The 115,343-nt window shown below is 53.1% G+C and carries 109 protein-coding genes and 1 tRNA gene (1 of these 110 only partly in view); 66 read left to right on the forward strand and 44 right to left on the reverse strand.

Annotation, left to right across the window (positions count from 1 at the left end; all coding sequences use genetic code 11):
• Positions 1-32 precede the first annotated feature (32 nt).
• The 3 genes from gnd to BN54_RS06270 form a co-directional block, all read right to left on the reverse strand.
• Complete coding sequence (gene gnd, locus BN54_RS06260) at positions 33-1,472, reverse strand: NADP-dependent phosphogluconate dehydrogenase (RefSeq protein ID WP_019206318.1); 1,440 nt, start codon at positions 1,470-1,472, stop codon at positions 33-35.
• Between the two features lie 229 nt (positions 1,473-1,701).
• Entirely contained in the window at positions 1,702-3,183 is a 1,482-nt protein-coding gene (gene zwf / locus BN54_RS06265) for a glucose-6-phosphate dehydrogenase (protein WP_019206319.1), read from the reverse strand.
• Positions 3,184-3,365: 182 nt separating this feature from the next.
• The gene (locus BN54_RS06270) at positions 3,366-4,544 is read right to left on the reverse strand and encodes a CynX/NimT family MFS transporter (protein WP_019206320.1); all 1,179 of its coding nucleotides are present in this window, start codon (positions 4,542-4,544) and stop codon (positions 3,366-3,368) included.
• Positions 4,545-4,747: 203 nt separating this feature from the next.
• On the opposite strand from BN54_RS06270, the gene BN54_RS06275 reads away from it, so the two are divergent.
• Positions 4,748-5,167: a VOC family protein gene (locus tag BN54_RS06275; protein ID WP_019206321.1), complete on the forward strand. Its 420-nt coding sequence runs from the start codon at positions 4,748-4,750 to the stop codon at positions 5,165-5,167.
• Between the two features lie 66 nt (positions 5,168-5,233).
• On the opposite strand, the gene nrdI is transcribed toward BN54_RS06275, so the two are convergent.
• Positions 5,234-5,701 (reverse strand): class Ib ribonucleoside-diphosphate reductase assembly flavoprotein NrdI, encoded by a 468-nt coding sequence (gene nrdI / locus BN54_RS06280; RefSeq protein ID WP_019206322.1) that lies wholly within the window; start codon positions 5,699-5,701, stop codon positions 5,234-5,236.
• 101 nt (positions 5,702-5,802) lie between these two features.
• Between nrdI and BN54_RS06285 the strand changes: the two genes are divergently transcribed.
• A complete protein-coding gene (locus BN54_RS06285; RefSeq protein WP_019206323.1) occupies positions 5,803-6,318 on the forward strand; it encodes a hypothetical protein in 516 nt (171 codons plus the stop codon).
• 92 nt (positions 6,319-6,410) lie between these two features.
• Complete coding sequence (locus BN54_RS06290) at positions 6,411-6,932, forward strand: DUF1836 domain-containing protein (protein ID WP_019206324.1); 522 nt, start codon at positions 6,411-6,413, stop codon at positions 6,930-6,932.
• A 41-nt stretch (positions 6,933-6,973) separates the two neighbouring features.
• On the opposite strand, the gene BN54_RS09845 is transcribed toward BN54_RS06290, so the two are convergent.
• From BN54_RS09845 to BN54_RS10055, 10 genes are all read right to left on the reverse strand, one after another.
• Positions 6,974-7,642, reverse strand: a complete 669-nt coding sequence (locus BN54_RS09845; RefSeq protein ID WP_019206325.1) for a hypothetical protein — start codon at positions 7,640-7,642, stop codon at positions 6,974-6,976.
• A gap of 1 nt (position 7,643) precedes the next feature.
• Positions 7,644-8,087, reverse strand: coding sequence for a LytTR family DNA-binding domain-containing protein (locus BN54_RS06300; RefSeq protein ID WP_019206326.1), 444 nt, complete (start codon positions 8,085-8,087; stop codon positions 7,644-7,646).
• 144 nt (positions 8,088-8,231) lie between these two features.
• Positions 8,232-8,531, reverse strand: coding sequence for a uroporphyrinogen-III synthase (locus BN54_RS06305; protein WP_019206327.1), 300 nt, complete (start codon positions 8,529-8,531; stop codon positions 8,232-8,234).
• A gap of 52 nt (positions 8,532-8,583) precedes the next feature.
• The gene (codA, locus tag BN54_RS06310) at positions 8,584-9,822 is read right to left on the reverse strand and encodes a cytosine deaminase (RefSeq protein ID WP_019206328.1); all 1,239 of its coding nucleotides are present in this window, start codon (positions 9,820-9,822) and stop codon (positions 8,584-8,586) included.
• 2 nt (positions 9,823-9,824) lie between these two features.
• Positions 9,825-11,186, reverse strand: a complete 1,362-nt coding sequence (locus BN54_RS06315) for a cytosine permease (RefSeq protein WP_019206329.1) — start codon at positions 11,184-11,186, stop codon at positions 9,825-9,827.
• A gap of 253 nt (positions 11,187-11,439) precedes the next feature.
• Positions 11,440-11,628: a hypothetical protein gene (locus BN54_RS06320; RefSeq protein ID WP_019206330.1), complete on the reverse strand. Its 189-nt coding sequence runs from the start codon at positions 11,626-11,628 to the stop codon at positions 11,440-11,442.
• Positions 11,629-11,652: 24 nt separating this feature from the next.
• A complete protein-coding gene (locus BN54_RS06325; RefSeq protein ID WP_019206331.1) occupies positions 11,653-11,844 on the reverse strand; it encodes a hypothetical protein in 192 nt (63 codons plus the stop codon).
• Between the two features lie 16 nt (positions 11,845-11,860).
• Positions 11,861-14,008, reverse strand: coding sequence for a peptide cleavage/export ABC transporter (locus BN54_RS06330; RefSeq protein ID WP_019206332.1), 2,148 nt, complete (start codon positions 14,006-14,008; stop codon positions 11,861-11,863).
• Positions 13,995-14,783: a response regulator transcription factor gene (locus tag BN54_RS06335; protein ID WP_019206333.1), complete on the reverse strand. Its 789-nt coding sequence runs from the start codon at positions 14,781-14,783 to the stop codon at positions 13,995-13,997. Before BN54_RS06335 ends, BN54_RS06330 begins: the two co-directional genes overlap by 14 nt.
• A gap of 3 nt (positions 14,784-14,786) precedes the next feature.
• The gene (locus BN54_RS10055) at positions 14,787-16,109 is read right to left on the reverse strand and encodes a sensor histidine kinase (RefSeq protein ID WP_155818314.1); all 1,323 of its coding nucleotides are present in this window, start codon (positions 16,107-16,109) and stop codon (positions 14,787-14,789) included.
• Positions 16,110-16,483: 374 nt separating this feature from the next.
• Here BN54_RS10055 and BN54_RS10485 point away from each other — a divergent pair, with 374 nt between their 5' ends.
• Entirely contained in the window at positions 16,484-16,609 is a 126-nt protein-coding gene (locus BN54_RS10485; RefSeq protein WP_268869342.1) for a hypothetical protein, read from the forward strand.
• A gap of 256 nt (positions 16,610-16,865) precedes the next feature.
• Positions 16,866-17,045 (forward strand): hypothetical protein, encoded by a 180-nt coding sequence (locus tag BN54_RS06345; protein ID WP_019206335.1) that lies wholly within the window; start codon positions 16,866-16,868, stop codon positions 17,043-17,045.
• A gap of 274 nt (positions 17,046-17,319) precedes the next feature.
• On the opposite strand, the gene dltD is transcribed toward BN54_RS06345, so the two are convergent.
• Genes dltD through BN54_RS06370 form a run of 5 tightly spaced genes read right to left on the reverse strand, consistent with a single transcriptional unit; the run spans position 17,320 to position 21,800 of the window.
• Positions 17,320-18,609, reverse strand: coding sequence for a D-alanyl-lipoteichoic acid biosynthesis protein DltD (gene dltD / locus BN54_RS06350; protein WP_019206336.1), 1,290 nt, complete (start codon positions 18,607-18,609; stop codon positions 17,320-17,322).
• Positions 18,602-18,841 carry a D-alanine--poly(phosphoribitol) ligase subunit DltC gene (dltC, locus tag BN54_RS06355; protein WP_019206337.1) on the reverse strand — a complete coding sequence of 80 codons (240 nt, stop codon included), beginning with the start codon at positions 18,839-18,841 and terminating at the stop codon, positions 18,602-18,604. Before dltC ends, dltD begins: the two co-directional genes overlap by 8 nt.
• A 44-nt stretch (positions 18,842-18,885) precedes the next feature.
• Positions 18,886-20,115, reverse strand: a complete 1,230-nt coding sequence (gene dltB, locus BN54_RS06360; RefSeq protein WP_019206338.1) for a D-alanyl-lipoteichoic acid biosynthesis protein DltB — start codon at positions 20,113-20,115, stop codon at positions 18,886-18,888.
• Complete coding sequence (gene dltA, locus BN54_RS06365; RefSeq protein WP_019206339.1) at positions 20,115-21,647, reverse strand: D-alanine--poly(phosphoribitol) ligase subunit DltA; 1,533 nt, start codon at positions 21,645-21,647, stop codon at positions 20,115-20,117. Before dltA ends, dltB begins: the two co-directional genes overlap by 1 nt.
• Positions 21,648-21,662: 15 nt before the next feature.
• Entirely contained in the window at positions 21,663-21,800 is a 138-nt protein-coding gene (locus BN54_RS06370; protein ID WP_019206340.1) for a teichoic acid D-Ala incorporation-associated protein DltX, read from the reverse strand.
• A gap of 261 nt (positions 21,801-22,061) precedes the next feature.
• Here BN54_RS06370 and BN54_RS06375 point away from each other — a divergent pair, with 261 nt between their 5' ends.
• The 9 genes from BN54_RS06375 to BN54_RS06415 all read left to right on the forward strand — a co-directional run bounded on the left by BN54_RS06375 (position 22,062) and on the right by BN54_RS06415 (position 33,542).
• Positions 22,062-23,201, forward strand: coding sequence for an exonuclease SbcCD subunit D (locus tag BN54_RS06375; protein ID WP_019206341.1), 1,140 nt, complete (start codon positions 22,062-22,064; stop codon positions 23,199-23,201).
• Positions 23,182-26,280 (forward strand): AAA family ATPase, encoded by a 3,099-nt coding sequence (locus tag BN54_RS06380; protein ID WP_019206342.1) that lies wholly within the window; start codon positions 23,182-23,184, stop codon positions 26,278-26,280. The genes BN54_RS06375 and BN54_RS06380 overlap by 20 nt, the downstream gene beginning before the upstream one ends.
• A gap of 306 nt (positions 26,281-26,586) precedes the next feature.
• The gene (gene serS / locus BN54_RS06385) at positions 26,587-27,888 is read left to right on the forward strand and encodes a serine--tRNA ligase (RefSeq protein ID WP_019206343.1); all 1,302 of its coding nucleotides are present in this window, start codon (positions 26,587-26,589) and stop codon (positions 27,886-27,888) included.
• 232 nt (positions 27,889-28,120) lie between these two features.
• Complete coding sequence (locus BN54_RS06390; RefSeq protein WP_019206344.1) at positions 28,121-29,272, forward strand: MFS transporter; 1,152 nt, start codon at positions 28,121-28,123, stop codon at positions 29,270-29,272.
• Between the two features lie 51 nt (positions 29,273-29,323).
• Positions 29,324-29,396 (forward strand) — tRNA-Glu (locus BN54_RS06395).
• A gap of 122 nt (positions 29,397-29,518) precedes the next feature.
• Positions 29,519-30,160: an ABC transporter ATP-binding protein gene (locus BN54_RS06400; RefSeq protein ID WP_019206345.1), complete on the forward strand. Its 642-nt coding sequence runs from the start codon at positions 29,519-29,521 to the stop codon at positions 30,158-30,160.
• Positions 30,150-30,920: an ABC transporter permease gene (locus tag BN54_RS06405; RefSeq protein WP_019206346.1), complete on the forward strand. Its 771-nt coding sequence runs from the start codon at positions 30,150-30,152 to the stop codon at positions 30,918-30,920. The genes BN54_RS06400 and BN54_RS06405 overlap by 11 nt, the downstream gene beginning before the upstream one ends.
• Positions 30,921-31,053: 133 nt before the next feature.
• Positions 31,054-32,562: a glutamate--tRNA ligase gene (gene gltX, locus BN54_RS06410; protein ID WP_019206347.1), complete on the forward strand. Its 1,509-nt coding sequence runs from the start codon at positions 31,054-31,056 to the stop codon at positions 32,560-32,562.
• Positions 32,563-32,930: 368 nt separating this feature from the next.
• Positions 32,931-33,542 carry a hypothetical protein gene (locus BN54_RS06415; RefSeq protein ID WP_019206349.1) on the forward strand — a complete coding sequence of 204 codons (612 nt, stop codon included), beginning with the start codon at positions 32,931-32,933 and terminating at the stop codon, positions 33,540-33,542.
• Between the two features lie 74 nt (positions 33,543-33,616).
• Here the strand turns inward: BN54_RS06415 and BN54_RS06420 are convergent, their stop codons facing one another.
• The 3 genes from BN54_RS06420 to ybaK form a co-directional block, all read right to left on the reverse strand.
• Positions 33,617-35,053, reverse strand: a complete 1,437-nt coding sequence (locus BN54_RS06420; protein ID WP_019206350.1) for a C69 family dipeptidase — start codon at positions 35,051-35,053, stop codon at positions 33,617-33,619.
• 61 nt (positions 35,054-35,114) lie between these two features.
• Positions 35,115-35,843: a hypothetical protein gene (locus tag BN54_RS06425; RefSeq protein ID WP_019206351.1), complete on the reverse strand. Its 729-nt coding sequence runs from the start codon at positions 35,841-35,843 to the stop codon at positions 35,115-35,117.
• Positions 35,843-36,343, reverse strand: a complete 501-nt coding sequence (gene ybaK, locus BN54_RS06430; protein WP_019206352.1) for a Cys-tRNA(Pro) deacylase — start codon at positions 36,341-36,343, stop codon at positions 35,843-35,845. Before ybaK ends, BN54_RS06425 begins: the two co-directional genes overlap by 1 nt.
• A 158-nt stretch (positions 36,344-36,501) precedes the next feature.
• Between ybaK and BN54_RS06435 the strand changes: the two genes are divergently transcribed.
• From BN54_RS06435 to BN54_RS06460, 7 genes are all read left to right on the forward strand, one after another.
• A complete protein-coding gene (locus BN54_RS06435) occupies positions 36,502-37,230 on the forward strand; it encodes a GntR family transcriptional regulator (RefSeq protein WP_019206353.1) in 729 nt (242 codons plus the stop codon).
• A 2-nt stretch (positions 37,231-37,232) separates the two neighbouring features.
• Positions 37,233-38,030 (forward strand): Cof-type HAD-IIB family hydrolase, encoded by a 798-nt coding sequence (locus tag BN54_RS06440; protein WP_019206354.1) that lies wholly within the window; start codon positions 37,233-37,235, stop codon positions 38,028-38,030.
• 252 nt (positions 38,031-38,282) lie between these two features.
• Positions 38,283-39,956, forward strand: a complete 1,674-nt coding sequence (gene alsS, locus BN54_RS06445; RefSeq protein WP_019206355.1) for an acetolactate synthase AlsS — start codon at positions 38,283-38,285, stop codon at positions 39,954-39,956.
• A 27-nt stretch (positions 39,957-39,983) separates the two neighbouring features.
• Complete coding sequence (gene budA / locus BN54_RS06450) at positions 39,984-40,694, forward strand: acetolactate decarboxylase (RefSeq protein WP_019206356.1); 711 nt, start codon at positions 39,984-39,986, stop codon at positions 40,692-40,694.
• Positions 40,695-40,786: 92 nt separating this feature from the next.
• Positions 40,787-40,963 carry a hypothetical protein gene (locus BN54_RS10240; protein WP_155818317.1) on the forward strand — a complete coding sequence of 59 codons (177 nt, stop codon included), beginning with the start codon at positions 40,787-40,789 and terminating at the stop codon, positions 40,961-40,963.
• Between the two features lie 109 nt (positions 40,964-41,072).
• Complete coding sequence (locus BN54_RS06455; protein ID WP_019206358.1) at positions 41,073-41,996, forward strand: DMT family transporter; 924 nt, start codon at positions 41,073-41,075, stop codon at positions 41,994-41,996.
• A 135-nt stretch (positions 41,997-42,131) separates the two neighbouring features.
• Entirely contained in the window at positions 42,132-43,064 is a 933-nt protein-coding gene (locus tag BN54_RS06460; protein ID WP_019206359.1) for a DMT family transporter, read from the forward strand.
• 62 nt (positions 43,065-43,126) lie between these two features.
• On the opposite strand, the gene BN54_RS06465 is transcribed toward BN54_RS06460, so the two are convergent.
• Positions 43,127-44,482 carry an MFS transporter gene (locus BN54_RS06465; protein ID WP_019206360.1) on the reverse strand — a complete coding sequence of 452 codons (1,356 nt, stop codon included), beginning with the start codon at positions 44,480-44,482 and terminating at the stop codon, positions 43,127-43,129.
• 404 nt (positions 44,483-44,886) lie between these two features.
• Here BN54_RS06465 and ptsP point away from each other — a divergent pair, with 404 nt between their 5' ends.
• Positions 44,887-46,608 carry a phosphoenolpyruvate--protein phosphotransferase gene (ptsP, locus tag BN54_RS06470; protein ID WP_019206361.1) on the forward strand — a complete coding sequence of 574 codons (1,722 nt, stop codon included), beginning with the start codon at positions 44,887-44,889 and terminating at the stop codon, positions 46,606-46,608.
• Between the two features lie 118 nt (positions 46,609-46,726).
• Here ptsP and BN54_RS06475 read toward each other — a convergent pair whose 3' ends face one another.
• From BN54_RS06475 to BN54_RS06500, 6 genes are all read right to left on the reverse strand, one after another.
• Positions 46,727-47,542 (reverse strand): TIM barrel protein, encoded by an 816-nt coding sequence (locus BN54_RS06475; protein ID WP_019206362.1) that lies wholly within the window; start codon positions 47,540-47,542, stop codon positions 46,727-46,729.
• A gap of 67 nt (positions 47,543-47,609) precedes the next feature.
• Positions 47,610-48,371, reverse strand: coding sequence for an ABC transporter ATP-binding protein (locus BN54_RS06480; protein WP_019206363.1), 762 nt, complete (start codon positions 48,369-48,371; stop codon positions 47,610-47,612).
• Positions 48,364-49,290, reverse strand: coding sequence for a FecCD family ABC transporter permease (locus tag BN54_RS06485; protein ID WP_019206364.1), 927 nt, complete (start codon positions 49,288-49,290; stop codon positions 48,364-48,366). The genes BN54_RS06480 and BN54_RS06485 overlap by 8 nt, the downstream gene beginning before the upstream one ends.
• 9 nt (positions 49,291-49,299) lie before the next feature.
• Positions 49,300-50,181 (reverse strand): heme ABC transporter substrate-binding protein IsdE, encoded by an 882-nt coding sequence (gene isdE / locus BN54_RS06490; RefSeq protein WP_040470023.1) that lies wholly within the window; start codon positions 50,179-50,181, stop codon positions 49,300-49,302.
• A 65-nt stretch (positions 50,182-50,246) separates the two neighbouring features.
• Positions 50,247-51,023: an NEAT domain-containing protein gene (locus tag BN54_RS06495; RefSeq protein ID WP_019206366.1), complete on the reverse strand. Its 777-nt coding sequence runs from the start codon at positions 51,021-51,023 to the stop codon at positions 50,247-50,249.
• Positions 51,010-52,764, reverse strand: a complete 1,755-nt coding sequence (locus tag BN54_RS06500) for an NEAT domain-containing protein (RefSeq protein ID WP_019206367.1) — start codon at positions 52,762-52,764, stop codon at positions 51,010-51,012. The genes BN54_RS06495 and BN54_RS06500 overlap by 14 nt, the downstream gene beginning before the upstream one ends.
• Positions 52,765-52,982: 218 nt before the next feature.
• Between BN54_RS06500 and BN54_RS06505 the strand changes: the two genes are divergently transcribed.
• The 4 genes from BN54_RS06505 (at position 52,983) to BN54_RS06520 (ending at position 57,111) form a co-directional block, all read left to right on the forward strand.
• Positions 52,983-54,833, forward strand: a complete 1,851-nt coding sequence (locus tag BN54_RS06505; protein WP_019206368.1) for an LPXTG cell wall anchor domain-containing protein — start codon at positions 52,983-52,985, stop codon at positions 54,831-54,833.
• Between the two features lie 165 nt (positions 54,834-54,998).
• Positions 54,999-55,769: an NADPH-dependent oxidoreductase gene (locus BN54_RS06510; RefSeq protein ID WP_019206369.1), complete on the forward strand. Its 771-nt coding sequence runs from the start codon at positions 54,999-55,001 to the stop codon at positions 55,767-55,769.
• Between the two features lie 5 nt (positions 55,770-55,774).
• Positions 55,775-56,638, forward strand: coding sequence for an aldo/keto reductase (locus BN54_RS06515; RefSeq protein WP_019206370.1), 864 nt, complete (start codon positions 55,775-55,777; stop codon positions 56,636-56,638).
• 56 nt (positions 56,639-56,694) lie between these two features.
• The gene (locus tag BN54_RS06520) at positions 56,695-57,111 is read left to right on the forward strand and encodes an arsenate reductase ArsC (RefSeq protein ID WP_019206371.1); all 417 of its coding nucleotides are present in this window, start codon (positions 56,695-56,697) and stop codon (positions 57,109-57,111) included.
• A 48-nt stretch (positions 57,112-57,159) separates the two neighbouring features.
• Here BN54_RS06520 and brnQ (BN54_RS06525) read toward each other — a convergent pair whose 3' ends face one another.
• The gene (gene brnQ, locus BN54_RS06525) at positions 57,160-58,542 is read right to left on the reverse strand and encodes a branched-chain amino acid transport system II carrier protein (protein ID WP_019206372.1); all 1,383 of its coding nucleotides are present in this window, start codon (positions 58,540-58,542) and stop codon (positions 57,160-57,162) included.
• Between the two features lie 379 nt (positions 58,543-58,921).
• Positions 58,922-59,644, reverse strand: coding sequence for a CPBP family intramembrane glutamic endopeptidase (locus tag BN54_RS06530; protein WP_040470002.1), 723 nt, complete (start codon positions 59,642-59,644; stop codon positions 58,922-58,924).
• Positions 59,645-60,063: 419 nt separating this feature from the next.
• Between BN54_RS06530 and BN54_RS09850 the strand changes: the two genes are divergently transcribed.
• Positions 60,064-60,720 (forward strand): YdeJ family lipoprotein, encoded by a 657-nt coding sequence (locus BN54_RS09850; protein WP_019206373.1) that lies wholly within the window; start codon positions 60,064-60,066, stop codon positions 60,718-60,720.
• A gap of 70 nt (positions 60,721-60,790) precedes the next feature.
• Here BN54_RS09850 and trpS read toward each other — a convergent pair whose 3' ends face one another.
• Entirely contained in the window at positions 60,791-61,813 is a 1,023-nt protein-coding gene (gene trpS, locus BN54_RS06545; RefSeq protein WP_019206374.1) for a tryptophan--tRNA ligase, read from the reverse strand.
• A 254-nt stretch (positions 61,814-62,067) separates the two neighbouring features.
• Entirely contained in the window at positions 62,068-62,937 is an 870-nt protein-coding gene (locus BN54_RS09855; protein ID WP_019206375.1) for an NmrA family NAD(P)-binding protein, read from the reverse strand.
• A gap of 143 nt (positions 62,938-63,080) precedes the next feature.
• Between BN54_RS09855 and BN54_RS06555 the strand changes: the two genes are divergently transcribed.
• From BN54_RS06555 to BN54_RS06565, 3 genes are read left to right on the forward strand one after another with little or no spacing between them, the layout of a single operon-like run.
• On the forward strand, positions 63,081-63,524 hold the full coding sequence (locus BN54_RS06555) for an Rrf2 family transcriptional regulator (RefSeq protein WP_040470004.1): 444 nt from the start codon (positions 63,081-63,083) through the stop codon (positions 63,522-63,524).
• Positions 63,521-64,441 (forward strand): ATP-binding cassette domain-containing protein, encoded by a 921-nt coding sequence (locus BN54_RS06560; protein WP_019206377.1) that lies wholly within the window; start codon positions 63,521-63,523, stop codon positions 64,439-64,441. Before BN54_RS06555 ends, BN54_RS06560 begins: the two co-directional genes overlap by 4 nt.
• A gap of 1 nt (position 64,442) precedes the next feature.
• Positions 64,443-65,969, forward strand: coding sequence for an ABC transporter permease/substrate-binding protein (locus BN54_RS06565; RefSeq protein WP_019206378.1), 1,527 nt, complete (start codon positions 64,443-64,445; stop codon positions 65,967-65,969).
• Between the two features lie 797 nt (positions 65,970-66,766).
• On the opposite strand, the gene tyrS is transcribed toward BN54_RS06565, so the two are convergent.
• Positions 66,767-68,017: a tyrosine--tRNA ligase gene (gene tyrS / locus BN54_RS06570; protein ID WP_019206379.1), complete on the reverse strand. Its 1,251-nt coding sequence runs from the start codon at positions 68,015-68,017 to the stop codon at positions 66,767-66,769.
• 462 nt (positions 68,018-68,479) lie between these two features.
• Here tyrS and BN54_RS06575 point away from each other — a divergent pair, with 462 nt between their 5' ends.
• The 13 genes from BN54_RS06575 to wecB all read left to right on the forward strand — a co-directional run bounded on the left by BN54_RS06575 (position 68,480) and on the right by wecB (position 82,824).
• Positions 68,480-69,934: an ABC transporter substrate-binding protein/permease gene (locus BN54_RS06575; RefSeq protein WP_019206380.1), complete on the forward strand. Its 1,455-nt coding sequence runs from the start codon at positions 68,480-68,482 to the stop codon at positions 69,932-69,934.
• 3 nt (positions 69,935-69,937) lie between these two features.
• On the forward strand, positions 69,938-70,681 hold the full coding sequence (locus BN54_RS06580; RefSeq protein WP_019206381.1) for an amino acid ABC transporter ATP-binding protein: 744 nt from the start codon (positions 69,938-69,940) through the stop codon (positions 70,679-70,681).
• Between the two features lie 290 nt (positions 70,682-70,971).
• Positions 70,972-72,318: an amino acid permease gene (locus BN54_RS06585; RefSeq protein WP_019206382.1), complete on the forward strand. Its 1,347-nt coding sequence runs from the start codon at positions 70,972-70,974 to the stop codon at positions 72,316-72,318.
• 726 nt (positions 72,319-73,044) lie between these two features.
• A complete protein-coding gene (locus BN54_RS06590; RefSeq protein WP_019206383.1) occupies positions 73,045-74,262 on the forward strand; it encodes a NupC/NupG family nucleoside CNT transporter in 1,218 nt (405 codons plus the stop codon).
• 126 nt (positions 74,263-74,388) lie between these two features.
• Positions 74,389-75,303, forward strand: a complete 915-nt coding sequence (gene rihC / locus BN54_RS06595; RefSeq protein ID WP_019206384.1) for a ribonucleoside hydrolase RihC — start codon at positions 74,389-74,391, stop codon at positions 75,301-75,303.
• Positions 75,304-75,463: 160 nt separating this feature from the next.
• Complete coding sequence (rsmG, locus tag BN54_RS06600; RefSeq protein WP_019206385.1) at positions 75,464-76,195, forward strand: 16S rRNA (guanine(527)-N(7))-methyltransferase RsmG; 732 nt, start codon at positions 75,464-75,466, stop codon at positions 76,193-76,195.
• Positions 76,196-76,227: 32 nt separating this feature from the next.
• Positions 76,228-77,175, forward strand: a complete 948-nt coding sequence (locus BN54_RS06605) for a ParB/RepB/Spo0J family partition protein (RefSeq protein WP_019206386.1) — start codon at positions 76,228-76,230, stop codon at positions 77,173-77,175.
• Positions 77,175-78,053, forward strand: coding sequence for a ParB/RepB/Spo0J family partition protein (locus BN54_RS06610; protein WP_019206387.1), 879 nt, complete (start codon positions 77,175-77,177; stop codon positions 78,051-78,053). Before BN54_RS06605 ends, BN54_RS06610 begins: the two co-directional genes overlap by 1 nt.
• Before the next feature lie 30 nt (positions 78,054-78,083).
• Positions 78,084-78,284 carry a DUF951 domain-containing protein gene (locus BN54_RS06615; RefSeq protein ID WP_019206388.1) on the forward strand — a complete coding sequence of 67 codons (201 nt, stop codon included), beginning with the start codon at positions 78,084-78,086 and terminating at the stop codon, positions 78,282-78,284.
• Between the two features lie 23 nt (positions 78,285-78,307).
• On the forward strand, positions 78,308-79,405 hold the full coding sequence (gene ychF / locus BN54_RS06620; RefSeq protein ID WP_019206389.1) for a redox-regulated ATPase YchF: 1,098 nt from the start codon (positions 78,308-78,310) through the stop codon (positions 79,403-79,405).
• A 39-nt stretch (positions 79,406-79,444) separates the two neighbouring features.
• Positions 79,445-80,221, forward strand: a complete 777-nt coding sequence (locus BN54_RS06625; RefSeq protein WP_019206390.1) for a DUF1129 domain-containing protein — start codon at positions 79,445-79,447, stop codon at positions 80,219-80,221.
• Between the two features lie 252 nt (positions 80,222-80,473).
• Positions 80,474-81,622 (forward strand): IMP dehydrogenase, encoded by a 1,149-nt coding sequence (gene guaB / locus BN54_RS06630; protein ID WP_019206391.1) that lies wholly within the window; start codon positions 80,474-80,476, stop codon positions 81,620-81,622.
• 98 nt (positions 81,623-81,720) lie between these two features.
• The gene (gene wecB, locus BN54_RS06635) at positions 81,721-82,824 is read left to right on the forward strand and encodes a non-hydrolyzing UDP-N-acetylglucosamine 2-epimerase (RefSeq protein WP_019206392.1); all 1,104 of its coding nucleotides are present in this window, start codon (positions 81,721-81,723) and stop codon (positions 82,822-82,824) included.
• A 15-nt stretch (positions 82,825-82,839) separates the two neighbouring features.
• Here wecB and BN54_RS06640 read toward each other — a convergent pair whose 3' ends face one another.
• On the reverse strand, positions 82,840-83,493 hold the full coding sequence (locus BN54_RS06640) for a DNA-3-methyladenine glycosylase (protein WP_019206393.1): 654 nt from the start codon (positions 83,491-83,493) through the stop codon (positions 82,840-82,842).
• Between the two features lie 31 nt (positions 83,494-83,524).
• Between BN54_RS06640 and BN54_RS06645 the strand changes: the two genes are divergently transcribed.
• Positions 83,525-83,914 (forward strand): DUF488 domain-containing protein, encoded by a 390-nt coding sequence (locus BN54_RS06645; protein WP_019206394.1) that lies wholly within the window; start codon positions 83,525-83,527, stop codon positions 83,912-83,914.
• Here the strand turns inward: BN54_RS06645 and BN54_RS06650 are convergent.
• Entirely contained in the window at positions 83,892-84,812 is a 921-nt protein-coding gene (locus BN54_RS06650; RefSeq protein ID WP_019206395.1) for a magnesium transporter CorA family protein, read from the reverse strand. The genes BN54_RS06645 and BN54_RS06650 overlap by 23 nt on opposite strands.
• 119 nt (positions 84,813-84,931) lie before the next feature.
• Here BN54_RS06650 and BN54_RS06655 point away from each other — a divergent pair, with 119 nt between their 5' ends.
• From BN54_RS06655 to BN54_RS06705, 11 genes are all read left to right on the forward strand, one after another.
• Entirely contained in the window at positions 84,932-85,849 is a 918-nt protein-coding gene (locus tag BN54_RS06655; protein ID WP_019206396.1) for an RluA family pseudouridine synthase, read from the forward strand.
• 16 nt (positions 85,850-85,865) lie between these two features.
• Positions 85,866-86,627 carry a TerC family protein gene (locus BN54_RS06660; RefSeq protein ID WP_019206397.1) on the forward strand — a complete coding sequence of 254 codons (762 nt, stop codon included), beginning with the start codon at positions 85,866-85,868 and terminating at the stop codon, positions 86,625-86,627.
• Positions 86,628-86,945: a thioredoxin gene (trxA, locus tag BN54_RS06665; RefSeq protein WP_019206398.1), complete on the forward strand. Its 318-nt coding sequence runs from the start codon at positions 86,628-86,630 to the stop codon at positions 86,943-86,945.
• A 174-nt stretch (positions 86,946-87,119) separates the two neighbouring features.
• Positions 87,120-88,040, forward strand: coding sequence for a ribokinase (rbsK, locus tag BN54_RS06670; protein WP_019206399.1), 921 nt, complete (start codon positions 87,120-87,122; stop codon positions 88,038-88,040).
• 446 nt (positions 88,041-88,486) lie between these two features.
• Positions 88,487-89,629: a GGDEF domain-containing protein gene (locus tag BN54_RS06675; protein ID WP_019206400.1), complete on the forward strand. Its 1,143-nt coding sequence runs from the start codon at positions 88,487-88,489 to the stop codon at positions 89,627-89,629.
• Entirely contained in the window at positions 89,626-90,342 is a 717-nt protein-coding gene (locus tag BN54_RS06680) for a hypothetical protein (RefSeq protein ID WP_019206401.1), read from the forward strand. Before BN54_RS06675 ends, BN54_RS06680 begins: the two co-directional genes overlap by 4 nt.
• Positions 90,342-90,935: an exosortase family protein XrtG gene (gene xrtG / locus BN54_RS06685; protein ID WP_040470031.1), complete on the forward strand. Its 594-nt coding sequence runs from the start codon at positions 90,342-90,344 to the stop codon at positions 90,933-90,935. Before BN54_RS06680 ends, xrtG begins: the two co-directional genes overlap by 1 nt.
• Positions 90,936-92,213, forward strand: a complete 1,278-nt coding sequence (locus BN54_RS06690; protein WP_019206403.1) for a TIGR03111 family XrtG-associated glycosyltransferase — start codon at positions 90,936-90,938, stop codon at positions 92,211-92,213. It abuts the gene before it with no gap.
• A 42-nt stretch (positions 92,214-92,255) separates the two neighbouring features.
• Complete coding sequence (locus tag BN54_RS06695; RefSeq protein WP_019206404.1) at positions 92,256-92,624, forward strand: 6-carboxytetrahydropterin synthase; 369 nt, start codon at positions 92,256-92,258, stop codon at positions 92,622-92,624.
• Between the two features lie 7 nt (positions 92,625-92,631).
• The gene (locus tag BN54_RS06700; protein WP_019206405.1) at positions 92,632-93,357 is read left to right on the forward strand and encodes an EAL domain-containing protein; all 726 of its coding nucleotides are present in this window, start codon (positions 92,632-92,634) and stop codon (positions 93,355-93,357) included.
• 95 nt (positions 93,358-93,452) lie between these two features.
• Positions 93,453-95,045 (forward strand): APC family permease, encoded by a 1,593-nt coding sequence (locus tag BN54_RS06705; RefSeq protein WP_019206406.1) that lies wholly within the window; start codon positions 93,453-93,455, stop codon positions 95,043-95,045.
• A gap of 697 nt (positions 95,046-95,742) precedes the next feature.
• Here the strand turns inward: BN54_RS06705 and BN54_RS06710 are convergent.
• From BN54_RS06710 to BN54_RS06720, 3 genes are all read right to left on the reverse strand, one after another.
• The gene (locus BN54_RS06710; RefSeq protein ID WP_019206408.1) at positions 95,743-97,086 is read right to left on the reverse strand and encodes a PFL family protein; all 1,344 of its coding nucleotides are present in this window, start codon (positions 97,084-97,086) and stop codon (positions 95,743-95,745) included.
• A gap of 2 nt (positions 97,087-97,088) precedes the next feature.
• Positions 97,089-97,361 carry an ACT domain-containing protein gene (locus BN54_RS06715; RefSeq protein WP_019206409.1) on the reverse strand — a complete coding sequence of 91 codons (273 nt, stop codon included), beginning with the start codon at positions 97,359-97,361 and terminating at the stop codon, positions 97,089-97,091.
• A 191-nt stretch (positions 97,362-97,552) separates the two neighbouring features.
• Positions 97,553-98,068 (reverse strand): flavodoxin family protein, encoded by a 516-nt coding sequence (locus tag BN54_RS06720; RefSeq protein ID WP_019206410.1) that lies wholly within the window; start codon positions 98,066-98,068, stop codon positions 97,553-97,555.
• Positions 98,069-98,213: 145 nt separating this feature from the next.
• Here BN54_RS06720 and BN54_RS06725 point away from each other — a divergent pair, with 145 nt between their 5' ends.
• The 3 genes from BN54_RS06725 (at position 98,214) to BN54_RS06735 (ending at position 101,174) form a co-directional block, all read left to right on the forward strand.
• Entirely contained in the window at positions 98,214-99,764 is a 1,551-nt protein-coding gene (locus BN54_RS06725; protein WP_019206411.1) for an ABC-F family ATP-binding cassette domain-containing protein, read from the forward strand.
• A 62-nt stretch (positions 99,765-99,826) separates the two neighbouring features.
• Positions 99,827-100,909: a DHHA1 domain-containing protein gene (locus tag BN54_RS06730; RefSeq protein ID WP_019206412.1), complete on the forward strand. Its 1,083-nt coding sequence runs from the start codon at positions 99,827-99,829 to the stop codon at positions 100,907-100,909.
• A gap of 37 nt (positions 100,910-100,946) precedes the next feature.
• Positions 100,947-101,174, forward strand: a complete 228-nt coding sequence (locus tag BN54_RS06735; RefSeq protein ID WP_162258997.1) for a DeoR family transcriptional regulator — start codon at positions 100,947-100,949, stop codon at positions 101,172-101,174.
• Between the two features lie 247 nt (positions 101,175-101,421).
• Here the strand turns inward: BN54_RS06735 and brnQ (BN54_RS06740) are convergent, their stop codons facing one another.
• Together brnQ (BN54_RS06740) and nagA are read right to left on the reverse strand one after the other, a co-directional pair.
• Positions 101,422-102,798, reverse strand: coding sequence for a branched-chain amino acid transport system II carrier protein (gene brnQ, locus BN54_RS06740; RefSeq protein ID WP_019206414.1), 1,377 nt, complete (start codon positions 102,796-102,798; stop codon positions 101,422-101,424).
• Between the two features lie 454 nt (positions 102,799-103,252).
• Positions 103,253-104,398, reverse strand: a complete 1,146-nt coding sequence (gene nagA, locus BN54_RS06745) for an N-acetylglucosamine-6-phosphate deacetylase (protein WP_019206415.1) — start codon at positions 104,396-104,398, stop codon at positions 103,253-103,255.
• A 170-nt stretch (positions 104,399-104,568) separates the two neighbouring features.
• Between nagA and BN54_RS06750 the strand changes: the two genes are divergently transcribed.
• Both BN54_RS06750 and BN54_RS06755 read left to right on the forward strand, forming a co-directional pair.
• A complete protein-coding gene (locus BN54_RS06750) occupies positions 104,569-105,294 on the forward strand; it encodes a glucosamine-6-phosphate deaminase (protein ID WP_019206416.1) in 726 nt (241 codons plus the stop codon).
• An 83-nt stretch (positions 105,295-105,377) separates the two neighbouring features.
• Positions 105,378-106,034: a histidine phosphatase family protein gene (locus BN54_RS06755; protein ID WP_019206417.1), complete on the forward strand. Its 657-nt coding sequence runs from the start codon at positions 105,378-105,380 to the stop codon at positions 106,032-106,034.
• Positions 106,035-106,086: 52 nt separating this feature from the next.
• On the opposite strand, the gene BN54_RS06760 is transcribed toward BN54_RS06755, so the two are convergent.
• The gene (locus BN54_RS06760) at positions 106,087-106,548 is read right to left on the reverse strand and encodes an NUDIX hydrolase (protein WP_019206418.1); all 462 of its coding nucleotides are present in this window, start codon (positions 106,546-106,548) and stop codon (positions 106,087-106,089) included.
• Positions 106,549-106,699: 151 nt separating this feature from the next.
• On the opposite strand from BN54_RS06760, the gene BN54_RS06765 reads away from it, so the two are divergent.
• Both BN54_RS06765 and BN54_RS06770 read left to right on the forward strand, forming a co-directional pair.
• On the forward strand, positions 106,700-107,710 hold the full coding sequence (locus BN54_RS06765) for an AI-2E family transporter (protein ID WP_155818336.1): 1,011 nt from the start codon (positions 106,700-106,702) through the stop codon (positions 107,708-107,710).
• A gap of 89 nt (positions 107,711-107,799) precedes the next feature.
• Complete coding sequence (locus tag BN54_RS06770) at positions 107,800-109,461, forward strand: formate--tetrahydrofolate ligase (protein ID WP_019206420.1); 1,662 nt, start codon at positions 107,800-107,802, stop codon at positions 109,459-109,461.
• Between the two features lie 66 nt (positions 109,462-109,527).
• Here the strand turns inward: BN54_RS06770 and BN54_RS06775 are convergent, their stop codons facing one another.
• Complete coding sequence (locus tag BN54_RS06775) at positions 109,528-110,724, reverse strand: SAM-dependent methyltransferase (RefSeq protein WP_019206421.1); 1,197 nt, start codon at positions 110,722-110,724, stop codon at positions 109,528-109,530.
• Positions 110,725-110,995: 271 nt separating this feature from the next.
• Between BN54_RS06775 and purE the strand changes: the two genes are divergently transcribed.
• From purE to purB, 3 genes are read left to right on the forward strand one after another with little or no spacing between them, the layout of a single operon-like run.
• The gene (gene purE, locus BN54_RS06780; protein ID WP_019206422.1) at positions 110,996-111,481 is read left to right on the forward strand and encodes a 5-(carboxyamino)imidazole ribonucleotide mutase; all 486 of its coding nucleotides are present in this window, start codon (positions 110,996-110,998) and stop codon (positions 111,479-111,481) included.
• Positions 111,474-112,607 carry a 5-(carboxyamino)imidazole ribonucleotide synthase gene (gene purK / locus BN54_RS06785; RefSeq protein WP_019206423.1) on the forward strand — a complete coding sequence of 378 codons (1,134 nt, stop codon included), beginning with the start codon at positions 111,474-111,476 and terminating at the stop codon, positions 112,605-112,607. The genes purE and purK overlap by 8 nt, the downstream gene beginning before the upstream one ends.
• A 22-nt stretch (positions 112,608-112,629) precedes the next feature.
• Positions 112,630-113,925, forward strand: coding sequence for an adenylosuccinate lyase (gene purB / locus BN54_RS06790; protein WP_019206424.1), 1,296 nt, complete (start codon positions 112,630-112,632; stop codon positions 113,923-113,925).
• A gap of 51 nt (positions 113,926-113,976) precedes the next feature.
• Here purB and BN54_RS06795 read toward each other — a convergent pair whose 3' ends face one another.
• The gene (locus tag BN54_RS06795; RefSeq protein ID WP_019206425.1) at positions 113,977-115,017 is read right to left on the reverse strand and encodes an aldose epimerase family protein; all 1,041 of its coding nucleotides are present in this window, start codon (positions 115,015-115,017) and stop codon (positions 113,977-113,979) included.
• 215 nt (positions 115,018-115,232) lie between these two features.
• Here BN54_RS06795 and BN54_RS06800 point away from each other — a divergent pair, with 215 nt between their 5' ends.
• A protein-coding gene (locus BN54_RS06800; protein ID WP_019206426.1) for a TetR/AcrR family transcriptional regulator crosses the window boundary here: on the forward strand, positions 115,233-115,343 show its start. Its footprint extends 438 nt past the window's final position; the window shows 111 of its 549 coding nt (coding positions 1-111); its start codon is at positions 115,233-115,235; its stop codon lies off the right edge, out of view.

The following is a 115,343-nucleotide window of genomic DNA, read 5'->3' on the forward strand; positions in this document are numbered from 1 at the left end:
GGTGCTCGTCGCTTTTTGCGTGTGGCCAAAGCCTATTGTTCTTCGTACCAGCTGTAGTGGAAGTTCCCTTCGCGGTCCACCCGTTCGTAGGTGTGGGCACCGAAGTAGTCCCGTTGTGCTTGCAGCAGGTTAGCTGGCAGCACTTCAGCCCGGTAGGAGTCGTAGTAGCTGATGGCTGCGGCAAATGCCGGTACCGGAATCCCTGCCTTGATGGACAAGGCTACGACTTCCCGGATTGCCTTTTGGTACTTAGCTGCGATGTCCTTGAAGTAGTCATCTAACAGCAAGTTCTTCAATTCAGGGTTCTTTTCGTAGGCGTCCGTAATCTTTTGTAAGAATTGAGCCCGGATAATGCACCCTTCGCGCCAGATTTGGGCTAATTGACCGTATTGCAGGTTCCAGTCGTAGCGTTCGGAGTCGATCCGCATTTGATCGAACCCTTGGGCGTAAGACATCACCTTCCCGAAGTAGAGGGCTTGGCGAATCTTTTCGATGTATTCCTTCTTTTCAGCGTCCGTCAGGTTAACGGCTTCAACATCGGCTGGCAATTCCTTGCTTGCGGCAACCCGTTCTTGCTTCATCATGGAGATGTAACGAGCGTAAACGGCTTCCGTAATTACGGATTGTGGAGCACCACCGTCCAGGGCAGTTTCAGAAGACCACTTCCCAGTCCCCTTGTTTGCCCCCCGGTCGAGGATCATGTCCACGATCGGCTTGGACTTGTCAGCGCCCAAGTCGTCCTTGCGCGTCAGAATGTCAGCGGTGATTTCAACTAAGTAGGAGTCCAATTCACCCTTGTTCCATTCGGCGAAGATGTCAGCCATTTCGTCTACGGAGAGGCCTAAGACGTTGCGCATCACGTTGTAGCTTTCGTCGATTAATTCTTCGTCCCCGTATTCGATCCCGTTGTGGACCATCTTAACGTAGTGACCAGCCCCGTTTGGCCCAATGTAGGTCACACATGGCTTGCCATCTTCGGCCTTGGCGGCAATTTGGGTCAGGATTGGTTCAACCAGGTCGTAAGCTTCCTTTTGACCACCTGGCATCAGGGAAGGACCTTGCAAGGCACCCAGTTCCCCACCGGAAACCCCCATGCCGATGAAGTTGATCCCGGACTTGTCCAACTTAGCGTTGCGGGCCATCGTGTCGTGGAAGTTGGTGTTCCCACCGTCGATCAGCACGTCACCCTTGTCCAGCAGTGGCAGCAAGCCGTCAATCACAGCGTCAGTCCCCTTACCAGCTTGGACCATCATCAAGATCCGACGTGGCTTTTCCAGGGAGTTTACGAAGTCTTCCAGGCTGTAGCTAGGAACGAGCTTCTTTTCGCTGTGGTCGCGCATCATTTCGTCCGTCCGTTCGCGGTGGCGGTTGTAAACGCCGACCGTGAAGCCGCGGCTTTCGATGTTCAAGGCCAGGTTCTTACCCATGACGGCAAGACCGATCACACCAATTTGTGCCTTTTGATCTGACATTGTGTTGTCACACTCCTTAATCTAATAAAACATACTTACAGGCCCCATTATAACAGATCACTTCTGAAACGGAAACGTTTTTGCTAATCGTTGAGCAAGACCAATTTCGCCGGAAGCGCTGCCATCTGTAATGAAACGGGGATCAAGGCGCTTGCACCGGTGGTGAAAAATTTTAACGAGGCCTAACCACAAAAAAGCGCCCCGCAAGCGGGACGCTTTGAGTAATCATTTACTTGTTTAACTTGTAGATCCAAGCGCGACCATCGCGGGCCAACAATTCGTCGGATGCCGCTGGGCCCATTGAGCCAGGGGCGTAGTTCGGGAATTGTGGTTCTTCGATGTCCCACAGCTTGCGAACCACGTCAACGAACTTCCAGGAGTAGGCGATTTCAGCCCAAGAAGCAAAGTTGGTGTGGTTGCCTTCCAAGGCATCGTGGAAGAGCCGTTCGTATGGTTCAGGCGCTTCCTTCTTTTCCGCGGCGGATTGCAAGAACTTCAAGTCGACGGGTTCGGTCTTGAAGCCTTGGCCGGTACTCTTGGCGTTAACCCGCAAAGCAAAGCCGGATTCTGGTTCCACGTAAATCGTCAAAACATTGCTCTTCAAGGATTGATCAGACATCATCCGCGGGTTGGCAAAGATGTCGATCAACGGCTTCTTGAAGACCACGTCGATCCGGGTGAACTTGTCAGCCAGCTTCTTCCCGGTCCGGACGTAGAATGGCACCCCTGACCAGCGGTAGTTGTCAAACAACAGCTTGGCAGCGACGAAGGTTTCCGTAGCGGAGTCAGCTGGGACCCCGTCAGCATCCCGGTAAGCCGGCGTGTCAGCGCCAGCGTCATATTGGCCGCGAACGAAGTTGGAAGCAGCTTCAGATGGGGTGTACACCCGCAGGGACCGTAAAGCCTTGATCTTTTCCACCCGGACGTCACTATCGGTAAAGGAAACTGGTTGTTCCATGGCTAATTGGGCGACCACTTGCATAATGTGGTTTTGAACCATGTCCCGCAGTGCCCCGGAGTTGTCGTAGTAACCAGCCCGTTCTTCCACCCCTAACTTTTCGCTCAGGGTAACTTGAATGTTGTCGATGTAGCGGTTGTTCCACAGGGATTCAATGATCGTGTTCCCAAAGCGCAGGGCTTGGATGTTTTGTACCATTTCCTTTCCCAGGTAGTGGTCAATCCGGAAGATTTGGTTTTCTTCAAAGGTTTGGGACAATTCGTCGTTTAATTCCTTAGCGGAAGCGAAGTCGCGGCCGAATGGCTTTTCCATGATCAGCCGGTTGTAACCTTCGTCCGTCAATAAGCCTTGCTTCTTGATGTTCATGGCAATTACCCCAAAGAATTGCGGTGCCACGGACATGTAGAAGAGCCGGTTGCCCTTCGTCCCGAATTGTTGGTCCAATTCGGCCAGGCGGTCCTTTAAGACGTCGTAGTGTTCCGGCTTGGTAACGTCGTGGGCTTGGTAGAAGAAGTGCTTAGCAAAAGCAGCGGCTTCCCCAGCCTTGGTTTCCTTGATGTCCTTGATGGAATCAGCAACCAACGCTTGGAATTCTTCGTCACTCTTTTCCCGCCGGGAAGTCCCGAGCAAAGCAAAGTGGTCAGCGAGGTATCCCTTTTGGTATAACTTGAACAGGGATGGGTAGAGCTTACGGTGGGCAAGGTCACCGGCAGCCCCAAATAAGGTAATCAAAGCAATGTTTTCCGTAGCCAATATGTTCACTCCTCTAGAATCTACATAAAATTCGCTCTAACAGTAGCAATTATATACTTTCTTTGGCGGCTCTGCACGGAAAAAGCGGGTCCCAAGCCCGGTAGGAAGCGAATGGAATGGCTAAGACGACCGGATGGCACCGCAAATTGTTAAACGTCAAACAAAATTGGTCTAGGTCGAAATTATTTTTCAATGATTTGGTCGTGACGTTCGCTTAAGAGGCCAAAGCCAGTGAAAACAAGCGTGATGACAATGGTAACCAACAGGGCTAATTGCCAGTTGCCCGTCGCCGCTTTTAAGTTCCCCGTCAACCACGGCCCAATGGCGGCCAGCAAGTAACCCAAGGATTGGACCATCCCTGATAAGGCGCTGGTGTCAGCGGGATTGCTGGTCTTAAGGCCAAATAGGGTCATGATCAAACCAAACGTGGACGCGGTCCCTAACCCCAACAAGAGGGCCAAACCGGTGTAGTAGGCCAAATTACCAATTGGCAAGAGCAACCCCAAGTAGCCCAGCAGGGTCAAGCCCCCCGCAACGGCCACGATGGCGCCGCGCTTTTTGACTTTAGTGGCCAAGAGCGGGACCACAAAGGCGGTCGGCATCGAAAAGAGTTGGAAGAGCCCGGCCACCAGACTGGCTTGGTTGGTTGACAGGCCGTGGTCCATGGCAATGCTTGGCAGCCAGGCAACGGTTGTGTAAAAGACAAAGGACGAGAGACCAAAGTACAACAGCAAGTACCACGCCCGCCGGTTGCGGTACATGTTGTGACCTTGACTGGCGCCAGCTGCTTGGGTTGGCGTTGGTCGGTTCCCCTTTAAGGTTGGGATCCATAATAAGGCAGTTAAAATGACCAGCCCGGTCAAGACCTGCACCCCGGTTTGCCAACTGCTGTGTTGGGCAATCGGGGTGATTAAGTAAGCCCCTAAGGCCGAGAACATCGTTAAGGAGACGTTAAAGAGGCTGGTCATCAGCCCAATTTTAGCGGGGGTCTTTTCGGTAATGATGGCGGGCAGCAAGACGTTGATAAAAGTCGTGGCAACCCCAATCAAGACGGTCCCTAACATTAAGGTGGTTAAAGAAAGCACCCGGGCCGCGGACCCCAGGGCCAAGATGACCAAGGCGATGGCGATGGCGGCTTCGTTGCCGATGCGCCGGCTGACGGCCGGAACGATTGAGGACAACAGTCCAAAACACAGCAACGGAATCGTCGTTAAAATTCCGAGGCTAGTAGCTGGGACGTGGAAGCTGGCTGCGATCTCGTTGACCACGGACGGCAAGGAAGTAAATGGCGCCCGCATGCAGGCCCCGAGTAAAAAGAAGCCCAGCACGAGAAAGCCGGTTTGGCGATGTGTTTGCTGCAAGATATTCAATCCTTTCTGTTGGAAAATTTTTTCGCACGGTCAAACTCAATCCATTTTAGCACATATAACGTTTTACCTTGAAGGAATTTTCCGCGGAGGGAACGGCCGCAGGGACCCGCGCCAGCCTGGCAGGCTGACCGGGGCAAATTGACGAAGGCAGCGCAAAATAATACAATAGGTGGGATTGAGATCGGAGGAACAGCATGGCGGCAAAAATATATCCGTATTTAACATTTGAAAATGCCAAGGTGGCAATGGACTACTACGCCCAATACTTTGGGGCGGAAATTATCCGCAGGGTGCCGTTGACTGAGGAACAAGCAGTCAGTTTAGGGTTGCCAAGTGAAAACTTGGCGGCCACGACGGCCCAAGGCGAATTTTTGGTGGCGGGGCAAAAATTGCTTTGCGCCGATGCAACGATGATGACCCCGCAAGCGTCATCTTTAGTATCAATTTTTCTGACCTTTGCAGGGGATGCCGCGGCGGCGCGGGCCTTTTTCGAACAAATTACGGTTGCCCCGGACTTACGGGTGACCTTACCCTTTGGGCCCCACCAATTTAACGGCCAGCTGGGCCAGGTGGTGGACCGCTATGGGATTACCTGGTTTGTGGCAGCCGAATAAATTAAGAACGGGGGTGAGAGAAAACGGCCGTTTTCCCTCACCCCCTTCTTTGGTTGCTTGGCCTAATTAGGCGTTAAATTCCGCAGCGCGTTGCTTGAGGATCGCGTAGATGCGTTCAATGTCGCGGTCGGTCCCTCGCAATTCGTAGTCGGCCAAAAAGGGCACTTTGAATTCGTCGCTGTACTTGCGGGCGGTTAAACAGTATTGTTCGTTGAAGTTTTTGTTACCAGACCCCACGACCCCCATGCACTGGCTGGCGTTGTCGTTTTGTCCGATGTATTCGCCCAGGGCATTGGTCATCATTTCCGTAAAGCCGGAATCAAAGCCGTTGCCCCCGTCCAAGTAGGTGGGGACAAAGACGAAGAAGGGGGCACTTTCTTTGGTTGGGAGGGTTTGGTCGGTAATTTCTTTTAAGTGCACGGCCGGATTCTCTGCGTCAATGACGTGGTGTTGTTCGGCGTAGGAAGCCAGCCGGTTTAAAAAGGAACGTGTATTGCCTTCAATTGAGATATAAAGGATGTTAAGATCAGTCATAATTTACTTACCTCGGTCAGTTAGTTTCTGATAATCTATTGTACGCGGTTTCGAAGAAATTTGAAATAAGTTGACCCGGGATTTTTGGAAGGAAATGGACGATGAGAATCGAATTAGTTGATGAATTCACAGGTGACTTGGGCCGCCAAATTGTGGCCTTGACGGGGGCCATCCGCCACCCCAATTGGCAATTTGCGTTTCCGGCAAATCTGGTTCTGGGGTGGCTGCCCGACTTTTCGGCTCCGGATCTCGGGGTCAGAAATTTGGTCGCCGCCGTGGATGCCAATCCGGTCGCCCCACAAAAGATTGTGATGCTTTCGCCGGCCGGGACGGCGGATGATGCGGACCTTGATCAATTGATCAGCTGGTACGGAGCAAACGCGTCCACTTTACTGGGGGATGCCCTGTATGCGGTTAAAATGGTGGATGAATTAGAACTGCCGTATACGGTAATTCGGACCTTGCCGGTGGTGCGCCAAGGGGGCGGCCAAAAGCTGTCGCCAGAGGGGGAACCCATGCAAGGGCAGGCCACCAATCAAGCGGCGTTAGCGCACCTCTTTGGGACGGCGCTACAAACCGCGCAGTACCAAAACCAATCGATCGGCTTGGGGGAATAAGTGGTTTTTAAAACCAGGTGCTGGCAGATCCGAGCTAGCTTGGTTATAATAGAGCTAACAGCAAACGAAATAACCAGCAGAGGGGGATTAGCATGGACCTGAGTAAATACGAAGCGTGGCGCAAGCGCTTGGCGTCCAGTCAATTACGCCGGTGGGAAGAATTGCCCGAGCTCAACTTGTATATTGATCAATTGGTGGCAGTGATTAACGACCGGTGTGCCAGCTTAGGGGTCAGCCCGGTTACCAAATCAATGATCAATAACTACGTGAAAAAAGGGGTCATTATGGCCCCGGTCAAAAAGAAGTATTCCCGCTACCAAGTGGCCGCGGTAATGGTGATTGCCCTGCTAAAAAACATCTATCCTTTAGATGCAATCAAAGCCGCTTTAGATCAATTAACGATCAATGATTACCCCCAAGCGACCTATAATCGCTTTGTGGAACACTTTAACGCGCTACTATTAGAGCAAACGCCGCCCCAAGGTCAAGTGGCTCCTGCTAACGATGAATTGTTGCGGTTAGCGGCGCAAACGGCTTACCAACGGATGCTGGCGACGAAATTATTAGCAGAGATGCAACGCCAGCAAGCACCGGTCACGGTGAAAAAAGGCTAAAAAATTGCGGTCCAGCGGGATTAACTGCTGGACCGCAATTTTTAGTTGCGTTTGACCACAATCGAGCCCATGATGACGTCGCCCTTGATAATTAATTGGGGAGTTTGCCCAGCCGCAGGGCGGCCCGGCGCAATCGTAGTCGAACCCAGGATGTTGTCAGTATGGGCGACGACCGTCCAGTCGGCTGGGACGAAGATCCGGAGATTACCCATCACAACGTCAGAATTGATTTGGACCGGGGTCGTCACTTCCTGGTCAAAGTAGAGGGTGACGTTGCCCATGATCACATCACCGTTGACCAGGGCGGTATCACCGGTTAAATAGTGGGTGGCCGAACTCATGATGGTGTCAAAGCTCGTGCTGGTACCGGCATGTTGGTAGGCCGTCTCGCCTTGCCAATCCCGCACCGGCCGCTTGGTGATGATCAGGTGCAGGCCCAACCCGAAGAGCCCCCCAATTAAAGCCAAGCTCCAGGTATCCAGGCTGAGCCAGTGCAGCCAGTGGTCAGCTGCCCCAAGGGTCAACCCGACCCCGGCACAGCCGACCACCAGACTCTTGTTTGCAAAGCCGTAGACCGCAATTAAAAGGGCACAAAGCAGCCAGCTGGTGGCCCACCAGTCGATGTTTTGGGGTAGGTAGTTTTGCAAGGCGAGGCCGAGGGCGATCAGGATTAAGAAAATCCCGGCCACCACACGTTTGGTAGTTTGCATATCAGTTCATCCTTTCAGCAAGGGCGTCGCGTAACGCCTGGTAGTAGTGACGGGAAACGAAGACCCGTTTATCGGTGTGCGCAAAGTGAATCTCACAGCCGGTTAAATTGCGGGTTAAAGAATAGATTTGGTGCAAGTTGAGAATGACGCTTTTGGCGCAACGCAAGAAGTGGTGCGGTAAGCGTGCTTCCAGGTCCTTTAAGCGCCACTTGACTTGGTAGAGCCCGGTGGCAGTGTGGGCCCAGGTCCGTCGGTTGCTGACCTCAAAGAAGAGGATTTCATTGAGGTCTAAATAATATTCAGTGTCGCCTTGAAAGAAGGTTAGCGTGGGCGTTTGACTTTGCAACTGGGTGACCAATTGATTGAGGGCCGGCGTTAAGGTGGCGGTTCGGATCGTGACCACCGGGTCGGTCGCCGCCGGATCAATTTCGATTTTAACTTGCATGCGCATCCCTCCTTTCATCCTTATTATCGAGGGCCCAAGGACAGAAAACAAGGCAATTGGGCTAAGTGGTCGGGTTTGGTGCGCAAGTGGCAATTTGTGGGCGCCCAAAGTAAAACCCGCGCCAAAAGTTGACGCGGGCTAAGTTTAAAATTGACTTTTATGCGGATCAGGCACCGGGTAGAGCAAGCCCCGTCGCCAGTGGCTGGCTTGGGTCTGGACCAAGGTAAAGAGGGCGTCGAAGTCGGGATCATCCGCCAAGTGTGCTTTTTCGCGCAAGAGGGAAGGGAATAAGTCCGCCGCTAACGCACTGATCTTTCCACCGTTGGCTAATTGCTGCGCGGTCGCCGCCAGTTTTTCCCTGACCAGTGGGCTAAGGACTAGTGTTGGCTTATTATAGACTTTTTGAATATCGGCTTGAAAAATTTTTCGTTTTTTGTTGAACATGGTAGGCTTCCTTAACCGCATGGCTGATTAGCCTTGTAATTTTTTGTGCCAACTACTTCACGTACACTTCCGTCTTAGCCGGGGCGGTCTTGGCGATTACCTTCCCGTGGCGGATGTTGTAGAGGACTTCGACGTGTTCGTTTAAGGCGTTGTAGAAGTCGCTTTGGTTTAGCAGAATGCAGTTGCCGGGCTTGCCGACTTCAATTCCGTAGTGATCTTGGATGTGCAGGGTTCGGGCAGCGTTGGTGGTAACGAATTGGTAAGAGTCTTGGATTTGACCGTACCCCATTAGGTGGGCAATGTAGACCCCCATCGTCACCGCGTCGAGCATGTTGCCGTTGCCCAGTGGGTTCCATGGATCCTTAACGTCGTCTTCCCCAAAGGAGACGTTGATGCCGGCGGCGTTGAGTTCCTTGACCCGGGTTACGCCACGGCGCTTCGGGTAGGTGTCAAAGCGCCCGCCGAGGTGCACGTTGACCAGCGGGTTGGCGACAAAGTTGATCCCGCTCATCTTCAAGAGGCGGAAGAGCTTGTAGGTGTAAGCATCGTTGTACGAGCCCATTGCCGTGGTGTGGCTGGCCGTCACCCGGGCCCCCATTTGGCGTTCCAGGGCTTCGGTGGCCAGGATTTCCAAGTTGCGCGAGGCCGGGTCGTCAATTTCGTCACAGTGGACGTCGACCAGCTTGTCATATTTGTCGGCCAGGGCCATCAGGAAGTGGACGGATTCCCACCCGTATTCGGTGTTGAATTCAAAGTGGGGGATCCCGCCAACCACGTCGACCCCTTCCTTTACGGCTTGTTCCATCAGTTCCTTCCCGTGGGGGAAGCTTAAGATCCCCTCTTGCGGGAAGGCCACCAGTTGGAGTTCTAAGTCGTCTTTCATTTCTTCGCGTAATTCCAAGAGGGCCTGGGTGGCGATCAGGTGGGGATCGGTCACGTCAACGTGGCTGCGGACGTGTTGGATCCCATGGCCGATCATGTTCAAAAGGGTCGCCTTGGCACGGCGCTTGACGTCGGCCTTGGTCAGGTCCTTTTTGCGTTCGCTCCAGATCCGGATCCCGTCAAAGAGGGTCCCGGTTTCATTCCATTCCGGTTCGCCGGCCGTCAAAGTCGAATCGAGGTGGACGTGGGAATCGACGAAGGGTGGCAAGAGTAGTTTGCCCTGCCCATCGATCACTTCTTCGCCGCCGCGGGCGCTTAAGTTGGGCGCGATTTGGGTAAAGCGGCCGTTTTCGATTAAAACGTCGGTTAATTGGTGGTGGTTGTTGACGTGGACATTTTTGATTAACATGGTTACTTCCTTTCCAGCAGGCGGGTCAAGCCAGCGTACAGGCCGGCTGAGACCACCATATCTACAAACGTCATCCCGATCGTATTCACAAAGAGCGGGAGCTGGTGGGCGGCCAAGAAGAGGATTACGCTGACGACAAAGGTGATCAGCGCGCTCGGGTTGAAGCCGTTTACATACCAGTAGGCACCGTTTATTTTACCAAATTCTGCGACCTGGTAGCGACCATGCCGGACAAAATAAAAGTCAGTGCAAATAATCGCAATTGTCGGGCCCAAGACCATTGAGACGTAGTCCAGGAAGCTTTCAAAAGTATCCAAGAAGCTGCCGACAAACATTGGGATGAAGGTGACTAAGGTGGCCAAGAGCACGACCACCCACAGGGAGTACTTTAATTTCAGCTTGGGGAAGATATTGGACAGCGCCGAGCCGGCCCCCAACAAGTTGACGGCGTTGGCGGTCATGGAGGTCAAGATAATGACCAGCAGGGCGATCACGCCGAGGCCAAGCTTGCTGGCAATTGTGGAGGGATCAGAGTTGTTCGGGTTGTAAACGCCGGAGGTAATCGCAATCCCGATCGTGGAGATCAACCCGATGAAGGCAAACCAGATCACGCCGACCATGGCGCCCAGCCACGGGGCCAGCGTGGCGTTATCCTTGCGGGCGGTAAAGCGGGTGAAATCAGCCCCTGCCGTGACCCAGGCCAGGTTAAAAGCAGCGACGTAGTCAATCGCCGCCCCGGTGGCCATCTTTTGCTTGACCGGGACCGACCAGTGGGCAATTTGGGTTAATGAAACGGTCTTAAAGACGGCAATTGATTCCCAGATGACAAAGATCAAGACGATGATAATCCCGATCCGTTCAATTAATTGGATTGACCGGGAGCCGCTGGCGACACTGATGATGTGCAAAATGCTCATCACCAAGATCCCGACGATCAGCCCCCATTGGCCGCCCGGTTGGCCCCAAACGGGGCAGCCCAGCAGATCGTGGAAAAGCAAGGAGACCGACTGAGCCGCGATAAAGGTGTTGACGGCCGTCCAGCCGATAAACTGGGTGATGTTGACCAGGGAAGGCAAGTAGCTGCCGCGTTCGCCAAACGACGCGCGGGCCAAGGTCATCGTGGAGACCCCGGTGTGGTAGCCAATGTAGCCGACCAGGCTTAAAAAGACGTAGGACAGGGCCGAGGAAAGGACCAAGACCTTCATCGCAACGGCAAAGCCGCAGGCCGCTAACACCCCACCGACAAACCAGGTCCCATTGTTGGCGTTGGCGCCGACCCAGGTCGCAAACATGTCCCAGCGGGTGGTGTGACGCGCCGCCATCGGGATCGGGGTGATTTCACTGGAAGTTTGTTGTTCTGCCATGGCAAAAACTCCTTTGTAATTAGCTTAATTCTGCCTGGCATTTGGACGGCCAAAAGAAAAAGTCCGTACCACACTGGGCACGGACTAGGGCAAAGCTCCCACGTTAAGGGGGTGATTTTGCTGGTCATTTGCGCCTCACGGGACTGCATTAAATGCCAAACGATGAATTTTGGAAAATTATAGGCAATTCCAGCGCGAAAGTCAAGGCGGATTTAGGGCCTTGCGGACTTCGGCTGGTTCGCCGACAAAAATTTTAGTGGTTGGTGGATTTTACGGCCAAGACTTCCCAGAGCCCTGCTAAACTCAAGAGCCAGATTATTAGGTTCATAATGCCTGAAAGCGACCAGAGACGGGTGGTGAAGAATTCTCCGCTACACCAGAGCACGATGATTAAATCAATGTAGAACGCGGGGTGACGGTAAAAGTTACGATTGAACTGCATTGAAAATCCTCCTCTGCTGATCGGTTAGTTCTTTTTAGCAGCTGGCGTCAACAGGATTTGAGCCAAACTAACAATGCACAGTAGCCAAACTGCGCCATTAACAATTCCCCAAAAGGACAGCAACGCGACCTTAAAAAAGGACCAGGTACATACTAATAGCAGGACTAAGTAGGACCAGAAATTAAATTGGCGATAAAAATGATGATTAAGCCGCATGTGAAACCCTCTTTCTTTAAGCAGTAACGAGGTCGCGATAGAGCGATTTTTGCGCCATTAAGGTGGTATGAGAACCCTGCTCGACAATTGTGCCATTAGCAAAGACCAAGATTCGCTCGGCCTTTTTGGCAACCGCGAGACGATGGGCAATGAAAATGATGGTACGGTCGGGGAGAGCGATTAGGTTATTAGTGATTTTTGCTTCTGTAAGCGGGTCAAGGTTACTGGTTGATTCATCCAAAATCAGCACTGGTGCTGGCGAAAGCAAACTCCGGGCAATGGCAAGCCGTTGTTTTTGTCCACCAGAGAGGATGGTTGCTTGCTCATCTAAGATGGTTTCATAGCCAGCTGGCAGGGCCATGATCTCATCGTGAATCGCCGCCATTTGACAAGCCCAAATGATCTGGTCGGTACTAGGTTTGGTAGCGTAAGGCATCGTTAGATTTTCTAAGATCGTCCCGGCAAAGAGGGCAGGGGTTTGAGGGAGATAGTGGATCAGCTGCCGGAGCGCTTGGTTATCAATGTTGACGGTATTTTGTTGGTTAAGCAGGATTTGGCCCTCAGTTGGTTGGTAAAAGTTGGTTAAAAGCTTGGCAAAGGTTGATTTACCAGCCCCACTTGGCCCGACTAAAGCGATTTTTTCGCCATGAGTAATGGTCAAATTTAATGACTTTAACAAGGCATCTTGGTGGGGATAGCTAAAGCCAACGTTTTGCAACTGGAGTTGTTGGAATGGAGTAGCCAAGTCTGTAATCTTTGCTGTTGGCTCAGGCTTAACTAATAAGACCTCATTGAGCCGATTATTAGCGACTTGTGCATTTTGCAGTTTTGGTTGCAGACCAACCAAGTTCTGCAAGGTTGTCATAAAGTAGGTTAAAAGAGTACTGCACGCCATTAACTCGCCGACGGACAATTGGTGCTTCATCACCAGGGTGGCACCATAGATTAAGGCAAAGGTACTTAAAAGATTTTGAAAAAGGGTTTTGAGGGATTGCTGCCAAAGCTCGAGGCGCGCAAATTTGAGTCCCGCCGTGAGGACCGCTTGATATTTAGTATCAATTTGCTGGTAGGTATTGTTTTCTAAGGTGAGGGCTTTGATCGTTTCAATGCCCCGTAAGGAATCAATCAAATTCGCAGTTAGTTTTGCGTCAGCTTCAAGTTCTTGATGTAGTAAACGATTGTAGCGTTTAGCAAAGCCGAGGATGATTCCGGCTAAAAGGGGAACGATTAAGCAAGCGATGAGCAAAATCCCGCTGCTTTTGGTAAAAAGAACCATTCCGAAGGCCAAAGCAGTAATCAGATCTAAGAAGATCGAGATACTGGTTCCCGCTAAGGCGTCTACGATCTTACCGGTATCATCAAAACGAGAAAAGATTTCCCCGGTTTTACGAGTTTGAAAGAAATTTAAGGGTAACGATAGGACGTGTTTAATGTAATCGAGATTGATTTTTTTGGCGAGCTGTTGATTCAGCTTAACGACGACTAATTCCCGGCCAAAGCTAAGCAGGGCGTTAGCAAGCTGGGTGATAATCATGGCGCCCGCAATCAGCATTAAGAAATTATAATTCGTGAGGTGGACAGCTTGATCAATGATGGCCTGCGTTAATTCAGCCGTACCAATGCCCAGTAGAGTGACGAAAGCCGAATAAAAAGTCGCAGTGAAGATTTGATGGCGCTGATCCTTTAGCAAGCCAAATAACTTCAGCAAACTACGCTTGGTTTCAATCACTGGAGCGTAATTCTGATTGGGGGCCATTAATAGGCAAACCCCCGTCCATTCGGTAAGGAAACGTTCCCGTGCCATGGCGATTGACTTAACCCCGGGATCAGGGTCGGCAATCAAAATTTGGTCTGCCTGGCACCCAGTAACCACGTAGTAATGGGGTAATTCCCCATTTTTAATTACGTGCACAATGAAGGGGAAGGTCAGCTCGTCAAGTTCAAACAGTGATTCATCTGCTTGAATGGCTTGGACGGTAAAATTAAATTGTTTAGCAGTTTCCACGAGCCCGAAGGCAGTCGTTCCTTGAATGGAGGTGCCCGCTAGTTGGCGTAAGCGTTCAAGTGGAATGGTACTGCCATAGGCTTTTAGAATCATTGCTAAAGCGGCCACCCCGCAATCGGTTTCGTCAACTTGGGGGACATAGTATTTACATTGTGTCATCTTCCTTTCCTCGACTTTGCAGAGATTTTTTAAGGGCGGCGACCCGGCGGGCGCTGCACTGGCAAGTGATGAGATTGTTGTCATCAAAGCTGATTAAACGTTTCGAGCTATCAAAGGAGTTAATGCGGTCTAGGTTGATAAAGAGACTTCGGCTGGCCCGGAAAAAAGCATTGCTATCAATTTGACTTAGCTCACCGTGAAAAGACACTCGGGTGCCTTCACCAACGATTTCCAAGAGTCGCTTGTGATTAGGGACAGCTTGAATATAGTAAATCTGGTGAAAGGGGATCTGACGATGAATGCCTTTGGCGGGCGAATAGTGGAACAGGCGGACCGCTTTGGCCATGGTTCGTTTAAGATAGCGCTGATAAGCAATGTCGAGCGACTGGCGAATCCGTTCCGCCAAATTGTCCTGGTCAAAATGCTTATCAATGTAGTCTAGGGGTTCAATGCGTCGGGTGATCGTTAAGGGGAGGTACGATGGGTAAGAAGAGATAAAGATGATTAAAGAAAAATCACTGATTGAGCGAACTTGTTCAGCTACGTCGACGCCATTTAGTGGCTGCTGGTCTAATTCAACGTCGGCCAGGAGGAGTAGGGGATCGTTGGAGTGTTGTTTAACGTAATCGATCACTGCTTGGGCTTCACTGGTCACTAACACGAGCTTCATATCATACGCTGCTGGCGTCGGATTAATCATAATTCGATTGGTGACTAGCTCTTGGAAATACGCCCGTTGATACTGGTCATCTTCCAGGATGATTACTTGCAGCACGATTTATTCACTCCCCCTGATAAATAGTGACATTTGGACTTGATGGTCAGTCGTGCTCATCTCAAAGCCCAATGAATCATTTTTGGCAACTAACTCTTGCACGTTTGCTAAGCCCAGTCCAGCGTGATTAGGCTTGGTTGAATAGCCAGCCGCAAAAATCTTTTGTACCGTAATTGGATTAGTAATGGAATTGGTGACGGTAAACTCATAGGCTTGGCCATGTTTGAGCAGGGCGATTTGGATTTTGGGATGAGGCTGATTTTTAATTGCCTCAACTACATTGTCCATCAAGATCCCGATAATTCGTACCAAGTCCATTTCAGCGCCGGGTAATGTTGTGATTTGATCATTAACTTCGATTGAAAGCAGGGCTTGCGAGTTTTGCCTGATTATTTGGTAGGCTTTGTTCTGTAAAACGTTTTGTAGGCCAGGCAAACCGATTTTGTTCACTTCACGATCAATTTCAATGGAGTGAGTAATCTGATCACTTTGTTGGTGTGTGATTTCGTCAATAAGGTGGCTGGCCTGCGATAATTGTTGTGCCTTAAGGTAGCCTTGGACACTCAAGAGCATATTTTTAAGATCATGCCGTTCTTTCCGTAATTGTAGGTAGTAGGCTTGCGTTTCTTTAGCAGCTTGGACATCTTTTTGATAAACGGAGTTTTGCACTTGAAGGCGCAGTTCACGTTGGTAACTTTGGATGAGTAAAATTGTAGCCAACATTAACAGTAAATCAAACCAAGCGAAGATCATGAGTAATGAAAGCTGATAGGTTGCTTCAACCTGTAAATACTCGGCAATTCCGTCAATTAGTAATTGTCCAAAGAGCGCAAGAAGCGATAGCTTAAAAACCGCATGTTCAACAAGTGGTGAATTGCTCAAAGTAACCAAAAAATCCAAAATTTTATTTTTTGTTTTAACAACAAGACATAGTGTAATCACAATAACGATCAAAATCACTATTATTGCGAAGTAACCACCATAGTTTGGGTATGAATTAAAAATTCCCAAAGAGTTTAACGAAAAAACTGCGAGACTAAATACTAAAAGCTGAAAAGCAAGAATGATAGAAGCGGCAATTAGATGAATACGAATGCTTCCATTATTAGCGATTCGGTCTTCTAAGGCAATATAGATAAGAAAAGTGGCATAGCCGAGAACAATAGAGTACCAGTTGGTTACGTAAAAAATAAAACAAAGCGAGAGTATATCAAAGATGAAGCTCACTCGATTAGAGTAGAAGAACAGGCAACGATAGATTAAATATGGAAATAACCAGATCACGGTGTCGAGGATTATGATCTGATGAATAGCAAGATCAATCATAGTGTTAACTACCAAACCGTGACCGTTTTTTTAGCATCTTCTTTAACATCGTAATACCACCGTGACCATTTTTGTTTCCACCGATAACAAGGAGTAACGTTTTAGAACTGATTTGTTGAAAGGTGGAGATTGTTTTTTTCTGTGTCATAAGTAACATCTCTTTCTTTTTTGTGTGGTAGGAGGTTAATTTATTTCCAAATATAATTATGCGTAAGTTCTTCTTGCGGTGGGAAATTTATGGCTGAACGTATGTAAATTTGGGTTAAGCGTAAAAAGACGACGGAAGGACAATTCGAAACTTTTTAAGAATTATGTGGGTATCATTATGAGTGTAGGAAGCTACTAGCATTTTGAAGAAAGGGGGATAGATCACTATGTTTACCAAGATTAATTTAAATTATCTTTATTTAGCAATCTTAGTAATTGTAATGATTGTAATTTTAGGTGGCTATGCTAGTGGAGGTAGCGCATATGTTGAAGGATGGAACTCTTTACCATAGTAGCTATACCTAATTTTATCACTTATCGCAAGAGAAGATGGTTTTTAAATTACGGTATTGTTTTCGAGAAATGGAGGTAAAGTATGACAGTAAAATTTAAGACGCTTGACAGTTCGACCTTAAGTCAAACGATTGGTGGTAGTAATTGGGATTATCAGTTGGGAGAAAGAGTTGGCCGGGTAGTAACAACGTTATTTGGCGGTCGAGTATTACGAGGACTTCGAGGAAAACACTAATTGTGAGGAGGAGATTATCAATGGAGAAATACGAATCTTTATCATTGAAAGAAATGCAACAGGTTGTTGGTGGAACCCAGGAGATGAAGTGCTATTCGACGAGTTGTATTCGGCGGCGAGCGCAAGGTGCCCAGAATGCCTATGATTTTGCACGTGGTTTTGCTCATGGAGTATGTCAGGGAGTGGGTTGGTGTAATTAATGATGAAGCATAAGGTAATCAAATATGCTCTCTTTTCATTACCTTTCCTTTTTCTATTGATCAGTATTTTTCGTCAACATTATGAAACGGCATTGGTATGGTTTACGGTAAGTGCTTATTATGTTTACGATTGGTACGTAGGTGATAAAAGATAATAATTACTATTGTTTGATGTATTGATGATCTGGGTTAACCTAGATTTGATCAAGAAAATATAGTTAAAGAAAAAAGCAAAGCGGCTGATGAGCGTTAAAAAGCTCATCAGCCGCTTTGTTTACTTCAAATGTTGGGCCTTAAACTGGTGCAAGTTCGTGGTCGTAGGCGTTAAGTTTTGCCATTCCGTCGAGAGGAAGGCTTCGTTCATCTGGTAATGGGGTGCGGGTTGGGGATTGTCTAAGAAGGGGGCAATCCGGTGGTCGAAGTCGACCCACCCGGCCCAACCAATATGAATCGTATCGTTCATAAAGCCCGGCTTGCTGCCGGCGTGGGAGTAATCAATGATGTGATTAAACCCTTGGGCTTGCAATTGGAACTTGATCTTCTTGGCCGTTTGGTAGTACATCTGCATGTTCAGGCCGGTCTTTTGTTCCCACTTGGCGTTGACCGGGGTAATCATGAAGACGACGTTGGTGTTGGTCTTTTTCAGTTGGTTTAAGACCACTTGCAAGTCGGCATACTCCGGACTCTTCAGGTAGGAGAAGTGCTTTTGTGAACCTTCAATATGCTTGGCGTGCTTGATCCGCTGGTCGTAAAAGCTGTTTAAGACGCCAAGGTCGTTGTTATTGGTGGCCTTGGCGTGCGCCTTGACGGCCTGGGCATAGAGCCGGTCGTAGTCATAGCGCTTAGGCAACAGTTTTTCCCGCGGCTGAATCCGCTTTTGGTAGTTGTCCTTTAAGAAGAAGCCGGAGAAGAGGTTGTCTTCGTGGGCTAAAAGGGCAATCCGGACCTTGATGTTGGCCCGCTCAAAGGCATTCAGCTGTTCGCCCCGTTCAATCTTGTAAGCATAGCTGGCCACCGTCCCGCTGTCGCTGGTTAATTCGCCCAGGCGCTTGGCCGTGTAGCGGTCGTAAGGCGACTTGGGGTTGGCTTGGGCCAGCCAGACCAAGTTGGCGTAGGTCCCGTTGTAGTAACGAAAGGCATCCGGCATGACCCCTTTTTTGACGAACCACTGCGGCGAAATGACAAAGACGGCCTTCTTATTCTTCATTTGTGGGGCCATCATCGTCATGTTAAAGAGCTGGGGCAGGGACTGAGTTCCCCGCGAGCCAAACATGAAGGGCCGGTAGTGGTGGTACTTGGCCGCCATCGTTGCGGGGTAGTAGCGGTCCATCCGGTTGAACTCACTGGAACCAAAGAAGGGCACGTAATTGGCCTTTTTATCGGCGAGGGCTTGGACCTTGATCGCCCGGTTCTTAAAGACGTTCGGGCTAAGGGAAACAGCCGCCCTTTGCAGGGTCGCCGGTGAGTTGTTGCTCTTCCACGGAATCGCAAAGACCACCAGGGCCAAGCCGGCGGCGATCAAGGCTGGGCCAAAGATTGACCACAGCTTTTGCTTGTTAGTCATTTTGGAGTTCCTTTACCCGCGCTTCAATCTTTTCCACCGTGCTCCAAGCGTCGCGGTCGAATTCGGAAACCGGCACTTGAATATCAAATTCGTCTTGCAGAGACAAGAGGAATTGGACGGTGGCCATTGAGTCGAGCAGCCCATCGGCGTACAGGTCCATCGTGACATCGGCAAAATCGGCGGCATCGCGACCAGTGGCTTGAGCTAAGAGTTCTTGAATTTGTGCTTGCATGAGTAATTCCTCCAAATTTTAAAGTGTGTTTGCAACAGCAGTGACTAGTGGTGACCAGGCACCACGAACCACAGTTTGTCCAAAAAGCCGCAGAAGACTAAGAAGGACAAGACGACAAAGTTAAAGGTAATAAAGCCGGCGACAAACTTAGTCCATTTGGTCGACTTAATCTTAAAGTGCTTGCGCTTGTAACGCAACCACCAATCGTTGACGACCAGGGCCAAGCCGTGCATGAAACCGTAGAGAATGTAATACCAGGTGACCCCGTGCCAAAAGCCCATCACCATCATGTTGAGCATGTAAGCAACACTGGACAAGACATTCCGGTTTTTAAACCACTTCTTCTTGGTGGCCATAAAGACAAACCGCATGAAGATGTAGTCGCGGAACCAAAAGGACAGGGTCATGTGCCACCGGTTCCAGAATTCCTTGATGTTCTTGGCCAAGAACGGCTTATTAAAGTTCATTGGCGTTTGAACGCCCATCAGATAAGAGATCGCCACGGCAAAAAAGGAGTAGCCGGCAAAGTTAAAGTAAAGGTGACCGGCATAGGTGTAAGCCACCCCCACGACCCACCAGGACAGGTGCGGTGCTGACAGCAGGGCCTGCTTGACCATGAAGGGGTACCAGAGTTGCCCAAAGAAGTAGTCGATCACGAATTCGTAGACAAAACCAATGAACAGGTATGGGACAGCTTTGGCCACCAGGTCCAGGTATTTCTCCCGGCTGGGCACTTGTTGATAGTCCTTGGCAAAACGCCGGTAGCGGTCGATTGGCCCGGACGTAATCGTTGGCATAAAGGCCATGAAGCGGACAAACTTCCACCAGTTTAAGTCCTTAACGACCCCATCGCGGGTTTCGATAATCGTCCCGGCGGCCCGGAAGGTTAGATAGGAAATCCCTAAGAAGCCGAGCAGGGAATTGTGCCCGACCATCGCCGGGGAGAACTTCACGATGATGATGGGCAACAGTGATAGAAAAACAGCCAAGTAGAAGATCGCACTGGCATTTTGCTTTTGCCGGTAGTGGAAGTAGCTGATCACAATCACCGTTTGGTAGATGATGTAAGCGACCAAGGAGAAGGCCTGTTGGTAGCTTTGCCCATCAAACATTAAGAAGATGAAGACAAAGCTGACTAAGGCTTCGTACCAACTGAAGCGCTTGCCAAAGTACAAGCCGATCCCCAGCGGCAAGAGCGCCACTAACAAGTAGATGAAGTAAGTCGGTGTTCCATAGGCAGTGAAGTTAGGCAAATCTTGCATCCACGTCAACATTATTGGTTAGCCTCCGCAATGATTTGCTTGACGGCGATCTTACCGTTGGCCGACTTCGGGAAATGGTCGACGTAGACGAACTGGGTTGGCATCATGTAATCCATGATTTGGTCCTTCAAGCTTAACCGGATCGCTTTGGTCAATTCTGCTGGGGTGGCATAATCGTTGGCTTCGGCGATGACGTAGGCAATCAAGTGGGAAGCCTTGCCGTTTTTATCGTACTTTGGCACCGCGACGGCTTGCTTGACCAACGGGCTCAATTCCAAGCTGGAGCGGACTTCATCGAGCTCTACGCGGAAACCGTGCAGCTTGATTTGAAAGTCCATCCGGCCAATGATGTGGCGGACGCCAGCTTCATCGATAAAGCCGGCGTCGCCAGTCCGGTAGGATTGAACGCCGTTGACTTTAAAGAAGTTTTGGGCGGTCTTTTCCGGATTGTGCAGGTAGCCCTTGGCCACGCTGTCACCGGAAATGACGATTTCCCCGTGCACGTTCGGGGTGGTAATTGGTTGGTCGCCATCCCAAATTGAGGTCGTCACGCCCGGCTTATCAACCCCGATCGGCAGCCGCTTCAGCGTTTCGGCCATTTCCTTGGTGATCTCGCAGCTGGTAATCGCCACCGCTGCTTCGGTCGGCCCGTAGGTATTAAAGATCTTCACGGCTGGGAACTTGGCAAAGAGGCGCTTGACCGTTGAGGGGGTCAGTTCTTCCCCGCAAAAGACCATGTGGGTCAACTGCGGCATTTTTGCGGCGTTAAAATCCGGGCTGAGCAAGAGCATGTCCGCAAAGGACGGGGTCCCGACAAAGACGTTGAAGTCCAGGTCGGGCAAGACCTTAAAGAGTTTGCCAAAGTTTTGGACCGTTGCCAGGGGGACCGCTTTGATCGTGGATCCCGTTAACAGGCCAACCAGCCAGTAGAAGTGGGAAATATCAAAGGAGAAGGGCGCTTGGCCCAAGTACTTGGTTGCCGTTGGCAGGTTGAAGTCCGGGCCCATCATCCAGTCGGCAAAGGATTGAATGTTGTTATGGGTGACTTCGACCCCCTTCGGTGAGCCGGTCGTCCCCGACGTAAAGAGGACGTAGAAGGTGTCATCACCGGTTAGGGCGTGGGTTGGCGTGTAAGTCGCCGGGGTCGTCATGATCTGGCGCAGGTCCGCCAGAGTCAAGATTTGTCCAGTAAAGTCCACGTCGTTAGCCGGAAAGTCATCGATGGCGACCACGAGTTGGGGTTGGGCCGTCTTGATGATCGATTGCAGCCGGGGCAAAGCGGTGCCGACTTCGACCGGAATGTAGGGGTGACCGGCCTTAGCGCCCCCGATAAAACCGGCGGCCATTTCAAATTGGTGATCCCCATAGTAAAGAATCGGGCTGCCCGCGGCAATCGTTGACTGTTGATCCAGCCAGGCCGCAAAGGCATTGGTATAAGTCAGTAAATCTTGGTAGGTATGAGTTGTGCCTAATTCATCGTAGGCAACTTGGGTCAAGTTGGCTTGAGCCACTTGATCCAAGCGGGTAATCAGGTTGTTAGCCATGGTGGTTTCCTTTCCTTAGAACTCGTTGTAAATAAAGGGCGCTTGGCCGACGCCGAAGTACCCGTAGAGGTAGATCAGCAACATTAAGACCAGAAAATATAAGAGCGTCCGAATGGCAAACGAGGCCTTCGGGTGGTCTTTAATGACCTTCATTGTTGGTGTCCTTTCTTTTTTAAATCACGCTTTAGTCTAGCGCAATTCCAGGCGTTGGTTGCAAAAAAAGCAAAAGTTAACCGAATGTTAAACACTCGGTCAAAACTTTCTGAATTTTACAATAAAGTTACGAAAAGTGCAAAAATACTGAAAAATTATAAGTGCCGACTAGGGACAATAATTTTTTGCGAACAAATAAGAACACCTGTGTGGTATAATAAAACGGACAAACCAGCTTCAAAAAAGAAAGGACGGATACCGATGCGCTTTTTACACACGGCTGATTGGCACCTCGGGAAAAAATTAAACGGCTTTGATTTAGCCGCCGACCAGTGGACCATGTTTAAACAAATTGAGAGCGTGGCGTTGACCGAAAAAGTCGATGCCCTCGTGCTGGCTGGCGATTTGTTTGACCGGGCGGTCCCCAGTGAAGCGACGGTCGATCAGTTGAAGAAAATGTTGGCCCAGCTGAATTTGGTTGATCGCTTTCCGATTTTGGCGATCAGTGGCAACCATGATTCAGCGCCCCGCTTAGGGATGGCCAGCGCGTGGTACCGGGCGCACGGGTTGTATTTGGTGACCGAATTTGCCCAGGCCTTTGAGCCGATTGTGATTGGCGACACCCAATTTTTCTTGTTGCCCTACTTTACCTTGCAAGCGGCGCGCAATTACTTTGCTGATGAGCAGCTTCGCGATTTAAATCAGGTGATGGCTAAAGTGGTAGCGACGATGCAGGCTCAATTTGCCCCAGACAAGCACCATGTCTTGGTTGCCCACTTCTTTGCGGCGGGCAGCCAACGAACGCCCGCTTCGGAAACCATGATTGAAGTAGGGGGCCTGGCGGCGGTTGACGTCGCCTTGTTGGCCCCGTTTGACTACGTGGCGTTGGGCCACTTGCATAACCCCCAGGCCCTCAAGACCAAGCGGGTGAAGTACAGTGGTTCGCCACTAAAGCTGTCGGCCAGTGAAGCGACGATGACCAAGGGGGTCCGCGTGGTTGATCTCGCGGCGGACCGGGTGGCTTGGCAGCCGTTGTCCCAGCACCCGGACCTGGTGAAAGTGACGGGGAGCTTCGCTGAATTAACGGCGCCCGAGCAAGTTGCGGGGATTGACCGGGAAAATTATTATTTACTGACGCTGAAAGATCAAAACGAAATTCCCGATGTCATGGCCAAGTTGCGCGAATTTTATCCCCGCATCCTCAGTTTGCATTTTACCCGGCAGTTGAACCAACCGGCGGTGCAAACCATGCACAACCTGACGGAAAAGTCACCACTGGAGCAACTAGCCGCGTTTTATGAACAGACGACCGGTCAGCCCTTGACCGCCCGCCAACAAAAGTGGGCGGCGGAAGGGTTAGCAAAGATTAAGGGGGAAGACGATGCGACCACTCAAGCTTGAATTAACTAACTTTGGCCCGTACCCACACAGCGTGATTGACTTCCGTCAGTTTGATGAGGCCCCGCTCTTTTTGGTCACCGGGCCGACGGGGAGCGGTAAGACGACGATTTTTGACGCGATGGTCTATGCCCTCTTTAATGAAACAACGAACAACCAAGACCGGAATGCCGCGGCCTTACGGGCTGATTTTGCCCCCGCCGATGCGGTCACGGTGGTGCAATTCACCTTTGAACATGCGGACGTGGTCTACACCCTTACCCGGGCGCCAAAGCAGAAATTGAAAAATAAGCAGGGGCGCCTTGTGGAACGCGCGGCCAAGGTCAGCTTAACTTACGAACGGGCGGGTGAAAGCCAAACGTTGACCCGGATCAGTACGGTTGACAAATTTATTGTCGATTTGCTGCACCTGACCAAAGAACAATTTAAACAATTGGTGCTCCTGCCGCAGGGGCAATTTCGTCAGGTCCTGGCTTCTTCAAGTACGGAGAAAGAGGCTTTATTGGAAGAATTATTTGCAACTGGTTTATACCAGCAATGGGCCCAAGCGTTAAAGGAACAATTGGCTCACCAAGAGGCCGCACTGAAAACCCAAAACCAGAAATTAGCCTTGCTCAAGCAGGCCGTTCCACAAATCGATGCGACCTTGCCCACCCCAACTTGGCAGGCCCAAGCTCAGCGCCAGGTGACCGCCCAAACCACGGCCTTGGCTGATATTTCCCGGGAAATTGCCGCGGCGCAAACGGCCGTCCAAACGGCCAGTGCGCAGTTGCAACAGGCTCAAAGCGTCCAAGCCGACCAAGCGGCCTTAGCCAAGTTAACCGCGGCGGCCACCCAACTCACTGCCCAAGAGCCCCACATTCAGCACCGGCAGCGGCAGTTACACGCGTTGCAATGGTACCAAAGACAACAAACCACCTATTTAAAGTGGCAAACGGCCCAGCAGGATCTGGCGGCGGCCCGGGCTGCCCGTCAAACTGCCCAGACCGCCCGAGCAGAAGCAGTTCGGGCGCAACAAACTGCTGAGCAAGCAGCGCAGACTTTGGCGGCCCAAACGCCAACGATCGAACAACAGCAAGCCCAGCGGCTGACTTTGACCAGCCAGTTGCCAGAATTTGAGGCCCAGGCCCGCCTGCAAGCGCAAGTAGCAACTCAACAACGGCAGGTTGAGCAGCTGACGGCCCAAGTCGCGGAGTTAACGACGCAACGTGACCAGCAGCAAGCCCAGCAAGCCCAGCTGACGGCGGCCGTGGCGCGCGCGGACGCGATCAATGCGCAGGCTGTCGCGGTGGAGCGCCAGACCAACGAGCTCCAACAAACCACCGCGGCCCTAACCTGGGTACAAGAGCAACAAACCACGCTGACGGCGGCAGAAACTAAACTGCAAACGGTCCGGCAAACGGCCCAGCAAACGGCGGCGGCGCTAGCGACGGCGCAAGCCACGTTGAAAACCCAAAAGGATGCCTACGCCCGGGCCGCGATTCGCCGCTTGGCGGCTGATCTGCAGCCGGGGTCACCATGTCCGGTTTGTGGCAGTCGCGACCACCCGCACCCGGCGCCGGCGGTCGCCAGTGGGGAGGAGGTAACCGCGGAAATGGTCGAAGCCGCCGAAACGGCGGTCACGGCCGCAATCCAAGCCGCCAGTCGGGCCGCTAGCCAGGTGAGCCAACAGGAACAGCAAGTCGAAACTGGTCGTGACCAATTAAACCAGCAATTGACGGCCTTGGCCCAACAATTGGGGGTCGCCGCTGAGTTGTCAACCGTAGCGGCGGCCGTGGCCAAGGCGCAGGCTACGCTTACCCAGACCCGGGCGACGTTGGAGCAAGAGCAAGCTGCCGTGGCCCAAGCCAAGCAGGACTTGCAGGCGCTGAGCGCACCGCTGGAACAAACCACCACAGACCTGGCCACCCAGACCGATCACTTGCGCGCAGCGCGGGAAACTTTGGCGGCGCAACAGGCGCAGTTGCAAGCGCAAACGGCCCGCTTAGGGGAGCGCACGTTAGCCGAAGTGCAGGCGGAAATTGAACAGTTGACCACGCGGCTGCAAACCTACCACCAAGCGGTCACGCAGAACCAAGCGGCGCTCACGCAGGCCAAGCAGGACCAAGCCGTAGCCCAAACCCAGCTGGCGGCGGCTGATAAGCAAGCCACGGCCGCTCAGGCGGTCAGTGAACAGACTCAGGCCGCCTTACAAACGGCCTTGGTGGCCTTTGATCCGCAGTTGACCTGGGATTTCTGGGCCCAGGCCCAAGCTGATTTAAGCCAGCAGGCCACTTGGCAAGCCGAAGTGGACGCCTACCGACAACAGCAAGCCGCCAATGCTGCCCAGCAAAAGCAGCTGCAAGCGCGCTTAGCCCAGGCAAAGGGCACCGTAACGGTTGCAACGGCCAAAGCAGCATTAAAGACGGCCGAAGCCACCCTCGCGGACCGTCAGGCGGCCAAGGGGCAACAAACTGAGCAATTGGCGCAGCTGCAAGCCACCCTCAAGCAAGTGGCGACCGTAGTCAAGGCCCAAGCGGCCCACCTTGAGGAACAAACGGAATTGAATACGTTGGTGCAAGTGGTCACTGGCAACAGCACCACCAAACTCAGTCTGCCCCGCTACGTCTTGCAGACCTACTTTAGCCAGGTCTTGACGGTTGCCAACCAATATTTGCTGAAGCTGTCGGAGCAACGGTACAGCTTTAAATTGGATGAACAGGTTGGCAAGGGCCGGGGGCAGAAATGGTCAGGGTTGGAAATCAATGTGCACGACAATCAGGTGGGGCAAGACCGCAGTGCGCGGACCCTGTCGGGCGGGGAAAGTTTCCTTGCCTCACTATCGCTGGCCCTGGGCTTGTGCGAAGAAATTCAGCGCCAAGCGGGCGGGGTCCAGATTGACGCTCTCTTTATTGATGAAGGTTTCGGCTCGTTGGATCAAAATGCCTTGCAGACGGCCTTAAACGCCCTCTTGGAGATTCAGGGCCACCGGATGATTGGGGTGATCAGTCACGTGACGGAAATGAAGGAACAAATTCCTGATCAATTGGTCGTCCACAGTCATGATGGCCGGAGCGCGGTCAGCTACCGGCACGCTGATTAGCGAAAAATCTGGGGAAAAAGATTGCAGTAGCGCCTTAAATCAACTACAATAACTGTCAGAAAATGAAACACGCAACGGGCTTTAAGTAGGTGGGCAGAGAGCTCCCGGTTGGTGAAAGGGAGATGCCGAAACTCCGGCCCGGTAAAAGTGGGCGGGTAATGCCGCACGGATAATGGCCGTTATCCATTTTGAGGGTGCTTAATTAAGCAAACTTGGGTGGTACCGCGGAAATGGAGTCATTTCGTCCCAATAATGGATGGAATGGCTCCTTTTTTAGTTGCTAACGAAGGTAGAGGAGGAAATACTATGCTGGATTTAAAGAAGATTCGTCGCGAACCGGACTGGTTTAAAGAAAAGTTAGCCACCCGGGGTGTCAAGCCGGAAGCCATTGATGAAGTTTTAACCTTGGATGCCAAGCGGCGGGAACTTTTGCAAGAAACAGAAGCTTTGAAGGCCCAACGCAACGAAGCGTCCAAAAAGATCGGGGAAGCCAAGCGCAACCACGAATCAGCTGACGAAGCGATTGCGGCAATGCAAAAGATCGGGGGGCAAATCAAGGCCTTAGATGAACAAGTGGCCCAAAACGATGAAGTCTTATTTGACAAGCTGGCCCACTTGCCAAACGTGCCCCACGAAGGGGTTCCAGTCAGCTTGACCGAAGATGGCGCCAAGGAAATGCGTAAGGTTGGCGAAATTCGCCACTTCGACTTTGAACCGAAGCACCACTGGGATATCGGGGAAAACCTGGGGATCCTCGACTTTGACCGGGCGGCGAAGGTTTCTGGCGCCCGCTTTGTCTACTACGTCGGCTTAGGGGCCCAATTGGAACGGGCGGTCTACAACTTCATGTTGGATGAACACATGAAGGAAGGCTACACGGAAATGCTGCCACCATACATCGTGAATGCCCACGCGATGTACGGGACGGGGCAATTCCCGAAGTTCAAAGAAGATGTCTACCAAGTCAACGGCGAAGACATGACCTTGATTCCAACCGCTGAAGTGCCGCTGACCAACTACTTTGGCAATGAAGTGATTCCAGCCGAAAAGCTGCCGGTTTACGTCACGGCCTTGACGCCAAGTTTCCGTTCTGAAGCTGGTTCGGCGGGCCGCGATACCCGAGGTTTGATCCGGATGCACCAATTCAATAAGGTCGAAATGGTGAAGTACACCAAGGCCGACCAATCTTGGGACGAATTAGAAAAGATGACGGCCAACGCCGAAAACATCTTGCAAAAGTTGGGGCTGCCGTACCACGTGATTACCCTGACGACGGGGGACATGAGTTTTACGGCATCAGAAACGCACGACTTGGAACTGTGGATGCCAGCCCAAGGCAAGTACCGGGAAGTATCTTCTTGCTCGAACTGCCTGGACTTCCAAGCCCGGCGTCTGCACATGCAATACCGCGATGAAAACGGTAAGTTACAATACGTCCACACCTTAAACGGATCGGGCTTAGCAGTCGGCCGGACGGTAGCGGCCATTTTGGAAAACTACCAAAACGCCGATGGTTCGGTCACGATTCCGGAAGTCTTGGTTCCATACTTCCACGGGATTACCAAGATCACCAAGGAAAACGCGGTGCCATTTAACCGCCAAAAATAAGCAGTAAACGACTAACAAGACTTTCTTCTTTGCGGGAGAAAGTCTTGTTTGGTTTTGGACTAAGTCCCCGCTGAAAGGGGAAGTCTGCTAAAATAAAGCCAACAGCAAAGAGGGGGCGAGAGGCGTGGTGCCAGACGATCATCAGCCGCAGATTGTTACCAGCTGCGGCGGCCAAAGTCATTAAGTCCGAACGGGGAACCGCCAACGAACTTTACCTGAAAGGACGAAAATGATGAAAACAATGAAATTAAAGTGGCTCTTTTTGGCGAGTCTGCTCAATAATACTGGTTCCGCCCTGCTGTGGCCGTTGATTACCGTCTACGTCCATGACTACCTGCACGAATCAATGACGGTCGCCGGGATCGTGATGTTTTTTATTTCGATGGCGATGATGGCCGGCAACTACTGTGGGGGCTGGTTGTTTGACCATTGGCGGCCGTACCAAGCGGCGGTCCTAACGGTGCTGGTCGCCACAGTGGCCACGAGCTTGTTAATTTTTTTCCACGGCTGGCCGACCTTTGCCCTCTTGCTATGCTTAGTCAGCTTTGCCGATGGCTCTAGTCTAACGATTATCAACGCTTACGGGACGGCGGTCACTTCCCGGTCCACCCGCTACGTCTTTAATGCTTTGTACATGGCGATGAACGTCGGGGTGGTCTTGGGGACGTTATTGGTGGGGGTACTCTTGCCAATCAGCCCGACCTTGACCTTTACGGTGACCGCGGGGGCCTACCTGGTCTTTGCGGTGGTAGTGGCCCTGGCCTTCCGGGTGCCGGTCACCAAAGCGCAAGCGTCCCCAAGCCAAGCCGGTCAGCGCAGCAGCCAAGCCGGGATTCACCTGGTCTACGCCCTGTGTCTGTGCTTATTGACGGTTTACTTGAGTTATTCTTTGTGGGAGACGGTCATGGCGGTGCGGATTACCGACGCCGGCCTGCCCTTTGTGGCGTACAGCTCCCTGTGGACGATCAATGGGGTGATTATTGTCGTCGGTCAGCCCTTGGTGCCGCTGTTAGCTAAGGTGATGAAGTTGCGCACCCAGATTGAACTGGGAATTTTCGTGTTTGCGGCCTCATTTTTACTATTAACCTTTGCCCACAGCTTTGCCATGTTTGTGGTGGCCTTTGTGATTTTGACCTTTGGGGAGATGACGGGGCTGCCAGCGGTGCCGGCCTACATCGACCAGCTGACCGATCCGAGTGAAACTGGGAAGTACCAAGGCTTGCCCAACATTGCGATGTCGATTGGGCGGGCGATTGGCCCCTTTTACGGGGGCTTGATCGTCGACCGGCTGAATTATGAAACTCTTTTCATCTCGGCTTCTGGCATGATTTTGGTCACCCTCTTGTACGTGGCAGCTTACGCGCGGCGGAAATTTGTTAAATAAATGGTTGCCAAGCCTAGTAACCCATGGTAAGATATTTCTTGCTCAGCTGATGACCCGTTGGTCAAGTTGGTTAAGACACCAGCCTTTCACGCTGGTAACATGGGTTCGAATCCCGTACGGGTCACTAATTTGCCTCACCTTTTGTGGTGGGGCTTTTTTATTGCCTAAGGAGCACCAAAATTGCCAGTTGACTGGCAGTAAAGTAAAATGATTCTAATTTAGCAAAACTGATGAGGGGGCGACGAGTTGATTATTGAAGTTAAAGATCTTGACTACCAAGTTGATGGCCGCCGAATTCTCCACCAGCTTAATCTGGGGGTGGCTAAGGGCGACTACTTAACAATCGCGGGGCCGTCGGGGAGCGGAAAAAGTACCTTTTTAAAGTTGCTAGCGGGCTTTTTGACGCCCAGTGCCGGGACGATTGAATTTCAGGGACGGGCGCAGGAAAGTTACCCGATTCCGACCTATCGCCAGCAGGTTTCTTACTGCATCCAACAACCACTTTTGTTTGGCCAAACTGTGCAGGATAATTTTGCCTTTCCGTATGCGATTACCAATCAACCGGTCGATACGGCGCGGATCAATCACTTGCTCAAGGCGGTGGACTTACCATCCCGCTACGTAGAAAAGGGGATTACCGAATTATCCGGTGGGGAGCGCCAACGGGTCGCCTTGGTGCGCAACCTCTTATTGGAACCGGCGGTCTTGTTGCTCGATGAGGTCACGACTGGCTTGGATGAAGCTTCGAAGCAAATTGTCTTGCACCTTTTGGAAACGGAGCACCAACGGGGCAAGACCTTAATCAAGGTGACTCACGACGCGGAAGAAATTGAAGCCGCCAGCCACTTGTTATACATGAAAGGGGGACAATTGAGCGATGAGCAGTAATTTAACGGTGTCCAACCTCTCCCTGGTGATTGCCGCCTTGGGGATGGTGCTGGCGATCGGGATCAGTACCAAGGAAAAACTGGGCTTGCACAAGGATATTCTTTACTCCGTCGCACGGGCAATTGTCCAGTTGACGGTGGTGGGTTACGTCTTGAAGGGCGTCTTTCACGTGGCCAACCTCTGGCTGACCTTAGCTTTGTCCTTAATCATTATCTTGAACGCTTCGTGGAATTCCTACCAACGGAATGGTAAGCAAAAGCGGGGCTTTTGGTATTCGTTTTTAGCCATCTTTTGTAGCACCGCCTTTACGATTGGCCTGTTGGTCTTGTCGGGGTCGATCAAACCGATCGCCCAGCAGCTGGTGCCGATTACCGGGATGGTGGCCTCCAATTCGATGGTCGCGATCGGCTTGGCCTTCCGGGCGATGCGGACTCAATACCAGCAACAAGAACAACAGGTTAATGAAATGCTGGCCTTAGGAGCAACGGCTGCGCAGGCCTCGAAAGGAATTTTACGCGAAAGCATCAAGACGGCAATGCAACCGACGATTGATTCGGCCAAGACGGTTGGCTTGGTTGCCCTGCCGGGGATGATGTCGGGGCTGATCTTTGCCGGGGTCGACCCGGTCTATGCGATCAAGTACCAAATTATGGTCGTCTTTATGCTCTTGTCGGCGACGAGCCTGGGGTCGGTCATTGCCATTTACCTGTCTTACCGGAGCTACTTTACGGAGCGGTTGCAACTGAAAGTGCCCCGCTAATTGGTTCAGAAAGGGAATCTTTTTATTTCCCGGGTAATTGTGTGGTAAAATGGAAAACGAATTTTAAAACGAGTGGGCGAATTCGGCCACTCGTTTTGCTTACAAGTAAACTTAAAGAGAGGATCTTTTTGGAATGGATAATAAGGTACGCGTACGGTATGCGCCAAGTCCAACGGGCTTCTTGCACATCGGGAATGCACAATCAGCACTGTTTAACTACCTCTTTGCCCGGCACTTTAACGGGACGATGGTCTTGCGGATCGAAGACACGGACTTGGCCCGCAACGTCGACAACGGGGAACAATCCCAGATTGAAAACCTGCACTGGTTAGGGATTGACTGGGATGAAGGTCCCGACAAGCCCAATGCCAAGTACGCACCGTACCACCAAACGGAACGCAACGACGCCGGCATTTACCAAAAGTACATCCAAGAATTGCTCGACAAGGGTTTAGCCTACAAGGACTACGCCACCGAAGAAGAACTCAAGGAAATGCGGGAACAACAAAAGTCCAACGGGGAACCACCGCACTACGACGGTCGGTGGTACAATGCGTCTGAAGAAGACATCAAGGCCGCCGAAGCCAAGGGGATCAAGCCAACCGTGCGTATCCACCTGCCAGAAAACCACGTTTACGAATGGGACGACTGGGCGCTAGGCCACATCGAATTTAACTCCGACAACATCGGGGGCGACTTTGTGATCCAAAAGTCCAACGGGTTGCCAACTTACAACTTTGCCGTGGTGATTGATGACCACCTGATGGAAATCACGGACGTAATCCGGGGGGCCGACCACATTTCCAACACGCCAAAGCAAATGGCGATCTACGAAGCCTTGGGCTTTGAACACCCGCACTTCTGCCACATCTCGCTGATCTTCAACCCGGCCACGGGCAAGAAGCTTTCCAAGCGGGACGCCAACACCCTGCAATTTATCAGTCAATACCACCGGCATGGTTACCTGAGCGAAGCGATCTTTAACTTTATCGCCTTCTTGGGTTGGTCACCAGTGGGGGAACAAGAAATCTTCTCCAAGGATGAACTGATCAAGGCCTACGACCCGAAGCGGATGTCTTCTTCGCCGGCGTACTTTGACCAACGCAAGCTGGACTGGATCAACGCCCAATACATCAAGAAGATGGACGTTGAAGAACTGGCTGACCGGACCATGACCTTGGTCCACGAAAATGACTCTGACCAAGCCAAGCGGGTGGCCGACCTGAACCTGGACGATGCGGCTCTCAAGGCCTTGTTGGTTAAGGTAATCAAGATTCACCAACGCGACGTTACCAAGCTGATTGAAGTCCTTGATCACGCTTGGTTCTACGCAACTGTTCTGGATCAAGACCTGTCCTACGAAGACTTTGGCAAGTTGGACGCGGCTGAAACCAAGCAAGTGCTGTTGGCCATTAAGGCCGGCGTGGCGGCCTTTGACGGGCAACCAAGCGCGGCTGATTACAGCGCTTTGATCAAGCAAGTCGGCAAGGACACCGGCGTCAAGGGACGGAGCCTCTACTTCCCATTGAACATTACCTTTACCGGGAAGAGTTCGGCCCCAGAAATCAACGAAATCATGGCCGTTTACCCAACCACGACCAACTTAACCCTCTTGGATCGGGCCTTAGCTGCCTTGAACTAGGGGAACACAAAAGGTTTGTCAATTTTTTTGACAAACCTTTTTTAATACGCCAAATTAATCTCATGATTGGGGAAAGTTAGTAGGGTTACTGATAAAATGTAAGTTTTCGCTTCACATCAAACTAGAATGAATTGATAATTTTAATTCTATAACGACAGATTTATTTGATCATTAAAATAAATTTATAAGCATCGAACGAAAGCATGCTAGAATCAAATAAAACAAAATCGATTATATGTAGCGTGCAGTAAGGGGGAAGCCGGAATGGGGCAAGCTAAGAACAGCAAAATGATAACTTTCTCAGCAAAGTGGGGGGGAGCTCCAGCTCTGTTAACCCGCAATGGTCAAGTGATGAAGGAGAAAAATTGATGCCGACAATTGCCAGCGATTGCCAAGGGACCAGCCAGCAACAAACGCTTTGTTTACAAGCGGCGTTGCGGACGGCCCAAGCCCGGTATGAACAAGCCCACCAGGTTTATTTACGGACGTTTGCCAAGGCCAAGCGAGCCCAAGTTGTGTTAGAAACTTTGCAAAGGGACCGCAATTCTTCAAAACAGGCCCCGTGGGTGTGGCTCGACCAACTTGAACAAGCCCGCCAGCGCCACCGCAAAATTGCCCAGCAGACCCAGCAGGCCTTTGATGCGATGGCCGCGGCGCGCCGGGAAGTCGGGCGCTTGAAGCAAAAGTTGACCGCTACCCTGCCGGGTCCCGCTCCGTTGCGGGGCCAGCGCCCGGTTTCGCAAACGGTCTTGGCGGCTGCTCAAGCCCAGGCCCTGGCTGAACGGGAAGGCTATAGCTTGGCTGGCGACCGGGTAGTGGATCGGCAGGGGCGACCCGTCTTGGGGTGGCTGGTCCAAAATGGGGTCGCGTATGATGAGCATGGTTATTTGGTTGAGCTGCCCGCGGCTTTGGGTCCAATGAAAAAAGTCCACTGCCGCCTGTGGGCATGGCTAAAACATTATTGGTTGGGCATTAGTTAACCCGATGGTACGAAAAAATCCCGGACCGCTTGGCAAAAGCGGGGCCGGGATTTAGTTTTAGTTGGGGACAAAAATTATAAGTTAACGTCCATCTTAAAGGTTAGCTTGGACAGGCCGATCCCATCACTGATCAGCTTGGCCATCAGTGTTTTGGTATCCTTTTCGACCTGATCCAACATTACGGTTTGGGCCTGATTTAAGACCGCACTAGCGGCGGCCGGGTCCAGGTCCTTGGTTTGCGCGGCGGTTTGGGCTACCCAGGTGTGGAAGAACTGGCGCAGGGCCTTGAGGTAGTCCAGGTTGGCCTGAGCAAATTCAGCGTGATGGGCTTCGACCAACATGGCTAAACGCTTAAAGAGCCAGTAGAAGCTCGGGTCATCCAAGTCCAATTCTGCCGGGGTGTTGCGCAAGCGGGCGTCGGCTTGATCGGCGTTACCAAAGAGCGGCAGGTACGGCGTAAAGGTCGGCGCGCCCCCCAGGGCCATCCACATAATGGTTTGGGCGGCCTCCGGCAAGTCCGGCTTGATTTGCAAGACGTGGGAGTTTTGGGTCCGGTTCAAGGAAATCGGCCGGAAGCGCCGCTTGTCTTCTTCGCTACCGTGGCCCAGCGGATCATACGGCGTGTTTTGGTAGTGGCTGCCCAAGTAGGCTTGCACTTCTTCTAAGCTGATTAAGTGATCACACTTCATGACAAAGGGCAAATCGAGATCCATCGGGTCAAACTTCAATTCCGGATTGAAGAGCTTGTGCCCGTACCATTGCCGCGGGGTGTTGTAGTGTTGATCAAAGACGTCAGCGGTCCCGAAAATCCGGCGGAAGTTCCACCCGTCCGGATCGGGGTTCAAGTGGTGTTGGGCCACAAAGTCTTGAATTCCCGCGGACCACATAAAGTTATCGGGATCGCCAAAGTCAACTTCTTGGATGGCGACCCGGTTCCCCGTCAAGGCGTAGCAATCATCCGGGATCCGTTGGGCGACCCAGTGGTGCCCGGTGACGATTTCCATGTACCAGACTTCATCGCGGTCGGCAAAGATGACCCCATTTCCTTCCGCTGAGCCGTACTTGGCAACTTGTTGGCCAAGGTATTCGACCCCGTGGCGTGCCGAGTCAATAAAGGGGAGGGTTAAGGCCACGATCACGTCTTCGTTGATCCCACTTTCCGTGTTCAGGGGGTCAAAGGCCAAGACGCGTTCGTTGGCGTAAACACTTTCCGTGGCGCTCATCGCCACGTTTTTTTCGTTAAAGCCGGTTTCGTCGTAGACCCCTTCTTTTTTCAAATCAACGTTGGGCACCCCTTGGTAGCGGTAGCCATCCGCCGGCCGGTCGCCCACGAAGTGATTCAAGTAGGATTTGACTTGGTTGGGGTGGTTGTGATAAGCCGGGTAGACGACGTAGCGTTGGGGAGTCAGGGGCAAAAAAGTATCATCATTGCGCCCGGCCATGACCGAGCCATCAATGGAAGCCTTTTTGCCGACTAAGATGGTCGTACAAGATGAATGGCGAGTTTGCATAACTATGCTTCCTTTCGTAAATCAAAGAATACGTTTATTGTAGGCGTTTGCCCAGGGGGCGTCAACGTAAGGCGTGGCGCAAACAACGGAGGGCAAAGTAGACGAGCAGGTTAACCGCACCGGCAAAGACGAAGGTCCGGTACCAAGGTTGCAACAAGGTCCACAGCTGGGCCGCAAGCGTTGTGGGATCACTAAAGAGGGCGAGGACGCCACTAAAAATGACCACACAACCGGCTAAAGCCACTAGCCCCGTCCGGGCGTTGGTGAGATCGGCTGGTGAGACGTCAAAGCCGCCGATGGCAATGTTGATCATTAACAACAACCATACCACGACCCGGCCTAGGGGATCACTGGCCCCGCTGGTCAGGTCGCCCAAGAGGGTGGCGTAGCTTACCGGCACCAACCATTTGGTGGTCAAAAGCATCACGATCGGACAGATCAAGACGGGCGCTAAGCCGATAAAGACGTTGCCGGCTTGCTGGTAAAGGCTGTGGGGGTTCCAAGCGTGGTTGACATAGCCGAGGCTTTGGTCGGTCGGGTCTTGCCGGTTGGGGATGCGCAGCAGGGCAACCTTGGTAATCCGGTGGCCGAACAAGACGGCGACCAGTAAGTGGCTGAGCTCATGGAGGATGATCCCCAGGCCGCCGCCCAGAATTTGGGCCCCAAAACCCCCCAGCTGCACACTAAGCAGCTTATTTTGGTGGCTGATGACCACCACTAATGCGCCGAGCAGCCCGGGTAGCCCCAACGCCAAGCCGGTGAAAATGGCCATGGTTTGTAAGTAAGTCATTATTTTTGTTGGAGGTCCGCGAAGGTGGCATCGACCAACTGCGCTAAATCGGTGGCATTAACCTCAACGGACCGGCCGATTTGCCCGGAGGAGACGAAGATCGTTGCTTCAGCTTGGGCGGCCTGGTCAATGTAGATCGGGTAGTGGTGTTTTTCGTAGATCCCGACCGGGGTGTTGGCGCCGTGGACGTAGCCGGTGGTCTTGACCAACTTCTTGAGGGGCACCATCTCGACCTTTTTATTGCCTGACACCCGGGCCAGGGCTTTTTCATCTAGGTGGGTATCGATCGGGACCACGCCGACCACGGGACCAGTCGTCGGGCCTTCTAAGACCAGGGTCTTGTAGATACGGTGTTCGTCAATGCCGAGGTGATCGACTTTCATGCTGCGAACGTCGCCATCTTGGACGGTCGGGAATTCAATTTGGCGGTAGGGAATCTTATGTTTATCCAGGATTTGTTCGACCTGGGTCTTTTTCAGCCGGGCTTTTTTCTTTGCCATGAAATTGGCCTCCTTTTTGTGCAGATTTTTCAGTACTGGAACGGTCCAATCTTTAGAAAACGCGTATCCAGTTGGCAAATTTTTGCTATACTAGTAATGTTAAACGCAAAGCGCGGGAAAGTGAACCGTAATCAAAGAAAGCTGAGGACTAAATTGGAATGGCAGATCTAGTGTACCGCTCGGTAATGCGCGACATCAAAGAAAAAATCTTACAAGACGCTTATCCGGGGATGCGATTACCGGATGAACGGAGCCTGTCAGAAAATTACCACGTCAGTCGGAGTTCGATTAAGCGGGCCTTGGATGTCTTGGTCCAACAAGGGATTATCTTCAAAAAGCGGGGGGCTGGCACCTTTATCAACCCCTTGTACTTAAAGAACCGGGCGATGTTTCGTTATGAAGGCAGCAACCTGGGAATTACTGACAGTTTTCAACTCGATGGCAAAAAGCAAAGCATTAAGCTGATCAACTACCAAGTCATTCCGGCCAGCGCCGAATTGGCTCAGGACCTCTTTTTGAGTCCGGATGATTTTGTGTACAAGATTGAACGCTTGCGGTTGATCGACGACCAACCCTTTATGATTGAAACGGGCTTTATTCCGATTAAAATCATCCCGACCCTCTCACCGGCCGTGGCGGAAAAGTCCATTTTCAACTACTTGGAAGAAGCCAAGGGCAAAACGGTCACCCGCTCCTTTATGACCCTGACCGTGGAACCATCGAGTGCCAACGATCAAAAGGAATTGAACCTCACCCCAACGGAGCCGGTCGGGGTGATGGAAGGGGTCTTTTTCCTCGACGACGGGACCCCCTTTGAAGTATCGTATATGCGAGTACATTATCAATACATGCGCTATAATACCTTCGTCAGCCTCGGAAAGGAATAGTTATGATCAAAGCAATTGCGACCGATATGGACGGGACCTTTTTAAACTCCCAAAGCACTTATGATCAAGCCCGTTTTTTGACCGTTTACGCGGAATTAAAGCGGCGGGGAATTGCCTTTATTGTCGCTAGTGGCAATCCGGTCTATCAGCTCCAAAAGACTTTTGCGCCGGTCAAAGATGAATTGGTGTACGTGGCCGAAAACGGCGTTGAGCTGGTTGAAGGCGGCCAAGACGTCTTCGTGGGGCAGATTGCGCCGGCAGCCGTGACGGGGATCGTGGCCGAAATTGCCCCCATCAAGGGGAGCCGCATTATTCTGTCGGGGCGGCACCAGGCCTATGCGCTGGGCAAATTACCGGCGGCCTTTCGGACAATTGCCGAGCGGCACTACCCGGGGGTCAAGGAAGTGACCAGTTTGGCCGAAGTGGTCGACCCGATCGTCAAAATCATGCTGGACGTACCCGGGGAGTTGACCCAGCCGCTAATGGACCAGATCAACCATGATTACGCTGGTCAACTGACGGCGGTCTCCAGTGGCTATGGTAATTTGGACCTGATTGTGGCCGGGATGGATAAAGCCGCAGGTTTGAAGCACTACTTAGCCCACCACCAGCTTGAGCCGGCCGAATTAATGGCCTTTGGGGACGGGCAAAACGACCTGACGATGTTACAATTGGCTGGCGAAAGCTACGCGATGGCCAACGGAATTGATGCCGTCAAGCAAGCTGCCAAATACCAAACCCGGTCCAATGATGAAAACGGGGTCTTGGTGGCGATTGAAAAGATGTTGGCTCAAAACTAAAACAATGGGCGTCGGTGCTGAGGGCACGGGCGCTTTTTTTGCGCGGTGCTTCACTAAAAGTCAATCATTTGTGAAATTTTTGCGACCACAACGGCACCGGATTTGTTTTCACAACCTTCTTGGAAAACGTTTATCAAAATGTGATGAACTAAGCAAAATGGTCAGAACTAGCTTTGTGAATTACAATAGGCATCGTTAAAATCACTGGATCTTTTCACAAACTGAAAGGTCCACAGAGAGAAGGAATTGATGATGACACAACCACGATTTGGGGCGGACGCGATTGTCGCCAGTCTAAAGCAACACGGGGTGGATAAGGTATTCGGGATTCCGGGGGCCAAGATTGACCGCTTGTTTGAAAAATTAGAGCATGAACCCGGGGCACCGGAACTGATTGTTACCCGGCACGAGCAAAATGCGGCCTTCATGGCCCAAGCCTATGCACGCTTGACCGATAAGACTGGGGTCGTAGTAGCGACTTCAGGTCCAGGAGTCGGGAATCTTGCCACGGGGTTAATGACGGCCCAAGCTGAAGGGGATGCTGTTTTAGCGATCGGCGGCCAAGTGCAACGCAAGGATTTGCAACGCCAAACCCACCAAAGTACCCCTTCGGTCCAATTAATGGCGCCAATCACTAATTACAGTGCTGAAATTCAGGATCCGGCCAACATTGAAGAAACCTTGGCCAACGCTTTTGCGGCCAGTCAGGGGGCCAAGCATGGGGCAGCCTTTGTCAGTGTGCCGCAAGACATTGATGATGCGCCATTGACCGATGCGGGCTTGCCAGTTTACCAACCAGCGCAAGCGGGACCAGCTCCTTTGGCGGCAATCAAGGCGGTGGCCAAACGAATCAAGGCCGCTCAGTTCCCGGTTTTACTAGTCGGCCTTCGGGGATCGGCCCCGAAAGAAGCCGCGGCGTTGCACGCGCTGTTGGCGCAAACGGGGTTGCCGGTCGTGGAAACCTTCCAAGCAGCGGGAGTCGTGACGCGGGAACTGGCTCCGACGTCTTACTTTGGGCGGATTGGCCTGTTCCGCAATCAAGTCGGGGACCGGCTTTTGCGGCAAAGCGATTTAGTCGTTACGATTGGTTACGACGCAATTGAATATGAACCCCGGAACTGGAATGCGGCCAAGAATGCCACGATCGTAAATCTGGATACGATTCCGGCCCAAATTGATAACTACTTTGCACCGGTTGCCCAATTAATTGGGGAGATTGCGCAAACCTTAACCTTGTTAACCAGTGAGTTGCCGGATTTTGTTTACCCAGCCGCGGCCAAGGCGCAGTTGGTAGCGTTAAAGGCGGAATTAGAAGCGGACCAAGCTGCAGTGGCGCCAACGAATCAGGCGGTCAGTCACCCCTTGGCGGTGGTGCAAGCCTTGCAAAAGCAAGTCAGTGATGACATGATTGTGTCGGTGGACGTGGGGAGCCACTACATCTGGATGGCCCGGCATTTCCGTAGCTATCAAGCCCGTCATCTGCTCTTTAGTAACGGGATGCAGACCTTAGGAGTGGCCTTACCATGGGCAATGGTGGCGGCAATGCTGCATCCCGAACAAAAGGCGGTGGCCGTGTGTGGTGACGGCGGTTTCTTATACTCTGGCGCCGAATTGACGACGGCGGTGCAACACCAGCTCAATCTGGTCACGATTGTGTGGAATGACGGTGGTAACTACGATATGGTGCGCTTCCAAGAGGAGTTGAAGTATGGGCAAGCTGCCGGAACCAAGTTTGGGGATTTAGACATCGTGAAGTTTGCTGAAAGCACCGGAGCAACGGGCCTGCGAGTCCAAAGTCCGGATCAATTAGATGCCGTTTTGGCCCAAGCCTTTGCGACTGACGGTCCGGTCGTGGTGGATGTACCGGTGGATTATAGTGGTAATCAAGCCCTGGCCCAACAATTGATTGATTCGCAACTGGGTTAGTCCAGTTAATAGAAAGAAGGCACTTAAATGACAACGTTGTATGAACACGGCACGCTGGCGGCTTTAATGGCCGGTAATTTAGCGGGGACACTCTCCTTAAAAGAACTCTTGACCCACGGTTCCACGGGGTTAGGGACCTTTGATGGGGTTGATGGTGAAGTGGTGATCTTAGACGGAGAAGTCTACCAGGCTGACGCAACTGGTCGCGTCAACCATGTGACGGATCCGAACGTGATGCTCCCCTTTGCTTCGGTTCATTTCCCGGGAAATGATCAGCAGGCAGTGACGGTGACCGCGACGTCAAAAGCGGCATTGCAAACGGCATTAACCACTAAGTACCAATTGGCAAACGTGTTTGCCTACGTCCGGGTGAGTGGTGAGTTTGACCACGTTAAGGTGCGGATCGCTCCCAAGCAAACGCAGCCGTACCCGAGCCTGCTGGAAGTTGCCAAGCACCAACCCGTCTTTGAACAAACTCACGTTAGCGGGACCTTGTTGGGGTATTATGCCCCAGATATTTTTGGGACGGTGACGGCAGCTGGCTGGCATTTGCACTTTATTAGTGATGACCGACAGTTTGCGGGGCACGTCTTAGAATTTACCGGTGGGGAATTAACCGGTGAATTGGAAATTTTTGATAGCTTAGAACAGCATTTGCCGATTCACGATCAAGCCTTCCGGCAGGGGAAGGTGGACTTAGCCAGCTTAAAAGCTGGAATTCACGCGGCGGAAGGCTAGCCGCGCGTTTTTTGCCGCGGACCTTGCATTTTGCTCAGGGGGGCGATAATGATCGCGTCACCTTGGTTGAACTAGAAAGGAAGCGCAAGGAAATGTTGCGGTTAATGTTAGTTGGCAATTGGCTGGTCTTGATTGGCATCATTAGTTTAGGGGGCTACTGCTTGCGACGGTTGCGCCATCGGCCCGCCACCAGTTGGGGCTGGTTTGGGCTGATCGTCTTGCTTGGCGGCGTGGCCAGCTGGTTGGTTGGCAACCCTTATTTCGGTTAATCAGCATTGGCGGGGCAGAATGCGGCTTCGCTTTTTAGTTTCTCTTGCTTTCCGCTCTGGACTAAGTTAAAGTAAGAAGGTTTGAAAGCGTTTAGGGGGAGAGTTCATAATGAGCAAGCAAGCACGAGGAATTTGGTTGGCCGCGGGTGGGGCCGCGTTATGGGGCGCGTCGGGGGCGGCGGCCCAGTATTTATTTGAACAAACGCCGGTTACCACCGCCTGGCTGGTCGCCGTCCGGCTCCTGGTAGCCGGGGGGATTTTGACGGCGGTCAGCTGGCACCGCAACCCGACCCACTTAAGGGAATTGACCCGCTACCGGTGGGCCTGGTGGCACCTCTTGGGGTACAGCGTGTTGGGGACCCTATTTTCCCAGTTGGCCTACTTTTTGGCGGTCAAAGCCAGCAATGCCGCGACCGCCACGGTCCTGCAATATCTCCAACCGGTCTTGATTATCATCTGGGTGGCCCTAGCCAGTCGCAAGTGGCCGCGGCGGATTGACAATTTTTCGGTGCTGTTGGCCTTGCTCGGGACCTTTTTATTGATTACCGATGGGCACCCGGGCTCATTGACCCTCACGCCCTTAGCGCTGTTTTGGGGGCTGTTGTGCGCGGTCGCCGCGGCTTTGTGTACCCTCTTGCCGGTCCGGCTTCTGCAACACTTTGACACCCTGGCGGTCTCGGGCTTGGCAATGTTGGTCGGCGGGATTTTGATGCTGCCGGAATTATTTTTGACGCCCTGGCCCCACCTGACCTGGTTTGCCTGGCTGATGGTGGCCTACGTGGTCATTTTTGGGACCCTGCTGGCCTATACGATGGTCTTGGCCAGTTTAAATTACATTTCGCCCACCGCGACGGGGATTTTGGGCGCCTTTGAACCACTGCTGGCGACCGTTTTGGCGGTTGGCCTGCTCGGCACCCGCTTGACGCCGGCGATGGTGGTCGGTTCGCTGTTGATTTTAGCGACGACCTTCCTCCAAGCTCTGCCGGTGGATTTAAACCCCTTTGGGCGCTTGCGGACCAAGCACCATCATTAACAGTTTGCCGGTGCGCCACTGCCCTTTCCCGTGGCGCGCCGGTCTTTTTTGCCAAAATTTAAAATTGGTGGTTGCAAGCCACCAGGACGTGCGTTAGAGTAGTGACAACTTTGCGAGAGTAAGAGGAAACTGGTAATGACAAAACGCACGCGGGGGCTGTTGCTAGCGGGAGTCGGGGCTTCATTTTGGGGTGGCTCGGGCGCGGCAGCCCAATACTTATTTCATGACACCCCGATGACGACCACCTGGCTGGTGGCGGTCCGCTTGCTGGGCGCGGGCCTGGTTTTGACGCTAGTCAGTTGGTTGAAAAATCCGGGCGCCGTCAAGGGCTTGGTGACCCAGCGTTGGGCCCGGTGGCAATTGATCGCCTTTGCTTTGTTTGGGACCCTCAATTCCCAATTGACTTATTTTTTAGCGGTCCGGTATAGTAACGCTCCCACGGCAACGGTGATCCAATATCTCCAGCCGGTCATCATCATCGCGTGGGTCGCGCTCAGTACCCGGAAGTGGCCGCGCCGGATTGATAACCTGTCGGTGGCCTTGGCGGTCTTGGGCACTTTTTTGCTGGTGACGGGCGGGCACCTGGGGACGTTGACCCTCACGCCCTTGGCCCTGTTTTGGGGCTTGTGGTGTGCCTTGGCCGCGGCGCTGTACACTTTGTTGCCGGTGAAGTTGCTCCAACACTTTGATACCTTTGCCGTCTGTGGACTGGCGATGTTGCTAGGTGGACTGGTTATGTTGCCGGAATTGTTGTTACGGCCGGTCCCGCACTTGAGCGGGGGTGATTGGCTGTTGGTCGCCTACGTCATTTTCTTTGGGACGATGGCGGCGTACACGATGTTTTTAGGCAGTTTGAACTTCATCAATCCCACGGCTGCGGGGATCTTAGGGGCGTTTGAACCCTTGATTGCGACGGTCTTGGCAGTGACGTTGCTGGGGACCCACCTGTCTTCGGCGATGGTGGTCGGCTCGCTGTTGATCTTAGCGACAACCTTCTTGCAGGCTATTCCAATTAAACGTAACCCCTTCATTAAGTTTAAGCACCACAAGCGGGTGGTGAAATCTTAACCAAAACGGGCCGCCCCAATCGGAGCGGCCCGTTTCAGGTTCATTAATTATTTGCCTGGACGTTACTTGGTTTGGTTAACTTGATCTTCCATCTTCATGATGGCCCGTTCCTTAAAGACGAGGTAAACCAGTAAGAGGAAGGCGACCCCGGCGGCAATGTAGATCACCGTCGATGAAGCGCCCCAGCCGAACTTGTCGACCAGCATCCCGATCAAGGCTGTAGCCATCGTTTCCCCAAAGACGTACTGGAAGAAGCCCATAAACCCGGTCGACATGCCGACCGCGTAGTTTGGCACGGCTTCATTGACCATCAACCCGACCAAAGACAGCGGGGCGTAGATCAAACTCCCCATGATAAAGAGAACGACCGTGATCAAGGCCTTGCTGGTGCTGGTAAAGTAGGTTACCAAGCACAAAATCATCGCAATCACGCACAGGAAGCAGACAAAGGACCGCCGCCCCTTCAACAGGTCGGAGACCAAGCCTAAGATGATGACCCCTGGTACGGCGGACAATTCAAAGATCCCGACCAGCCACTTGGCCCATTCGACCGAGAAGCCCTTGGTTGGCAAGTAGGAAGGGATCCAAGACATGACCCCGTAGCGAACAATGTAAATGGACATTGAAGTCAAGGTGACGGCCCAGACGACCTTGTTGGTTAAGATATCGTGGAAAAGAATGTCGGCAAAGGACTTGTCGGACAGTTCTTGGGCGGTTGATTCGCCCTTTTCGTTTAATTCAACGTGACCGGAGTATTCCGCCATGTTCGGCAGCCCTTCACTTTCGGGCCGTTCGGAATTGATCAGCAACATCAGAGTGGCGATAATGGCCGAAATCACGGAAGCGGTGATAAAGACCATCGTCAAGGAACCGGAGAACAAGAGGGTGGCTAACTGGATGCAGGCCACGCAGGCAAAGGCCCCGGCGTTGTGGGCAGAGGCCCACACGGCAAAGACGACCCCGCGGTGCTTTTTGGAGAACCAGAGGCTGATTTCCCGCTGGCAAGCCGGCGCTCCCATCGCTTGGGTAAAGGAAATAAAGAGCATTAAGAATAAGATGACGTAGAAGTTCTTGGTAAAGCCCAAAAAGGCGTTAAAGATACAGGAGAGGTAGAGCCCAAAGGCCAAGAAATTCTTGGTGTTGGACTTATCCACCCAACCGCCCATAAAGAGCTTGGCGATCCCGTAGCCGACCCCAAAACAGGAAAGAATCAGCCCGATTTGCCCCACGGAGAAGCCGTATTCCTTCATAATCGGCTTTTGTTCGGTGGTAAAGATCAAACGAATGATGTAGTAGGCCAGATAAGAGATACAAGTGGCAATCAAGACCCCGGTTTGCTTGCGTTTGTAGACCCCTTCGACTTTGTCGGCGGGAACAGGTACTTTCGCATCGGGGGACGGCTTTAAGAAATTAAACATACTGACACGCGTCCTTTCTGCACAAAAAACTGGAATAAATGCTCCTCCGTGCTTTATTTCGCATCAAAATTGGCTAACCGTTGAATAAATTGCATAATTGGAAATAAATTGGGAATAAATAAAAAGTTTAACGATTATAACCTTTTAAAAACGAAATTAAACCCGGAGTTTTTAATACATGGCTATCCTAAAATATTATGTAAGCGCTGTCAACAGAATTTAAAAATTTTATTGGACCGGTCAAATTCTGAGAAAAGTTGGTTTTTGCTTAATGTTGGGCCGTCCACTTTTATGTGAAAAACCAGAATTATTTGAAACCGGTTCAAAAAAGGTGGCAATTTTGCTGGAAGCGTTTTATAATGGTCAATGTTAAACGTTTGCCAAGACGAGGAGGAAATTACCAGATGTCAACGGATGTAAAAGGAATTGCGGCTAGTGACGGCTTTGGGATTGCACCAGCGTACCTGCTGGTCGATCCAGATCTGACCTACGAAACGACGCAGGTCGAAGATACCGCGGCGGAATACGCCCGGGTGGAAGCGGCCTTTCAAGCTTCCATCGATGAATTAAGCAAGATCAAGGAAAACGCCAAGGGTCGCTTGGGCGACGAAGAATTGGAAGTCTTTGATGCCCACATTGCCATCTTGTCCGACCCGGAAATGATGGGGCAAATTAAGACGGATATTGAAGAAAACCACACCGGGGCCGAAGCAGCGGTCGACAAGGTAATGACCGGCTTTGCCGACATGTTGGCTGCGATGGTCGACAACCAATACATGCAAGAACGGGCGGCCGACGTCAAGGACGTGGCCAAGCGGGCCTTAGCCCACCTGTTAGGCAAGCAATTGCCAGACATTGCCGGCATTGACCACCCGGTGGTAATTGTGGCTAAGGAAATCACCCCATCCGATACCTCCCAGATGGATGCCCAGTTCGTCAAGGGGATTGTTACGGACCTCGGCGGGCGGACCAGCCACGCTGCCATTATGTCCCGGACCTTGCGGATTCCAGCCGTGGTGGGTTCAGAATCAATCACGACGACGGCCCAAAATGGGCAAATGATCGTTGTCGACGGGCTGAACGGGGATGTGATCGTGGACGCGGATGACGCCACGGTTAAGGAATACGAACAAAAGGCCGCCGATTTTGAAAAGCAACGGGCCCAATGGGCGAAGTTAGTCGACGCCCCATCCGTTTCCAAGGACGGCAAGGAATTTGAAATTGCGGCCAACATCGGGACGCCGGATGACGTGGCCGACGCGGTCAAGCAAGGGGCCGATGGGGTCGGCCTCTTCCGCTCCGAATTCCTGTACATGGGCAGTGACCACTTGCCAAGTGAAGACGAACAATTTGAAGCCTACAAAAAGGCCGTCGTTGGGATGAACGGCAAGCCAGTGGTCGTCCGGACCTTAGACATCGGGGGTGACAAGCCGCTGGATTACTTGCCACTGCCGGAAGAATTAAATCCGTTCTTGGGTTACCGGGCCATCCGGATCTGCTTGGAACGGCCAGACATCTTCAAGCCCCAACTGCGGGCCTTGATTCGGGCCTCAGAATTTGGCCCACTGGGGATCATGTTCCCAATGATCGGGACGGTGGCGGAACTGCGGGCCGCCAAGGCGATCTACAACGAATGCTTGACGGAACTGCAAGCCAGCCACCCGGGGATCGGCAAGAACGTCCAACTCGGGATGATGATCGAAGTACCGCTGGCGGCCGTTAATGCCGACAACCTGGCCAAGGAAGTCGACTTCTTCAGTATTGGGACCAACGACTTGATCCAATACAACTTTGCCGCCGACCGGGGCAACGATAAGGTTTCTTACCTTTACCAACCACTGAACCCAGCCTTCTTGAGCCTGATCAAGCACGTGATCGACTCAGCCCACCGCCACGGGGCCAAGGCCGCTATGTGTGGTGAAATGGCCGGCGACAAGTACGCTTTGCCACTGCTGATGGGGATGGGCTTAGACGAATACTCCATGAGTGCGACGTCGATTTTGCGGACCCGGAGCACGATGAAGGACTTGGATACGGCCGAATGTGCTAAGCTGGTCGACAAAGCGATCAACGAATGTGCCACGGTCGAAGAGGTCAAGGCCTTGGTAGAAAAGGAATTAGGCTAACAACTGCTTAGTGAAGTGCGCAGTTTCACAGCTTAAATTTGCGCGGGGGCAACTCTGACCAGCGCAGCAATCAATCACACACAAAAAATGGACCACGCTGCGTGGTCCATTTTTTCGTCTACATAAATTGTTGTAAGTATTGGTGGCTGGCGACTTGTTCGGCACAGTTGGCTTGGTCCTTAAGATCAATTTCGTAGATGTCAGTGGCCGCCGGGTTGAGGTGGGGCAGGACCCGGGGCCAGGCAATCCGGCCTTCCCCCAAGGGCAGACTGTCGTGGGTCTGGCCCATTGAATCGACCAGGTGGTAGTGGACAATTTGCTCTTTTAAATGCTCCAAGCTGGCGATCAAGCGGTCGTTATCACCATGGACAGTGATAAAAGCGTGGGAGACATCATAGGCCAAGCGGTAACCGTGGGCCAGGATGGCATCTTCGACGGCCGGATCGCCGTAGAAAAAGACCGGCGAGATCGAATTTTCAAACATCACGTGCTCACCGCCAAATTCCTGCAAGCGATCCAGAACGTCAAAGCCGACCTGGCGTGCGGCCGCGACGTCGGGGTAGGCGGCCAGCATTTCATCAAAGCCGTGTTGATCGTCATAGGAACCATGGATCAAGGCCTGGGTGCCGGTCTCCTTGGCAACTTGAATCAAGGTCACCGCGGTGCGATGGACAAAGTCGTACAGGGCCGGAAATGAGTCCTGCGGGGTGATCACTTCCGTGTGGTGGCCCTGGAAGTTCATCGGCTGGTGCAAGACGATCTGGGAAATGCCCTGGTTTTGCACCTGGCCAATCATTTGCTTGAGGTGGGTCAGCCCGCTGGGGGTAAAGTCAGGCTGGTCAGTGAAAAATTCAAAGACGGCTGGCTGGTGCTTGAGCCGGTCCATGATTTGCCGGGGGTCAGAACTGGCCTTTAGGCCGAGCATGGGAAACATAGTGAGACCTTCTTTCGTGTTCGTTGTCCCCAGTGTAAGCCCGCTGGCGCGCTAGGTCAACGGCCCGTCAGGCTTGGATTAGGACCGGGCCATACTTGGTCGTTATGAGGTCGCATTCCAACTGGAAGGTGGTTTTGACCCGGGCGGGGGTCAAAACGCTTTTTGGAGTCCCAGTGGCGACCAACTGCCCGTGGTCCAATAAACAGCAGTAATCACTGTAACGCAGGGCTTGATTTAAATCGTGCAGGATCATTACGATCGTCAACCCCCGCTGCTGATTTAATTGCCGCAGCAAACGGAGAAACTCGGTCTGGTAGTGCAAATCCAGGTAGGTGGTGGGCTCATCCAAGAAGAGGTAGGTCGGTTCTTGGTTGAGGGCGAGCGCCAGCCAGACGCGTTGGGCTTGGCCCCCGGATAATTGCTTTACCGGTCGGTCGGCCAAGTCGGTCAGCTGCAGTTCGGCCATGATGGCGGCAGTATCCGCGGGGGCCGGGTCGGCAAAGAGGGAGCTTTGGTAAGGGAGGCGGCCAAGCTGGATTAAATCGGCAACCGTCAGCTCATCGTACAATTCGTGGTGCTGGTGGACGACAGCGATTTGCTGGGCGGCACTTTGGGCTGAGTAGGCGCGCCAGAGGTCCTGGCCGGCGAGGTGAACGTGGCCAGCTTGGGGCGAAAGCTGGCGAGTCAAGAGTTTCAACAGGGTGGATTTCCCGGAACCGTTCGGCCCGAGCAGGGTCGTGATTTGGTGCTCGGGAATGGTCAAGGACAGGTCGTCAATGAGCGGGGCTTGCTGCGGATAAGCAAAGCGGAGGTGTTGCGCGTCAAGCATGGGTGGTCCCCCCTTTCAAAATCCAGATCAAGCACGGACCGCCAAAGATCGCCAAGAGGGCGGTAGCCGGCAGTTCGCTGGGTTGGATGACCAGCCGGCCCAGGGTATCGAAAAAGAGCAACAGCCAGCCCCCGGCCAGCATGGTAAAGGGCAGCAGGCGGTTATAATCGCGGCCGACCAGTTGGCGACCCAGGTGGGGGACGATGATCCCGATGAAGGCGAGGACGCCGACGCAGGCCGTGGTCGTCGCCGCTAAAAAGACCGCCGTTAACAACAGCCCGCGCCGCAAGCGCTGCGGCGATTGGCCGAGTGAGACCAGTTGGGCGTCGCTGACCTTGAGGTAATTGCCCCACGGCGCCAGCAGGACGGCAATGATCAAGCCCCCCAGGCCCAGGATGGCTAAGAGGGTGGTTTGCGTCCAAGTGACGGTGGCCAGCGAGAGGCTGCTTTGGCCCGGCATGGTGGGGATTAAGGCGGTGAACCCGCTGAACATGGCGTTGATCGCAACCCCGACTAAGATCAGCCGGTAGGGGTCCATTTTAGGTTGGAAGCGGACCAAGAGCTCAAAGGCCAGCCAGCCCCCGGCCAAAGCCCAGAGGACCCGGTTGAAAAAGAGGCCGGGGATGACCAGGCCACCGAGCAGGGCGAACAGGTGCGCCCCGCTGGCGACCCCCATGATCCCGGGATCAGCGATTGGATTGCGCAGGGCGGCCTGGAATAAAGCCCCGCTGACCGCGACGGTCGCCCCGGCCAAGAGGGCGGCGAGGATCCGTGGCAGGCGGATGTTAAAGAGGGTGTTTTGGGCGGTGGGCGACAGGGCCAGCAAGCTGAAGTGGCTGGCCCCGTTGGTCAAAGCGATCCCGCTCGTGACCACCAAGAGCCCCGTGAGGAACAGGTAAGTAAGGGTCGTTTTTTTCATGGTGAAGTCCTATTTCTTTGGGTACAGCCATAAGCTGACTTGGTGCAGGGCCTGGGGAACCTTCATATTGGCCGAGGCATTGAAGGTCGGCTGCTTGAGGTCATAGACGCGGTGGTTTTTGACGGCTGGCATCTTCGCCCAGACCGGATTGTCCTGAAACTCCTTGTTAAACTGGGGTACCGTGACGCTTGGCATCGCGTGAGCTAAGCGCAAGATGACGTCGGGGTGCTTGGTCGCGAGAGTTTCGTTGCTAGGGGAGAGGTAGGCTTGACCGTGGCTGGCGTAGACGTTTTGCCCCCCGGCCAGCCGGACCAGGTCACCAACGTAGGAGTGATCGGTCGCAATCAAATACCCGGCGCCCGGCATCCCCATTAAGACCAGGACCTGCGGTTTTGCGCCGTGGCGGCGGGCTTTGGCGGCTTGGATGGCCGCGTTGATCTTTTTGATCTGGGCGTTGGCCTGGCGGGTCCGGTAGTATTCATGGCCCAATTGGCGCAAAGTCGTCTTTAATTGGGCCACGGTATCGAGTTTCAGGTAGGTGACCGGGACACTTTGGGCCTTAAAGGCACTTGAGTATTCGTCCTTGAGGGTGGAAACGGCGTAGACCTTGGAAGGATTGAGGGCGGCAATTTTTTCGACGCTCGGGTTCATCGCCCCACCGACTTTGGCGGTATGTTGGTAGCGGGCGGGCAGGGTCTGAGCCGTCGTTGGGACGCCGACCAGGTTGATGTCGAGTTTGTCAAAGATCTGGGCGATCGCAACGGTGGTTACGACCAGCCGCTGGCGGTCAGCGACCTGGCGATTGACAAAGTAGCGCACCCCCGCGGCCGTGCCGCCGATTAAAACCAAGAGACTGAGCAAAATGATGATAAGACGCTTGCGTGCGTGCATGAAAAAGCCCCCTTGTGAAAAGGGCTGGTGGTGCAATCAGCTCCCCCAGCCCCGCAAAAGTTTAATTAGTGACGTGGTAAATTCTTTTTGGCGTTGATGATAAAGTAGGCAGCGGATGCAATGATCACGATCAGGCCCAGTCCTCCGCCGATTAAGACGTAGTAGAAGAGCTTTTGGTTGCGGTCATTGGCGGCTTGGGCCTGGACGTTTTGTTCCAGGGTCTGTTTGGCCAGCCGACTTTCCTTGCGGCTCGCCGCTTGGGACTGGGACTTGGCCTGGGCGTTTAATTTATTCAGCTTGGCTTGCAGCTGGGGGTCGTTGGCGCCCGCGGCCTCACCGGTGCTGGTGGTGGCCGCCGCGCTGTTCTTGGTCCCCTTGGCATTCTTGCCGTTTAAGGCGGGCAGCTGACTGGTGTCGAACTTAAAGCTGATGTTGTGATCAGCGTTGTAGTTGGCACTGGGCACGTTAACGTGGATCGAACTGGAAATCACGCCATTTAAAGACTTGGCGGTAAAGGAGTAAGCGTAATTGTACCCCCCGCCCCCCTGGGTCTTGCTGACGCTTTGTGGGGCCTGGCCGTTGATGGAGTAGACCGTCACTGGCCAAGCACCTAGGTTGGCAGCGGTGTGGATGGTCATCGTGACGACGTATTGGTTGCCACTGACCGTGACTTGGGCGGGGCGGACGTAGTAGGAGTCGGCCATTGACGTCTGGTTGGTCCCGTACTTTAGGGTTTGGTAATTAACGCTGGCCGCATGGGTATTGGTAACGCCCAGCAGCCCGAATAAGGTAACGGTGAGCAGGGTCAGCCACCGTCCCCAGTTGAATTTAATCTTCTTCATGGTTGAATCCTTTCAATTTGCGGGTCGCATGGGTGTACCAAAGCATGGTCCCCCCGATGATCGCAAACCCGGTGACCAAAAAGGCGGTTAAAGCCTGGACGATCGGGTAGTCGACGAGGGCGGCTTGGATGCGGTGCTTGATCCCATTTGGCACCCGGTAGTGAGCGAGCCGCTTTTGGGCGGCCTTTAAATCAAAGGGGGTAATCGCTGCCGCATTGGCCGCTCCCGGTTGGCTGGTGATGTCGCCCCCGGCTGGGCCGCTGGCGCTTAGCGCGGCGGCCGCGTTGCCAGTGCCGTAGCCGGTAGTGCTTAAAGCACTGGGACCAGGACTGCTTTTTTCTTGGCCGAATGCAAACCAAACCCCATAATTTTGGGCGGGCATACCTAGGAGCGGAACCCCAACCTTAATGCGACCGGTAAAGGGTTGGTCTAAAGCACTATCGTCATTAACGTGGAAGGTATACGTCCAAATATCTTGGTTGCCAATTTGAGAATGCGTTTGGTTTGTAATTGGTCCGGCCTTCATCGAAATTGGGGCGAAGGTAGCGGTACCCTTGGCAGCTTTAATGGTGAGGGTTACGTCATAACCAGAAGTGCCGGTCTTAATAACATGTGCTACGTGAGTGTAGAAAGAGTTGGCATCGGACAACTTAGTACCTTGCTCATTATAGACGGCATAAGGAATATCTTGGATCTCCTTTGTGCTATCGATAACGTGATGGCTTGGTTTAGGAATTGGTGGCTCAAATGGTTGGGGCTTTTGAGCTTGCGGGTTGAACGCCTTGTTATTCCATACCGCATACGCTTGTTGAGAATTGCCTAGAACAGAGAGGTCAAAATTAAAGACCCCCCCGCCTTGTTGATAAGCCTGTTTAGAGAGTTTAAAGGAGTAGTCAACTTTAGCCCCATTGGTTACGGTTTGGACAGGCTTTTGCCCGTTAAAGGTAATACCGCTGATGAACTGCGCGCCGCCGATTAAGTGGAAAGTTAGTTGATAACCATCGGCAGTTGGCTTGACGGATACGGTTTTACTGAAGAATTGGCCTGATTCTGATGGCGCTGGGTAATCTTCATACTTTAAGAAACTAACTGGGAGTTGGAGCACGTCATCGTGGTCTTGCTTGGTCCCAGTTGACTGCGTAGGTGGTGTGGTTTGACTTTGGGATACCTGAGTCGTCGATTGCGCTTGCTGGTGGTCGGACTTAGTAGTTGCAGTTGACGTTGTCGTTTGGCTGCTGCTAGTGGCTTGACTGCTGTCAGCCTCCGCACTGGCGGTCTTGACCTGGCTGAGGTCCACTTGTAAGTCGGCCGCTTCGTGCATGGTCATGCCCGGGGCCAGTTGCAGGTCCATTTCAACTACGTACTTGCCGCTTTGGTTCGGCAGGTTAAACGTCACCGTGGCCTGTTCGCCATTTTTTTGGATGTTCGCCGCCTGATTGCTGCCCTGAATTTGCAATTTTTGGACATAATTGGCCCCGGTTGGCATTGTCATTACCAATTGGAGCTGGCCGTTGGTGGTTTTTAAGCTGGCCTGGTCACTGAAGAAGTGGCTGGCATCGGATGCCGTGGTCGTGCCCGTCTTAAAAAAGCGGGCGGTCGTCGGGATTGTTGTCGCTGCTGGGGTAGCGGCTTGCACCAGGGCCGGCAGGACGGGGCTGGCCGCGGCCAGGGGCGCCCCAACTAATCCCATTAGTGACACCGAAGTAATCACTCGATAGGTTATTTTCGAACCAACCGTCACGAAAAACGCCTCCTTAAGAATTTCTTTAATATCATTGTTAAGTTTAAGCGTTCAGGTGAACGATTTCAATAAAAATTCGTTGGATAAGTAAAAACCCGCAAAATATTCCGCGACGGGTTGCGCTTTCACCTTGATAGTGCCATAATATGACGCATATTAAAGCTTTTTGGAAAATTCAATGAATTGCACTTATTTTTAATTTTTGTGGGGGAATTCCAATGAAGAAGACGAACCTGAAAAACGCTGCTTTGTTAACGGCTTCAGTGGCCGGAATCGCCGGTGTGACGGGGTTGGTGGCTGATCAACCGGCCGTGCACGCTGATGAAACTGCGGTAGTGGCCCAAAACCAATCGGACGATAAGCAATTATCGGTATCCGATGCTCAACAAGCAGTGACACAAGCGCAACAAACGGTCGCACAAGCCCAAACGGCTCAAAGCCAAGCTAGCGCCAAGTACAGTGCGGCCAATGCGGCGGTAACCGCGGCCCAAAGCAAGGTCAAGGAAACTTCGACGGCAGCGCAAACCGCCAAAGCGACAGTAGACAACGGCAGTGCGGCTTTGTCGTCGGCCCAAGCGGCGGTTAGTGCGGCCCAAAGCAAGGTTCAATCGACCAGTGCGGCCCTGCAAAGCGCCAAGGCCAAGACACAAACGGCCAGCCAGGCTACGAGTGCGGCTCAATCGACGTATGATCAAGCCAGTGCGGCGGTAACTGCAGCGCAAAAAGCGTACGACCAAGAAGTCCAAACCAGCAGTGCCAACGCGGCTTCCCAAGCGGCTGCGGAATCGGCTTACCAACAAGCCGTTGCCACGGCTTCCACGGCTAATGCCGCTTTGAAGTCGGCCCAAACTGCCTATGCGGCCGCTAAGGACCAATTAGAAAAGGACCAAGCCGCTGCCGCGGCAACGGAAGACGTAGCCGCGACCTTCTACAAGACGGGAAATGACGGAAATGAAACGACGACCAAGTCGGAAATGGCTGGCTTCTTTAAGCCAACGGCCACGGTCAGCGTGGATGCGAATGGCAAGGTCACGGTCAAGATCTTCTCGGTTACCTTCGCCAGCATGATTGAATCGATGAGTTTTGAAAACGGTGGGTCCTTTACCAAGAGCAACCTCAGCGCCGATCAAAAGACGGCTGACTGGACCGGGGTCGCGCCAGGGTTAGCCAATGACTACAAGATTGCGGTGGTTATCAATACGGGGATCCCAGGGATGAGTGTTATGCACGAAACGGCCTACCTGAACCTGGCTTCCAGTGACAAGCTGACCGCTGCGGTGGAAGCTGGCAAGCGTTTGGCGGCTGATCAAACCAAGGTCGACCAACTGAACAGCGAGGTTCAAACCGCCCAAACGAAGGCAAACGAAGCTAACGCTAAATTACAAGAAGCTGCTAAGGCGGCGGGTCACGCCCCAGTCTTCATGAACCTGATGATGAAGGCGGCGGTTGATACGGTCGGGATGGCCAAGGCCAACTTACAAGCGGCGCAAAATGACTTTAACGATGCTAAGAATGCGCTGGCGGCGGCGAAGGAAAATCAAACCACGGCCAGCCAAAATGAAGCGGCCGCCCAAAAGGCCTTTGATGACGCTCAAGCCGCGTTGAAGCAAGCCCAAGCCAACCTGGCGACGGTTAAGCAAACGGTTGAAAATGGTCCGGCGGCGGTCGCTGCGGCCCAAAAAGCCGTTGCTGATGCCCAAGCCGCTTTGGAAGCCGCGCAAGCTAATTTGGCTGATGCCAAAGCTGAATTAACCGCGGCAAACGCCCGCTTAGCTGCGGCCCAAGCAGCCCTGCAAAAGGCGCTCGGTCAACTGGCAATTGCCAAGGCGGCCGCGGGAGTTGTTAATGGGGCAACGAGCGAACCAACCCCTACTGCTAAGCCAACGCCAACTTCCCAAGGGACCCCAACCCTGACTACGGCCAAGGTCCAATTAACGACCGCCCAACCAGCGGCGGCGCAAAAGGCCAGCCTGCCGCAAACCGGGAACGCGTCTGCTTCGGCGCTGACCGTTTTGGGGATGGCCCTCATGAGTTTGGTCTTAGTACCATTTAAGAAATTCGCGAAGTAAGCGTAAGTTCCACTGGATGCCCCAGCGTCCAGTGGGCTTTTTTTGAACCAAAAATGAAAAAGTTGTCAAAGCTAAGATTTCCCGGGAAATAAGTTGACGCTTTCAGGCCCGCGGTGGTTAACTAGAAGTAAGTTGTTAGTAACGAAAAGTAAGTGGGAAAGGCAGATGATTGATACGCACACAACGGAAGTAATTGCCAACCACCGGTCGATCCGGGCCTTTAAGGCGCAAACCTTGGCCAAGGAACAATTGACGATCTTGTACAAGATGGCCAGCCAGACTTCGACCAGTATGTTCATGCAACAATTTTCGATTTTGCACGTCACTGATCCCGCCAAGCGCGCGGCGGTCCGCGCCGTTTCCGGTCAACGCTACGTTGGGGCTAACGGGGACTTGTTTATCTTTATCGTGGACTTGTACCGCAACCAGCAGATTCGCCAGCAACTTGGCTATGATGATGGGCGCCTGCATACGACCGACATCTTCTTTCAAGCGCTGGAGGACACGGTTTTAGCGGTACAAAACTTTGTCACGGCTGCCGAAAGCCTGGGTTTGGGCGCGGTAATTCTGGGATCGATCAACGATGATCCCGAAGCCCTTTTGGCGGCCTTAGACCTGCCGAAAATGACCTTGCCCCTGCTGGGGGTCCAAGTCGGGGTTCCGGACCAAGTGCCGCAGTTAAAGCCCCGCCTGCCGCTGGAGCAAGTGGCCTTTGAAAATGACTACCCGCAGGACTTTGAGGTGGCCAGCCTCAAAGACTACGATCAGGTGGTGCAGACCTACTACGACTTGCGCGATACCAGCCGGCGGATCGATTCATTTACTAAACAGATCACGGGCGCCAAGCTGAACACCAAGCGGATTGACCGGGATAAATTGGCCCAAGTAATCCAGCGGCAAGGCTTGGCCCTGGATTGGCAACCAAAGAAAGGATGAACAACATGACGCTTACCAATGTTAATTCACCAATCAAATTGAACAACGGGGTGGAAATCCCCTGCGTTGGTTACGGGACGTTCCGGACCGACCCGGCGGTGACGGCCCAAGCCGTGCAGGACGCGATTACGGCCGGCTACCGGCACATTGATACCGCTAAGGTCTACGAAAACGAAGCCGGGGTCGGCCAAGGGATCAAGGCCGCTGGTGTTCCCCGCGAAGAATTGTTTGTGACCAGCAAGCTTTGGAACACCGACCGGGGGTATGAAGCCACCAAGGCGGCCTTTCAAGCCAGTTTGGACCGCTTAGGGTTGGATTACTTAGACTTGTACCTGATCCACTGGCCGGCCAATGAAAAGCAATTTGGCGCGGACGCGGCCAAAATCAACGCGGAAACCTGGCGGGCGATGGAAGAATTATACGAAGCCGGCAAGATTCGGGCGATCGGGCTGAGCAACTTTATGCCGCACCACGTGGCCGAACTGTTAAAGACGGCTAAGATCAAGCCAATGGTTGACCAAATTGAGGTCCACCCCGGTTGGACCCACGCCGAAGAAATTAAGAAACTCCAGGCCATGGACATCGTGGTGGAAGCTTGGGGACCATTGGGCGGTCAAGGGGCGACGGTCTTAGTCGACCCAACGATGCAAAAGATCGCGGCGGCGCACGGGAAGTCAACGGCCCAAGTCAGCTTACGGTGGATCCTCCAACAAGGGGTCGTGCCATTGCCAAAGTCGGTCCACGTCGACCGGCTCAAGCAAAACATGGAGCTGTTTGACTTTGAACTGTCGAACGAAGAAATGCAGACGATTGCGGCCCTGCCGAACTTAGGGGGCCAATGCAAGGATCCCGATGAAGTTGATTTCTAGCATAAACAGCCAGGGGCGACCCCAAGTGGGCCGCCCCTTTTTGAGTAGGTGAGTTAATGAAATTATATTTTCTGTGTACCGGAAATTCATGCCGCAGTCAGATGGCCGAGGGCTTTGCCAAAGCGGACTACCCGACGGTAGAAGTGGCCAGTGCGGGAACCCATCCCACCACGGTTAATCCACTGGCCCAAGTGGTGATGGCCGAAGTGGGCATTGATCTCAGCTCGCACCACGCTAAAGCGCTTGATCCAGTCTACTTTGCCCAGGCCGACGTGATTGTCACCCTGTGCGGGGACGCGCGCGACCACTGCCCGGTAATTCCGGCCAGCGCGCGGCACTTGCACTGGGACTTGGCCGATCCGGCCCAAGCCACGGGCAGTCGGGCGGAGCAATTAACCGTCTTTCGCCGGGTGCGCGATCAGATCAAGGCCCGGGTGGCGGAATTGAAAACCGTAGTGCCGATTGAGGCATAGCAAAAGTCGCGCTGGCAACTGACCAGCGCGACTTTTGGTTTAAAGAATTTATTCCTTCGGATCCAGGCGAGCGGGTTCGACGGCCAGTTGGCGCATGGGCTTAGCGTAGTGCCAAGCCAGCCCGATCACGAGACCGATCAAGGCTGGCACCACCCAGGACAAGCCCATGTTAGCCAGTGGCAAAGCCGCGCGCCAGGCGGCGACCGTTTGACCAAAGGCGCTGGCAGACACGACCTTCGGGAAGGCGACTACCATGTCCCCCAAGGCCGGCACGACCGTGAAGAGGACTACGAAGAAGTAGACCCGGCCGTCCCGTTGGAAGAAGTTGGAGCAAACGGACAAGAGGATCAAGACCATCGATAAGGGGTAGAGGAACATCAACATTGGCGTCGACCAAGCGATGATTTGTTCCAAACCGAAGTTAGCTACGACAAAGGAGGCCAGCGTCGTCAAAAACAGCCACATGTGATAAGACACCTTCGGGAAGTGCTTGTGGAAGTCTTGGGCAAAGGCGGCGACCAGGCCGACCGCCGTGGTCAAGCAGGTGACGGTGATCAAAACGGCCAGGACTGCTTGACCGAAGGCCCCACCGTAGTAGCGCACGATTTGGGTAAAGGCGACCCCACCATCAGCTGAGAGCTTGAAGTGGCCTAACGACATCGCTCCGGCTACGATCAAGAGCAAGTAGATGAAGCCGACCCCGCTCATTGCTAAGACCCCGGCCTTGGCGACGACCTTGGAAACGTCGCGGCTGCGGCGTTGGCCCATTTGCCGGACCGCTGTAACGACCGTCACCCCAAAGGCCAGGCCAGCCAAGGCGTCCATCGTGTTGTATCCTTCCAAGAAACCGTTGGTTAAGGCCCCGTGGGTGTAAGCGGCCGTGGCCGGCGCGCTCAGCGGGTTGCCCATTGGCATTAAGAAGGCAACCAAGAACATTAAGAACAAGAGGGCCAAGAACATCGGGTTTAAGACCTTGCCGACGTTGGCCAGGATATTATTTTCGTGGTAGGAGAAGGCAAAGGCTAAGCCAAAGAAGACCAGCGAAAAGACGAAGAGGGCAACTTGTTGATATTGGGCAGGCACAAAGGGCGCCACCCCGACGGTAAAGGAGACCGTCGCCGTCCGCGGCGTCCCAAAGAGTGGCCCGATGGTGGCGTGGATCAGCACCATAAAGGTCAAGGCAAAGCCAACGCCCAGGGGCCGACCAACGTCAAAGACCCCTTCAGCCCGGGTGACGGCGATCGCCATTACCGACAGCAAGGGCAATAAGACCCCGGTAACCAAAAAGCCCAGGGCGGCAGGTCCCCAGTGGCCTCCGGCGAGCTGGCCGAGGTGCAAAGGGAAGATCAAATTGCCGGCCCCAAAGAAAAGGCCAAAGAGCAGCGACGCGACGACAAAGTATTCGTGCCAAGTTAATTTCCGTGATGACATATGTAACACCCTCCAATTTTAAATCAGAACCCAATGAAAAAGGCGTCCCTGACCGATTGACTCGATCAGGGACGCCTTTGCGTGGTACCACCCTGTGCCCATGACGCTATCACTAACGCCACCTTAGTACGTACGGCCAGGCAAGCCTGACGATACGCGTGCACGGTAATGGGTGCGGCCACCGGACCTTGGCTGGCCCGGACTCGAAAGTGATTTTCACGCTGGCTAGATCCGACCCCCTTCCACCAACCGGGGCTCGCTAGCGGTTAACCAGTGCTACTCTTCTTTCTCATTGCGTTCGGTTAATTAAATTATGGCTACATTCTAATTAATCGATTTCTCATTGTCAAGGATAAATTCTCATTTTATTGGATGTGGGTCAGCTCAGCTTGGGCGAGCGTCCAGCCGTGGCGCTTGGCGCGATCGAATACCAGCCCGGCCGTAAGTAGGTAGGTGAAGAGACTGGCCAAGGCGGTGTTGATCCCGTATTCCCCCCGGTCAAAAGCAAGGAATGACTGGTCAACAGGTAGGTCCAGGGCCAATCGTTAGCGGGGGTGGCTTGGGCCATTAAAAGGCTGGTCAAACCATTAAAGGTGGCGTGGACCAAGTAGCTGGCCCAGAGGGTACCGGTGGTGGCCCGCACCAGGGCTAACAAGAGGCCGATCGCCGTGCCCGCCAGTAAAATCAGCAGGGCGCTTTGCCACTGAAAGCGACCGCTAAGCAGGTGGCTGGCCCCAAACAAGAGGGCGGAACCCCAAAGGCCGACCCAGGCGCCATAATTAGCACTAAGGCGGGCGAGGATCACCCTGCGAAAGGCCAGCTCTTCGATCAGCGGGGTGACGAGTACGGCGGTGATGAACCCGGCCAGGGTTCGGGCGAATTCAAAGAAGTTGAGCGCGGGCGCGGCAATGAAATGACCCGGGGTCAACAGCCAAATGGCCAAGCTCCAAATGACGGCTAAACTGCCGGCGATCCCCCAAGCCGCACGCGGGGGAAAGTGCCAGGTGAAATGCCAATTTGCCGGCCAGCAGTGCCGGTTAAGCAGGGTCAACAGCCCGTAAAAAACGGTCAGGTAAACCCAAGGATAATAAAGATCGTGCAATAACAATCAGCCATGAGCGGCTTGGTTGCTAGGGCCCAGTGAAGCTGCGATGATTCCGCCGACAATGCAAAGAAAAACCGCCGCGCACTGCCAAGTGGTTTGCCAAAGTTTGCGCATGGTACTCGCCTTCTTTCTGTATTTAATTATAAGCCGCACTAGTGTGGGGCGGTAAGCAAAAAAAGACGAATCCGCCCATTGAGACACGACAGATCTAAAAATCTGCGCAATAACTGTCACGAAAATATTAGTGTTTATCATTTTGTAAAAGGGCATAGCGGATTATTAATCATGATTAAAACCGTTATTTTTAATAAACTTTGGCACAGATCTATAAATCTCTCCGGTGTCTACGGGGCGATTGGGCAAAGAAATCGCGGCGTTAATCATGGTAAAATTAAACACACAAGGGGGGATGAACAATGAAGAAAATTGGCTTAAGTTTGGCCGTGCTCGGGTTAAGTGTGGGGCTGGCGGCGTGTGGTAATACCAACAACCAGTCGCAATCCAGCCAGAGCGAGTCGGCTACCAAGACCACGGCCAGCCGGGCGTCCAGCAAGGCTAGCCACAGCAGTCGTCAGGCGACGAGCACCGCGAATGCGCCGGCGGCTTCGTCAGCTACGCCTAATTCCCAATCGGCCGCGACCAGTCAGGCTCCGCAGGACGCCACCACGCTGGGTTACCGGGTCTTTTACACCTACTTGTTGCAAAATGGCTCGCCAGCCGATATTCAAACGGCCTTGGAACAACACCAGCTGGCCAACATTGACGTAACGGACGTCAGTGGTAAAAATGTCACCAGCAATTACGGTAAGGGGGTAACGGACGTCTTTCCGGCCCATACCTACACGGTCAGCGGCACGCCGCTCGCCGCCGGGACGGTTACCTACCAGGTCATTGATGAAAACACCGTCCGGGTCTTTGCGGTGCCAAGCCACTTCCAAGACCAGCGCTGGGGGACGGATCATGCCTGGGCCCAGGCCCAAGCCGATGCTTACATGCACCACCCCACGATCATGAAGGTGCAGACGCCAAGTGCGCAGCTGTTAGATTTGATGAAGACGACGCGTGATTTCTAACGTTAACGGGGCCGGCGGGTCCCGTTTTTTGGTACCAAAAAACGGTGGCCAACTTGACCACCGTCCTGGTTTAGAGGTTCTTAAAGTAGTTGATGCCCATCGCGTCCTTGACTTCCGCCAGGGTTTGGTTGGCGATTTCGTTGGCGTGGTCGCTGCCAGCCTTGAGCATCGCGTAGACGGCCGCTGGATCCTTCGCGAATTCTTCGCGCCGTGCCCGGATCGGGTCGAGTTCGTTGTGCAAGACTTCCAGCAAGTAGCGCTTGATCTTGACGTCTCCGAGGCCGCCGTGGCGGTATTGTTCTTTTAACTCCGCGACTTTGGCTTGGTCGGGATCAAAGATGTCCAGGTAAGTAAAGACCATGTTGCCTTCGACTTGGCCCGGGTCTTCGATGTGGATGTGGTGCGGGTCGGTGTACATCGACATGACTTTCCGTTTTAATTCCGCTTCGTCATCGGCCAGGTAAATTGCGTTGCCTAAGGACTTACTCATCTTGGCGTTGCCGTCTAAGCCGGGGATCCGGCCTTGACCTTTGGGTGGGAAGATCCCTTGGGGTTCGACCAGGACCGGCCCGTAGATCGCGTTAAAGGAGCGGACGATTTCGCGGGTCTGTTCCAACATTGGTTCCTGGTCGTCACCGACTGGGACCAATTCGGCCTTAAAGGCGGTGATGTCGGCGGCTTGGCTGACCGGGTAGGTCAAGAAGCCGGCCGGAATCGAGTGGTTGAAGTTCTTTTGTTGGATTTCACTCTTGACGGTCGGGTTGCGTTCCAAGCGGGAAACGGTCACCAAATTTAAGTAGTACATATTTAATTCCGAGAGGGCCGGAATTTGGGATTGGACGTAGATGGTGGACTTAGCCGGGTCCAGGCCCACGGCCAAGTAGTCTAAGGCGACTTGCAAGAGGCTGTTGCGGACCTTTTCGGGATCGCGGGCGTTGTCGGTTAAAGCCTGTTGGTCGGCGATCATGATGAAGGGCTCGTAGTCGCCACTGTTTTGCATTTTAACCCGTTGCTTTAAGGACCCAACGTAGTGACCGAGGTGGAGTTTACCGGTCGGCCGGTCCCCAGTTAAGACAATTTTCTTTGCTGCCATTTCAATCTTCCTTTCTGCAATTAAAAAATCGCCCCGCTCCCCTAAAGGGAGTAGGACGATTGGACCGCGGTGCCACCTACTTTGCGAAAAATTTCGCCACTTCATTACGGGTGATTTAATTGTCACCGTGGCCCATTTGGCTTTGCCGTGGATTCTTTCAGCACAGGGAATTCTCTCTGGTAATTGGCGCCGCTACTTTTTCACGGTGGGAGTAATTAATTTTGATTATAGTGGGTTTGCGGATTTTTGCAAGGTTAAATTTGGGTTTGGCGCCGCCCTGCCGTTAAGAAATCAGCCATGGTGGTAGGGGCATGACCAGTGATTGCAGTAAAGTCGTGGCTGGGTTGGTTCAATAAACCACGAGCGCCGGCTTGGTACATAGAGGCCAGCTCAGCGCCGTCACCTTCCGCAGCGTAGATTTGGGCAAATTCGGCAGTGGTCACGGGGGCGTAGCCGATTGAATGTCCGGTAACTTGGGTCATGATGGCCCCCAGTTCTGGCATGGTGAAGGTGTTTGGTTGGCTGAGTAAGAAATGCCGGCCGTGATCTCTTAAAGCAGGAGTGGTAGCGACGGTGGCGAAGGCTTCGGCGCTATCGGCTTGGCTGATAAAACTCAGGGCCTGATCGCCGACTGGATAGATCAGGTGCTTGCGCGCGATTAATTCAGCCAGGTAGGGAATTAAGGGATCGGCGTAAAGGGCGTTGCGCATGACGGCATATTTTAATTTGCTGCCGGCCAGGCGGGTTGGCAGGTAGGCGTAAAAAGGGGCCATGGTGAAGAGATTATTGGTTTGGTCGGCAAAAAAACTCATGGCGACGATACTTTGGACCCCGGCAGTTTCCGCAGCAGCAATGACGTTTTCCAGCTCACGGATGCGGCTGACCCGATCGTAGGTCAGGCTAGCCACGTAGATCAAAATGTCACCGCCAGCAAAGGCTGTGGTCAAAGAAGCGAGATTTTGATAATCAATGGCCCGGACGGTCAGGCCGGCGTTGGCAAAATCAATGGCTTTGGCGGGGGTGTACACGGCTAAAATCAAGTCGGTCGCGGCCACGCGCTTTAACATTTGGTTGGTAATTTGGCGTCCAAGATGGCCGGTGGTGCCCGTGATGATGTATTGCATGTGGTTAACTCCTTCTGTAACTTCTTCAGTTTCATCAACGCTGTATTCCAAAGCCTTTTAACTGTTAAAATTGCGATATATATTGACTATTATGGATTTTGACGCTAAAATTCGTGTAACTAAAAAAGTTTCAGGAGTTAATAATGAAAATGTCAACGCGCTTCAGTGATGCTATTCATATTTTGGCGTTTATTGTGATATATAAAGAAAAAGTCCAATTATCCAGCGACACTATCGCTTCGAGCATAGGTACTTCGCCGGTGGTAGTGCGACGCTTAATGGCCCAGCTAAAAAAGGGCGGCTTATTGACAACGGTGCCGGGTTTTGCGGATCCAACGTTAAAAAAGCCCGCTGAAGTGGTCACCTTGCTTGATGTCTACTTAACGATTGAAGGAGATAAGCCTTTATTTTCGGTTGATCCCAAAACGAACCCCGCTTGCATTGTGGGCGGCAACATTCAACCTACTTTGACCGAGTATTACCGCCAAGCGGAAGTCGCGGCGAAGGCTAAATTACAACAAACTACCCTGCAAGATCTGATCGATACGATCCTGGTCCGGCAGGCCGAAAAGGAGGCGGGCAAGTGATTGAATACTGTACGGTGGGCATGCGGTATGGTGACCACCAAATCTTAACTGACATTAACCTGAAAATCCATGCCCATGAGTTATTTGTACTGGTGGGACCAAGCGGGAGTGGTAAAACGACGTTGATTCGGATGGTAAATCGACTGACGGTTCCCACCAGCGGGCAGGTTAAAGTGGCCGGGCAAGACGTTGCAGCGAGTGACCTGGCTAAGTTGCGCTTGTCAATGGGGTATGTTTTGCAGACGGCGTCCCTCTTTCCTAATTTGACAATTGCCGACAACGTGACTATCCAACTTGAACAGCAAGGGTGTTCCAAAGCCGAGCGGAAACGTAAGGCCCGGCAGTTATTGGCTGCTGTGGGCTTAAAGGAGAAAGATTACTTAACTCGTTATCCAGCGGCCCTTTCGGGAGGCCAACAACAGCGCGTTGCCATTGCCCGGGCGTTGGCGACGAACCCCCAATTGATTTTAATGGACGAATCCTTTAGTGCCTTAGATCCCGTTTTACGCCGCCAAATGCAAGACTTGCTCTTATCCTTACATGCTAAACACGGTATGACGGTTCTGTTTGTGACCCATGACATGCAAGAAGCATTGCGGTTGGGCGATCGGATTGGGGTAATCAACGCGGGGCGGCTGCAGCAGGTGGGGACGCCCCAAGAGATCATTGAACACCCGGCGAACGCCTTTGTTCGTGATTTTTTTGCTTCTGCGCGCCCGCGCTACGGGACGCTGACTGATTTGTTGGCGGCGACGCAACCTCAACCGGCCGTGGCGGGCCCGCTGGTGACAACGGTGGCAGAAATTCTCCGCTTGCCGGTTTGTGACGGGGAGCTTTGTTTTTCCATCGCCCAGCAGGCTTACCGTTTGCCAGTGGCCAAATTATTGCACTACCTAGGGAAACGAGAGGAAAAGTGAGATGCAATCCTTAATGAAATTAATCGCTCACCAGCAAAACCAATTGGTAGCGGCGCTGGGCCAGCATTTAGTCTTGTCCTTGGTTTCGTTGTTAATTGCAGCTGTGATTGCTCTTCCCTTGGCCATGGCGCTCAAAGATCACCGGCGGTTAGGAGAACTGATTTTGCAAATTACCGGTATTTTTCAGACCATCCCGAGTTTGGCCCTGCTGGGGCTGTTGATTCCAATCGTGGGGATTGGAACTGTGCCGGCCGTTATCGCTTTGGTGCTATATGCCATGATGCCAATTTACCAAAATGCTTATACGGGGCTGACCACGATTGATCCGCAATTGGAAGAAGCGGGGTTGGCCTTTGGCTTGTCGTGGTGGACGCGGCTAAAACGCTATGAATTGCCATTAGCGTTACCCTTGATCTTTTCCGGTTTGCGGATTGCCTTGGTGATGATCATTGGGACCGCGACCTTGGCCGCTTTGATTGGTGCCGGGGGCCTGGGGACCTACATTTTGTTAGGAATCCAGCAAAATAATAATGGCGAATTGCTGTTAGGGGCTGGTTTGTCCGCCTTCTTAGCGTTGCTTAGCGCGGGGCTTTTGAAATGGGTTGGCAAGTCACGCCGTAATCTTAAAATTGGTGGGGTTGTTTTGGCGGGGCTGCTTGTATGCGGTGGGGCCGTAACTGTGCAGCGCCATTTAGTTCATTCGCGACCAGACACAATTGTGATCGCTGGTAAGATGGGTGGGGAACCGAACCTGTTGATCCATATGTATAAGGACTTGATTGAGGAGGCGGCTCCTCAGACTAAAGTAGTCTTGAAGCCGAATTTCGGCGGGACTAGTTTTTTGTATGCGGCCTTACAACGGGATCAGATTGATATCTATCCGGAATTTACCGGGACTGTCTTGGAGGGACTCGCTAAGCAAAAGCAGACCCCCAAGTCGCCAGATCAGGCCTATCAGGCGGCTCGACGGTATTTGGCCCGCCAGGGGATGACTTATTTGAAACCGATGGCCTACCAAAATGGCTATGCGTTGGCAGTTACCGCGTCGTTTGCTAAGCAACACCGGTTAGCAACGATTAGCGACCTGGTTGAACAACAGGCTGCTGTCACGGCGGGGTTTGATCCGGATTTTGCCCAGCAACCGGATGGCTACTTAGGTTTGCAAAAAGCTTACGATTTGAAGGTAGGCACGGTTAAAACGATGGAACCCACCTTGCGTTACCAAGCGTTGGTACAGGGGAAAGTTGAGTTGGTGGATGGGTATACGACCGATCCCCAGCTGCGTCAATATCATTTGCGCGTCCTGGCTGATGACCGCCATTTTTTTCCGCCTTACCAAGGGGCGCCATTAATGAAGGCCCGCTTTGCCAAGACCCATCCCGTCGTCGTCAAGCAACTGAATAAATTGGCCGGCCAGATTACGACCAACGAGATGCAAGAGATGAACTATGCGGTGACCGTCAAACACCAAAAGGCCAGTGTCGTTGCCCACCAGTACTTGCGTAGCCACCATTTGATAACGAAGTAGTGCTTTGCGGATTGAGAAAGCATCTAGCGCTTTGACAACTAAAAGCGTTACCTTAACGGCAAATAAGATCCCCCAACCATGTACAAATCGTAGCACGGCTGGGGGATTATTATTGGACTAGGATTTTAATTAAACTTAGTAATCGCAAGTAACGCCTAGCGGGCGTAGATCGTCTTGATTTTTACCCGGTCGCTCTTGAGGGCGAAGGGGACGTGGTAGCGGTTGGCACTCTTCCCGGTGGCGGACTAAAAAGGCGCTGCGTTAAACCACCAGTTGGGTGGGCGCAGCGCCTTTTGGTTTGGGTCAAGGGCAAATCACTAGCCTCAGGATTACTTACGTTTCCGGCCAAGTAAGGTGAGAAAGATAACAACAATTAAATCAGTCATGGCCCCTAACCAGCTGAGGTGAAACCAGCCCGCCAAGAGTTCTTTGCAGAAGTTTTTAACTTTGTTTATTCGCACACCTCCGTTTGGTTGGCCCCGGTCAAATTATAGCCCGAACTTATCACAGTTTTTCGCGGTCAGCAAGTAGAAACTTAACCAGGGGTAGCGATTGGATCGTGATGCCATCTTTTTAAATTCTTTCGGCGGGGCAGATATTTTGAGGGAGCTTAGGCTATATAAAACCTATTTTCCGCATTTTTTGTCTTTCTTGTTAGGCAAAAAATCGGCAAAATAGTCTTGCATAAAAGACAATTATTGCGATTGAAGCTGATCCCGCACGGTTCAGCAAGCAAAAAAGCCCGGCCCCTTGCAGGCCAGGCATTTTTACTTGAATAGGTATTTCCCGGGGAATAATTAGTCCACTTTGGCTAAGGTGTAGTTCTTCTTGCCACGCCGGACGATCACGTACTTGCCGTCAAAGTGGTCGGCCGGGTTGATCGTCACACTTTCGTCGGTGACCTTGGCCCCGTTGATCCGGATGGCCCCGTTCTTGACATCTTCGCGGGCTTGCCGCTTAGATGGTTCAATCTTCGTGTCGACCAGCCAGTCGATGATGTTGGCTTCGTTTGCGCTGACTGTGACGGATGGCGTCCCGGCAAAGGCTTGTTCGACTTCGTCCACGCTCAGGTCTTGGACGTTGCCAGAGAAGAGCAATTGGGAAATCTTGATTGCTTGTTGGGTCGCAGCTTCTCCGTGGACAAAGGTCGTGACTTCGGCGGCTAAGCGCTTTTGAGCTTCCCGCTTCCATGGTTCGTTGGCGACTTTTTCCGCCAGGTCGTCGATTTCTTCGTGGCTGAGGAAGGTGAAGTACTTGAGGTACTTGACCACGTCGCGGTCGTCTTGGTTGAGCCAGAATTGGTAGAATTCGTACGGCGAGGTTTTCTTTTCATCCAACCAGACCGCGCCCCCGGCCGTCTTCCCAAACTTGGTCCCGTCGGCCTTAAGCATCAATGGGATCGTCAGCCCGTAGGCCTTGGCGTCCGCGCCTTCAGTCCGGTGAATCAGGTCGATGCCGGCCGTGATGTTCCCCCACTGGTCCGAGCCCCCGATTTCCAATTGCACGTCGTTGTGGCGGTAGAGGTGTAAGAAGTCGACTGCTTGCAGGATTTGGTAGGTAAATTCGGTAAAGGAAATCCCGGAGGCCAGCCGGGAAGCGACGACTTCCTTGTTTAACATCGTGTTGACGTTAAAGAGCTTCCCAAAGTCACGCAGGAAGTCGATCATCGTAAATTGGCTTAACCATTCGTAGTTGTCGACAATCGTGAAGTTTTCCGTCCCAAACAACTTGACCATTTGCGCCGTTAAGGCCTTTTTGTTGTGTTCCAACTGCGATTCGGTCTGCAGGGTCCGTTCGGTCTTGCGGCCCGACGGATCCCCAATCGCACCGGTCCCACCCCCGATGATGATGACCGGGTGGTGACCCGCCAACTGGAAGCGTTTCAGCATCATGAAGGGAATCAAGTGCCCGATGTGCAATGAGTCGCCCGTCGGGTCCGTCCCGCAGTAGAGGCTGATTTGCTTTTCTTCCGTCAGGGCCTTTAAGCCCTCTTCGTCCGTGACTTGGTTTAAGGCGCCGCGCCACTTGAGTTCATCGACAATGTTCATGGTAAAATCCTCCGTTTGTAATTGCATTGCGGTTGCAATGAAAAATCGCCCCAAGGCTATGCCTTGGGACGATTGTGATCGTGGTACCACCCAATTTTACACGCTGGTGCGTGCCTTCATTTCAACCGCTTTGTACTGAAAAAATTGCATTGTAATTCACTGTACGGCTGTGGGTTGGCTTGCAGCGTCCGCCAACTCTCTGGACCAGGGAACCGCCACCTACTGAGATGCAATCTGATTAAGCTCATTAAACACTGTTTAGGGCGGGCTGTCAACTCTAATTGGTGCGCTTAAAAAAGTTAAGTAAAAACGCGGAATAATTTTGAAAAAGTGGTGAGAAAATGATTACGGCTTTTTAATTAACGCAATCTGATGGGCTTTATTACAATTGGACGCGGGCCGTGCTAGAGTATTACCCAACGACAAAAATTAAGAAAATTAAGTAAAGGAGCGTGGCGCAAAATGAGCAAACATTGGCTGAGAAACATGCTGATGGGACTGACGGTTGCCGTCGGGATTGGAGTGGGGTTGGGCCACGCCCAGCCGGTCCACGCGGCTGAACCAACCTACACGATTGGGACTGTAGACAGTTTCGAACCCTTTGAAATTCCTAACAACAAGGGGACTTATACAGGCAAGAACCCGGGGATCGAAATTGAAATGCTTCAACAGATTGCCAAGCACGAAGGCTTCAAGTACAACCTCAAGGTGATGAGCTTTGATGCGACCTTGACGGCCCTGCAAGCCGGGCAGATTGATGCTTCAATGGGTGGGATGAGCGTGACTGATGAACGGAAGGCCACGATTGATTTCACCAAGTCTTACTACGACTCGGGGGTTGTGATGGCCGTCGCCCAAGATGGCCCGATCAAGTCGATGAAGGATCTGAAGGGCAAGACGGTCGCGGTCAAAGCCGGGACCAGCGGGGCAATTTATGCCAAGTCGATTGCCAAAAAGTACGGCTTTAAGCTTAAGTACTACAAGACGGACAACACAATGTGGTCCGATGTTCAAAACGGTAATTCAGCCGCGACCTTTGATGACGAACCCGTCTTGCGGTACGGGATTCGTAACGGGATGAAGCTGAAGGTGATCACCAAGGCCGTTGATTCCCAACCAGTGGCAATGGGGGTCAAGAAGGGGCAAAACCAAGAATTGCTCCAAAAGCTCAATGACGGGATTACCTGGATGGAAAAGACCGGCCGGATGCAAAAGCTGCTTGATAAGTACACCAAGGGTTCCGGGACCAAGACGGACGGCGCTGCGCAACGGACGATCATGGGTCTGTTGAAGGCGAATAAGGGTGCCCTGTGGGATGGGTTAGTCGCCACGCTGGAACTGACGTTGGTCGGGGCGGCGTTAGCCCTGGTCTTCGGGGTCGTCCTCGGGGTGATGGGAATTGCCGACGGGAAGTTCTTCCCGTGGTTGTCGGCGACGATCATCTACATTTTCCGGGGGATGCCAATGATCGTGCTGGCCTTCTTTATTTACATTGGGATGCCAAGTGTGATTGGCCACAAGGTTCCGCTGTTTACCGCCGGGGTCTTGACCTTGATGTTAGATGAAGGGGCCTACGTTGGGGCGATCGTCAAAGGGGGCTTTAAGGCCGTCGATCGTGGCCAATGGGAAGCGGCCCGTTCCTTAGGGTTGCCGTACGGTAAGGCCCTGCGGAAGGTTATCATGCCACAAGGGATCAAGATCATGGTGCCATCTTTGGTCAACCAATTTATTATTACCCTCAAGGATACGTCGATCCTGTCGGCGATCGGGGTGATGGAACTGACCCAAACTGGGACGGTGATCATTTCCCGGAACATGGAAGGGTTCAAGATGTGGCTGATCATTGGGGTCATCTACATCGTGATCATTACACTGTTGACTTGGTTATCGAATTACGTACAAAGAAAGTTGGCCTAAATTATGGATAAACAATACAAAATTCAAGTCCAAGACCTCCACAAGAGTTACGGCGATAATGAGGTCTTAAAGGGGATTAGTCTCAACGTCAAACCCAACGAAGTGGTCTGCATGATCGGCCCGTCGGGGAGTGGGAAGAGTACCTTCTTGCGCTGCTTAAACAAGCTGGAAGAACCGAACCGCGGCCACGTCTACGTGGACGGATACGACATTGCCGACAAAAAGACCAACATTGACTTGGTGCGCCAAAACATCGGGATGGTCTTCCAACACTTCAATTTGTTCCCTAACATGTCGGTGGCCGAAAACATCATGTTGGCTCCGGTGCAGCTAAATAAGATGAGCAAGGAAGAAGCGCGGACGGCGGCTTTGCATTACTTAGACATTGTGGGCCTGAAAGATAAGGCCGATGTCAACCCGACGACTTTGTCCGGGGGGCAAAAGCAACGGGTCGCCATCGCCCGTGCCTTGGCGATGAAACCCGATGTGATGCTGTTTGACGAACCGACCAGCGCCCTAGACCCGGAAATGGTCGGTGACGTATTGGAAGTGATGCAAGCCCTGGCTAAAGAAGGGATGACGATGGTGGTCGTGACCCACGAAATGGGCTTTGCCAAGCGGGTGGCCGACCGGGTCGTCTTCTTCCACGATGGCGTGATTAAAGAACAAGGGACGCCCGAAGAAATCTTTGATCACCCGCAACAGCCTGATACCAAGAGTTTCTTGGACAAAGTCTTGAATGTTTAACCTGCTGAGCGTTTGACAATTGCAAGCAAACCGTTATAATGGGGAACATCAACTGCGCAGTTGAGCATTGAATGAAATTAACGTTGCCAATCTCCAGAGAGCCGGGGGAGCTGTAAACCGGCGATTGGCCCATGGCATTGAGAGTAAAAAATGGGTGGTTCCAATATCGACCAAGAGGAGGTCTGCTTAGACCTTAAACTTGGGTGGAACCGCGTGATCAACGTCCCTGGCTGATGAAGCTGGGGGCGTTTTTAATTTTCATTTACCTGGCAAAGAGAGGAGCGAAGCTTATGGCACAAGAACATACGAAAGAGCAGCACTTGTCGCGGGCGTTAAAGAGTCGCCACATTACGATGATTGCCATCGGGGGCGCGATTGGGACCGGGTTGTTTTTAGGGTCCGGGAGTGCGATCCAAGCGGCGGGGCCCTCAATTATTTTGACCTACCTGATCGTCGGGATTTTTTGTTTCTTTATGATGCGGGCGTTAGGGGAACTGCTGTTGGCGGACCCGTCCAAGCATTCCTTCATTGATTCAGTCAAGGAATACTTGGGGGACCGGATGGAATTTGTCGCCGGGTGGGCCTATTGGTCTTGTTGGCTGACGTTGGCGATGGCCGACCTGACGGCCACCGGGATTTACTTGCAATACTGGTTCCCCGGCCTGCCCCAGTGGGTGGGACCATTGGTAATCTTACTCTTGTTGATGTTGGTAAATATGATCAACGTTGGTTTGTTTGGTGAATTAGAAACCTGGTTTTCGATGATCAAGGTGCTGGCGATTGTGGCCTTGATCGTGGTCGGCTTGGCGATGGTCGCTTTGCACACCAAGACCGCCAGTGGTCCGGCCAGCCTGGCCAACTTGGTTAACTACGGGGGCTTCTTCCCCAAGGGGGCCGTGGGGTTCTTGATGTCCTTTCAAATGGTGGTCTTTGCCTTTGTCGGGATTGAAATGGTCGGCTTGACGGCCGGGGAGACCGCCAACCCGGATGAAGACATCCCCAAGGCGATCAACACCTTGCCGGTCCGGATTGGGCTCTTTTACATCGGTTCGATGCTGGCGATCATGGCCGTTTACCCCTGGCACGACATCAAGGTCAGTTCCAGTCCCTTCGTGCAGGTCTTTGCGGGGATTGGAATCACCGGAGCGGCGGGGATCTTGAACTTTGTCGTCTTGACAGCCGCGATGTCGGCGACGAACAGTTCGATCTTTTCGACCAGCCGGTCCTTGTACTCCTTAGCCCAAGGGGGTAACGGTCCCAAGGCCTTTCAAGAACTGAGTCGGCAGGCGGTCCCGGTCAAAGCGATGCGCTTTTCTTCATTAATTCTCTTTGTGGTCGTGATCTTAACCTACATCGTGCCAGCGGGAATCTTTAATTTGATTTCCGGGGTCTCAACGATTAATTTCATCATCGTGTGGTTGATCATTTTGTGGTGCCACATCAAATACCGGGCCCAGCACCCGGCCGGCAACCAATTTGCCATGCCGGGTTTTCCTTACACCAGCTGGTTGACGATCGCCTTTTTCATTGGCGTTTTGATCATCTTGCTCTTTATTCCGGCGACCCGGTTATCCTTGATCATTTCGCTGCTCTTTTTCGTGGTCCTCTTTGTGGTCTCGCGGAAGTGGAGTAAATAATTTCGCAACGTCTCACGGTTGTGGGGCGTTTTTTTGCAAAAAAATTGGGGCGGAGGCAAGGCGTTTTGTTAGACCTTTTGATTCAGTTATCATATACTAACAGTGAGGAAAGCTGAAACCGTTGCCAAGAAGATTAGCTTGGATACCGCAAGCGAAACTCACCCCATACCAACCCATTTAAATTCCTAAAGACTAATGTCGAGTGTCTGTAATCTTATCTAGGGCATGACCCCCTTAACATGCGAGATGATTTGGCAAGTTAAAGTTTTAAGATAATTGATGATTCAAATGATATTACTACCGCAACGGCACTTAGTCTTTCCCCGTAACCACCCCGTTTGGCTACCAAGCGGGGTGGTTTTGCGTTGCCCGGAAAAACTGCTGGTTAAAAGCTAGAATGTTTGTGTCAATGTAGGCTGGGTTCATCGAGTAGAATCGGTTTAGACCGGTGCCTGACAGAAAAATTTTAAAATTTTCTTACGGGACTTTGTGAAAACGTTCTCGCCACGGAGGCGGTTCCATTCAATGGGTAAAACGGTGTATCGACGAACGTTCAGAAAAACTACCGTGAGAATTTCACAAAGTTGGTAGATTTCAGTGGGTTTACAAGTTTGTTAACACCCGGTATATTAATGGCAGTGGTAAGTTATTGCAAACGCTTACTTAGCGTTAGTGAACTTACAAATTGCATTTATTCCATGTATTTTTAAGAAAGGTGTTAGATCCATGTATTTTGCAATTAACGTGCTTGGGTTGATTGTTTTCTTGGGTGTGGGATTCCTGTTCTCCAAGAACAAGAAGGCGATTAACTGGAAGGCAATTGCCATCATGGTGGTTTTGAACCTGCTGTTGGCTTGGTTCCTGACGGGTTCTGCTGCTGGGCGGGCCGGGGTTAAGGCCGCAGCCGATGGGTTTGCCTGGATTGTTGCTGTTTCTGCCGAAGGGACCAAGTTTGCCCTTGGTGGTTGGTACGACGCAAAGAATTTGAACTTTATTTGTTCTGCTCTGATGCCAGTATTGATGATTGTTCCAATGTTTGACATCCTGACTTACATCGGGGTCTTACCTTGGATCATCAAGTGGATCGGGAAGGGCTTGTCCTTCCTGACGGGTCAACCAAAGTTCGAATCCTTCTTTGCCGTTGAAATGATGTTCTTAGGGAACACGGAAGTGCTGGCCATTTCCGGGACGCAACTGCGCAAGATGACCAAGGAACGGAACTTGACGATCGCCATGATGTCCATGAGTTGTGTGACGGCTTCCATTTTAGGGGCCTACATCGCCATGATGCCAGGGCAATTCATCCTGGCGGCGGTGCCGATCAACATCGTGAACTCCTTGATTGCGACGAGTATGTTGAATCCAGTGACCGTGTCTGAAGAAGAAGATACGATTGAAACGGTGAAGACCAACGAAAACGGGAAGAAGGAACCATTCTTCAGCTTCTTGGGTGACTCCATCTTGGGCGCTGGTAAGCTGATCTTGATCATCATTGCCAACGTGGTTGCCTTTGTGGCCTTGGCTGCTTTGATCGACGCCCTCTTGGCCCTCTTCGGCAAGCCGCTGGGTGGCAAGCCAATCTCCTTGGAAGCGATCCTGGGGGTTATCATGTTCCCATTCTCCTGGTTGATGGGCTTGCCGCTCGACCAAGCTTGGAAATTGGCACAATACATGGGGATGAAGTTGGTTACCAACGAATTCGTTGTTATGGGTGAAGTTACGAGTACCATCGCGCACTACCCAGAACACTTGAAGGCTGTTTTGACCACCTTTATCACTTCCTTTGCTAACTTTGGGACCCTGGGGATGATCATCGGGGCCTTCAAAGGTCTGGTTGGTAAGGAAGACAACGACTACATCGCACAAAACGTTGGTTACCTTCTGCTGTCCGGGATCTTAGTATCTCTGCTTTCAGCAGCCTTTGTTGGCCTCTTTGTATGGTAATCATGGCATAAGCATAGGGCTGCTGTTTAGCGGCCCTTTCTTTGACTGAAAATTTAAAAGCGGTTGCAAAAGTGAAGCCCGGGTGAACCGGTTTTGCAGCCGGACAAGCAAAAAGGAGTAGTTCTGATGACGATGAAGATTATTATGGATACTGACCCAGGGATTGATGACGCTGCTGCTTTGACAATGGCGATCAATGATCCGGAAATCGACCTGAAGCTGATCACGGCCGTGGCCGGGAACGTGACGGTTGATAAGACGACGGCCAACGCCTTGAAGATTGTGCACTTCTTTGGTAAAGACCAAGAAATTCCGGTTGCCGCAGGGGCTAAGGAACCGCTGATCAAGCCGTTTGAAGATGCGGCGCGGATTCACGGGGCGTCCGGGATGGAAGGTTATGACTTTGGGGATGACTATGGTGAACCAATTGCCAAGTCCGCCGTTGAGGCCTTGCACGATGCAATTATGGCGGAAGACGAAGTGATCTTGGTCCCAACGGGTTCATATACCAACATTGCTTTGCTCTTCAAACAATACCCAGAAGTGAAGTCCCACATTAAGGAAATCGTGGCGATGGGGGGCTCCATCTCTGGTGGGAACATGACCAGCATTGCCGAATTCAACGTCTTTACCGACCCAGACGCGGCGGAAATTATGTACAAGTCCGGGGTTCCAATCGTGACGGTTGGGCTCGACGTGACGCTGAAGGCCTTGATCACTCCTGCTACCTTGAACCAACTCAAGGACATGAATGAAACCGGGAAGATGCTTTACGGCTTGATCAACAACTACAATGACGTTACGGAAGCAGGGCACCCGATGCACGACGTCAACACCATCTTCTACCTGTTACACCCAGAAGCTTACCAAACTAAGGATCTGTGGGTAGATATTCAAACTTCCGGGCCGGCGATCGGGGGAATGGTGGCCGACATCCGGGGGGCTTACCACGATGGGAAGACCAACGCCAAGGTCTGCGTTGATATCGATGCCGCTGCCTTTAACCAATGGTTCCTGGATGAAGTTTCCCACATGAAGTAAACCGAACGGGGATCGCGAAGCTCTGCCAATTGGGCGGAGCTTTTTACATATTGAGATTATTTCCTGGGAAATGGCGTCAGGAGTTGAATTGGGGTGGGAAATAAGATAAAGTTATCAAAGAACGTGAAACACTGAATGTTCCACGGAAAGGACGAAGTAAATGAAGCCAGAACAATTTCAAGCCGCCTTGGCACAAATGGGCGTTAACCTGAGTGCCGACCAAATGGCGCAGTTTGAACAATACTATCAATACTTAATTGAAGTTAATCAACACCTGAACCTGACCCGGATTACGGCCAAGGAAGATGTTTACCTCAAGCACTTTTATGATTCCTTGATGGGGGCCTTTGCTGAACCGCAGTTGAAAGACCAGCCGTGGCACCTGTGTGATATTGGGGCCGGGGCGGGGTTCCCGTCCTTGCCGCTAAAGATTGCCTTTCCCCAGCTCCAGGTCACGATCGTGGACTCTTTGAATAAGCGGATTGACTTTTTGCGGGCCTTGGTGGCTAAGTTAGGGCTAACGGGCGTCGAATTGGTGCACGGGCGTGCCGAAGAATTCAGTGCCAAGCAAAGTAGTTACCGGGAACAATTTGATTTGGTAACGGCCCGGGCCGTGGCTCGTTTGAGTGTCTTGAGTGAGCTTTGCCTGCCGGCGGTCAAGGTTGGCGGCGAATTCTTAGCGTACAAGGCGGCGGCGGCCGAGGATGAACTGCAAGCGGCCCAAGGCGCCATTCAAACCCTGGGGGGTCAGGTCAGTTCGACGATGCAACTGGTCTTGCCAACCCAGCCGGAACCAGAACAACGCAACCTGATTATTATTGATAAGGTCGCCGCCACCCCCCAAAAGTATCCGCGACGGCCCGGGTTGCCGGCCAAAAAGCTATTGGCTTAGATTGGTTAAGAAGCAAGCATAGGGAGGAAAAGATGGCATTTTCATTGTTTAACTTTGGCGCCAAGGCGGCCAATACCAAAAATCAAGTGGTGGAGATTCCCCTCAAGCAGATTGAACCCAACCGCTATCAACCGCGCCAAGTCTTTGATAAGGTTCAAATCCAAGAGTTAGCTCATACCATTGAAGAACACGGCCTCTTGCAGCCAATTATTTTACGCGAATACAAGGTGGCTAAGTATGAAATCATTGCCGGAGAACGGCGGTTCCGCGCGATGGAATTGTTGGGCTGGGAAGCCGCTCCGGCAATTGTTGAAAAGATGAGCGACAAGGAGTCCGCTTCCTTGGCGCTGATTGAAAACTTGCAACGCTCACAATTGAGTTCGGTCGAAGAAGCGCGGGCCTACAAGAAGCTGATGGACCTCAACAACCTGACCCAAGTTGCCTTGGCCAAAGGGGTGGGCAAGAGCCAATCGGCGGTCGCCAACAAGTTGCGCTTGTTAAACCTGATTGAACCGGTGCAAAACGCAATTTTGGATGGCTTGATTACCGAACGGCACGGCCGGGCCTTACTCGGTTTGACCGACGACCAACAACGTAAGCTCTTAATGCGGGTGGTCAATGAAAAGCTGACGGTTCGGCAAACGGAAGAAGCGGTCGCCGCATTGCAAGGGGAAGTGTTACCAACCCCGGCGGCTTCCGCGGCCCCAACTACCCCGGCACCAGCTTCGGCCGCGCGAACCCCAGCCGCCGCCCCCGCTCCGGTTAAGCAACCCCAAGCTAAAAAAGCCACGCCAAAAAAGAAGGCTAAGATCAGCGTCAGCGATCCGCAAATTGCCCTGAATACGATTAAAAAATCGGTGAAATTAGTCAAGGACAACGGCTTTAAGACCACGGTGCGGCAAAAGAAGCTAACGGATGGTTACCAGCTGACGATTACGGTCAAGCCGCAAGCAACGGATCACCAGGATGGAGAAAAGTAATGGCAAAGGGAAAGAAACGTTTACGGTTAAAGAAACACATGGCAGCCCTCGTGGCGCAAAGTGAACAGGGGCAAGAAACGGTCATTGACCTCCCCTTAACGGCCATTCGCCCCAACCCCTACCAGCCGCGGCGCAGCTTTGACCAAGAGGCCCTGGCGGAATTAGCGCAGTCGATTCAGGCCAACGGGGTCTTTCAGCCAGTGATTGTCCGCCAGCCGAATCCGCAGGTTGCCCGTTACGAATTAATCGCTGGGGAGCGGCGCTTTCGGGCCTCAGAAATCGCCCACCAAACCACGATTCCAGCGATTTTGCGGCCCTTAGACGATGCCGCAATGATGGAAGTGGCGGTGCTGGAAAACCTGCAACGCGAAGATCTGACGCCACTGGAAGAAGCGCAAGCCTACCAAATGTTGCTCGACAAGCTGCACTTGACCCAAGCTGAAGTCGCCGCCCGCCTGGGCAAGTCACGGCCCTACATTGCCAACTACCTCCGCTTGCTGGGCTTGCCAGCGGCCGTCAAGGAGTTGTTGGAAGCGCGACAATTATCGATGGGCCAAGCCCGGACCCTCCTGGGTTTAAAAGATAAGGCGGCGGTAGTGGCGTTGGCCAAACGGGCGGTCAAGGAAGGCTTGACGGTCCGCCAGTTGGAAGAAATGGTGGCCCGGCAAAATGAGCCAGCGGCTAAACCGCAGGCTCCTCGCCCCGCAGCGCCAGTCGATCCTTACCTGAAGGAAGCTGCGGATCAATTGCAACGGCGCTTTGGCACCAAGGTCGCCTTTAGTGGGACGCAGCCGCACCGGGGTAAGATTGAAATTCCGTACCAATCGGCGGATGAATTAAACCGACTGCTGGCCTTATTGGGCGTCAGTTTTGATTAAGCTAGGCAACGAAGAGAAGGGGGAAGCGAGATGCTGGATTACGAATTGAACGACATCGTGATGATGAAAAAGCAACACCCGTGTGGGGTCAACCGGTGGAAAATCATCCGGGTCGGCGCCGACATGAAAATTGAGTGTACGGGGTGCGGGCATATCGTGATGATGGACCGCTACCACTTTAACAAACGGATCAAGAAAGTATTGGAAAAAGCCGCGGACCAAGAGGCCTAAGGCGAAAAAGGAAGGATTAAATTATGTCATTAACTGCAGGGATTGTCGGGTTGCCAAACGTCGGGAAGTCAACCCTTTTTAACGCGATTACCAAGGCCGGGGCGGAAATGGCCAACTACCCCTTTGCCACGATTGAACCCAACGTGGGGATGGTGGAAGTCCCCGACGACCGCTTGGCCCGGATTGATGAATTGATTCCGGCCCAAAAGATCGTGCCGACGACCTTTGAATTTACCGATATTGCCGGGATCGTCAAGGGGGCGTCCAAGGGGGAAGGCCTGGGTAACAAGTTCTTGGAAAATATTCGCCAAACTGACGCAATCGTGCACGTGGTCCGGGCCTTTGATGATGATGATATTACCCACGTGACCGGGAAAGTCGACCCGATTGATGATATTGATACGATCAACCTGGAATTGATCATGGCCGACTTAGAGGCCGTCAACAACCGGTTGGCCAAGGTGCAACGGGCCGCTAAGGGGCGCGACAAGGACGCTTTGGCCGAACTGGCGGTCCTAGAAAAGCTCAAGCCGGTCTTAGAAGACGGCAAGAGTGCGCGGACGATTGATTTTTCCGATGACGAAAAGAAGATTGTCAAGGGACTCTTCTTGTTGACGACCAAGCCGATTTTGTATGTCGCCAACATTGCCGAAGATGACATGGCTGATCCCGATGGCAACAAGTACATGGCGGCGATTCGCGAACACGTCAACGGCGAAGGTGAAGTGATCGGGGTGTCTGCTGCCGCGGAAGAACAGATCGCGGAAATGGACGATGACGAAAAGAAGGACTTCTTGGAAATGGAAGGCGTCGAAGAACCAGGGCTGAACCGGCTGATTCGGGCTGCTTACAAGCTCTTGGGCTTAGAAACCTTCTTTACGGCCGGGGGCAAGGAAACCCGGGCTTGGACCTTTAAGCGCGGGACCAAGGCGCCACAAGCGGCCGGGATTATTCACTCCGATTTTGAACGGGGCTTTATCCGGGCCGAAGTGATGTCCTTTGCCGATCTGGATGAATACGGGTCCCCGGCGAAGGTTAAAGAAGCCGGGAAGCTGCGTTTGGAAGGGAAAGACTATGTCATGCAAGACGGGGATATCGTGGAATTCCGCTTCAATGTCTAAGCAGGTACAGAGAAATTAACGAACAAGGGGAGAAAACTTTTGAGTGAACAACCACGCAATGCCGCGGCGGGCCAGCGGCAAAAACAACACCACAAGGCGGCCCAACAAGCAACCGGGCGGGCCTTTGCGGATGCCGGGCTGACCCGCAAGAACGAAGAGTTTATGTTCCAATTGAACAAGCAATTGGAAGCCCAGGGCGCGCCCGCCGACAAGAAGGCCGAATGGCTGCAAGCCACGGTTGAGCAATTATTGGCAGGGCAAAAGGACGCTAAGACCGCCAAGGGGTTGTTTGGGACCCCGATGGCCTACGCCCACGAGTTGCTGCACCCGAAGAAAGAAGAAGTGGAACGCCAAGTTAATACCAATACCTGGTTGTTGGCGGCCGACAACGCCTTGATGTTCTTCGCCATCTTTGCAATCATGTTCGGGGTCTTAGCCTTTACTTCACCGAAGGCCTTGTCAATGCAGTCGCATAACGGGAACGCCGGGATTACGGCAATTATCCTGGTAGCCTTGGCCGGGGGGGCCTTATTCGGCTTCTTGATGAAGATGATTCGGCCCAAAGTCAAGGCCGATGGGAGCCAAGAAAAGCGGCCAATGTGGTACCGGGTCAGTGTGATTGTCCTCGGGCTGGTCACTTGGATGGCCGTCTACGGGCTGGCGACGATGCTGCCGGATGCGATCAACCCACAGCTGAACAAGTGGGCCTACGTAATCCTCGGGCTGGCGGCCTTTGCTGGGGACCTGTACTTACGGACCAAGTTCAACATTGCCAACGCCCTGTTTGGGGGCCAACCACGGCAAAACAAACGCTAATTGATAACTAACGGGCTGACGAGCAGTTGTAACTGATTCGTCAGCCCGTTTCTAATTGGGAGGCCGAACGTTACCTTAAACAATTGCCACAGCTTCCTTGCCAACAGCCGTAAGACCGAACAAACTAGCCGCGAAGAGCCGCGGTTGAACCCTGACGCCTAACTTCGGGGGAAGACGAAAACTTTTCCTTGACGAAGGCCGAAAATCCGAGTATCCTAATGGCTAATTAATTCATGAGGGAGTGTAAGATTAATGTCAAGTTGGGAAACAAAGTTCGTGAAAAAGGGAATTACGTTTGATGATGTACTTTTGATTCCAGCCGAAAGTCACGTCTTGCCAAACGAAGTGGACCTCAGCGTTCAATTGGCAAAGAACTTGAAGTTAAACCTGCCATTCATCAGTGCCGGGATGGACACGGTGACGGAGAGTTCGATGGCCATCGCCATGGCGCTGCAAGGGGGCTTAGGGGTCGTGCACAAGAACATGTCGATCCAAGCCCAAGCCAGTGAAGTCGCTAACGTTAAGGGGGTCGCCTTAACTGGGAACTTCACCAAGGCCGCCGTGGATGACCAAAACCGGTTGTTAGTGGCCGCCGCCGTAGGGGTCACGTCCGACACCTTTGAACGGGCTGAAGCCCTCTTTGAAGCCGGGGCTGATGCGATCGTGATCGACACGGCCCACGGTCACTCCGCCGGGGTTTTGCGTAAGATCAAGGAAATTCGCGCCCACTATCCTGACCAAACATTGATCGCCGGCAACGTTGCTACTGGTGACGCGATCCGGGCCCTCTTTGAAGCCGGGGTCGACGTGGTTAAAGTTGGGATCGGCCCAGGTTCGATCTGCACGACCCGGGTCGTTGCCGGGGTCGGGGTTCCACAAATTACGGCCATCTATGACGCAGCAACGGCAGCCAAGGAATATGGCAAGCCGATCATTGCCGACGGGGGGATCAAGTACTCTGGTGACATCGTCAAGGCGATTGCCGCTGGTGGGAATGCGGTCATGCTGGGGTCGATGTTCTCCGGGACGACGGAAGCCCCAGGCGAAGTCTTTGAAGACCACGGCAAGAAGTACAAGGCCTACCGGGGGATGGGTTCCGTCGGGGCAATGGCCCAATCTCATGGTTCGTCTGACCGTTACTTCCAAGGTGGGGTCAACGAAGCCAACAAGCTGGTGCCGGAAGGGATTGAAGCCCGCGTGGAATACAAGGGTGACGTGGCCGACATCATCTTCCAAATGGTCGGCGGCCTGCGCAGTGGGATGGGCTACTGCGGGGCTGCGGACATCCAAAGCCTGATTGACAATGCCCAATTTGTTCAAATCTCGAACGCCGGCTTACGGGAATCGCACCCACACGACGTGCAAATTACCAAGGACGCGCCAAACTACAGCCGCGACTAAGCAAGGCCAACCGTTGCTGAACTATCAGCAGCGGTTTTTTCGTTTTCCAAGCAACCGTGCTAAAATAAAGCGTGATTACTTGGAAGGAACGAGAAACAATGAAGAAAGTGATGCTGGTCTTTGGGACCCGACCAGAAGCAATTAAAATGGCCCCCTTGGTCAACGAATTAAAACGGCGGCCGGGTTTAACCGTCCGGGTGTGCGTGACGGGTCAACATAAGGAAATGCTCCAACAGGTCCTCGAGGTGTTTGGGATTGTCCCGGACCTCAACTTAAAGATTATGAAGCCGGGTCAAGATTTAGCCGACATTACCAGCCGGGTCTTGTTGGGGATGCGGGAAGTCTTACAGATCGAACAACCGGATTTGGTCCTGGTCCATGGTGACACCACGACGACCTTTGCCACCAGCCTGGCGGCCTTTTACGCCCAAGTTCCGGTGGGGCACGTGGAAGCGGGGTTGCGGACCTATAATTTGGCGTCACCGTTTCCCGAAGAATACAACCGGCAAGCCGTCGGGATCGCGGCCCAATATCACTTTGCCCCCACCCAGCAGGCCCAAGCCAACCTGTTAAAGGAAGGCAAGAATCCGGCGCAGATTTATGTGACGGGGAATACGGCGATTGATGCCTTGCAAACCACGGTTCGCCCTGACTATCACCACCCGGAACTGACTTGGGTCGGCGCTAACCGCTTGATCCTCTTGACCGCCCACCGGCGCGAAAACCTGGGCGTGCCCATGCACCATATGTTCCGCGCGATCAAGCGGATTGTCGATGAGACGCCCAACGTGCGGGTGATTTACCCAATTCATTTAAACCCGGTCGTGCGGCAAGCCGCAACGGCCGTCTTCGGTGATGATCCCCGCGTGCATTTGATTGAACCCCTTAACGTGGTCGACTTTCACAATTTCATGGCCCGGGCGGACTTGATTTTGACCGACAGCGGTGGGATCCAAGAAGAGGCCCCAAGCCTGGGCAAACCAGTCCTGGTGATGCGCGATACGACGGAACGTCCGGAAGGGGTGGCCGCCGGAACCTTGAAGTTGGTCGGGACGACGGAAACCACGATCTACCAGGCCATTAAACAATTGTTGACCGATCCGGCCGCTTACGCGCAGATGAGCCAAGCGGCCAACCCGTACGGGGATGGGCACGCCAGCCAGCGGATTGCGGATGTGATCGAAGCGGCCCTGATCAAATAAAAAATGACGGTGCCCTTAGGCATCGTCATTTTTAGCAGCCACTTGCCAGCCGTGGTGGGTCAGGTCCATCGCGCGCTTTTTCATCCCCGAAACATAGGGGTTGCCCGTCACATAAAAGCGGCGCGGGGCCGCGCTGTCCTTACCGGTCGGATTCATGCCGATCCGGGCTGTGGTCGTAATAGCCGCCGGGAATTGGCGTTGGGCTAAATCAACAAACAGGGGACTGGTTGCCATCGGTTGGCCATCCAGGGCCCGGGAGTGGATCCCTAGGGCGGCCACTAGTTTTGCGGGACCGTTGCTGACGTTTGGGCCGTTTTGGTGGCGATTGGCCGCCATGATTTCGGGGTGGAGGACGGGTTCCAACCCGCGGATCAAAACCCCTTGTGGTTCGCCAGCGGCTTGCGTCACGATGTCAAAGCAAAAGTGCCCGCGGATTTGGTAGAGGTAGATATCCCCGGGGTGGCCGTATAAGGACTCGCTGTAATTGGAGCGGCGACCGTTGGCGGCGTGGGAGGCCGAATCGTTAACCCCCAAGTAGGCTTCGGTTTCGACAATCCACCCACCAAGGCGCCCTTGCGGACCATCGTAGATAAGCAAGCGCCCTAATAAGTCCTGGGCGATTGTTGTGGTGGGCCGAGCGGTGAAAAAACGTTGGTAATCAGTTAACATTAGTGAACCTCGCTAGAAAGGAAGCAGCAAAATGACAACAATTAAATTAGCGCGCATCTATACCCAAGCGGGCGACCAAGGCGGCTACCGCATCCTGGTTGACCGACTCTGGCCCCGTGGGATCAGCAAGGCCAACGCGCACTTGGACTGGTGGTGTAAGGAAGTGGCGCCCAGTCCCGACTTGCGCAAGTGGTTTAACCACACGGCTGAAAAATACCCCGGCTTTGCGGCCCGCTACCAAGCCGAATTGGCTGCCAACCCGGCTTACCAGGAGTTAAAGGCCCGCGTGCAAGCCCAATTGTCAGTTCAGGATGTGATCTTACTCTTTGGGGCCAAGGATGAGCGCCATAATCAAGCGGTCGTGTTAAAGGAGTGTTTGGTGCGCGACTTAGGTCTGCCTACTTCCACCACCGCCGGTTAAGCATCAGGGCTAAGGCAATCCCCATGAACAACAGGGTGATTCCGATCGTGATTTGCCAGGACCAGTCGCCCTGGGCGAAGGGGAGAGTTTTGACGTTTTGACCGTAAAAACCCGAGATGATTGGCGGGATCGAGAGCAAAATCGAAAAGATCGTGAGAAATTTCATCGTTTGGTTCAAATTGGAATCTAAGACCTTGCTGTAAGCATCGGAGACTCGAGCGGAGACGTTGGACGTCATTTGCGCCATTTCCAGCCCTTGCTGGGCTTCGATGATGACGTCGTCTAAGTCGTCTTTTTGCCGTTGGCTCATTTGACCGCTAAAACGGCGGCGAAATTCTTGCAGCAGGGAGACGTTACCCTGCAGCGAGGTTAGAATATAGACCAGGCCGGTCTCAATTTCCAAAAAGTCACTGATCGCCTTGCGTTCGGTCCGGTCCTGGAGGCTGCGCTGGATTTGCTGACGTTTGGCATCGGCGCGCCGGATCGGCCCAAAGTAATTGGTCGACAGGTGGTAGAGGATCGGCAAGATAAAGTCGAATTGATCCGCAATCGGCCCCTTGTTGCGCAATTGCCGCAAGTGCTCGGCGATCAGACCGTTGACAAAGTTGGTTTGGGCATTGGTAAAGGTCAAGACGTTATTATGGGTCAACATGATCCCGACCGGGGCGGTTTGGGGCGCCGAGAGTTTATGGTTGGGAACGTAGACGTCAAAAATCAGCAGGGTCACGCCAGCGTCGCGATCAATTTCGACCCGGGCTTTTTCGTAGGGGTCAATCGCGTAATCGAGCAAGGCCGGGGTGACTTCATATTTTTCGTACAGGTCCTGGCGTTCCCGGGGGAGGGGCTCAAAGACACTGACCCAGTGACCGTGCGTGTTGATTTTTACTGAACTTAACATTGACCCCACCTCCGAAACGTTGTTTTCCTTATTAATTCAACACTGATTTGGGGGAAATGTAAAGTCAGATCAACGATTCACTGAGATTTCCCGGGAAATAAATGGAAAGGACCGATGAAATGACAGCTTGGCAGGGGCAACTTGAAATAATCGTTCCACCTGAACAAGGGGACCAACCATTGCGGACGCTTTTAGAACAGACCTGGTGGCTGCCCCACCGGTTTGTGCACTATTTACGGGTGCGCCGGCAAGTCCTGGTCAACGGCCAGTACCAGTCGATGAATGAGCGCGTTGACGCCGGGGCGCACGTTCGGTTGCAATTCAACGGCGATGAATTCCGGACGGCAACGTCCAACTATTTACCAACCCCTAACGCTCAGCCGACCATCCTCTTTGAAAATCGCGACGTGCTGGTGATCGATAAGCCAGCCGGCCAAAAGAGTCATCCCAACCAACCTGGTGAAACCGGGACGGCGCTGAATGCGGTGGCCGGCTACCTGGCAAGTCAGCCGCAGACCGGGGCTTTTATGGTCCACCGCTTGGATCAAGCGACCAGTGGGGCGATGTTGGTGGCGAAAAATCCGGTGGTGGTGCCGATTTTGGATCGCTACCTCAGTGCCGGTTTGATGCACCGCGCCTATGTAGCCGTTGTGACCGGGCATTTCCCGACCCCGCGGGGGGAATTAACCTGGCCGATTGGCCGTGATCCACAGGACCGACGGAAACGGCAGGTCAATGGGGTCAACGCCCAGCCCGCGCATACGACCTACCAGGTGGTGGCGACCACGGCGACGACCAGTCTGGTCTACTTAACGCTGCATACTGGCCGCACCCACCAGTTGCGCGTGCACTTAGCTTATAGCGGCCACCCGATTGTCGGCGATCCCCTCTACGCCCCGGGGGGCGGGCCGCGGATGTTGCTGCACGGGGTCAAACAGGACCTCGTCCTTCCTTTTTCCAAGCAAAAAGAGACAATTTGGGTACCTTTGCCTACCGCTTTTCCGCCGGATTTGGTAAAATTATGGCAACCAAAATAATTAAAGGGGGATCTAATTGTCACTTTTACAACAACTTTACGGACCGTTTTTTGATTTAGCGAATTGGAAGATGGTCGTGACGTCAGGCCAGGACTGGCTGATTATCTTATCGTTGGTGATGATGGAGTGTCTGTTGTCGGTTGACAACGCGGTAGTGTTAGCCGCCCAGACCCGGGTCTTGCCCACGCTGCGTGAACAAGAAGAATCCTTGTTTTACGGGATTTGGGGTTCCTACCTGTTCCGGTTCTTAGTGATCGGGATCGGGACCTACTTGATTCACTTCTGGGAAATCAAGGCCTTAGGGGCAGCCTACCTGCTCTACATGTCGTATCGCTTCTTCCACGTTAAGTTTTTCGGCAAGCGGCCGATCCACAAACAAAAGCGTAATTTGGCCGGTAAACTCACCGGGCGCAAGCGTTTTTGGGCGGTGGTGGCGCAAATCGAGTTTACCGATATCGTCTTTTCGATTGATTCGGTCTTGGCGGCCCTGGCCGTTTCCAACAATCCGGTGATCGTCTTGATCGGGGGCTTGATTGGGATCTTGTGTATGCGGGGGATCGCTGAAGTGATCATGAAATTGATGCGCAAGGTGCCAGAATTGGAACCGATGGCCTACTTCTTGATCGCCGTGATTGCCGTCAAATTATTCTTGACGGTGCCAATGATTGACATTGAAATTCCGTCTGGGATCTTTGGGATCTTCATCCTCTTGATCTTCGCGGCCACGATCGGGGTGCACTTTTTGCGGCGGAATCAACACAGTAAAGGAGAAAAGTAAATGGCAATTGAAGCAATACCCGCCAATTTTGATGACCAATTAGCGGGACCCATTACCTTGGTGGATTTTTGGGCGGACTGGTGTGGCCCGTGCAAGATGATGGCGCCGGTCTTGGCGCAATTAGAAGCTGAATACGGCGACCGGATCAAGTTTGTTAAATTTGATGTCGAACAGGACGCGGCCATTCCGCAGCGCTACAAGGTTATGAGTATTCCAAGCTTGGTGTTGTTCCGGGATGGGGTGGCCAAGGAAAAGGTCACCGGCCTGTACCCGAAGGAAAAATTGGCCCATTATTTGGACCGCAAATTAGCTGAATAAGAAAACTGGTCGTCCGGGTTGCGTCCCGGGCGGCTTTTCATTTCCCGGGAAACCGGGTAAAATAAAGAAGATTGCAGAAGCGCTTGTCAAGGGACAAGTCCGCTGGTAAATTGGTAATGAAATTAGCTAAAAGCTTTTACTAGAGAAACGTGGCACCATAAAGGAGGAAGCCTGATGACCAAGAAAATTGCTGTCTTAGGGAGTTTAAACCTGGATACGACCTACCATGTGACCCGTTTCCCACAACCGGGGGAAACCATTTCGGCCAACGACAAGAGCTCGGCCCCAGGGGGCAAGGGGGCTAACCAAGCCGTTGCCGCCGTTCGGTCGGGGGCGCAAGTGGCCTTTATCGGGATGGTTGGTGAAGACAACGAAGGGAAATTCATGCGTGAAGCCCTGCAAGAAGATGGGATCGACACCAAGTTCTTACAAAATGATCCGCGCCACGGGACGGGCTCGGCGATCATCACTTTAGACGCCAATGGCCAAAACGATATTATGGTGTACGCCGGCGCCAACTTCGGGATGGACGAAAGCTTGCTGAAGGGGACCGACGACCTGTTTAAGGACTGTGACTTCTTGATTGCCCAATTTGAAACGCCGCAAGCAGTCACGGCAGCTGCCTTTAAGCAAGCCAAGGCCCACGGGGTCACGACGATCTTGAACCCAGCCCCGGCCAAGGAAATTCTGCCGGAATTATTGGCGGTTACGGACGTGGTTATTCCTAACGAAAGCGAAAGTGAAGTCTTAACCGGGATTGCCGTCGACAGTGAAGCCGCAATGCTTGAAACGGCAGACTACTTTAAGGCTCACGGGGTCAACAACCTCTTGATCACCCTTGGTTCGCGGGGCGTCTTCTACTGCACGCCGCACGGCCACGGAATGGTCCCCGCCTTTAAAGTCAAGGCGGTCGACACGACGGCCGCAGGGGACACCTTTATTGGGGCCTTGGCTTCGCAGTTGGCGACCGACTTGAGCAACGTAGCCGATGCCTTGGTTTACGCGCAACGGGCGTCCAGCTTAACGGTCCAAAAGATGGGGGCCATGCCTTCGATCCCAACGGAAGCCGAAGTCCGCGCCGCCTTAGCCGACTAAGTGGGGCACTAAAATGTTGATTGATATTGCAATCTTTGTGGTGGTCTTTATCATCACTTCGTATCTGACGGTTAAATTCCGGCGGAAAAAATAAACGTCCGAAAAGCAGGGTTCGTCACTCCAATTGCGGGGGGCGAGCCTTTTTATTTTACCGATTTGACGGCGGAAACTTAACAAAGCAAAGTTCCTGCGCTAAAAAGTGACGGAAAGGCGGGGAATAACGGGTTGACAGGCCGTGCGGTCGCGGCTGCGCTCGATTGGAGCGTTTGACAATCAAATGATAAAAAACTTAAAATAAGTGGGCCAATTATAAGTTAATTAATCACACTGCCGGGCCAGCCTGTGTTCCAGTTGGCCCGGCTAAGGGAGGATTTTACAGATGGATGGGACCGATAGTGACAATGGCAATTGCTGGGGTATGTATTTAAGCCGGGTAGGTGACTGAGATGCCAGGATACATAACGATTGCGGTAATCATTCCCCTCGTGATTACGGCCTTTATCATGGGAAATTACACCCTGTACGAACGGACCTTGGTCAAGCACAGCTGGCCGTGGCAATTTTTAGTCGTGACGGTGGTCTTTTTGGTGCAAGAGTACGTGATCACCTTCATGTCCTACCAGCTGACCGACTATGGTTTTTACCAGTACGTCATTGCCATCTTAATGTATAACCTCTTGAATACGGGAGTTTACGGGGCCTATATGGCCTGCTTGACGCCGGTTGTAGTGAACAGTTGCTTGGTGTTAATGGGCAGCCGCCCGGTGATTTACCAAAGCCTGTGGGTCGGCTGGCTGCTGTTTATCATTGTGACTGTCTTAGGCAGCCGCTTGGCAACGCGGGGGTCGACGATCAGCATTACGGTTCAGATGCTGATTTTAAACATTGGGGGCCCCTACGTCATGTACTGGTTGAACGAGATTGACGTAACGACCTTGCACGTCCCGATCCACCACGCCGTGGAACTGGCCTGCGGGACGCTGTTGATCTTAGTGGTCTACCGTTACTTCTTTGAACAAGAATTGTTAAACATCAACCTCTACAAGCAAGCCTATCACAACAGCTTGTTTGATGAATTAACGGGGCTGGGTAATTACCGCTCCTTGGTTGACTACACGGAACAAGCGGCGACTTGGGAGGGTGACGTCGCAATTGCGGTGATCGACGTCGACCGGTTTAAGTCGGTCAATGATCGTTACGGCCACGTCACCGGCAACTTAGCCCTCCAGTACTTGGCCAATTTTTTGGCGGCGGCAATGCAAAATGAAAAGCACGTCAACGCCCGCGTCTTTCGCTACGGGGGCGAGGAATTTTGCATTGTCTTTACCAACGTCAGGGCCGAGCGCTTCCACGAGGTGGTCGATCGGCTCAAGACTTACCAACGGATCTTTGCCGCCCAGCCCTTCTTTACCCACCAGGGCGAACGGCTGCGGTTGACCTTTTCGGCGGGAATCACTTTCTGGCAGGCCGGTGAAAAGCTGGCGCCGGTCTTTGAGCGGGCTGACCAGGCCTTGTACTCGGCCAAACGCCATGGCCGCAATCAGGTGCGGATCTTTAATCAACCGCAGACAAAGGGGGGTGCGGAATGAAGACGGGATGGGGCGGACTAATGCTGGTTGCAGTTTTATGGGGGCTGACGTGGGGACCAGTAGTCAGCCAGGCGGCGTGGGGCCAACCGGCGCCGCTCTGGCAGGCCCGCCAGGGGACCTTTCAGCCCCAGCCGACCGACCGGGTTAAGCTGACCGATGCGGCGACCTGGCGGCCGTACCAAGCTGACGGTTGGCACCGGGCCAAGCAGCCGGCCGTCAAGGCCAAATTAGCTGTTGACCAGCGCAACGTCTACCTTCAAGTTGTGGGGCAAACGGCCCAGCCCCTGTTGGCCCAAGGCTACCGCTTAACCGTTAACCACCGGCAGTACGTCTTGAACTTGACCAACGGCGTCAGTCGCCACCCGACCCGCCGGTTGCAAACCCTCCAGCCCGGCCAACGGACCTTTTTAACCGTTCAAGTGGTCGATGTCCGGCACAATTGGACGCTCCGTTTTGTTAAGCGGGGGGCCTACGTCCAACGGGATCATCGGGGGCGCGAAACCTTGCGCTTAGCTTTGCCCCTAGCGGCGATTGGGAAACAAGGCACCCTGGCCAGCCCGGCTACCAGTTGGTATTTTAACCACCCGACCCTCAATGCTCGGCAAGGAATCAGCTATCACGGGGCGCCCAGTGGGGGCTGGCTAAGCCTGGTTGGCCTGGGGCTCGTACTAGGTGGTAGCTGGTGGGGACGACGAAAGCAGGTGGGTAAATGATGAAATTATGGTTAATCGGCCTAGGCTTGCTGGTTTGGCTGGCAGCCTTCGTCAGTAGTAAGTGGTCAAGCCGACGGGCTGTTAGGTTTTGGTTGGGGAGTCTGGGCTTAATGATTTTCCTGACCGGCGCCTTGACCGGGCCGCTCGCGCAAGCTTGGGCGCAGGTCTTGGCCCGGGTAGTCGGGGGCGTTGGGACCCTCAGCGGCTGCTACACCGGTACGCCGGGCGCGCCGCTGTTGAACATCCCGGGACCGACGGGGTTGAGCATCTTGGCCGTGGACTATGAATGCACCGGCTTAATGGAAAGCATCGTTTACCTGGGCTTGTTATGGTTCTTCCCCCTCTATACCTGGCGGCACCGCGTAAAGTGGACCGTGATCGGCTTGGGCTGGCTGGCCCTAGCCAACGTTTTACGCTTGACGGTCGTCGCGTTGCTGTTGGCCACCCAGGGCAGCGCGGCCTTTTGGTGGGCCCACGCTTTGGTTGGGCGGGGGCTGTTTTACGGGTTAATCATTCCTTTGTATTACTACGTCTTTACCAAGGCCCAGCTGACCCGGCCGGGGACGGTGCGCTTTAATTACGGAGGCAATTAAATGATCCAAGAAACCTTGCTTCAGATGGGCTTTTGGACGGCCTGGCTGGTAATTCCCGCCTTCTTTGAATTGTTAGTAGCCCTGTGGGGCTGGTGGCACATTCATTTCAAGCCGGTCGCCGTCCCCAGTGGGGAAGTTCCTGGCCGGATGCCCCAAGTGACGATTATTTTACCGGTCTACAATGCGGCGGGCACCCTGGCCGCGTGCTTGCGTTCGATTGCCCGCTGTGATTACCCGAATGAGTTGATCACCGTCATCTGTGCTAATAACCAGAGTACTGATGACAGCTGGCGCGTCTACCAAACCATGCAAAAAGAATTGCGTGATTTGCGCCTGCAGTGGCTGGAAGGGCCGCAGCGGGGCAAGGCCCAGGCGTTGAACATGGCGATCTATGCCAGCAGCGGGGACTACGTGGTCACGATGGACAGTACCGGGCTGTTGGGTAAACACGCCTTAAAGAATTTCATTCACAACTTTATGCTGGATCCGGCGGTCCAAGCCCAGACTGGGGCCGTCTTATGCAACCGCAAGTTGATTGAAGCTGATCGCCACCACCGTTGGATGCACCACAGTGAGTATTTGGCCCACGCGATTGCCTTTTTGGCGGGGCGGACGGCTGAATCGCAAACCGACCAGTTAATTACCCTGTCGGGGGCCTTGGCGGCCTTTCGCCGTTCGGCCTTGATGCAAAGCCGGATGTACAGTGTTGAGACGGTCGGGGTGGCGACCGACATGGCCTTTCAGATCCGCTACTACTTGAAGGGTAAAGTGATTTTATGTCCGACGGCGGTCTTTTACGCGCCCCCAGCGCCGAATTGGGCCGCGCTCAACGCGAAATACCAACGGTGGCAGCGGGGCGAAATCGAAGTGATCCGGGCTTTTTTGGCGACCAAGCTGAGTTTAACGGGGCTCTTTGCCAATTTCTTGGTCCGGCGCTTACTCTTGGATCACACGATGGCCCTTTTGAAAGTGGGCTGGTTGGTGATGGGGGGCTTATTGTTAGGGCTGGGCTATCCGGGCCAGTTGGTGGGCCTTTCGTTTGCCTTCGTTTACTTGCTGTACTTGTGGATTGCTGGCTTAAATTTGAGCAACGTCTTATTCTACCTGCGGTTTGATAAGACGGAACGCAACTATTGTGATCGCCACTGGTGGACTTTCTTTACCTTGCCGCTTTACCAATTGGTGACCGATCTGTTCCGCTTGTCGGGGCTGATCAATGGCTTAAGTCCGGCGGCCCCGGCGAAAAAAGTCCCGGCCAATTGGCGAAAAAAGGGTTAAAAACGGTCTTAAACCTGTTAAAATTGCTAAGGAGTGGAGAAAATGGAAAAACGGTACAGCTACCGCTTGCATTTTTACTTAAACGCCAGCCACGCGATGCGGTGGAACAACCAACTGGGGGAAGAACACCCCCATACCTGGGAGTTGATTTGCCAAGTCGCGCGGGGCAGCGATGAACATTTTATTCGATTCAACGAGATTGAAGAGCAGATTCAAACGATCATTGACCCATTGCAAGGTCAATTTCTAAACCTTGTACCGCCGTTTGATCAGGAAAATCCGTCCCTTGAACAGTTAGGGGAGTATTTCTTTGACCAAATTGATCACCAACTGGCGACGGTGCACTGTTTCTTGACCCAGCTCGAGATCGGCGAATCACCGACTAGGTTCTTCCTGGTCAAGAGGGGGTAGAGGAAAAATGGGGTTGATTGAACAGTTAGAGTTGTATTGCCAGCCAATTTACCAGGTGACGACATTAGGGGAGGCCCAGCCGTGTGACTACGAGGTCTTATTGCGGAAAAAGGGCGGCCGGCCCCTGTTGCCCCAGGAATTGTACGCAACAACGGCCACGACCAGTGCCCGGCAGGCCTTGCGGCAATGGATGCTTGCTCAATTGGCCCACTTTGCGGATCATCAGCCCCGCTTGACGATTGACGTTAACATTGATCCTTGGCAGTTTCACTACCCGGACGTCTGGGACTACCTAGCCCAATTGCGCCAGGTCGGTCCGCAGATCAACATTGAAATTACCGAGCGCAACGAAAGCAGCTTTGACGCCGCGGCCAACTTCGGCCGTCTCTTGGCCCGGGCCCAAAACCTGGGCTTTGCGATCAGCTTGGATGATGTCGGGTCGGGCTACAACAGTTTACAAGCGGTAATTGATAATTCGACTTACCTGAGCCGGATCAAGTTTTCCCTCCTGCTGTTCCAACGCCGCGACCAGCAGAGTAAACTGCTCTTTGCCCGGGCCTGGCAGGAGTTGGCGGCGAGCCGCAACTTGGATTTGGTCGTGGAAGGGATTGAAGACCAACTCTTGGCCGAAGCCCTGCTCAAGCAAGGCTGCCATTATCAACAGGGCTTTTATTGGCAGCGCCCCTTCCCGCTGAAAAAGCTGTGCGGCTGTCAAAATGGTGATTGTGACTAAGTTAAAGCGGTCCGGCCGGGCGGCTTTTTTCTTTTAAATTCAGCAGTGCTATAATGATATTTTGCGATCCATAAGTTGAGAAGAGAGGAAAACAGATGCGCCAAACAAAAATTAGTTTATTTGCCGGGGTTATGCTGGCCTTGAGCTCTTTGATTGGCTCGGGCTGGCTGTTTGGCTCCGGTGCGGCGGCCCGGGTAGCGGGTCCCGCCGCGGTGATTTCGTGGATTATTGGGGCGGTCATCATGATTCTGATTGCCTTTAACTACGTCGAATTAGGGACGATGTTTCCCGAATCCGGTGGCATGAGCCGCTTTGCCCAGTACAGTCACGGCCCCCTCTTGGGCTTTATGGCCGCGTGGGCCAACTGGGTTTCTTTGGTGACCCTCCTACCGATTGAAGCGGTCGCCTGTGTTCAATACATGAGCACCTGGCCCTGGGGCTGGGCCAATTGGACCCGCCATTTGATGGCCGATGGGGCGATTACCACCGCGGGGTTGCTCGGCGTTTATTTGATTATGATCGTCTTTACCTTGATTAATTTTTGGTCGGTCAAGCTCTTGACCCGCTTTACCAGTCTGGTGGCGGTCTTTAAGCTCTTGATCCCGAGTTTGACGATTTTGACCTTGATCTGGGTCGGCTTTCACCCGGGCAATTTTGGCCATAGTACCGCGACCTTTATGCCCTACGGGACGCGGGGGATCTTTGAGGCGGTCGCCGTCTCCGGGATCATCTTGTCCTACGACGCCTTTCAAACCGTGATCAACATGGCCGGGGAAATGGTCAACCCGCAAAAGAACATCTTTCGCGGGGTCTGGCTGTCGTTGACGATTACGGCGGTCATCTACATTCTCTTGCAAGTCGCCTTTATCGGGGCGGTGTCCCCGGCGAGCTTGGCTCAGGTCGGCTGGCACGGAATCAACTTTGCCTCGCCCTTTGCTGACCTGGCGATTTTGTTGGGCTTGCACTGGCTGTCCTTGCTCTTGTACGTCGACGCCTTTGTCTCACCGTTTGGGACCGGGGTGACCTTTGTGGCGACGGCTTCGCGAACCTTGGCAGCGATGACGCGCAACGGCAACTTGCCGGCTTGGGTCGGCCGGTTAAACCGCCGTTACATGATCCCGCGCTTTGCCATGGTAGCTGATTTAGCCTTGGCGATGGTGCTGGTTTACTTCTTCCGCGATTGGAGCAAGTTAGCGACGGTGGTGTCGATTTCGACCTTTGTCGCCTATGCGACCGGCCCGGTGACCGCCGTGGCCCTGCGCAAAATGCGGCCGGGCTTTAAGCGGCCCTTCCATTCCAAGCACTTGCGCTGGGTTGCGCCGCTCTCCTTTGTCTTGACCGGCTTGGTAATTTACTGGGCGATGTGGCCGACAACGGTGGAAGTGATCGGCATCGTCTTATTGGGGTTGCCAATCTACTTCTACTATGACCGCAAGTACAATCGGGTTCCGTTGAAACAGCAACTGAAAGGGGCCGGTTGGCTCTTGGCCTACCTGGTCTTTATTTCGGTCGTCTCTTACCTCGGGAGCAGTGGCTTTGGCGGCCATGATATTCTTAAGTATCCATACGACTTCTTGGTGATTATCGTTGCCTCGCTCTTCTTCTACGGTTGGGCAGTCGCCGCCCGGGTCGATGGCCCGGATCTGGCGGTGGCCGCTGAGGTCAATGCGGATGTGAAAGTGGATTAACTTAGTTAGATTAACCGAATAAAAGTACCGCTTAAAGGGCCACGAAGACCGTTTAAGCGGTACTTTTAGTTGGGGGACTACTTTTTCTTGAATTTGTGGTAGCCGTAGTTCACGAGCAGGATAATTGCCCAGGTAATAGTATTAAATAGGATAAGGGCGCAGTTAAAAGGTTGCTGAAAAAGCCAACTAAACAGCAGTGAACCCATTGCGAAGACTACTGAAAAAAAACAACCAACTTGCGAAACGCGGATAGGTAAGAATTAACTTTTGGAGCATGGGATTGGTGAAAGAACAGCGGCTGTTTTCCTTAACCACCGTAACATGCTTTGGGAAAGCGGTGCAAATGGCGGGGAAATGGCCCTGGCGGATTGATGGCCAGCTTTTTAAGAAATTTTAAATTTTAACCAGGAAGGGTTGCGTATTGAACGGCTGGTCTGAAGCAAGCTTTATCGGTCAGCGAAGCAGTAAGCAACAGATATTCAGTCGGCGTATCCGACGGCGGTTTTCAAGTGCGGTTCATAATTTGGTTATCGATTTTTTAGAAATCAACAGACTAAATTTACTTTTATTCAAGAAGGGCATTGATCAAAAGAAACACCGTTTAATTCGTAAACTCGCTGACAAATTAACCGGTAATTTAATGAAAGATCAAGTCGGCATCTTTCCGTTAGCTAAGGAACCTGAAGCTAGCGGAAAACTAGTTCTTAAAACTATGAATCGGCGCCGGAATCTGGCCGCCCCGTTGGATCAAGGCGGCGGCAGAAGCCGGGTTGACGCCCATAATTGGGGCGTGGCCCAGCAAGCCGCCAAATTCCACGGTGTCACCAACTTGCTTGCCCGGGACGGGAATGACGCGGACGGCGGTCGTCTTATTATTGATCATCCCGATGGCGGCTTCGTCGGCAATCATGGCACTGATCGTGGTGGCCGGGGTGTCGCCGGGGATGGCAATCATATCAAGGCCGACCGAGCAGACCGCCGTCATCGCTTCCAGCTTGGCCAACGACAGGGTGCCGGCCTGAACGGCGTCAATCATGCCGGCGTCTTCAGAAACCGGAATAAAGGCCCCGGACAGCCCGCCGACGTGGCTGCAAGCCATGATGCCGCCCTTTTTGACGGCGTCATTAAGCAAGGCTAAAGCGGCAGTCGTCCCGTGCCCGCCAACTTGGCTGATGCCTATTTCTTCTAAGACCTGGGCGACCGAATCACCCACCGCCGGGGTCGGGGCCAAGGACAGGTCGACAATCCCAAAGGGTACGCCTAAGCGTTGGGCGGCTTGGCTGCCGACCAATTGCCCCATCCGAGTAACCTTAAAGGCGGTTTGCTTAATTGTTTCGGCGACCACGTCTAAGGGTTGACCTTGGACCTTTTCAAGCGCCGCTTTGATCACGCCGGGCCCGGAAACGCCAGCGTTGATGACGACGTCAGCTTCACTGACCCCATGAAAGCCACCGGCCATAAAGGGATTATCAGCGACGGCATTACAGAAGACGACCAGTTTGGCGTTGGCCATTACGTCTTGCTGGGCAGCCTGGTGAATGGCTTGGCCGAGGTCGGCAACGGCGTCCATGTTGATCCCGCTGCGGGTCGAACCAACGTTGACCGAACCGCAGACTAAATCAGTTTCGGCTAAGGCTTGGGGCAGCGCAGCGATTAAGCGTTGATCCCCTTGGTGATAACCCTTTTGGACCAGGGCCGAAAAGCCACCAATAAAATCAATCCCCAGAGTTTGCGCCGCGCGATCGAGGGTGCGCGCAAAGGGGACGTAATCGGTCGCTTCGCTGGCGGCGGCGATCAGGGCAATTGGCGTCACCGTCACCCGTTTATTGACAATTGGAATCCCAAATTCCGCTTCAATCGCTTGACCGGCTTCGACGAGGTGGGCGGCCTTGGTGGTGATTTTATCGTAAATCTTTTGGCAGGCCCGGGTACTGTCGGCATCGATACAATCTAAGAGGGAGATCCCCATTGTGATCGTGCGGACATCGAGTTTTTCGTCGTTGAGCATCCGGAGCGTTTCTTGAATCTTTGCTAATTCCATGGCTAGCCCTCCAATTGGTGCATGGCGCGGTACAGCTGCTCGTTGCGGAGATTGATCTCAACCCCCAGGGTATGACCAAGGCTGGTCAATTCCGTGGCTAACTGGGTGAAATCTGCCCCAGCGGGGACCTCGACGGCCATCATCATGGTGAAGTAACCGGCCATGATGGTTTGGGAAACGTCTAAAATATTAATGTGGGCTTGGGCTAAGTACTGACTGACCCCGGCGATAATGCCGACTTGATCTTGGCCGACGGTGGTTACAATTGCTTTCATGGCAGGTCACCTCATTTATGTGAATTCGATTAAAATTAACTGAGAATTGGTGTGATTATAGCGAATCTGTTCAGTGATTGCAATTGCTATTCCAAAATCAATTAAGCCCAGGGGCGGTCGCAGGTAGGCCGGGGCCAAACTAATAAAACCGGCGGGACTGATGGTCAGCTCCGCCGGTTTTATTAGTTAAATTAATGACAGCTCTGCCCCAGGGCAGTGGCGACCGCGGGGTAAAAGCGCAGGTCGGCACTCGGGGTGTCGGGGACCTGGGCAGCTAACATTTGGCCCCCAAACCGCCAGCCAAAGTGGTCGAAGCAGGCTTTGATTTCCGACTTGAGGTAGGTAAATTCCCGTTCGGGGCTGGTGGCCAGCAAAATCCCGGTCTTTTGGTCGGGAAGTTGTGGGGTGCGGGCGGCCAGTTGGTCGATGACGGCCTTTAATTGGGCATCCATCTCGAATAAGTAGACGGGTGTCGCCAAGACCACGGTCTGAGCCGCCGCAATTTTGGCTTGGAGGGCGGTTAACCGGGCCGGCGGGGCCACTAAGGCGCCGGTCGCATCGGTTTGCAGTGGTGGAATGGGATGACTGCCGACGTCAAAGTGTTCCACGGTTTGGCCGCTGGCCTGTGCGCCAGCCGTAAAGTGCGCACACAACTTGGCGAGGGCCCCGTGAGGTTGGGGACTCGCGAAAATCAGCAAAATTGACATGCTCTACCCCCTTTGGATTATGCAAAACGGTATTCAGCTTCATTGTAGCACTAATTCGGGGCGGTTGGGAAAAGGATGATTGTACACGGCCCGGGGCAGAGTGGTACCATTAAACAATTAGGCCTAATGAGAAAGGAAGAGAAAAATGGCACTGTTGGATGTGGCGGGGCTAACGATGAGTTTCGCCGAGAAAAAATTGTATGATGACGCCAGCTTTCAACTGGAAAAGGGCGAACACATGGGGGTGGTCGGCCAAAACGGCGCCGGCAAGTCAACCTTGATCAAGATCTTGATCGGCCAGGTCCTACCGGTCGCTGGTCAGGTCAAGTGGCAGCCCCACACCAAGATTGGCTACCTCGATCAATACGTCGATATTTCCCGGGAAATTACCCTGGTCGATTTTTTAAAGACCGCTTTTGCTGAGCTCTACCAGGTCAATGATGAGCTCAACCAGCTCTACGCCCAGTATGCGGCCAGCGGGGATGACTCCTTAATGGATCGAGCGGCGCACCTTCAAGAAATCCTGGACGGCCACGATTTTTACGGAATTGACCTGGCGATCGAGCGGGTGATGACCGGGTTGGGCTTGACCGAATTAGGCGCCGATCACCTGGTTGCGGAAATGAGTGGTGGGCAACGTTCCAAGGTGATTTTAGCCAAGCTGTTGCTCGAACAGCCCGACGTGATTCTCCTTGATGAACCGACCAACTACCTCGACACCGCCCACATTGAGTGGCTGATTGGTTATCTAAACGATTACCCTGGGGCGGCGATGGTGATTTCCCACGACTATGATTTCTTGGAACGGGTCACCAACACGATTATCGACGTCGCCTTTGGCAAGATCACCAAGTACCGTGGCAGCTTCCAGCAGGCGATGCGCCAAAAAGAAGAGCGCAAGCAGGCCCAGGAGCGGGAATACGAAAAGCAACGGGTAGTGATTGAAAAAGCCGAGCGCTTTATCCGTAAGAACAAGGCGGGCTCGAAGTCGACGCTGGCTAAGTCGCGCGAAAAGATGCTCAACCGGCTGGAACGGATCGATCCGCCAACTGATAATTTGCAAGCCCATTTCCACTTCCCGTACGTGGCCAGTGGTTCGGCTAACGCCCTCAAGGTAGAGCGCCTGAGTGTGGGCTACCACCGGCCTTTGCTTTCGCCGGTGACCTTCTCGTTAACAGCTGGTGAAAAGTTATTGATCAGTGGTTTTAACGGGGTTGGGAAATCAACGCTGATTAAATCAATCCTGGGCGAAATCAAGGCCCTCGGCGGTCAGGCGACCTTTTCGCCGTCGGCAAAAATCGCCTACTTCGACCAGGACTTGCTCTGGGATGATCCCAACCAAACGCCCTTGCAAGTGATTCAAGACCAGTACCCGACGATGCTGCCGAAGACGATCCGCCAAAAGTTGGCGGCCGCCGGCTTGAATGCGGCCAATATCGTCAAACCCCTTCACCTCTTGTCTGGGGGTGAGCAGACCAAGGTCAAGCTCGCTTTGTTGGAACTAACGCCGGCCAACTTCTTGATTTTAGACGAACCGACCAACCACTTGGATGAAGAGACCAAGCAGGCTTTAAAGCAGGCCTTGCAAGCTTTTAGTGGTAATTTGATCCTGGTCAGCCACGAGGCGTCCTTTACGGCTGGGTGGCTCGATAAGGTCTTGAACGTCGAAAAATTAAGTCTGAAGGGGCAGGGCTAAGCATGTTGTTCCGGTTGGAAACGCGGTAAAATAGAAGCAATTGAACGAACGGAGGCATTATGATGGCACAAACCCGGATTAAAATTTTTTCACACAACGACTTGGATGGCTTCGGCGGGCCCTTGCTGTTGGAAACTCTGCACGAGGTGATGTTTAAGGACGTCGAATTTGAGATTGAAAATATTGGGGCGGGGCAAATTGACGTTGCTTTAGGGCGGTGGTTCCGTGACCCAAGCCTCGGGCAGTTTACCGATGTTTACATCATGGACATGACCCCGGACAGTGACTACACCTTCCAACAATTGGATGCCAACTTTGCCAACCACTGGCTGGTCTTTGACCACCACGAAAGTGAAGCGGCGGCCCGGGAAAAGTACGCCATTAACGCGGTGACCCCGCAGAATCCGGCGGTTACGCCCAGTGCCACCAGCCTGGTTTGGGATTGGTTGCAAACGCAGCCGCACTTTAGCCAGGTCAGTGCCGAACGCCAAGCCGAATTAGCCGAAGTGGTGGAATTGATCCGCGCTTACGATACCTGGGACTGGCAAAACGACCCGCAAATGAGTGCCGATGAACGGCAGGCAGCCGATGAACTCAACCAGCTCTTCTGGTTCTACCCGCTGGATCACTCGGCGGAATTTGTCAGTGCCGTGTTGGCCACCAGTTGGACCAAGTACCGGGCAGCCAACCAATTGTTGATCACGACTTTAAATGACCGGCGGGCCCACTACTTAAAGAGTCACCTCAAGGATGTTTTAACCGCCAAAATTGACGGTAAGACCTGGGGCTTTGTCTACGCCAGCGATTACAAATCCGAGATTGCTCACGCCCTGCTTACGGAACACCCGGACGTTGCCGCGGCCATGGTGATTTCACCGACCAGCCTCTCCTTGCGCAGCAACGGGCAAGTCGATGTCGCCAAGTTTGCTGAAGACTACTTTGGCGGTGGCGGCCATGCCGATGCGGCCGGAGCACGGATCAATGTCAACATGATTAAAATCGGGACCCAAGCGGTGATCGAAGAGGTCCAAAAGGTGATTAAGCGTCATCAAAGTCAACCTGCGGAAGCGACAGGCTCCTTGGCCGATAACCTCGACCCAGCGGTGGCGGCTAAGATGGCAGCCCTCTTTGGTAAATCAGAATAAGGTTAGTTTATCGCTCACAAAAATGAGCGATAAACTTTTGCGAAGGGTAGTCCGGGATGCGCGATTAGCTAAAAATGAACAGGCCGCGTGGAACCTGATTGAACGTTACTTACAGCAACATCAGTACTTAACGACCCCGGAGGCCGTCAAACTGGTGGGGAAATCTGCGGCAACAACCCGCCGCTATTTAAACAAATACGTGGCTCTAGGTTGGCTGGCCAAGCAAGGCGGCAACCGGGATCGAACCTATCACTTAGTGAAGTAAAAACTGGCGCCGGCTCAGCATTGCTGAGTGGGCGCCAGTTTTGATTTTGAACGACTTGAGCAGGTTAACGATGGGGCTCCAGTGCAGACCACCTGCTAGCTGTCTGAAGAAGTGATAAGTTGCATGATAAGAAACCTTTCGCCTTAAAATAACGGCCTTGGACCGTATTTTTATGTTTGTAACCGACTGAAAGGGTGGTCGACGCTGCTTAGGCGTGCCTTAATATGTCAGCAAACTAAGGGGCAGCTTAATTTTTAGGAGTTGACAGGGTTGGGTTAGTCTGAGCTTGGTGGTGCGCCCAGTGAATCAGCCACCCGAAGGCCAAGCCGCAAATGCCAAAGCTCAGCCACCCTAAGCCCTGGGAAAAGAAGGGGAACCACCGCTGGGCAAAGGCGGCGCTGGCTTGAATCAATGCCGTTTGCCGCAGGACTGGAGGCAAGGCATTCGCCATGTCAAAGGCAGCCGGGAAGAGGGTAAAGGCCGTGGTGATCCGGTAGACCAAGGGATCATTTTTAAACAGGGGCGATAAGAGCCCTAAGATAATCAAAGTAATAGCCAAGGGGTATAAGAACATCAAGACCGGCGTGGACCAGGTGATGATTTGATCCAAGCCCAAGTTGGCGCAAAGAAAGGACAGGCCACAGTTAAAGCGCAAGAATGCCCGGTAAGAAATCCGGGGGAAGCGCCGGTGAAAGTCTTGGGCAAAGGCGATGACCAAGCCCATCGCACTGGTCATGCAAGTAACCGTGGCCAGTGTCGCCAAAATTGCATCCCCCGCGTTGCCGAGATAAAAATGGGCAATTTGGGCCAGGGTCGTGCCTCCGTTGGCCGCCAGAGCAAAGTGATGGCGACTGGTAGCGCCCAGCCAGGTCAGGGCTAAATAGATTGCACCGATCCCAGCAATCCCCACCAAACCACTTTTGGCAGTTGCCAGGGCGACTTGGCGCGGCTGGTGCTTGCCCAGTTGTTGCACCGCGGTAATCACGGTAACCCCAAACGCCAGGGCGGCTAAAGCATCCATGGTGTTGTAGCCTTGTAAGAAACCATTGGTAAAGGCTTGGCCCGTATATTGAGCGGTAGCCGGGATCCTTTGGGTAGCCCCTAAGGGGTGCAGACTAGCCAAGATGAAAATACTGAATAATAGCAATAAGAATAAGGGGTTTAAGATTTTTCCGATTAACGTGGTAATGTGGGTTTCCCGCACGGAGAAGTAATACACGGCACCGAAGAACAGGGCCGAGTATGCCGCCAAGCCCCAACTATTCCAAGCACTCGGCAGATGGGGCGCGATCCCAATGGCGTACGGGACGGTAGCCGTCCGCGGAGTAGCGAATAGGGGTCCGAGGGTGGCGTGAACTAAAATTAAGAAAATTAAAGCGTACCAATGCCCATTTGGCCGGGCCAGATCATAGATCCCGGTTGCGCGGGTGACGCTGATCGCTAGCAACGCGAGCAAGGGGAATAAAACGCCGGAGAGCAAAAAGCCACTACTGGCCAGCAACCAGTGTTGACCTGCCAATTGCCCCAGGTGAACCGGAAAAATCAAGTTTCCGGCCCCAAACAGCATCCCAAAGATTAGGGAAGCGATAATAATAACTTGACGAAATTTAAAATGGATTGCCATAACTATCTCCTCGTTTGTAGTTCAGTGACAGCGATAATCATTAAGGGGCTTAGCTAAGTTTTTGGTACAAAAAAACGTCCCCTAGGCCTGTGCCTAAGGGACGCGGTTGCGTGTTACCACCCTATTTTTACTCAGTCATTGCTGACCCAGCCTTACTGCGGACCCCACTTGAAGTGGGAGCCGTTGACGCGATAACGGGCGTACCCGCCGGAGACTTCAGTTCGTCGCCCCCGTCACTCCTAGGTTACTTTCAGTCAACCGGCCGGTTCCTGCTTGCACTACATCAGGATCGCTGTGACCATGCCAATTGCTTACTCTCCTATTCACAGTGTTTGTTGTACCAAGGTTAATGATTGAGTTTGATTATACTGCCATTATGAGAGAAGTCAACATCTTTCTCATGATTTTTTAATTTTAAAGAAAAACCCGGAATTTCACCCCGAAGTGGTGATGGTTAGTGCGCCGGCGTGAACAAGCGCCCTAAGGAGAAGGTCATTTGCAAGTTTAAATCACTGTCCAAGACGTTTAAGTCAGCGTCCTTGCCCACCGTTAGGCTGCCCTTTTGGGTCAGGTTAAATTCGCGCGCTTGGTTGCCCGATGACATCTGCACGGCGTCAGCAATCGAACAGCCGGTAAACTGAATGATGTTTTTAAAGGCGTCCGGGAAGCGCAGGACCGAACCAGCCAGGTGGCCGTTAGTCAAGCGCGCCTGTTTGTCCTTGACGATCACCGTTTGACCCCCGAGCTCAGACGTCCCCTCGGGCATCCCCTTGGCCCGCATCGAGTCAGTCACCAATTCCATCCGGGCGGCGCCCTTTAATTCGTAAGCCAGTTTGATCATGTCGGGATAGACGTGGAAACCATCGGCGATCATTTCTGTGTAGAGGTTGGCTTCCAACAGAGCGTGCCCAGTGACCCCCGGTTCGCGGTGTTGCAACCCCCGCTGGGCATTGTAGAGGTGGGTGACGTGGGTGGCCAAGGAGTGTTTCATTTCCGCCCGGGTGGCGTTGCTGTGGCCGACGGACAAGACGATCCCGTGGGCCAGACAGTACCGTTCAAATTCGCGGCTGCCGGGGTTTTCTGGGGCGTAGGTCACGACTTTAATCATGCCGCCGGCCAATTCGTTCCAAGCTTTGAAGGCTGTCAGGTCAGGGGCTTCAATGTATTCTTCCGGCTGCGCACCCTTAAAGACCGGGGAGACAAAGGGCCCTTCCAAGTGAATGCCCTGGATGACCGGATTGGTCGTCGCTGCTTGGTGCACGGCTTGCAGGGCCGTGACGATATTTTGGTGCGACTGGGTCATCGTCGTCGCAAAGTAGGTCGTCACCCCTTCGTTAGCGGTCATTTGTTGGACCATGGCATCGATTTGGTCAGCGTTCCCGTCCATGGCGTCATAGCCGTAACCACCGTGGCTGTGGACGTCGATAAAGCCGGGGACCACGGTTTGCCCGGCTAAGTCAATCCGCGCTTCATCGCTGGGCGCGGGCTGGTAGTCGGACATCGGACCGACGGCTTGCAGCTGTTGATCAAAGCGCAAGTAGCCGTCGCGGATGACTTCATGACCGGTGTAAATGGTGGCGTGGGTTAAAACTGTCGTCATTGGTGTTCACCTCAATTAAAATTTTCATCACTACTGGTTTAATCTTAGTCGGCCCACGGCAGGAGCGCAAGGCTTTGACAAACTGTGGGGGATGTTGTATAACTGGTATATACCGGTATAGACCAAAAATCAATACCACGGACGAAAAAATTTGAAGGGGGATCAGCCAAATGCAAATAATCGTTGTAAAAGATCAGCAGGCCGGGGGGAAGGCCGCCTTAAAGGTCTTTGCGGCCGCCAAAGCGCGCGGTGTCAAGGTCTTCGGCCTGGCGACTGGGGGAACGCCAGAAACCACCTACGCCGAATTAGTGGCCAGCGACCTGGATTTTACCGACAGTATTTCAATTAATCTGGATGAGTATGTAGGTTTGGCAGCCAACCATCCGCAAAGCTACGCCTACTATATGCACCATCACCTCTTTTTTCCCAAACCCTTTGCGGCTTCGTACTTACCCAACGGCCTGGCCACCGATCCGGCAGCTGAATGTGCCCGCTACGACCAAGTTTTAGCGGACCACCACGTCGGTTTGCAGCTGTTGGGGATTGGGCGCAACGGGCACATCGGTTTTAACGAGCCGGGCAGCCCCTTTGACGGTACCACCCACGAGGTGGCGCTGACCCCGTCGACGATTGCGGCTAACGCCCGCTTCTTTGCCCGGCCGGCTGACGTGCCAAAGCGCGCTTTATCAATGGGGATCGGGGCAATCATGCAGGCCGACCAGATCCTCTTGGAAGCCTACGGCAGCGATAAGGCGGCGGCGATCCAAGCGATGATCGAAGGCCCGGTGACTACGGCCGTGCCAGCCAGTGTCTTGCAACAGCACCCGAATGTAATTGTTATTTTAGACCAAGCGGCCGCCGCAAAGTTGTCGGCTGCCGTGCCAGCCAGTGCTTGAGGTGAAAGCGATTTTAACTTTGGCACCAAACGCGGTAAAATAAGGCTGTGACATCAAGCACGCACAGTGGAGGCGAAATAAGGATGACAAAGTTAAATATCTACTTGGTGCGCCACGGGCAAACCTACTACAACATCTACAACAAGCTGCAGGGTTGGTCGAACTCGCCGCTGACCGAAAAGGGCAAGCAAGACGCCAAACTGGCCGGGCAAAAGGTCAAGGACATTCAATTTGCGGCGGCTTTTTGCAGTGATTTGCCGCGGGCGATTGAAACCTGCCAGACGATTCTGGACCTCAATGAACAGGCGTCGGTGAAGGCCCCGACGACCATTAGTCCCTTCTTGCGGGAACAATTCTACGGGGTCTTTGAAGGGACCGAAATGGGCCAAGCCTGGTATTTAGCCGGCGCCCCGCACGGTTGCAAGAGCTTCAAGGATATCGTCACCAAGTATTCGATTGGCCAAGCCAAGGATTGGATGAAAGAAGCCGATCCTTTCCACGACGCCGAAAATAACTTTGAGTACTGGCAGCGCCTGGATCAGGGGATTGATCTGATCCGCCACGCGGGGCTGCCGGATGGGACCAACGTGCTGTGGGTCAGCCACGGCAATACCGTCTTGAGCCTGGTGGAACGCTTTGGGGAAGGCAAGTACGACATTACCGAACGACCGAAGAACGGCAGCCTCTCTAAGCTGGTCTTGACCGATGATGATTTAAAGTTTGAATATTACGATCATTAAAAGGCTAACCGGCCGCGCTCGGGAAGAACGTGGCCGGTTTTTAGTGCTCCGGTCATGCTTTATGGGTGAAGTGAGCTTGCAAAATTTCCCACATCTTTTCGTGCTGCTGATTAAAGAACTTCGGCTGGGGACCGTGAAGGGAGAAGTATTTGGTACGCACGGTCTCCGTGGCCTTAGGGGCAGTCGTGGGAGCGCCGGTGGCTTCCACCAGGTAAAAGGCGTTGATCGGTTGGAGCACGTCCCCGTTAGGGTAGGTGTATTCATCGGTATCCTGAAGGGCCAGCAGTTTGATCGGCCGAATCGCGATGCCGGCGTCCTCTTGGTATTCACGCACCATGCACGCGGCAAAGCTTTCCCCGTATTCTAAGTAGCCGCCGGGAAAACACCAGTCGCCCGTATCAGCCCGTTCTTGCAATAAGACTTCGCCCGCTTCGTTGACCAGGGCGCCGGAAGCACTGGTCAGAATCACGGGCATGTGGCCAACTTTTTGCCGTAAGGCTTGAATGTAACTCATAAAAAACCCTCCTCAGAAAACGTTTTCTTCCATTGTAACACTAGGGAAGAATCTGACCCAAAACCCGCAAATTTGTTAAAATAGAAACAAACTGAATTTCAAGGGGGTCTTGACGCTGACGTCGTGGAAAAAATTTACCGCCAATATTTCAATGCACCGGGTGGTCGTCTTATTGCTGATCATTACAGTCTTGTATGCGGCGCGGGGGATGATGAATACCATCCTGTTGACCTTTATCTTTACTTACCTGATCGTGCACTGGATCCGACTTTTGCAACGCTTTGTGCCGCACTTGCCGCCAGTTTTGATCGTCATTGTCACCTACATCCTGTTAATCTTGGGCCTGTATTACGTGGTGACCGATTACTTGCCCCTCTTAGTAGAGCAAATCGTCAAAATGGTCGACTCGCTGATTAAGTTCTACCAAAGTCCTGATATGAAGACGACCTTGCAGTGGGTCAATCGCTACGTTTCTAACGGGACGATCATTTCCCAGGCCAAGCATGGGATGCAACTGGCCGTTTCGACCTTAACGTCTCTGGGGACCTTGACCTTTGCCTTTGTGATGTCGTTGATCTTGAGCTTCTTTTACACGATTGAACTGCGGCAAATGAATGAATTTTCCCGCCAGTTTCTGTCCAGCAAATTGTTGGGCTGGTTCTTTAATGACCTCTACTACTTCGGCAAGAAGTTCGTCAATACCTTTGGGGTCGTCTTAGAAGCCCAGTTCTTCATCGCGATTTGCAATACCGTGATTACGATGATCTGTCTGACCTTTATGCATATGCCACAGATCTTTGCCCTCGGGCTGATGGTCTTTATTTTGAGTCTGATTCCGGTTGCCGGGGTGATCATTTCCTTGGTGCCGCTTAGCATGGTCGCCTACTCGGTCGGTGGCTGGCGCTACATTGCCTATATTTTAATCATGGTGGTGGTGATCCACGCGATCGAAGCCTACGTCCTCAATCCCAAATTTATGTCGAGCCGGACGGAACTGCCGATTTTCTACACCTTCGTGGTCCTCTTGGTTAGTGAGCACCTCTTTGGCACTTGGGGCTTGATTGTCGGGGTCCCGATTTTTACCTTCCTGCTCGATATTGCCGACGTCAAGCCGATTGGTAAGGCGGCCGGCCCTACTTCCACAACTAAATCTGATGATTGAACTTGTTGAAAGGGATGGTTTGGGGTTATAATCGAACGGTAATGTTAGATAAGAGAATAAAGTTCGGGTTTTGATGAGGAGGCCATCGGATGTTAACGGATATTCAAATTGCGGATCAAGCGGAAATGTTGCCAATCGAAGCTGTGGCGGCCAAGGTGGGACTGAAAAAGGACCAACTGGAACAATACGGCCCCTACAAGGCGAAGGTAACCACACCGGTTGCCCCAGTAGCCGGTAAGAAGCACAAGCTGGTCTTGGTGACGGCAATTAACCCGACCCCGGCCGGGGAAGGGAAGTCGACCGTCTTGGTGGGCTTAGCTGACGCGATGAACCAATTGGGGCACCAAACGACGATCGCAATGCGCGAACCATCAATGGGGCCAGTCTTCGGGATCAAGGGGGGTGCCACCGGGGGTGGTTACAGCCAAGTCATCCCAATGGAAGACATCAACCTCCACTTCACTGGCGACCTGCACGCTCTGACCAGTGCCAACAACACCCTGGCGGCCTTGATTGACAACTACATCATGCGGGATAACGAACTCGATCTTGATCCCCGCCGGGTGATCTGGCGGCGGGTCGAAGACGTTAACGACCGCGCCCTGCGCAACGTCGTGACCGGTCTGGGCGGCGTGATGCAAGGGGTGCCGCGTGAAACCGGCTTTGACATTACGGCGGCGTCCGAATTAATGGCGATCCTGTGTCTGTCAACGGACCTGATGGACCTCAAGCGCCGGGTCAAACAAATCGTGGTGGGCTACACCCGGGCCAAGGAACCCGTTACGGTCGGCCAACTGGGCTTTGCGGATGCAATTACGATCTTGCTCAAGGACGCCATCAAGCCAAACCTGGTCCAAACCCTGGATCACACGCCCGCCTTTGTCCACGGGGGGCCGTTTGCCAACATTGCCCACGGCTGCAATTCGGTCTTAGCCACCCAGACGTCCCTGGCCTTAAGTGACTACACGGTGACCGAAGCCGGCTTCGGGGCCGACCTGGGGGCTGAAAAGTTCCTCGACATTAAGCGGCCCGCTTTAGGCAAGCACCCCGACGCCGTGGTCATCGTGGCGACCATCCGGGCCTTAAAGTACAACGGTGGGGTGGCTTTAGCTGACCTGAAGGACGAAAACTTAGCAGCCTTAGAAGCCGGCTTTGTCAACCTCAAGCGCCACGTCCAAAACATCCAACGTTACGGGCTGCCGGCGGTGGTTGCGATTAATCACTTTGTCGCTGATACGGATGCCGAAGTTGGTAAACTGCAAGAACTCTGTGCCGAATTGGGCGTCAAAGCGGTGGTCGCCGATGCCTGGGCTAAGGGGGGCGCGGGGACGCACGCCCTGGCCGAAGCGGTGGTCGAATTGGCCGACCAACCAGCGGACTTCACGCCGCTCTACGATGTTGAACTGCCAATTGCCGACAAGGTCAAAGCCGTGGCGACCAAGATTTACGGCGCCAAGGAAGTCGTCTTTTCCAAGAAGGCGGAAAAGCAACTGGCCGAATTTACCAAGCAGGGCTGGGACAACCTGCCGGTCTGCATCGCCAAGACCCAGTACTCCTTCTCGGATGACCAAACGGCGCTCGGGGCGCCGAGTGACTTTACTTTCCACATCCGGGAGTTTGTGCCAAAGCTCGGGGCCGGCTTTATCGTCGCTTTGTCCGGGACGATGCTGACGATGCCGGGGCTGGGGAAGACGCCAGCGGCCGTGAAGATGACGATTGATGAAAACGGGACGATTACCGGCCTGTTCTAACAAAGAAGTTTCAAAAAAGGGTGATCCCTGCGCGTGGACGCAAGGTCACCCTTTAATTTTGCTGGATTAGCGGTCGGTCAGCATGTACCGGCGGGTCATTGGCAAGCCGGTGCCCGACGGCCCCTTGGTTAGGAGATATTGGACGACGTCGATATTGCCGGATTCAAAGGAAGCCGCGCAGGCCTGCAGATACAGGTCCCACATCCGGGTAAAGCGCGTCCCCTTGGTGGTTTCAATTTCGGTGCGGTGGGCATTGAAGTTGGCGTCCCAGATTTCCAGTGTCCGTTGGTAGTGGCGGCGTAGCATTTCCATGTCCCCGATTTGCAAGTGGGCGGCTTCAATGTGGTCGATGATTTCCGTCAGGCCGGGGATGTAGCCGCCCGGGAAGATGTACTTGTTGATCCAGCCGTTGTAGGCGCCGCCTTGTTGGCGGGTAATGCCGTGGATCAGGGCCGTCCCATCAGCCTTCAAGTACTTCGCCACGTCTTGGAAGTAGAGGCCGAGGTTTTCTTGGCCGACGTGTTCAAACATCCCAACCGAGGTAATGTAATCCCACTGTTCGTCGCCCAGCTCACGGTAGTCTTGTAGGCGCACTTCGGTGACCCCACTGAGGCCAGCTGCTTCAATCCGCTGTTTGACCAGCTGGTATTGTTCTTCAGAGAGGGTGACCCCGGTGACTTTCAGGTCGTATTCCTTGGCGGCCGTCAGCATCAAGGTCCCCCAGCCACAGCCAATGTCGAGCAGGCGGCGACCGGGTTGGGGATTGAGCTTTTGCAAGATGTGGTGGACCTTAGCGATTTGCGCGGCGGTTAGGTCGTTGGTTGGATTTTCCGGGGTGAAGTAGGCGCACGAATACGTCAGCGTGTCATCGAGCCAGAGCCGGTAAAAATCATTGCCGACGTCGTAGTGGCTGTGAATGTCGGCTTGGCTTTGCGCCTCGCCGTGACTTTGTTTCGGCAAGAATTTTTTTAGTTTGGCGTCGCGCAGGAAACTGCCGGCTTGTTGGTAAGCTGAGGTAATCACTTCTTGGAGGGGGTGAGCGCCTGGACCGGTAATATCAATCTTTTGGTCCATGTAAGCTTCCCCTAGGGCGATCGACGCGTTTTGGGTGACCGCGCTGACCGGCACTTTTTCCCGGAAGGTAATGGTGGCCTTGGGTTCCCCCTGGCCATACTGCGCGCTGCTGCCGTCCCAAAAGACAATTTTGACCGGCATGGCAAACGAGCGCTTGAGCAGTTGCTTATAGAACGTTTTCTCTAGCATCAAATTTCCTTCTCTCTTGCTTAAAATAAGAATATTATATACCCAGCAAAAAGGGCGCGGTAAGTGAAAGATTTTTGAAAAATCAAAAATTACCGATAAAACTACCGAAAAATAAAGGCGCGCCGGGGGCCATTTGATGATTTTATCGAACTTTAAAATACAGTCACCGTTACATTATTCGGAATTTCCTTGAAGTCCCCGCTGGCCTTTGGTATCCTTAGAAAGGAAATTAAAGCAATGGATAAACAGCACACGCAATGGAGGCGCAAAAATGAGCAGCATCAGTGTGGTAATGGGCAGTCAGTCGGATTGGCCGACCGTCAAAGAAGCTTGTTTGATTTTGGAGCAATTTGGGGTGGACTACGAAAAGCACGTGATTTCCGCCCACCGGATGCCAACGGAAATGTTCGCCTTTGCCCAGGCGGCCGTTGAAAAGGGGACCAAGGTCATTATCGCTTGTGCGGGGGGAGCGGCCCACCTGCCGGGGATGATTGCGGCCAATACCCCCCTGCCCGTGATCGGGGTGCCGGCCCAAACCAAGGCGTTGGGCGGCATGGACTCGCTCTTGTCGATTGTGCAGATGCCAGCCGGGATTCCGGTCGCTACGACGGCGATTGGGGTGGCGGGCGCCAAGAACGCCGCTTTATTAGCCCTGCAAATTCTCGGGACGACTAACCCGGCTTTGCAAGCTCAAATCCAAGCGTACCGCCAAAAGATGCACGATGCCGCGGTAGAAAGTGAGGCCCACCTTGACTAACTTGATTCAACCGGGTCAAACGATCGGGATTATCGGCGGTGGCCAGCTCGGTCAGATGTTGGCGTTAGATGCTAAGCAGACCGGGATGAAGGTCATTATTTTAGATCCGACCCCTAATTGCCCGGCCGGCCAGTGTGCGGATGAACAAATCGTGGCGCCGTACGAAGACGTTGCGGCGATTGAAGAATTGGCCGCGAAGAGTGACGTTTTAACCTATGAATTTGAAAATGTCGACTTGCAGGCCCTCAAGAAGGTCGCGACGACGGCTTACGTGCCGCAGGGGACCCACCTCTTGTACACCACCAAGCACCGCCTGCGGGAAAAGACCTTCTTAAAAGAAGCTGGCTGTCAAACGGCGCCCTTTGTGGCGGTTAAAAATGAAGCTGACCTGCAAGCGGGCGTGGCCCAGCTCGGCTATCCGTGTGTCTTAAAGACTTGCCAGGGCGGCTACGACGGGCACGGCCAAATCGTCCTGCATTCGGCGGCGGATTTGCCCCAGTGTCAGGGGATCGTTGCAACTGGTGATGCGATTTTGGAAGGCTGGGTAAACTTTGCCTTGGAGTGTTCGGTGATGGTAGCCCGGAATGAAAATGGGGAGGTAACAACCTTCCCCATCGCCGAAAATATCCACCGTCACGAAATCCTGCACCTCAGCATCGTCCCGGCGCGGATCAGTGACGCCGTGGCCGCCAAGGCCGAAGCGGCCGCGAAGCGGATTGCGACCGCCCTGGACTTACGGGGAATTTTGGGGGTCGAATTCTTTGTCGGCACCGACGGCGAGATTTACGTTAACGAGTTGGCCCCGCGGCCGCACAATTCGGGGCACTACTCGATTGAAGCCTGCAACTTCTCCCAGTTTGCCATTCACAACCGGGCGATTTGCAATTGGCCCCTGCCCAAGATTGAATTGCTCAAGCCGGTCGTGATGGTCAACGTCTTGGGCCAACACGTCCAACCCCTCCGCGCCCAATTAACGGCCCACCCGGCTTGGCACTTCCATGACTACGGCAAGGCCGCCAGTCGGGTTGACCGCAAGATGGGTCACGTGACGATTTTGACCGACGACATTGATGCAACCTTGGCCGAAGTGGCCGCCAGCAAGATTTGGGCTGACCAAGCCGAATAAAAAAGAGAGGAATTAATTACTAATGATTGATCGTTATACCCGTCCGGAAATGAAGCAGATCTGGAGTGAAGAAAACAAGTACCGCGGTTGGCTGGAAGTCGAAATTGCCGCTGATGAAGCTTGGAGCAAGCTCGGCCACATTCCGGCTGAAGATGTAGCTAAGATCCGTGACCACGCCACCTTTACCGTGGAAGGGATTGCTGAAATCGAAGCCGTCACCCACCACGACGTGATCGCCTTTACCCGCGACGTCTCTAAGTCGCTTGGGCCAGAACGCAAGTGGGTCCACTACGGCTTGACCAGTACTGACGTGGTCGACACCGCCCAGGGGTACCAATTAAAGCAGGCCAACGACCTCTTGCGCCAAGACATCACGGACTTTATGGCGATCGTGGCTGATCTGGCCCGCAAGTACAAGGACACCGTCTGCATGGGGCGGACCCACGGGATTCACGCCGAACCAACCACCTTTGGGCTGAAGGCGGCCCGCTGGTACTCGGAAATGAAGCGGAATCAAGAACGCTTCGAACACGCCGCGAAGGGGGTCGAAGCCGGGAAGATTTCCGGGGCGGTCGGCACCTTTGCCGAAGTTGATCCCTTCGTGGAAGAGTACGTCTGCCAAAAGCTGGGCTTGCGGCCACAAGAAATTTCGACCCAGGTCCTGCCGCGCGACCTCCACGCAGAATACGTGGCGACTTTGGCCTTGATCGGGACCAGCCTGGAAAACATGGCGACCGAAATTCGCGCCCTGCAACGGACCGAAATTCACGAAGTTGAAGAACACTTTGCCAAGGGCCAAAAGGGCTCCTCAGCGATGCCGCACAAGCGCAACCCGATCGGGTCGGAAAACATCACCGGCTGTGCCCGGGTCCTGCGCGGGAACGTGGTTACGGCAATGGAAAACGTCACCCTCTGGCACGAACGCGACATCTCCCACTCCAGCGCGGAACGGATGATTCTGCCAGATTCGACCGCCCTGTTGGACTACATGCTGCACCGCTTCGGCAAGATCTTAAAGAACTTAGACGTCTTCCCGGACCGGATGAAGCACAACATGGACGAAACCTTGGGCCTGATCTACTCCGGCCGGGTGCTGCTCAAGCTGGTCAACTCGGGAATGACCCGGGAAGCGGCTTACGATTTGATTCAGCCGTACACCGCCAAGTGCTGGGCCGAACACGTGCCGTACCGGCCGCTCTTGGAAGCTGACCCAACGATTCAAAAGCAACTGACCAAGGCCGACCTCGACGACGCCTTTGATTACCATTGGCACTTGCGCCACGTGGATGACATCTTCAAGCGCGTGGGCTTGGCCTAATTAAAAAACGACCGGTGAAAAAGTTCGCCGGTCGTTTTTGCTTGTCGTTAATTAGTATTCAATTTCGTAGTGAATTTGGTAGTGCTTAGGGTCGTTTGGCCGCAAGGTCACGTCCCCAAAATCAAAGTGGTGGGGGCTGTCAGGTAAGGTTTGGCCTTCTAAGGCTAAGGCCATCCACGGCCGGCCCGGTCGGTTGAGCTTGACGTCGCTAGAAATTCCGTCGGTCGAGAACATCACCAACCCGTTGCGGTCGGAGAACATCTTTAACGTCCGGTTCGACTTCGGATCGTGCAAGATGGCGATCGGTTCGTGGGCCAAAGTGGCACTTGGCGTCACTTCGAAGTAGTCGTCAAAACCTTGTTCCGGCGTCTTTAACATTTCATTTAACGCGGCCCCGAGGCTGGTCAGCTGGCTAAAGTCGTACGGCGTGCCCGCATTAGCGATTTTTTCTCCGGTTGGGATCTTGCCTTCCTTAACGGCCAAGTGGTACTTGGAGTTCAGCTGTAATTCCAAGCCTTCAATCGTTGGTTCGCTTTCGTCGGCGAGGTTCCAGTAAGTGTGGTTCGTCGGGTTGAAGAGGGTGTTGGCATCCGTGGCCCCGTAGAAGTCCAGCGTCACACTGTCGTCTTCGCCCAGGGTGTAAACCACGGCGACCTCTTTGTTCCCCGGGTAAGTGTCGTCGGCGGGACTAAAGGTTTGGGTCAAAGTAATCGTCCCGCGGTCAGCATCGACAGTTACGTCCCAGAAGTGGCCGTCACCCCAACCGGTGCTGCCCCCGTGCAGGGTGTTGCCATTTTCGTTGCGGTCCACTTGGTAGGTTTGCCCATTGATCGTAAATTCCCCGTTTTCAATCCGGCCCGCCGTTGGCCCAATCACCCGGTTAATGCTGTAGCCAGCGGCGTGCAAGTCGGCAAAGTTGTCGGCGCTGAGTAAGAGGTTGTGGCGCTTGCCATCTTGGCCAGGAACCATGAAGGCTTGCCAGATCCCCCCATAGTTTAAGACGCTGATGCTGACGTTGTGATCATTGGTCAGCGTGTACTTAATAACATCTTGGCCGTCAAATTGGCCGAATTTTTCTTGTGAAGTATCCATTAATTGGTTCTCCCTTCTCGAAAGCGCTTACTGGCATAGACTGCTTAAATTGTAGCAGAAAACCTCTGTCTAGTAAAGATTTACTAAAATATTCAAAAAGAGATAAAATAAGATAAACGTCTCTTTTAAAGACTAACGTGTCAATTTGAAGGTTTTGTACTGCCAAGGGACTAATTATAATGTTCGATGGAAAACAGAAAAGGGGGGAGAATCTGATGAAAATGAATCGCACCATCCGGGATTTTCAAAATGCCCTGGAAACGTTGCTCGAAAATCAACCTTTTGAACGGTTGACGGTTGATCAGATTTGTAATGAAGCACTCTTA

The sequence above is a fragment of the Limosilactobacillus ingluviei str. Autruche 4 genome, assembly GCF_000312405.1.
Lineage (GTDB): Bacteria > Bacillota > Bacilli > Lactobacillales > Lactobacillaceae > Limosilactobacillus > Limosilactobacillus ingluviei.

Bases quoted from the DNA above. Each gene is read 5' to 3' on its own strand.
- BN54_RS06475 (WP_019206362.1), bottom strand. From the start codon at position 47,542: ATGTTTCCCATGCTCGGCCTAAAGGCCAGTTCTGACCCCCGGCAAATC.
- BN54_RS06755 (WP_019206417.1), top strand. From the start codon at position 105,378: ATGACAAAGTTAAATATCTACTTGGTGCGCCACGGGCAAACCTACTAC.
- BN54_RS06380 (WP_019206342.1), top strand. From the start codon at position 23,182: ATGCGACCACTCAAGCTTGAATTAACTAACTTTGGCCCGTACCCACAC.
- BN54_RS06510 (WP_019206369.1), top strand. From the start codon at position 54,999: ATGATTGATACGCACACAACGGAAGTAATTGCCAACCACCGGTCGATC.
- purE (WP_019206422.1), top strand. From the start codon at position 110,996: ATGAGCAGCATCAGTGTGGTAATGGGCAGTCAGTCGGATTGGCCGACC.
- gltX (WP_019206347.1), top strand. From the start codon at position 31,054: ATGGATAATAAGGTACGCGTACGGTATGCGCCAAGTCCAACGGGCTTC.
- guaB (WP_019206391.1), top strand. From the start codon at position 80,474: ATGTCAAGTTGGGAAACAAAGTTCGTGAAAAAGGGAATTACGTTTGAT.
- ybaK (WP_019206352.1), bottom strand. From the start codon at position 36,343: ATGGCAAAGAAAAAAGCCCGGCTGAAAAAGACCCAGGTCGAACAAATC.
- brnQ (WP_019206414.1), bottom strand. From the start codon at position 102,798: ATGGCAATCCATTTTAAATTTCGTCAAGTTATTATTATCGCTTCCCTA.
- BN54_RS06725 (WP_019206411.1), top strand. From the start codon at position 98,214: ATGGCACTGTTGGATGTGGCGGGGCTAACGATGAGTTTCGCCGAGAAA.
- BN54_RS06715 (WP_019206409.1), bottom strand. From the start codon at position 97,361: ATGAAAGCAATTGTAACCACCGTCGGCCAAGATCAAGTCGGCATTATC.
- BN54_RS06575 (WP_019206380.1), top strand. From the start codon at position 68,480: ATGAGCAAACATTGGCTGAGAAACATGCTGATGGGACTGACGGTTGCC.
- BN54_RS06480 (WP_019206363.1), bottom strand. From the start codon at position 48,371: ATGCTTGACGCGCAACACCTCCGCTTTGCTTATCCGCAGCAAGCCCCG.
- BN54_RS06505 (WP_019206368.1), top strand. From the start codon at position 52,983: ATGAAGAAGACGAACCTGAAAAACGCTGCTTTGTTAACGGCTTCAGTG.
- BN54_RS06710 (WP_019206408.1), bottom strand. From the start codon at position 97,086: ATGGAATTAGCAAAGATTCAAGAAACGCTCCGGATGCTCAACGACGAA.
- BN54_RS06690 (WP_019206403.1), top strand. From the start codon at position 90,936: ATGATCCAAGAAACCTTGCTTCAGATGGGCTTTTGGACGGCCTGGCTG.
- BN54_RS06705 (WP_019206406.1), top strand. From the start codon at position 93,453: ATGCGCCAAACAAAAATTAGTTTATTTGCCGGGGTTATGCTGGCCTTG.
- nrdI (WP_019206322.1), bottom strand. From the start codon at position 5,701: ATGACTGATCTTAACATCCTTTATATCTCAATTGAAGGCAATACACGT.
- BN54_RS10055 (WP_155818314.1), bottom strand. From the start codon at position 16,109: ATGATTGATCTTGCTATTCATCAGATCATAATCCTCGACACCGTGATC.
- BN54_RS06750 (WP_019206416.1), top strand. From the start codon at position 104,569: ATGCAAATAATCGTTGTAAAAGATCAGCAGGCCGGGGGGAAGGCCGCC.
- BN54_RS06675 (WP_019206400.1), top strand. From the start codon at position 88,487: ATGCCAGGATACATAACGATTGCGGTAATCATTCCCCTCGTGATTACG.
- ychF (WP_019206389.1), top strand. From the start codon at position 78,308: ATGTCATTAACTGCAGGGATTGTCGGGTTGCCAAACGTCGGGAAGTCA.
- BN54_RS06495 (WP_019206366.1), bottom strand. From the start codon at position 51,023: ATGAAGAAGATTAAATTCAACTGGGGACGGTGGCTGACCCTGCTCACC.
- BN54_RS06645 (WP_019206394.1), top strand. From the start codon at position 83,525: ATGACAACAATTAAATTAGCGCGCATCTATACCCAAGCGGGCGACCAA.
- codA (WP_019206328.1), bottom strand. From the start codon at position 9,822: ATGTTAATCAAAAATGTCCACGTCAACAACCACCACCAATTAACCGAC.
- BN54_RS06465 (WP_019206360.1), bottom strand. From the start codon at position 44,482: ATGTTTAATTTCTTAAAGCCGTCCCCCGATGCGAAAGTACCTGTTCCC.
- rsmG (WP_019206385.1), top strand. From the start codon at position 75,464: ATGAAGCCAGAACAATTTCAAGCCGCCTTGGCACAAATGGGCGTTAAC.
- BN54_RS06655 (WP_019206396.1), top strand. From the start codon at position 84,932: ATGACAGCTTGGCAGGGGCAACTTGAAATAATCGTTCCACCTGAACAA.
- BN54_RS06555 (WP_040470004.1), top strand. From the start codon at position 63,081: ATGAAAATGTCAACGCGCTTCAGTGATGCTATTCATATTTTGGCGTTT.
- rihC (WP_019206384.1), top strand. From the start codon at position 74,389: ATGACGATGAAGATTATTATGGATACTGACCCAGGGATTGATGACGCT.
- tyrS (WP_019206379.1), bottom strand. From the start codon at position 68,017: ATGAACATTGTCGATGAACTCAAGTGGCGCGGCGCCTTAAACCAAGTC.
- BN54_RS06345 (WP_019206335.1), top strand. From the start codon at position 16,866: ATGGAGAAATACGAATCTTTATCATTGAAAGAAATGCAACAGGTTGTT.
- BN54_RS06330 (WP_019206332.1), bottom strand. From the start codon at position 14,008: ATGACACAATGTAAATACTATGTCCCCCAAGTTGACGAAACCGATTGC.
- dltB (WP_019206338.1), bottom strand. From the start codon at position 20,115: ATGTTGACGTGGATGCAAGATTTGCCTAACTTCACTGCCTATGGAACA.
- BN54_RS06605 (WP_019206386.1), top strand. From the start codon at position 76,228: ATGGCATTTTCATTGTTTAACTTTGGCGCCAAGGCGGCCAATACCAAA.
- BN54_RS06440 (WP_019206354.1), top strand. From the start codon at position 37,233: ATGATCAAAGCAATTGCGACCGATATGGACGGGACCTTTTTAAACTCC.
- trpS (WP_019206374.1), bottom strand. From the start codon at position 61,813: ATGGCAGCAAAGAAAATTGTCTTAACTGGGGACCGGCCGACCGGTAAA.
- BN54_RS06680 (WP_019206401.1), top strand. From the start codon at position 89,626: ATGAAGACGGGATGGGGCGGACTAATGCTGGTTGCAGTTTTATGGGGG.
- BN54_RS06425 (WP_019206351.1), bottom strand. From the start codon at position 35,843: ATGACTTACTTACAAACCATGGCCATTTTCACCGGCTTGGCGTTGGGG.
- BN54_RS06370 (WP_019206340.1), bottom strand. From the start codon at position 21,800: ATGAAGGTCATTAAAGACCACCCGAAGGCCTCGTTTGCCATTCGGACG.
- BN54_RS06720 (WP_019206410.1), bottom strand. From the start codon at position 98,068: ATGTCAATTTTGCTGATTTTCGCGAGTCCCCAACCTCACGGGGCCCTC.
- wecB (WP_019206392.1), top strand. From the start codon at position 81,721: ATGAAGAAAGTGATGCTGGTCTTTGGGACCCGACCAGAAGCAATTAAA.
- isdE (WP_040470023.1), bottom strand. From the start codon at position 50,181: ATGCACGCACGCAAGCGTCTTATCATCATTTTGCTCAGTCTCTTGGTT.
- BN54_RS06515 (WP_019206370.1), top strand. From the start codon at position 55,775: ATGACGCTTACCAATGTTAATTCACCAATCAAATTGAACAACGGGGTG.
- BN54_RS06590 (WP_019206383.1), top strand. From the start codon at position 73,045: ATGTATTTTGCAATTAACGTGCTTGGGTTGATTGTTTTCTTGGGTGTG.
- BN54_RS06305 (WP_019206327.1), bottom strand. From the start codon at position 8,531: ATGTTCAACAAAAAACGAAAAATTTTTCAAGCCGATATTCAAAAAGTC.
- purB (WP_019206424.1), top strand. From the start codon at position 112,630: ATGATTGATCGTTATACCCGTCCGGAAATGAAGCAGATCTGGAGTGAA.
- dltA (WP_019206339.1), bottom strand. From the start codon at position 21,647: ATGGCTAACAACCTGATTACCCGCTTGGATCAAGTGGCTCAAGCCAAC.
- budA (WP_019206356.1), top strand. From the start codon at position 39,984: ATGACAACGTTGTATGAACACGGCACGCTGGCGGCTTTAATGGCCGGT.
- trxA (WP_019206398.1), top strand. From the start codon at position 86,628: ATGGCAATTGAAGCAATACCCGCCAATTTTGATGACCAATTAGCGGGA.
- BN54_RS06485 (WP_019206364.1), bottom strand. From the start codon at position 49,290: ATGAAAAAAACGACCCTTACTTACCTGTTCCTCACGGGGCTCTTGGTG.
- BN54_RS06585 (WP_019206382.1), top strand. From the start codon at position 70,972: ATGGCACAAGAACATACGAAAGAGCAGCACTTGTCGCGGGCGTTAAAG.
- BN54_RS06775 (WP_019206421.1), bottom strand. From the start codon at position 110,724: ATGCTAGAGAAAACGTTCTATAAGCAACTGCTCAAGCGCTCGTTTGCC.
- BN54_RS06795 (WP_019206425.1), bottom strand. From the start codon at position 115,017: ATGGATACTTCACAAGAAAAATTCGGCCAATTTGACGGCCAAGATGTT.
- BN54_RS06405 (WP_019206346.1), top strand. From the start codon at position 30,150: ATGAGCAGTAATTTAACGGTGTCCAACCTCTCCCTGGTGATTGCCGCC.
- BN54_RS06390 (WP_019206344.1), top strand. From the start codon at position 28,121: ATGAAAACAATGAAATTAAAGTGGCTCTTTTTGGCGAGTCTGCTCAAT.
- serS (WP_019206343.1), top strand. From the start codon at position 26,587: ATGCTGGATTTAAAGAAGATTCGTCGCGAACCGGACTGGTTTAAAGAA.
- BN54_RS06760 (WP_019206418.1), bottom strand. From the start codon at position 106,548: ATGAGTTACATTCAAGCCTTACGGCAAAAAGTTGGCCACATGCCCGTG.
- BN54_RS06315 (WP_019206329.1), bottom strand. From the start codon at position 11,186: ATGGCAGAACAACAAACTTCCAGTGAAATCACCCCGATCCCGATGGCG.
- BN54_RS06415 (WP_019206349.1), top strand. From the start codon at position 32,931: ATGCCGACAATTGCCAGCGATTGCCAAGGGACCAGCCAGCAACAAACG.
- BN54_RS06325 (WP_019206331.1), bottom strand. From the start codon at position 11,844: ATGCGGCTTAATCATCATTTTTATCGCCAATTTAATTTCTGGTCCTAC.
- gnd (WP_019206318.1), bottom strand. From the start codon at position 1,472: ATGTCAGATCAAAAGGCACAAATTGGTGTGATCGGTCTTGCCGTCATG.
- BN54_RS06730 (WP_019206412.1), top strand. From the start codon at position 99,827: ATGGCACAAACCCGGATTAAAATTTTTTCACACAACGACTTGGATGGC.
- BN54_RS06770 (WP_019206420.1), top strand. From the start codon at position 107,800: ATGTTAACGGATATTCAAATTGCGGATCAAGCGGAAATGTTGCCAATC.
- BN54_RS06650 (WP_019206395.1), bottom strand. From the start codon at position 84,812: ATGTTAAGTTCAGTAAAAATCAACACGCACGGTCACTGGGTCAGTGTC.
- BN54_RS09855 (WP_019206375.1), bottom strand. From the start codon at position 62,937: ATGCAATACATCATCACGGGCACCACCGGCCATCTTGGACGCCAAATT.
- dltD (WP_019206336.1), bottom strand. From the start codon at position 18,609: ATGACTAACAAGCAAAAGCTGTGGTCAATCTTTGGCCCAGCCTTGATC.
- BN54_RS06765 (WP_155818336.1), top strand. From the start codon at position 106,700: ATGCACCGGGTGGTCGTCTTATTGCTGATCATTACAGTCTTGTATGCG.
- BN54_RS10485 (WP_268869342.1), top strand. From the start codon at position 16,484: ATGTTTACCAAGATTAATTTAAATTATCTTTATTTAGCAATCTTAGTA.
- BN54_RS06460 (WP_019206359.1), top strand. From the start codon at position 42,132: ATGACAAAACGCACGCGGGGGCTGTTGCTAGCGGGAGTCGGGGCTTCA.
- BN54_RS06300 (WP_019206326.1), bottom strand. From the start codon at position 8,087: ATGCAAGTTAAAATCGAAATTGATCCGGCGGCGACCGACCCGGTGGTC.
- BN54_RS06375 (WP_019206341.1), top strand. From the start codon at position 22,062: ATGCGCTTTTTACACACGGCTGATTGGCACCTCGGGAAAAAATTAAAC.
- ptsP (WP_019206361.1), top strand. From the start codon at position 44,887: ATGTCAACGGATGTAAAAGGAATTGCGGCTAGTGACGGCTTTGGGATT.
- dltC (WP_019206337.1), bottom strand. From the start codon at position 18,841: ATGCAAGCACAAATTCAAGAACTCTTAGCTCAAGCCACTGGTCGCGAT.
- BN54_RS09850 (WP_019206373.1), top strand. From the start codon at position 60,064: ATGAAGAAAATTGGCTTAAGTTTGGCCGTGCTCGGGTTAAGTGTGGGG.
- BN54_RS06275 (WP_019206321.1), top strand. From the start codon at position 4,748: ATGGCGGCAAAAATATATCCGTATTTAACATTTGAAAATGCCAAGGTG.
- BN54_RS06320 (WP_019206330.1), bottom strand. From the start codon at position 11,628: ATGCAGTTCAATCGTAACTTTTACCGTCACCCCGCGTTCTACATTGAT.
- BN54_RS06455 (WP_019206358.1), top strand. From the start codon at position 41,073: ATGAGCAAGCAAGCACGAGGAATTTGGTTGGCCGCGGGTGGGGCCGCG.
- BN54_RS06420 (WP_019206350.1), bottom strand. From the start codon at position 35,053: ATGCAAACTCGCCATTCATCTTGTACGACCATCTTAGTCGGCAAAAAG.
- BN54_RS06285 (WP_019206323.1), top strand. From the start codon at position 5,803: ATGAGAATCGAATTAGTTGATGAATTCACAGGTGACTTGGGCCGCCAA.
- BN54_RS06435 (WP_019206353.1), top strand. From the start codon at position 36,502: ATGGCAGATCTAGTGTACCGCTCGGTAATGCGCGACATCAAAGAAAAA.
- BN54_RS06520 (WP_019206371.1), top strand. From the start codon at position 56,695: ATGAAATTATATTTTCTGTGTACCGGAAATTCATGCCGCAGTCAGATG.
- BN54_RS06640 (WP_019206393.1), bottom strand. From the start codon at position 83,493: ATGTTAACTGATTACCAACGTTTTTTCACCGCTCGGCCCACCACAACA.
- BN54_RS06615 (WP_019206388.1), top strand. From the start codon at position 78,084: ATGCTGGATTACGAATTGAACGACATCGTGATGATGAAAAAGCAACAC.
- BN54_RS06565 (WP_019206378.1), top strand. From the start codon at position 64,443: ATGCAATCCTTAATGAAATTAATCGCTCACCAGCAAAACCAATTGGTA.
- BN54_RS06695 (WP_019206404.1), top strand. From the start codon at position 92,256: ATGGAAAAACGGTACAGCTACCGCTTGCATTTTTACTTAAACGCCAGC.
- alsS (WP_019206355.1), top strand. From the start codon at position 38,283: ATGACACAACCACGATTTGGGGCGGACGCGATTGTCGCCAGTCTAAAG.
- brnQ (WP_019206372.1), bottom strand. From the start codon at position 58,542: ATGTCATCACGGAAATTAACTTGGCACGAATACTTTGTCGTCGCGTCG.
- BN54_RS06700 (WP_019206405.1), top strand. From the start codon at position 92,632: ATGGGGTTGATTGAACAGTTAGAGTTGTATTGCCAGCCAATTTACCAG.
- xrtG (WP_040470031.1), top strand. From the start codon at position 90,342: ATGAAATTATGGTTAATCGGCCTAGGCTTGCTGGTTTGGCTGGCAGCC.
- BN54_RS06610 (WP_019206387.1), top strand. From the start codon at position 77,175: ATGGCAAAGGGAAAGAAACGTTTACGGTTAAAGAAACACATGGCAGCC.
- nagA (WP_019206415.1), bottom strand. From the start codon at position 104,398: ATGACGACAGTTTTAACCCACGCCACCATTTACACCGGTCATGAAGTC.
- BN54_RS06580 (WP_019206381.1), top strand. From the start codon at position 69,938: ATGGATAAACAATACAAAATTCAAGTCCAAGACCTCCACAAGAGTTAC.
- BN54_RS09845 (WP_019206325.1), bottom strand. From the start codon at position 7,642: ATGCAAACTACCAAACGTGTGGTGGCCGGGATTTTCTTAATCCTGATC.
- BN54_RS06290 (WP_019206324.1), top strand. From the start codon at position 6,411: ATGGACCTGAGTAAATACGAAGCGTGGCGCAAGCGCTTGGCGTCCAGT.
- rbsK (WP_019206399.1), top strand. From the start codon at position 87,120: ATGACCAAGAAAATTGCTGTCTTAGGGAGTTTAAACCTGGATACGACC.
- BN54_RS10240 (WP_155818317.1), top strand. From the start codon at position 40,787: ATGTTGCGGTTAATGTTAGTTGGCAATTGGCTGGTCTTGATTGGCATC.